The sequence below is a fragment of the Kribbella jiaozuonensis genome, assembly GCF_005233875.1.
Taxonomy (GTDB): domain Bacteria; phylum Actinomycetota; class Actinomycetes; order Propionibacteriales; family Kribbellaceae; genus Kribbella; species Kribbella jiaozuonensis.
On the sequence record NZ_SZPZ01000001.1, the window covers coordinates 2,089,349 to 2,203,495 of the forward strand.

A 114,147-nucleotide genomic window follows, 5' to 3' on the forward strand; every position below is an offset into this window, starting at 1 on the left:
GACCGGTCTCTAGAAAGGACCGACCAAGGGTGGAGATCCGGGTGGAGAACCAGCGGGCGCCGGTGTCGCCGCCCGCATGATTGAAAGTAGGAGTAACGTTCCTCACCGGTAACACCACGATGCGTCACAAGCGACGATCCGGAGGGGCGATGCTTCCGCAACAATCCATCCTGAGACTGGATGCCACGGCGATCGACTACATCATCATCGCCTTGTACTTCGTCTTCGTGCTCGGCATCGGGTACCTGGCCAGACGCGCGGTCTCGAGCAGCCTGGACTTCTTCCTGTCCGGCCGATCGCTGCCGGCCTGGGTGACCGGCCTGGCGTTCATCTCGGCCAACCTGGGCGCGATCGAGATCATGGGCATGTCGGCGAACGGTGCGCAGTACGGCATCCCGACCGTGCACTACTTCTGGATCGGCGCGGTCCCGGCGATGCTGTTCCTCGGCGTCGTGATGATGCCGTTCTACTACGGCTCCAAGGTCCGCAGCGTGCCGGAGTTCATGCTGCGCCGGTTCGGCAAGCCCGCGCACCTGGTGAACGCGATCAGCTTCGCCCTGGCGCAGGTGCTGATCGCGGGCGTGAACCTGTTCCTGCTGGCCACGATCGTGAACGTGCTGCTCGGCTGGCCGATCTGGGTGTCGGTGATCGTTGCCGCTGCCATCGTTCTGAGCTACATCACCCTCGGCGGTCTGTCCGCGGCGATCTACAACGAGGTGCTGCAGTTCTTCGTGATCGTCGCCGCGCTGCTGCCGTTGACGCTCGTCGGCCTGCACAAGGTCGGCGGCTGGCAGGGCCTGGTCGACAAGGTGAGCGCGTCGCCGGGCGGCGCCGAGCAGATGTCGGCCTGGCCGGGCAACGCGCTGAGTGGCTTCAGCAACAACTTCCTGTCGGTGATCGGGATCGTCTTCGGCCTCGGTTTCGTGCTCTCGTTCGGGTACTGGACGACGAACTTCACCGAGGTCCAGCGCGCGCTGGCGTCGAAGAACATGTCGGCGGCCCGGCGTACTCCGATCATCGGCTCGTTCCCGAAGATGTTCATCCCGTTCATCGTCATCATCCCCGGCATCATCGCCGCGGTGATCGTGCCCGAGCTGGCCCAGTTCAAGGCGAACGGCAGCGGCGAGGTCGACTACAACGACGCGTTGCTGCTGCTGATGCGCGACCTGCTGCCGAACGGCATGCTCGGCCTGGCCATCACCGGTCTGCTGGCGTCGTTCATGGCCGGCATGGCGGCCAACCTGAGCTCGTTCAACACGGTGATGTCGTACGACATCATCGAGCGCTACCTGATCAAGGACCGGCCGGACGAGTTCTACCTGCAGACCGGCCGGATCGTCACGGTCGCCGGCACGGTGGTCGCGATCGGCACGGCCGCGATCGCCTCCGGCTACAGCAACCTGATGGACTACCTGCAGCAGCTGTTCTCGTTCTTCAACGCGCCGCTGTTCGCCACGTTCATCCTCGGTATGTTCTGGAAGCGGATGACCGCGACGGCCGGCTGGATCGGTCTGGTCAGCGGTACGGGGACCGCGATCCTGGTCTTCGTCCTGTCCGAGAACGGCGTGATCAACCTGCCCGGTCAGGGCGCCAGCTTCGTCGGTGCGGGTGCCGCCTTCGTGATCGACATCATCATCAGTGTGCTGGTCAGTCTGGGGACGACGCCGAAACGGGACACCGAGCTGGTCGGCCTGGTGTATTCGCTGACGCCGAAGGAACAGCGCACCGAGGTCGCGGTCGCCGGCGACGGCGGCTGGTACCGCAAGCCGGTCCTGCTGGCCGGGATCTCGCTCGCACTGACCATCGTCCTCAACATCGTCTTCGCCTGAGGGAGCGTTCGAGATGGCAGAGAAGAAGAAGGCCGGAGCGTTCGACATCCGGGTGATGATCGCGCTGCTGATCGGGATCTACGGCCTGGTGCTGACGATCCTCGGCATCGTCGAGAAGCAGACCGAGATCGACAAGGCCGCCGGCATCAACATCAACCTCTGGGGCGGCATCGGCATGCTGGTGTTCACCGCCCTGTTCGTGCTCTGGGCCCGGCTGCGGCCGATCGTCGTACCGGTCGAAGAAGACGCAACCGGGGAGTAACCCCGGCGCCTACGCCGTCGTTGTGGGACCAGTAGACCTACTGGTCCCACAGCTGGAGGACGGCGCATGGTCAGAGCGGGAACCCTTTCCAGACGGGCGTTCCTCGCCCGGGTCGGCATCCTCGGCGCGGCCGTCGGAGGCGGTGGGGTTCTGGCCCGCAGCCTGCTGGCGCCGGCCGACGCCGCCACCAACCCGTTGCTGCCGCCGGCCGTCGGCCTGATCAAGCCGGTACTCGCGGAGCTCGCGCGGGACACGCTCAACGGGCTGACCGTGTTCGCGATGCCCGGCCCGGACGCGTACTCGCGGACCCAGGGCACGCCGAGCCCGACACCCGGAGCGATCGAGGCCGGTGCGACCGACTTCATCATCAACTCGCTCGACAACTTCGTCCCGTTCCCGGACGAGCTCGCGCAGCCGATCGGGGCCGCCCTGGGTGACCGGCCTCGCCGACTCGCGCATCGACCTGCCGGGCCTCGACGTACTCCCCGTGCAGCTGCACACGCTGGACAAGGCGCTGGCGGCCTACCTGGAGAGCGACGAGGCGCTGCCGCTGTCGTTCCCGATCGCCGGCCTGCTGAACCTGATGGCCACCCAGGTGAATCCGCTCGCCGTGAACGGCCCGCACCTGTCGCCGTTCGCCCGCCTCTCGTACGCCGAGAAGGCGCAGGCGTTCGAGCTGATCGAGAAGACCGACGCGGACCTGGTCGCGCTGCTCGACGTCCAGTTCCCGGAGCCGTTGAAGGAATCGGTGTCCGGGCTGCTGAAGTTCGTCGGCGGCGCGCTGATCGAGTTCGCGACGTTCGGTGCGTACGGCGAGTCGGCCGTCTACGACAAGGTCAGCCGCACGCTGCGGAAGCGACCGGTCGGCTGGGCTGCCACCGGCTACCAGCCACACGGACCGGTCGAGGGCTGGGACGACTTCATCGGTTACTACCAGGGGCGCCAGGAGGTGCACGACTGATGCGCGACGTCATCGTGATCGGAGCCGGTGGTGGTGGGCCGGTCGTGGCGAAAGAGCTCGCCGCGCAAGGTCTCGACGTACTGCTGCTCGAGGCCGGACCGCGGAACGCGCACCCGCGGGAGAACTGGACGACGTACGAGGACGACGCCAACAACCCGCTCACCGGGTACCTGCGCTGGGGTCCGTCGGACCGGTCGAAGCCGGCCTGGTTCCGCGAGTGGCCGCAGAACTCGTTCGTCTGGCAGCTGTCCGGCGTCGGCGGGACGACGCAGCACTTCTACGGCAACTACCCGCGCGCGTACCCGGGTGTCTTCGAGGGGTACGACGGCGCGGACAAGTCGCAGTACGACGTCAATCACCGCTTCCCGTTCACGTACGGCGAGCTGGTGCCGTACTTCGAATGGGTCGAGGCGGCCATGCCGGTGATGACCGCGGCGATGGGTCACAAGGAGCAGACGTTCTTCCGCGGGGCCGAGACGCTCGGGCTGCCGGTGCAGACCACGAAGACGACGCACCGGCCGTCGTACCGTCCGCAGGAGAACGCGATCCTGCAGCCTGGTGGTACGGCGGGGAAGACGTCTGACTCCAGCCTGCTCGTTCATCCGAAGGCGACCGGATGCACGTTCTGCGGGTACTGCTTCCAGGGGTGCATGCGGCCGAAGGGGGCCCCGCGCAACCAGTTCGCGAAGCGGTCCACGGACAACAGTTACGTCCCGATGGCGTTGACTGCGGACGTTTGGTCGTCCGGGGGCAAGCCGGTCGAGCTGGTCGCCGATGCGTTCGTCACGCGGGTACATGCCGAGAAGGTCCACGGTCAGCTGACGGCGACCGGCGTCACCTGGCGGTCCGGCGGTGAAGAGCATCGCGAGGACGCGCGCGTCGTGGTGATGTCGGGTGGGTGCACGGAGAACCCGCGGCTGTGGATGAACTCCGGCCTGCCGAACCCGAACGGCTGGGTCGGACGCGGGTACACCGACCACTTCTTCGACTGGGTGTTCGGCGTCTTCGACGACTACACCGGCAACCCGAAGGGCGTCGGCTCGAGCGCCCGCCTCGACTACCCGGGGTACGGCGGCCTGGAGAACGTCGGCCTCCCGCCCGCGCTGGCCGCCTTCGCGGGAACGCTGTCCGACAGCGGCATCCGCGGCCAGTACAAGAACGGCCGCGGCGCGACCGGACCGTGGGACGGGCCGGCCGGACGGGTGATGGGTCCGGAGCTGAAGGAGGTCCTGTCGCACGGGCTGGATCACCTGCTCAGCGTGCTGGTGATCACCGACGACGACGTCGAGGCGCAGAACCGGGTGACGCTGTCCGCGCTGCCGGCGGACGAGAACGGCCCGATCCCGAAGGTCACCTTCAAGCAGCGTCAACGCACCAAGCGCACGCTGCGGAACCGCGAGTTCATGGCGCGGAAGGCGGCCGAGCTGCTGCGTGGAGCCGGTGCCAAGAAGGTGTACCGGATCGACTGGGCACCGCTGATCCTGCACGTCCAGTCGTCGATGCGGATGGGTTCGTCCTCGAAGAACTCGGTGCTCGATCCGCGCGGCGAGGCCCGCGCGGTGAACCGGCTGTTCATCGCGGACAACTCGGCGCTGTCCAACGGCCTGGGCGGCCCGAACCCGACGCTGACCTCGCAGGCGCTCGCGACCCGGACCGCGGAGAACATCTTCAAGACGTACTTCGGCGGCGACCCGTGGGTCCGCTCCGGCGCTCCGGTGGTGTCCACGGATCCGCGGATCAGCGTGCGGATGGGGCAGCTCGGTCTCTAGAGCATGTCCGTTTGACGAACATCGGCGTCCGGGCGGGTCCTCCCGTCCGGACGCCGGCGTTCGTAGGCTCGAAGTACCCGATCAGGAGGAACTTCGAGATGACGATCACTTCTGACAGGCCCGACCTGTCGACCACGGCACAGCAGTACGCCGAGCAAGGCTTCGTGCTGGTGAAAGGCCTGCTCAGCAAGGAAGAAGCGGCGTACTACCGGCAGCGCAGCCACGACCTGCTGGCCCAGCTGAACCGGTCCGACGACCCCACCTGGGGAGCCGCCCGGGGGATGACCGAGGCGCCGACGAAGCTGCAGCACCTGCACGACGCACAGTTCTACGACGCGGCGTTCTCGAAGCTGCTGGTGGACCCGCGGTTCACCGACGTGGCCGCCGCGGTGATGGGTGTGGACAACGTGCAGCTGCACCACACCAAGCTGTTCGTGAAGCCGCCGGAGAACGGTTCGCCGTTCCCGCTGCACCAGGACTACCCGTTCTTCCCGCACACGTACCACCGCGTCGGTGCGGCGATCTTCCACTTCGACGACGCACCGGTCGAGAAGGGCTGCGTGCGGGTCATTCCCGGTAGTCACAAGTCCGGTCCGCGCGAGCACGAGGCGGAAGGGTCGTACCACCTGCTCGAGCCGTCCTTCGACGAGGCGACGCCGCAGCCGGCCGAGGCGGGCGACGTACTGTTCTTCAGCTACTTCACCGTCCACGGGTCCGGGGTGAACACCAGCGACGCGGCCCGGACCACGTGGCTGATCCAGTACCGCGACCCGTCGGACCCGCCGGCGGTCAAGACGCACGACTGGTCGCTCGGTCAGGGCATGATGCTGCGAGGAGTCGACCCGACCGGCAGGAGTGCCGTTTGAGCCTTGCGTCCGTCGCTGCGGCGGATCGGTTCGTCGACCTCGCGGGACTACTGGAGTCCTGCGAGGTCGACGGCTTCCACGCGGACTTCCTCAGCTGGGGGCACTACCGGCCGGAGTACTGGCGCAACTACTGGCACACCCACTCCTTCCACGAGGTCTGCCTCGCGTACTCCGGCGAAGGCCGCTTCAACTCAGGCTCCGTCCAGTACGACGTCGCACCCGGCTCCCTGTTCCTCGCCCGCCCCGGCGACGTCCACGAAATCGAGTCGTCGCACTCGGCCCCACTAGGAATCGCCTTCTGGGGCTTCACCTTCCGCCCGGCCGCCTCAGGCATCCGAGCCGGGGAGGCGCCAACGCTCCCCAGCGCCGACCGCCGTCCGGCCACCCCGCATCACCCCGGCGACAACCGCCGTGCAGTCGCCCCCGACCTTCCAGGGTGGTGGTCCGGTCTCACCCGGCCCGACGGGCCGGTGATATCCAGCCGGGGCGGCGCCATCCCATCGCTCATCTCGGCGCTTGCCGCCGAGGCGGCTGCGCCGGTTGCCGGCTACGGCACCGCGCTCGGCGCCCTGGGTGCGACTCTGGTTCTGGAGACGGCTCGTGCATTCGCACTCGACGAAGACCTTGCTGTGGAGCCGGTCCGGCGTGACCGCGGTCCGTTGGTGGTGGAAGCGATGCAGCGACACCTCCGCGACAACCTGTCCCGCCCCATCACCGTCCGGGACGTCGCCGCAGCCGCCCACCTCTCCGAGCGTCACGCCGAGCGCCTCTTCACCCAGCAGACCGGTGCGTCGATCATGTCGACCCTCCGCCGCCTACGCCTCGAGCTAGCCGCCCAGCTCCTCCTAGACCCGACCCTCACCATCACCGACGTAGCCCACGCCTGCGGCTACTCCGACGTACGCCCCTTCTCCACAGCCTTCCGCCGCAAATACGGCCGCACCCCCGGCAACCACCGCCGCGCCGGAGGCACCGAGTTCATCTAGAACGACGGCCCGACGCGCAGTGGTATTCTGGTTACATGCGAGTGAGCCTGCTCCTTATGTAGCCGTGCTGGCAGTGGTCAGTGCGGCGTCCCCTCCTGCGTGAGGGGCTTTTTTATGTCCAGGCGTGCCATCTGGCACATTAAGGCTCAACAAACACCCGAAGTATGGAGTAGGACCGTGAGCGAGCAGGTGGAAGACACCCCCATCGACAGGGGTGGCTACGACTTCAACGCCATGCAGGCCAAGTGGCGTCCGGTGTGGGAGAAGCTGGACCCGTTCAAGGCGAAGGACGACGGCTCGGCCGAGCGGCGCTACGCGCTCACGATGTTCTCCTACCCGTCCGGCGACCTGCACATGGGTCACGCCGAGGTGTTCGCACTGCACGACGTGCTGGCCCGCTACTGGTTCCAGCAGGGGTACGACGTGCTGAACCCGATCGGCTGGGACTCGTTCGGCCTGCCCGCCGAGAACGCCGCGATCAAGCGCAACGAGCACCCGGCGACGTTCACCTACGCCAACATCGAGACGCAGGCCGAGTCGATCCGCCGGTACGCGATCAGCTTCGACTGGTCCCGCCGGCTGCACACGTCCGACCCGGAGTACTACCGCTGGACCCAGTGGTTGTTCCTGCGGCTGTACGAACGCGGCCTGGCGTACCGCAAGGCGTCGTACGTCAACTGGTGCCCGCACGACCAGACCGTGCTGGCCAACGAGCAGGTGATCCAGGGACGCTGTGAGCGCTGCGGTCACGAGGTGACCAAGCGCGAGCTGACCCAGTGGTACTTCAAGACCACGGAGTACGCCCAGCGGCTGCTGGACGACATGGAGCTGCTGCAGTGGCCGGAAGAGATCCTGCTGATGCAGCGCAACTGGATCGGCCGGTCCGAGGGCGCGTTCGCGAACTTCGAGGTCGAGGGCCACGACGAGCCGATCAAGGTGTTCACCACCCGTCCGGACACGCTGTTCGGCGCCACCTTCATGGTGGTCGCGCCGGACGCGAAGCTGGCCGCCGAGCTGGTCACGCCGGAGCAGCAGGCTGCCTTCGACGAGTACCTGACCAAGGTCAAGGCGACCACCGAGATCGAGCGGCAGAGCACCGAGCGCGAGAAGACCGGCGTCTTCCTGGGTTCGTACGCGATCAACCCGGTGACCGGGCAGCGGATCCCGATCTGGGCCGCCGACTACGTGCTGGCCGACTACGGCACCGGCGCGATCATGGCCGTGCCCGGCCAGGACACCCGGGACTGGGAGTTCGCGGAGAAGTTCGACCTGCCGATCGTCCGTACCGTGCAGCCGCCCGCCGATTTCGACGGCAAGGCCTACACCGGTGAGGGCGCCGCGATCAACAGCGCGAACGACGAGATCAGCCTGGACGGACTGGACATCGCCGACGCGAAGTCCCGGATCATCGACTGGCTGGACGGTAAGGGCCTGGGCGAGCGGACGATCAACTACCGCCTGCGCGACTGGCTGCTGAGCCGGCAGCGCTACTGGGGTTGCCCGATCCCGATCATCCACTGCCCGTCGTGTGGCGAGGTGCCGGTTCCGGAAGACCAGCTGCCGATGGAGCTGCCGGACCTGCGCGGAGCGGACCTGCAGCCGAAGGGCGTCTCGCCGCTGGCCGCAGACCGTGAGTGGGTCGAGGTCGACTGCCCGAAGTGCGGCGGCAAGGCCGAGCGGGACACGGACACGATGGACACGTTCGTCGACTCGTCCTGGTACTTCCTGCGCTACCTGTCCCCGCAGTACACCGAGGGCGCCTTCGACCAGGCTGCCGCGGACCGCTGGATGTCCGTGTACCAGTACGTCGGTGGCAAGGAGCACGCCGTACTGCACCTGCTGTACGCGCGCTTCTTCGTCAAGGCGCTGCACGACATGGGCCTGCTGAGCGTCGTCGAGCCCTTCACCCGGCTGCTGAACCAGGGCCAGGTGATCAACAAGGGCAAGGCGATGAGCAAGTCGCTGGGCAACGGCGTGAACCTGGGCGACCAGATCGACGAGTACGGCGTCGACGCGGTCCGGCTGACGATGGTGTTCGCCGGCCCGCCCGCGGACGACATCGACTGGGCCGACATGTCGCCGGGGGGCTCGCTGAAGTTCCTGCAACGGGCCTGGCGGCTGGCTGCTGCGGTCGAGGCGCCGCTGGGCTCGGATCCCTCGACCGGCGACGTCGAGCTGCGCAAGCTGACCCACCGCACGGTGGCCGACGCGACCGAGCTGATCGACTCGCACCGGTTCAACGTGATGGTGGCCCGGATCATGGAGCTGGTGAACGCGACCCGGAAGGCGATCGACTCCGGCCCGGGTGCGGCCGACCCGGCGGTCCGCGAGGCGGTCGAGACGGTGTCGATCCTGCTGAGCCTGGTCGCGCCGTACACGGCCGAGGACATGTGGGCCGAGCTGGGCCACGAGCCGACCGTCGCCAAGGCCGGCTGGCCGAAGGTCGACCCGGCCCTGCTGGTCCAGGACACGGTCACCTGCGTGGTCCAGGTGGCCGGCAAGGTGAAGGACCGGCTGGAGGTCGCGCCCGACATCTCCGACGCCGATCTGGAGAAGCTGGCGCTGGACTCGGACGCGGTGCAGAAGGCGCTGGACGGCCGCGGTACCCGCAAGGTGATCGTGCGGGCGCCGAAGCTGGTCAACATCGTCCCGGCCTGAGCGCACGTCGCCCGGTCTCATGTCGTGGGGCCGGGCGACATTTGTCTTAGGGCTACGCTGCTGGGATGCGCTCTGAGCTGATCGACATCGCGACCGGCGGGACCGAGGTCGTGTTCGACCTGACGAGCAGGTGCGAGCAGTTCGTCGCCGCTGAGGCCCACCAGGCCCAGGGCGACGGGCTGCTGCACGTGTTCGTGCCGCACGCGACGGCCGGGGTCGCGATCCTCGAGACCGGTGCGGGCAGCGACACGGATCTGCTCGCGGTGCTGGACGAGTTGCTGCCGCGCGACTTCAGCTGGCGGCACCGGCACGGTTCGCCCGGACACGGCCGCGACCACGTGCTGCCGGCGCTGATTCCGCCGTACGCGTCGATTCCGGTGCTCGAAGGGCGGTTGATGCTCGGCACCTGGCAATCGATCTGCCTGGTCGACACCAATGTGGACAATCCGCAGCGCCAGGTCCGGCTTTCCTGGCTGCCCGGTTAACGGACCACCGGGTAACAATCATTCCCGGGATTTTGGTGACTTATCGTGATGTTGCCGATCGCGTTACGTTTGCGAAACACGACTCCGCTTGAATTGCGGCATGGCAGCCCTGGACACCTTGCGCGACGTCACCGTTGAGCTCCTGGTTCGCGCAACCCGAGGGGTTTGCGACGGCAGCTTGCTGAATGCCGACGCGGGTCGCGCCGACACCAGCGCACGCATCGACGACTGGTCCGGCATCCTTTCTCTGTACACCGCCGAAAATGAATCCCGCTCGGTTCGCGCGACTGCTTGAAACACGCATTTCTGATCCCGCAGGCTTTTCTCCGAGCTTTGCTTTTGTTGCCTTGATCAACAAGTTGGTGTGACCCAGGCCGCATCCCGCACGCCGGTCAGGCCCCGCACAGACACGCACGTCACGCTATGTTGTGACAGGAACGTGGGGCCTCCAGAGGGGTGACGTGCTGTGTCGGACACGGATGGCCGGGCTGACGGTCGGCGGGGTTTCGCCGATCTGTTGCTCGACCTCAGGGTCCAGGCCGGCCTCTCCCAGGAGGAGCTGGCCGACCGCGCCGGGCTGAGTGTCCGGTCGATCCGCGAGATCGAGGCCGGCCGGGTCGCGCGGCCGCGGAAGGACTCGGTCCGGCTGCTGGCGTCCGCGCTCGGTCTGCAGGACCCTTCGCAGTTCCTCGCCGCGGCCGGGCACGGTACTGGGCGTCGGGTCGTGCAGCCTGCTGTCATATCCGTCGCCGATCCGGCCCCGACCGGTCTGCGCTGGCGCGGCACGCGGCCGATCCCGGACGGACTCGTCGGGCGCGAGCAGGAGCTGTTCGAGCTGGAAGGCCTGCTGCGGCAGAACCGGCTGGTCACGCTCGTCGGCCCCGGCGGAGTCGGCAAGACCGAGCTCGCGCTGGCTGCGGCTGACCGCTTCTCCGGCGCGGACACCACAGTGGTGGTCGTCGACCTCACCACGGTCCAGCGCGACGCCGCCGTACCGTCAGCCATCCTCGACGCCTTCGGCACAGCCCCCGGTACGTCGGACCTGGATGACGTACTGTCCGGCCGCCGGCCCGGTGATCTGGTCATCGTCGAGGACAACGCCGAGCACGTCCTCGACGGTGTCGCGACCGTCGCCAACCGGATGGTCCGCAGCTTCCCGGGCATCGGCGTGCTGGTGACGTCGCGGATCCCGCTGGGGCTGCCGGATGAAGTCGTACGCCGGGTGCAGGTGCTCGGCGTACCGCCGAACGACGAGAACTTCGACGAGATCGCGGCGTCGCCGGCCGTCGAGATGTTCTGCCGCCGAGTGGCCCGGGTACGGCCGGAATTCGTTCTGACGCCTGCCAACGCTCCGACCGTGGCTCGCCTGTGTCGCCGGCTGGACGGGCTGCCGTTGGCGCTCGAGCTGGCGGCCGCCCGGGCGGGGTCGCTGTCGGTGGAGACGATTCTGGCGGCGCTGGACGATCGGTTCCGGTTGCTGTCGGGGCCGCGGCGATTCGGCGCACCTCATCAGCGGACGCTGGCGGACACGATTGCCTGGAGCGTCGACGCGCTGTCCGATGCGGCGCGGCAGTTGCTGTACCGGTGCTCGGTGCTGGGGTCGCCGTTCACGCTCGAAGCGGTGGCCGGGGTGTGTACAGGCGATCCGATCGACGGTCTCGACGTGCCGATGCTGCTGGCCGAGTTGGTGGACAAGTCGCTGCTGCAGCCGGTGCTCGAGTTCGAGCAGCTGTACGGCTCGCGGTACAAGCTGCTGGAGACGATCCGGGAGCACGCGTACGCCGGTCTGACGTCGCAGGGTTCAGACTTGGTCGAGTTCCGGGACCGGGCGGTCGCGTGGTGTTCGACGTACGTCGCGGGGCTGGAGGGCGCTTGGTCGTCGCCGGACCGCGACCGGCAGTACCGGGCGGCGCATGCGAACTCTGCGCTGTTCGAGGTGGCGCTGGAGCGGGCCGCCGAGCTGGGGGAGTGGGACGCGGCTGCGCGGATCGTGCTGGGGTTCCGGATCGCGTGGCAGTACCAGGCGAGTGTGGCCGAGAGCGGGATCCGCTGGGCGACGCTGTGCGCTTCTCAGGTGTCCGACAAGGAGATCAGTGGCCGGCTGCTCGCGATCGCGGGGCGGCTGTCCAGTCTGACCGGTGACATCCGTGGTGCGCGTCGGCACTACGAGGAGGCGCGGACGCTGATCCCGGGCGAGACCGAGATGGGTCTGGTCGCTCGTGGCGGCTGGGTGTCGTCCGGTTCGCATCTGCTCGACACACAGAGCCTGGCCGAGATCCCGGCGCTGGTAGACGACGCTCGCAAGCATGGCGACGTACAGCGGTCTGCGACCGTGCAGGCGACCTGTGGGCTGGCTCTGCTGCGGTGGGGTCGGTTGGTCGAAGCCAAGGAGCTCCTGCTCGCTTGGGAGGCTGCACTGGTCAATCCGGGCGTCTATCCCGACGAGATCGCGTACATGGCGCTCAGCCGTGTCGACCTCGAGCTGGGGAACCTGGCCGAGGCGCGTCACTGGGCCGTGCTCGCCCGCGACAGTCAGGCCTCGGACGACCCGGAGCGGACCAAGGTCGCCGGCTGTCTGGCGATGGTCGAGTTCCACGACGGCCGGTACGACGAGGCGCGGGCGCTGCTCGACCAGGCCGACGCCGACATCCGTGGCCACCGCGGGTACTTCGACTACCTGGTGATGCTGTACCGGTCCCGGCTGGCGCGTGCCGCCGGTGAGGTCGAGCAGGCGCGGGTGTCGATCCGGGATGCTGTGAACCGGCTACTGCTCGAAGGGCGGGTCGTGTACCTCCTCGAAGTACTGCCGGAGGCTGTGGCGGTGCTGCACGCGCTGGGACGCTCGGACGCGGGAGATGCGTTGTGCGGGCAGTTGCTGGCGTGGCAGCGGTCGATGGACCCGCCGATGCTGCCGACCGCGTGGGCGGTGCTGCAGGAGTCGTGTGAGAGTGCTTCGGCTGCGGACGGTTGGCCCGAGCCGGATCCGGCGGCCGCGGTGCAGCGGCTGGCGAACGACGTACTGTCTGCTCTTTCCTGACCGCTTTTATGACGTGGATCCGCGGAAGCTGCCGGGTAACTGCCGGTTGATCTGCCTCGTCCTGACATGGCTGCCGGACCAAGAATTACAGCCGTAGGGCAGGTTCCACGAAGCAGAGTCCGACACCGGGCGGCGGCAGCGAAAGAGGTGGTGAACCATGAAGAGGCCATGGGACACCGCCGGACTGCCGGCCGGCGCGGCGAAGGCGACGCGGAGGGCATCCGGCGGCTGGTTGGTGGGGGCGCCGAGCGGCTGTCGAGAGCTCCGGGGTGCTGTGGAGTGTGGATCTGTCCTGCCTGTACCGGACGCTGTGCACCGTCAGGGCACCGCTTCCGGGGCGGGGTTCCAGCATCGGGTCAGGCACACGACACAGGGGACGAGTGCCACGACCCGGCCGGCACGGGTAACCGACGGGTTTGGTCACCCGTCGGCGGGCCGGCCGCTGGGACCTCCCGGAACCTCGACGAGCTCGCGGTCAAGGCCGGTCCTGCGCGGTACCGGATACGGGGAGTAGCTCGTCGAGGCTCCATCAACTTCAGGCTGACAACCAGGGGGAGTCAGCAGGACAGGCCGGGCTGATGACGCACGTGGGGACGCCACCAGCCCGGCAGTAGTCCCAAGCGAGGTGAAGGCCCGGGAGGGGTGGCCTTCACCTCGCTAATCTTTGAGAACCGCCGCCTTGTCGAACGCGTAGCCGACCATCCAGTGGGGCTGCAGCCGGCAGTAGACGATGTCGTCACCCCAGCTCGACGGCGAACTGCCGTAGTGGTTGGTGAGATGCTCCTCGATCTCCGCGAAGTCCGGGTGCTCCGGCGTCAGGAACTCGACGTCCCCGTGGCTGAACACCCCGATCCGCTCACCGTCGACGTACGAGAGACTCGCCGCCGGCCGCTTCCTCAGCTGCCGCGCCTTCGCCGCCGACCCGGACGTCGTGAACACCCACCGCGCGTGCAAGAAATGCCCGTCCACCGCGCTGATCCGCGGCTCACCCCGCGCCGTCACGGTGGCGAGATTCAGCGTGCACATCCCGGTCAGAACCCGCACCAGCTCCTCGGCATCCAGCCGGCGCTGGTCCTTGATGATGTTCCGCAGATGCTGGGTCGACCGCGCGTACGCCGTGTCCAGCAACCCCTGCATCTCGGTGACCTCCGCCACTGTCTCCTTCATAATCCGGAGTCTGGCACTCCGCTCAGACATTAACTGTCCGGTAACCTCGCTGCATGGCAGCCCGCGTGCAGGTCGTCACCGACTCCACGGCCGGTCTGTCCACGCACGAGGTGCTCCGCCACCCGCTGACCGTCGTACCGCTCCAGGTCGTGATCGGCGGCACGTCGTACGACGACGGCGCCACGTCGGCCGACGCGGTCGCGGAGGCGCTCAAGACATTCACGCCTGTCTCGACCAGCCGCCCCGCCCCGCAGACCTTCGCTGACACGTACGCCGCCTGCGCAGCCGACGGCGCCGAAGCGGTGGTGTCGATCCACCTGTCCGGCGACATGTCCGGCACGTTCGAGGCCGCGATGATCGGGGCCAAGGAGTCACCGATCCCGGTCCGGGTGGTCGACTCCCGCTCGCTCGGCATGGGCCTCGGCTTCCCGGCCCTCGCGGCGGCCGCCGCAGCCGCCGCCGGGGCGGACGCCGCCGCGGTCGAGGCAGCGGCGCGAGCCACGATGAAGTTCACCTCGGCGTACTTCTACGTCGACACCCTCGAGTACCTCCGCCGCGGCGGCCGCATCGGCGCCGCCCAGGCCCTCTTCGGTACGGCGCTCGCCGTCAAACCGCTCCTCACGATCAGCGGCGGCCGCATCGTCCCCCTGGAAAAGGTCCGCACCTCCAGCCGAGCCATCGCCCGCCTCGCCGACATCGCCGTCCAACGCGCCGGCGACGCCCCCGTCCAGCTCGCCGTCCACCACCTCTCCAGCCTGGAAAAAGCCCAATCCCTGGCCGACGACCTCTCCAACCGCCTCCCCAAAGCGGAAGAAGTCGTCCTCCGCGAGGTAGGCGCCGTAATCGGCGCCCACGTAGGCCCCGGCCTCCTGGCCGTAGTAGTCAGCCCCCGCTAACCACCCGAGGTTCTCCACAGGTCCGAAGTCGTCGTCCCGCGGCCGCCCCGAACTCGTACTTTCTCTGCACGTGAAGGCCTTCCGCCGTACCTCAACCCCCGACCCCACCACCCGAGCCCGAGCCCTGGCCCGCCTAGCCGCCCGACCCCCCACCCACCCCACCACCACAGCCCTCCCACCCACCCACAACACCGCGCACCCCGCCCCCGCCCACCCCGCCGTCACCAACCACCCGACGCCCGACGCGAGCCACGCCGACGACCACCCGTCGTACGGCGTTGACAACAACGACGCCAAGCCCGCACCCACACCCGCCCAAGGCGTCGACCGCTCAACGCACGCCATCACCAGCGACCACGCCCAGCCGACGCACGACCTGACCCATGCCGTCGACCAACCGCCGCACGGCGTCGTCCGCGGCCACGACGAGCCCGCGCCTGCAGCCCCCCGGGCCGCCGACCGGTCCACGTACGACGTGTCCCGTACCAGCAACGAACCGCCGTACGGCGTGGGCGTTGACGACCAACCGGGGTACGACGCTGCCCGCGGCGGCACCCAGCTTGCGCCCACATTTGCCCGGGACGTCCACCAGTCTGCGCACGCCGTGTCCCGGAGCGGCAACGAACCGGGGTACGGCGTTGGCCGTGACGGTGACCAGTCCGCGCCTGCGGTTGTCCGAGCTGCCGACCAGTCAGCGCACGCCGTGACCGGCGGCAGCGACCAACCGGCGTACGGCTTGGACCGCATCGGCAACGAACCGGCGTACGGCGTGGGCCGCGTCGGCGACCAACCGGGGTATGGCGGCGACGGGCCTGCGCCCGCAGTTGCCCGGGGTGTCGACCGGTCCGCGTACGGCGTGAGTCACGGCGGCGACCAGCCTGTGCATGGAGCAGGCCGAGGTGCCAACCAGCCTGCTGACGCAGTTGGTGGCGACACGGGCCAACGGGCGCACAGCGGTGGCCGTGGCGGCGACCAGTCCACGCACGCGGTTGGACGAGGCCTGGGGCTAGCTGCGCACGTTGGTCGCGGCGATGGCGAGAACCTTCACAATCCGACCGACCCCAGTCGCGAGCACCCCCGCGACGACTACCTGGAGGAGCGTGATGACGAGGTGCGAGGTGGATGGATCCCGGAACAGGTCCGGCCCGAGCGACTCCGAGATGCTCGCTGGACCCTCACGCCACGGCACGTCCTCGTCCTGCTCGCTGTATTGGCCGTGGGCCTGTCCTGGGCCGCCTGGACCTTCCTTCGAGCCCGGCCTGAAACCCTCCCGAACGCCCAACCCAGCATCGCTACCACCGGCTCACCCGTCGCCCAGCCAACCTCCGGCCAAACCCAACCCGGCCAGACACAACCCAACACCGGCCAACCGGAACCCGGTGCCAGTCAGTCGCCAGGCACCAATCCGTCATCCGACCCCAACCAACCGTCCGGCACTAACCAGCCTCCAGGCACTAACCAATCCCCAGGCACCAACCAGTCGCCCGGCGCCGCAACCTCACCTGGCCAACCGCTGCTCGTCGTGTACGTCGCCGGCAAGGTCCGCCGTCCCGGCCTCGTACGCGCCCCGACGGGCTCTCGCATAGCCGACGTACTCGCCCTGGCCGGCGGCCCACTCCCCGGCGTAGACCTCACCACCCTCAACCTCGCCCGCCAGATCACCGACGGCGAGCAGATCAACGTCGGCCTGCCGAACCAACCCCCACCCACCAACCCACCCGGCGCAACCACGTCATCCACGCCGACCACTGCATCCACAGACCCCGTCAACCTCAACACCGCCACCCTCGCCCAACTGGACGCCCTCCCCGGCGTTGGCCCCGTCCTCGCCCAGCGGATCCTCGACTACCGCACCCAGAACGGCCCTTTCACCACCATCGACCAACTCCAGGAGGTCCCCGGCGTAGGCCCCAAAAAGTTCGACTCCCTAAAACCCCATGTCCGCCTCTAACAAACAACCAGCCACCAGCCACGAACTCCCCACTAGCACCCCACCCGCCCCCAACCCACACACCTCGAACGCACCCACGGCCGACCCGCCTCTGACCGAGCCGCCTGTGGGTGAACCGCTCGATGTGCGGCTGTTGGCTCCGGCGGGGGTGGGTTGGGTTACTGCGGTTGTGTTGGTTGGGGAGCGGCCGGTTGTTGCTGTGGTTGTCTCCGTTGTTGCGTTTGCGCTTGCCGTCGCGCTTGGCCTGGTCCTGCGCAGTAGACAGATGCACCCGCAGCGGACGATCGGGTGGGCGGCGGCTGGGTCCTTGGTTGTGGTCGGTGGGTTGGGGATTGCTGCGGCGCTGCAGTCCGCCAGCCTTCGCGCGGGGCCGATTCGCGGGCTGGCTGCCGACTCGGCGAGCGTCAACGTTCGCCTCAAGATCGAAGGGGACCCGTCGCTTCGCCAGAGCACCACCAGTCGACGTCCGCCGTACGTCGTCGTCAAAGCGATCGTCGAGGAGGTACGCACCCACTCCAGCTCCACCGGCATGACCACGACCCGCATCCGTACGCCGGTCTTCCTCATCGGGACGGCTAAGTGGCAGACCGTCAGGTACGGCCAGCATGTCGACGCCACCGGCAGGTTGGAGGCTGTCGAGGACGGCTCGGATGTTGCGGCGATGCTCTCGACCCGTTCGCCGCCGCGGGTTGTGGATCAACCGCCGTGGTGGCTGCGCGCCGCTGAGCAGGTTCGTGCCGGCCTCCGGAAGGCTGTCGCCAACGAGCCTGATGATGTCCGCGGTCTCGTCCCGGCGCTGGTGATGGGCGACGTGTCCGGGGTGTCTGCCGAGTTGAATTCGGACTTTCAGACCACCGGCCTCACTCACCTGTCCGCCGTGTCAGGGACGAACCTCACCCTGTTGCTGGCGTTCGTGCTCCCGTTGGCGCGGCTGGTCGGAGTGCGTGCGCGCGGTCTGACCGTGGTCGGCGTGATGATGGTCGTGGTCTTCGTCATCCTCGCCAGGCCACAGCCGAGCGTGCTCCGAGCGGCCGCGATGGGCCTGATCGCGCTGGCTGCGATGACCAGCGGGGGAGCGCGGCGTCGCGCCGTACGCAGTCTGTCGGTCGCGGTGATTGTGTTGCTGCTCCTCGACACGTCGTTGGCGCGTTCGGCCGGGTTCGCGCTGTCGGTGCTCGCGACCGCGGGGATTGTCCTGCTCGGACCCGGCTGGCGGGATGCGTTGGCGAGGTGGTTGCCGGGGTGGCTGGCTGATGCGATCTCGTGTCCGCTTGCTGCTCAGCTCGCGTGTACGCCGGTCGTCGCGTGGCTTTCGGGGCAGGTGTCGCTGGTCGCGGTTGCGGCGAATCTGTTGGCCGGACCAGCGGTCGGTCCGGCGACGATCCTCGGCTTCATCGCGGCCGGAGTCGCCTTGCTGAGCACGGAACTAGCCCAGCTGGTCGGCTGGGCCGCGGGCTGGCCTGCGCGCTGGATCATCCTGGTCGCCCGTGAGGGTGCCGGCCTCCCAGGCGCCGCAAACGCCTGGCCGGCAACCGCGCTCGGGATCGTCGTACTGACCCTGCTCTGCCTGGCGCTCGTGCTCGGCCTGCACCGGATCCTGGCCCGGCCGATCGCGATGATCCTGGCGGTGGTGGTGCTGGCGGTCGTCGTACTGCGACCTGTCGGCTCGCTCGGTTGGCCGCCCGACGACTGGGTCTTCGCGGTTTGCGATGTCGGGCAGGGAGACGGGCTTGTGCTCCGAGCCGGTGAGGGTACGGCGGTTGTCGTCGACACGGGTCCGGATCCGGCCGCGATGGATCGATGTCTGCGGGACCTGGGGATCAAGCACATCCCGGTGCTTGTACTCAGCCACTTCCATGCCGATCACGTCGGCGGCCTGGCCGGCGTACTCAACGGGCGGAAGGTCGATGAGATCGAGGTGACGCCATACTTCTCGCCGCGGGCGGAGTACGACCGGGTGGTCGAGCTCGCGTCGCACCATGGGGTCGGTTTGCGGACGGTCACGTTCCACGAGAAGCGGGTCGTTGGTCAGCTGAGTTGGACCACGCTGTGGCCGGCGAAGGTACCGGCGTTGCCTGCGCCCGGCACGTCGTCCGCGACCTCGTCGGATGAAGGGTCGCCGGAGAACAACGCCAGCATCGCGATGATGGTCGAGGTCGCCGGTCTGCGCATCTTGCTCACCGGAGACCTCGAGCCCGAATCCCAGCGGGCAGTCCTGGCATCAGGTGTCGATCTACGGGCCGATGTCCTGAAGGTCCCACACCACGGTTCTGCCCAGCAGGAGCCAGAATTCATCGCCGCCACCCACGCCCGCCTGGCTCTCATCTCTGCCGGCCGCGACAACGACTACGGCCATCCGGCCCCCAGGACTCTGGAACTCCTGTCCCATGACGCCATCCGAACCGCCACCACCAACGTGAGCGGCACCCTCGCCGTCACCAACAACCACAACCAACTGGCGCTCACCACAACACATCCCGCGCCGTGACGTTCAGGACCGGACGGTATGAGGTGATGTCTGAACGCTCAGCGGCTCTTCGCCAACGCGTCGTACCGCACGTCCGTGAGTTGTTGGGATACCTCCCACAGCCGCCGTTGAGTCGCGGCGTCGTGTGACCGGGGCGTCGACTCGAGCCGCGTCGGTTGCCCCTTGAACTCGAACAGACCATCCGGCCCGTAGTACTCGCCGCCCAGCGCCCCCGGGTCGACCGCCGCGTACAGGATCGAAAGCGCCCCAATCTCCACCGGATGGGTGATCGGGCGGGCAAGTCCCCACGACGCGCCGCGGAACAGAAACGGCAGATTCCGGTTCAGTTCCGTGCGGGCACCGCCGGGGTGGGCAGCCAGTGCCACGGTCGTCGCACCACCCACCGCGAGTCGGCGCTGCAACTCATAGGTAAAGAGGAGATTCGCCAGCTTCGACTGGGCATAGGCCGCCGATCGCCGGTACCGCCGTTCCGACTGCAGATCGTCGAAGTCGATCCGCCCCTGGCGGTGCGCAGGACTGGCGACGGTGACGACCCGCGAGCCGGCAACTGGCAGCAGTCGCTCCAGCAACAGCCCGGTGAGGGCGAAGTGACCCAAGTGATTAGTGCCGAACTGGAGCTCGAACCCGTCAGCCGTCGTACTGCGTGGGGGCCGCATCACGCCGGCGTTGTTGATCAGGACATCGATGCGATCGTGCTCCGCACACACCTGCTTCGCAGCCTCACGGATCGACTCCAGCGAGGCGAGATCGAGAGCGACTACGCTCACCCGCGCGGCCGGCGTCACGGCTCGGATGTGATCCCGAACCGCAGCGCCCTTGGCGAGGTCACGGCACCCCAGCACTACGGTCGCACCGGCCGCGGCCAGCACGATCGCGGTCTGCCGACCTACCCCGGCACTGGCTCCCGTGATGAACACGGTGCGGCCTGACTGATCAGCTATCGCCATCGGACCCTCCTGCTATTATCCGGGATGTGTATCCCGGATATGACGATACGGGACGGGCATCCCGTTTAGCAACGGTCCGATGCAGCGCCCGATGCGGAGTCCGATGCGAGGTCCGATGCGAGGTCCGAGTACGGGGGACCGATGGCTGAGTCGGGCAGGGCATTGCGAGCCGATGGACAGCGGAACCGCACTCGGGTGGTGGAAGTCGCCGAAGCCGCGTTCGCGACGAAGGGATTGGCTGTTCCGATCTCAGAGATCGCCCGACGCGCGGAGGTCAGCACCGGCACGGTCTCGCGCCACTTCCCGACCAAGGACGCTCTCATCGAGGCGGTCCTTCTCACGGTGCTCGAGCGCCTGGGCGTCGAGGCCCGGGCTCTGGCGGTCGCCGACGGCCCAGGCCCGGCGTTCTTCGGCTTCTTCAAGCGGCTGGTCCTCGAGGGCACGACCAACAAGGCCCTGTTCGACACCTTGGCCGCGGCCGGCCCCGACAGTGACCTCAAGAGCGCCGTGGCATCGGCAGGCACAGACCTGATGGCAGCTCTCGGACACCTGCTGGTCCGTGCTCAACAGGCCGGCGACGCCCGGCCCGATATCTCCGTCGACGACCTGTCGGCCATTCTCGTCGGCGCCCTCGCGATGCAGGCTCACAGCAGCACCAACACGCCCTCCGCCCACCTGGCTGACCTGGCCACCGACACCCTCCGAGCCCACCCTTGACGCCTCCCCGCGGGTTCGCGACCAAGAGGTGGCGCGGCGAGGGTGATCCCACAACCCCGTCACGACGAAGGCGTCACGTCATACCGTCTAGAGCTGGGCGAAAGTGACGGATGCGGTTGGGATTGTGTTTTCGGGTTGGTTGCCGAGGGACCAGGCGGCTACTCGGGAGGCGATGTGGGCTGGGACTTCTTCGGATACGCCGGGAATCGCGGGGATGTTGTAGGTGCCGTGGGCGTCGTGCGGGAGGAGCAGGTGGTAGCCGCGGGCGAGGGCTGTCTTCGCGGTCGCGTGGACGCACATCTCGGACATGACGCCGCAGATGGCGAGTGAGCGGACGCCGGCGGCGACGAGGATCTCTCCGAGTGGCGTCGCATCGAAGCCGTCGTCGCGGGGCTTGCGGACGACGTGCTCGCGTGGGCCGGGCTTCACCGGGAGGTAAAGCTCCCAACCAGGCGTCTCCGGCTCGTCGTCGGCGCCGGGCGGGCCGTCGTTCTGCAGATGTACGACGACTGCGCCGGCTTCGCGCGCTCGGTCGAGCAGCTCGCCTACGCGGGCCAGCAGCTCACCAGCTCCAGGCACGGCATCCGTGCCGGAGACGAAAGCGGTCTGCATGTCCACGACGATCAACGCGTCGGCAGGTTGGGTCATGGGGTCATCTTGGTTGGTTCGGCGAGGGTGCGCACTTGGATTGTCGGAGTGGCGTGGGATGCTGGCCGCGTGGCTGCTCGTAGGGGTTCTGCGCCGAAGCTCGGTGATGTGTTGCTGGTGACCGGGACCGAGTCGTTCCTTGCGGATCGGGCGGTGCGGTCGGCGATCGCGGCGGTGTCGAAGGGCGCCTCCGAGGTCGAGGCGACCGACGTCGACGCGGCTACGCTGGATGTCGGGGTGTTCGCGGAGCTGACCGGGCCGTCGCTGTTCGCGAGCGAGCGGGTGCTGGTTATGCGATCGCTGGAGAATCTACCGAGCGAGATGGTGCCGCATCTGCTCGAGTACGCCGGTTCGCCGTCGGACGACGTACTCGCGGTGCTGGTGCACTCGGGCGGCCAGAAGGGCAAGGGCGTTCTCGACAAGTTGCGGAAGGCATCGGTCAATGAGGTCGTCGCGACGGCGCCGAAGGCCTGGGAGCTGCCGCAGTTCGTGGCGGGGGAGATCCGGCTGCACGGCGGGACCGTTGACGAGGGCGCGGCGTCGGCGCTGGTGGACGCGGTCGGGCATGACCTGCGGGCGTTGGCCGGGGCATGTTCGCAGCTGGTGTCGGACTCCGGTGGTCAGGCGGTGACGGCCGAGTTGATCGGCCAGTACTTCGGTGGGCGCGCCGAGGTGACGAGCTTCGCGGTCGCGGACGCGGCGATCGCCGGGCGGACCGAGCCGGCGCTCGAGCAGCTGCGGTGGGCGCTGGACTGCGGGGTCGCGCCGGTGCTGGTCACGAGTGCGATGGCGGGCGGGTTGCGCGGGCTGGCGAAGTACTCGAGTGCGCCGAGCGGGATGCGCGAGGCGGATCTGGCGCGCGAGGTCGGCGTACCGCCGTGGAAGCTGAAGCAGCTCAAGCAGCAGTCCCGTGGCTGGACTCCTGGTGGGCTCGCAACCGCGATCAAGGCCGTCGCTCAGGCCGACGCCGACGTCAAGGGTGCGTCGGGCGACGCCGGGTACGCCCTGGAGCGGATGGTCCTCACCGTCACCCGAGCCCACGGCCGCCGCTGACACAGAGTCGCGCACCCCGGCGTCTCGCCGCGCCGTCTGCGCGAGCCGGCCGACCCCGGAGCCTCCGCCGAGAGCCTCCGCCGAGAGCCGGTGCCGAGAGCCGGTGCCGAGAGCCTCCGCCGAGGGCCGGTGCGGAGAGTCGGTGCGGAGAGCCGGTGCGGAGAGCCGGTGCGGAGAGCCGGTGCGGAGAGCCGGTGCGGAGAGCCGGTGCGGAGAGGCGCTGCATCAACCTGGTTCGGGCACGCAAAAACGATCGGCCGGTCGTTGGGGACGGGCCGATCGTTCGGGGGCCGCCGGCAGGCGCGCGGCCGGGGCCTCAGAGGGAGGCGGCCTTCTTGAAGAGGGCCGACTTCCGGTTGGCAGCCTGGTTGGCGTGGATGACGCCCTTGCTGACGGCCTTGTCGAGCAGGCGGCCGGCCTTGCGGGCGGTCTCCTGGGCCTTGTCGGCCTCACCGGCGTCGACGGCCTCGTGGAAGCGGCGCACAGCCGTCTTGAGGGTCGACTTCACCGACTTGTTGCGAAGTCGCGCAGCCTCGTTCTGGCGGTTGCGCTTGATCTGGGACTTGATGTTCGCCACGAAGAAGAGCCTCGATCAGGTGTGTGCGGTCAATACGGAAGGTGTCGCGGCGCACGGCTATACACCGCCCGTGGGCGCGCGAAGAGCCAGATTACCAACAAGGCGACCCCAGCTCCAAACTCACTCCGGCCGCGCCGCCGGCTCGGCGGTGGATTTCAGCCGCGTGAGGGTGGTGTGGATGCCGTCCGCGTTGCGCGGGGTGCGGTTGCCGAAGATCGGTCGGAACAGCGCTCGCAGGACGCGGGGGCGGTGGTCGGTCCAGGATTCGGTGACCTCGCAGCCGGTTGCGGTCGGGGTGAACTCGTAGTCCCAGAGCGAGATCGGGATCGGGCCGAAGTGGATGGAGAAGGCGAACCGGCGGCCGGGCTCGGCGGCGACCACCCGGCCGAAGGTGAACCAGCGGACAGCGCCGGCCCGGTTATGACCGATGAAACGCGCCCCGACCAAAGGCCCGCTGGAAGGTATCGGGGCGGCAGGCCCGGTGGATGCGGCGGCGGGTTCGGTGGGCGGGGCGGTGGGCGGGGCGGTGGGGCCGGAGTGGTGCGACCAGGTGACTCGGGTGCATTCGGGGCTCCACTCGCGCATCCGGGGTAGATCGCTGACCAATGAATAAAGGGTGTCGGGCGAGGCGGCTACCGAGATGGACTCGGTCAGATCGGGCATCGGGTTTTCCCTTGCTGTCGGCATCCGTCCGGTCCGAGGGTGACATCGAGGCGGGCGCGACGGCATACTCGGGGCCCCGCGAGCCCCCAGCTCCACCATCGCGCTGCCCAAGCCCTGGAGGAACTCCGTGACCCGCAAACGCCCGGCGATCATCGTCGCCACGGCCCTGATCGCCGCGACGGCCGGCGTACCGCTGCTCGTCAACGCCGCTAACGCCAGCCAACCGGCGGCGACACAGGCAACCCCCGAGCTCAAGCGCTCCGAGACCGGTTCGTACATCGTCCAGCTCGACGACTCCCCGGTGGCCGAGTACGACGGCGACATCGCCGGCCTCGCCGCCACCAAGGTCGCGCCCGGCGGCAAGCTGCTGAAGACCGCCGCCCCGGTGATCAACTACGTCAAGCACCTCACCAACGAGCGCAACGAGCTGCTCAGCACGAGCAAGATCACCAAGCTCTACGACTACAACTACACGTACGCCGGTTTCTCCGCCCAGATGTCGTACGACGACGCCGTCAAGCTGGCCAAGCAGTCCGGCGTGAAGAGCATCGAGCCGAGCGACATCGTGCACGCCGACACCGTCGACACCCCACGCTTTCTGCAAATGTCCGGCAAGGGCGGCGCGTGGCAGCAGGCCGGTGGGATCGACAAGGCCGGCGACGGCGTGATCATCGGCATGATCGACTCCGGCTACACACCGGAGCGCCCGAGCTTCGCGCCGATCAAGACCACCAAGCAGTCCGACGCGATCATCGCGAAGAAGTGGAAGGGCACCTGCCAGGCCGGCGAGGAGGCGCCCGTCACCTGCAACAACAAGGTGATCGGCGCCCGGTACTTCGACAAGGGCATCGGCACCCGGCCGATCCCGGAGGAGTACAAGTCGCCGCGTGACTACGGCGGCCACGGCACGCACACCGCGAGCACCGCGGCCGGCAACTACGGCGTCGAGATGAGCGTCATGGGCCGCGACTACGGCAAGGGCTCCGGTATGGCGCCGCACGCCCGCCTCGCGATCTACAAGGCACTCTGGGCGGTCGACGCGACCGGCGGCGGCAGCGGTACGGACGCCGACATCGTGGCCGCGATCGACGCCGCGGTCGCGGACGGCGTGGATGTCATCAACTACTCGATCTCCGGCAGCGGTTCGTCGTACGTGAATGCCACCGGGCTCGCGTTCCTCCGGGCGGCCAAGGCAGGCGTGTTCGTCGCCACCAGCGCCGGCAACACCGGTCCGGGCGAGGCGACGGTCGGCAAGACGTACCCGTGGGTGACATCAGTTGCCAACGGCACCCATGACCGCGACATCCAGACCAAGCTCACCCTGGGCAACGGCAAGACGTATACCGGTGCGGGCATCGGCGCCGGCGTACCAAGCGCGCCGGTGATCCTTGCCAAGGACGCTGGGCTCCCGGGTGCCGACCCGGCCAACCTCACGCTCTGCCAGGCCGGAACGCTCGACCCGGCGAAGGCCACGGGCAAGATCGTCGTCTGCGACCGTGGCGTGAACGCCCGCGTTGACAAGAGCCTGCAGGTGAAGAACGCCGGCGGCATCGGCATGATCCTGCTCAACCTGACCCCGAGCACGCTCGACTCCGACCTGCACTCGGTCCCGACCGTCCACCTCGACGACAAGGCTGCTCCCGAGGTCAAGGCGTACGTCAGCGGCACCGCCAACCCGACCGCGACGATCAGCGCCGGTACGCCGGTTCGCGTGACTGCTCCGATGGTGGCCGCTTCGTCCAGCCGCGGCCCGTCCCCGGCCGGCAACGGTGACCTACTCAAGCCGGACGTCATGGCGCCGGGTACGAACGTCCTCGCCGCGACGACCGCGTTCAGCGCGGCCGGTGGCGAGTACGCGTTCATGAGCGGTACGTCGATGTCCACGCCGCACATCGCGGGCATCGCCGCCGTACTGAAGGCCAAGCACCCGACGTGGTCCCCGATGGCGATCAAGTCCGCGATGATGACGACCGCGACCGACAAAGACACCGTGGGCAAGCCGATCAAGAACGACTCCGGCTCGCAGGCCAACCCGTTCGGGTACGGCGCCGGCCTTGTCCAGCCGAAGCTGGGGATGGATCCCGGCCTGGTCTACGACTCGACGTACACCGACTGGACCAAGTTCGTCTGCGGCTCAGGCCAGGTCCCGGCCACCCATGAGCTGTGTGCGAACGGCAAGATCGACCTGAGCGACCTCAACTACCCGACGATCGCGATCGGCGACCTGGCAGGCAAGCAGACCGTCACCCGGACCGTGACGAACGTCAGCAAGCTGCCGGAGATCTACTTCCCGAAGGTCGAGGGCCTGAAGGGTCTCAAGGTGACGGTGTCGCCGCGGATCCTGATCACGCTGCCCGGCCGCAGTACGACGTACAAGGTGACGTTCGAGAACAGCGGCGCTCCGCTCGAGCAGTACTCGTTCGGCCGCCTGGTCTGGAAGTCCGCAAAGCACTCCGTGGCCAGCACGCTCGCGATCAAGCCGCTCACGGTCAAGGCGCCGACGCAGGTCAACGGCACCGGGGCCAGCGGCTCGGTCCAGGTCCCGGTGACGGCCGGGTACTCCGGGACGCTCAACACGACTGCGATCGGTCTGGACGCGGCCGCGGTCGGCGAAGCGGCGCTGAAGAACCCGGGTGGCGTGGCGTTCCCGACGACCGCCCCGAAGGCGAACGACCACGTTGCGAAGTTCACGGTCAGCGTCCCGGCCGGTACGACGCACGCCAGGTTCTCCACGTTCGACGCGGACTATCCGGCGGGCACTGACCTGGATGTGTTCGTCTACCAGGCCGGTACGACGACGCTGTTCGGCAGCAGCACAGGTGGTTCGGCAGAGGAGGAGGTCAACCTCCCACGGCCGGCAGGCGGCCAGGTGGACGTGTACGTCGACCTGTACGCCGGAGCGAACGAGCAGACCGTCAAGCTCAACCACTGGGAACTGCAGAAGGCCGCCGGCAACCTGACGGCCACGCCGGCGAGCCAACAGGTAACAGTCGCCGGCCAGACCAACATCACTGCGTCCTGGACCGGCCTGACACCCGGCACCCGCTACCTGGGTCAACTGCGCTTCTCCGACGGCGCAGACGGCTCCGGCTCCACCATCGTCCGAGTAGACAGCTGAACAAGACATCGGCTCAGCACCCAACCGCGTGCTGAGCCGATGTCCCACAATCAGGGCTGTACTTGCTGGATCATCTCGTCGGACTTGGCAACCGCGACCTGCTTGCACTCACCGGTCGCGACCGCACACCGGAACAGCTTCTGAGCCGGCCCGGACTCGTCGACCACGATGATGTTGTCCGGGTCCTCGAAGAGCGCGTCCTCGAACCACTTCGTCGTGGCCGGAAGCCTCATCTTCGTGACCTTCCCGGTGGCGATGTCGACGGCGACCCCGATGTTGCTGATGGTCATCGTCGCCCCGTCCGGTGACACCGTCACGTACGCCGCGGCCACCGGAGCCTTGAAGCAGTACTCACGCTTCGCCTCGAGTCCCTTGGCTCCCAGCGTGGCAGCGGTGACGCAGGACTGGCCGCCCTTGAAGGTGATGTGCGTGACGATGTTGTTGCTGCGCGTCATGTGCAGGCTGCCGGGGCCGAATGTCCCGACCGTCCGGACATCCTTCGATCCGGGCTGCCAGAGCTTCACGGGCACCGGGTCCGGAGAGTGCTCGCCGAACCAGATTCCGTCCTTGTTCCAGCCGACGAGTTCGAGGTTCGGGGTCTTGACGGTGAGGCTCGACACCTCCTTGCCGGTCCGGATGTCGACGACGACCACCCGATTCTCGGCCCGGCCGTACTTCGAGAGCGCGACCGCGAACTGTTGCCCGTCGGGTGAGACCCGCGGGCCGAAGCCCCCGAGCGGCCCGACCGGCCGGACCTTGCCGCTGGTCGAGACGACGGCGACCTGCGCCTTGTCCGGATCGGGGTAGCCGGTGTTGACGAGCCAGCCGCCCTCGGTCCGCGCGACGACGTTGCCCTTCACGCCCGGGTTCTTGACGGTCTTGCCGCCGTCGTGGATCGCCGCCCACCAGGTGTCGAGCGGGTTGTCCGGGTTGTTCTGGACCAGAGTTGTGTACGGGATCTTGGGGGCTCCGGCCGAAACCGGACCTCTGGCCGGCAGACCGCTGACGGCCGGCTGGTCGTCGTGCTTGACCAAGCCGTGCAGGAACGGCACGGACAGGGTCAGCACCGCCGCGATGCCGGCCGCGGCCAGTGCCATCGGCGCCCAGTGGCGGCGGGTGGACGTACCGGTGCTGTCCAGCTCCAGGCCGGGGCCGTGGGCGGAGTCCGGGACGGTGTCGGCCTTGGCGTTCAGGTAGTCGCGCAGACGGGTCTCGGTGTCGTTCATCGCAGTTCCTCGAGTTTCTTGGTGAGAGCCGTGAGGCCGCGCGACGCGGTCGCCCTGGCGGTGGATGGGCTGATGCCGAGGAGGTCGGCGATCTCGTCGAACGGGAGGTCGAGGTAGTAGCGCAGTACCAGCACCTCGCGGGCCCGGGTGGGCAGGCCCTGGAGTGCCCGGCGTACCTCCTCGCGCTGCTCCCCGAGTACGGCGGTGCTCTCGGCGGAGTCCTGTGGCGCCTGGTGCGGCGGGGTGTAGAGGCGCGCCACCCGGCGGCGCCGCAGCGCGGACCGGCTTCCGTTGAGCACGGTCGAACGCAGGTATCCCAGCGCCTTGTCGGAGTCCCTCAGCGGCCATCGCCGGTACAGCTGGGCGAACGCCTCCTGGACTATGTCTTCGGCTGTTTGTCGGTCATCGATCACCAGGACGGCCAGGCGCACGAGACCGCGCCACTCCCGGCCGTACAGCGCTGTCACGGCGTCACGTGCCTCGTCGCCGGCCGCCACCTGGTGAGGATGCTGATCGATACTCACCACTAGATTCGTCACACCCTGAGAGACGTCCGTCCGCCGGGGATGCTGCATCAGAGCCGGTCGCGGACCCAGTCGAGGTGGACGAGGGCGCTCTCCCGCTGCCAGGTGCGGATCGTCGGCAGCCCGGGCGGCGCCGGCTGGGCGGCACCCCACCAGAGACCACCGGCCACAGCTGTGATGAACCCGGTGATCCCGATGTCGTCAGGCAGCTCCGGGAGTACGACGGACGCGCGCATCTCCGCCTGCAGGATCACCCTGTCGGTCCAGCGCGGCCCCAGCCCCGGGTGCGCCCAGTCGATGAACACCACCCTGTCGTCGGTCAGGATGATGTTGTCCGCCCGGAGGTCGTAGTGCGCCAGCGCCTTGCCCTCGGCCAGCTCGCGGAGTCCGGTCTGCGCCAGCTCGGCGAACTCCTCGACCCGGCCCTCCATCCAGGACGGTACGGCGAGATCGTCCTCCAGCACGTTGTTCCACCGGCTCAGGAAGTCATGGCTGCGTACGGCGATGACCGGTGCGTCCGGCCACGGCGACGGGTCCAGGGCGTCGGTCAGTTCGGCGACGGCGTCCAGGACCCGCTCAGCGTCCGCCTGCTCCCACGGATGAGCGGGCAGTCGCCCGTCGATGTCCTCGAACAGCATCCCGACCCAGTCGCCGTCGTCGTACACGTCGTACAGTTGCGGCGCCATCGGGAGGGGGCCGATGGCCTGCATGGCGGTGATCTCCTGGCGGAACAGCTCCGGCGTCTTCGGGTTCAGCGACGTACCGACGGCCTTCACGAAGGCTCGGCGGCCCGAGGCGGTCACCAGGCGGGCGGCCACGCCGGGCGAGAAGCCGCCCTGCTGGGTGGAAGCCGATACCACCGCTGAGCCGAGCGCACGCTCCACCCAGTCCCGGACCGACACGGGCATCTTCTCGTAGGGCAGCCTGACCCCAGCAGCGTGCGCCATACCTCACCACGCTAGCGGGCCCTCGCTAGTGATTTTCGAATCTGCTGGACCCGCATGGGATGATTGACCGGATATCACCCAAGACCAGAACTGGATCCCCTCCGTGCCCGTTGGCCCCACGAATGTGCCGCAGCCGGGTCGCACCGACCCGTCGCTGATCCGGAACTTCTGCATCATCGCCCACATCGACCATGGCAAGTCGACGCTGGCCGATCGGATGCTGCAGATCACCGGCGTGGTCGACGACCGCTCGATGCGGGCGCAGTACCTCGACCGGATGGACATCGAGCGCGAGCGCGGCATCACGATCAAGTCGCAGGCGGTCCGGCTCCCGTTCGCGCCCGGTCCGGACACCCCGGGCGGCCTGCTGGCCCCGGACGGGACGACGTACATCCTGAACATGATCGACACGCCCGGCCACGTCGACTTCACCTACGAGGTGTCGCGGTCGCTCGAAGCGTGTGAGGGCGCGGTCCTGCTGGTCGATGCCGCGCAGGGGATCGAGGCGCAGACCCTGGCGAACCTGTACCTCGCGCTGAACGCCGACCTGCACATCATCCCGGTGCTGAACAAGATCGACCTGCCGAGCGCGCAGCCGGAGAAGTACGCCGCGGAGCTGGCGCACATCATCGGGTGCGACCCGTCCGACGTACTCAGGGTCTCCGCGAAGACCGGCGAGGGCGTCGAGGACCTGCTGAGCGAGATCGTCGCGCAGGTCGAGCCGCCGAAGGGCGTGAAGGACGCGCCGCCGCGGGCCCTGATCTTCGACTCGGTCTACGACACGTACCGCGGCGTGGTCACCTACGTCCGGGTGGTCGACGGCGAGCTGGTCCACCGCGACCGGATCAAGATGATGTCGACCGGCGCTGTGCACGAGATGCTCGAGGTCGGGGTGATCTCGCCGGAGCCGATGAAGACGCCGAGCATCGGCGTGGGTGAGGTCGGTTACCTCATCACCGGCGTGAAGGACGTTCGCCAGTCCCGGGTCGGTGACACCGTCACCGCGGCCGTCCACGGTGCGACTGAGGCGCTCGGCGGCTACAAGCACCCCCAGCCGATGGTGTACTCCGGCCTGTTCCCGATCGACGGCGACGACTACCCGACGCTGCGGGACGCGCTGGAGCGCCTGCAGCTGAACGACGCGGCCCTGCAGTACGAGCCGGAGACCTCAGGCGCGCTCGGGTTCGGTTTCCGCTGCGGGTTCCTCGGCCTGCTGCACATGGAGATCGTCCGGGAGCGGCTCGAGCGCGAGTTCGACCTGGACCTGATCTCGACCGCGCCGAACGTGGTCTACCGGGTCGAGATGGAGGACGGCAAGGAGTACGTCGTCACGAACCCGAGCGAGTTCCCCGAAGGCAAGATCGCCGACATCTACGAGCCGGTCGTCCGCGCGACGATCCTGAGCCCGAAGGACTTCATCGGCGTCATCATGGAGCTCTGCCAGTCCAAGCGGGGCAACCTGCTCGGGATGGAGTACCTGTCCGAGGACCGGGTCGAGCTGCGCTACACGCTCCCGCTGGCCGAGATCGTGTTCGACTTCTTCGACCAGCTGAAGTCGAAGACCAAGGGCTACGCGTCGCTGGACTACGAGCCGACCGGCGAGCAGTCGGCCGCGCTGGTCAAGGTCGACATCCTGCTGCAGGGCGAGACGGTGGACGCGTTCTCCGCGATCGTGCACCGCGACAACGCCTACGCGTACGGCGTCGCGCTGGCCGGCAAGCTGAAGGAACTGATCCCGAGGCAGCAGTTCGAGGTGCCGATCCAGGCCGCGATCGGGTCCCGGATCATCGCCCGCGAGTCGATCCGCGCAATGCGCAAGGACGTCCTGGCGAAGTGCTACGGCGGTGACATCACCCGGAAGCGCAAGCTGCTCGAGAAGCAGAAGGAGGGCAAGAAGCGGATGAAGATGGTCGGCCGGGTCGAGGTCCCGCAAGAGGCCTTCATCGCCGCCCTCCGCACCTCCGAACCGGTCGAGAAGGCCGGTAAGAAGTAGGTGCCGGTCGACATTCCCGCCGGTCTGCTCGCGGTTGCTTCACGCGGGCAGGACTGGGCGGACTGGCTCGATCGGCTGCCGCGTCTCACGCGGGACCTGCTCGGTGAGTGGCAGTTGCGCGTCGACGGCGCGTCGTTCTACGGCAACTGTGCGCTGGTCGTGCCGGTCACCACGGCCGACGGGCAGCGGGCCGTGCTGAAGGTGCAGTTCCCGCATCTGGAGGCCGAGACCGAGCACCTCGCGTTGCGGACCTGGGCCGGTAACGGCGCCGTGCAGTTGCTGCGGGCCGACCCGCGCCGGTTCGCCTTGCTGCTCGAGCGGTTGGAGCCGCGGGACCTGACCACGATCGATGCGCTCGACGCCTGCGAGATCGTTGGCCAGACCTACAAACGACTGCATGTCACCGCAGGTCCGCAGTTCCGGTCGTTGTCGGGGGAGCTGAAGCGTTGGGTGGAAGGCTTCCGCAGGTTGCCCGCGTCGGCGCCGGTCCCGCATCGGTACGTCGAGCAGGCGATCTCGTTGTCGGAGGACTTCATCGCGGACCCGGCGACCGACGGCCGGCTGATCCACACCGACCTGCACTACGAGAACATGCTGGCCGCGGAACGCGAGCCCTGGCTGGTGATCGACCCGAAGCCACTGTCCGGTGATCCGCATTTCGAGGTCGCGCCGCTGATCTGGAACCGCTGGGAGGAAGTAGTTGCCGCCGGCGACCTTCGGTTCGCGGTCCGGCAACGGTTCTACACCGCGATCGACGCGGCCGGCCTGGACGAGGACCGTGCTCGCGACTGGGTGATCGTCCGGCAGATGGTCAACGTCCTCGGCACGCTCGAGAACACCGACGGCACGCTGCCGCAGGACTGGCTCACTCGCAACATCGCCATCGTCAAAGCCATCCAGGACTAAACTCCGGAAGATGACCGTCGAGAACCGCAGAGCCCGGAGCCCACGTGGTTCCGGTGACGACCTGCGGGACGCCCTGGTCACTGCGACGGCCAAGCTGCTGGAAACCCATGACCTCAACGCGTTGTCGGTCCGCACGGTCACCTCGGCGACCGGCGTCAGCCCGACCGCGTTGTATCTGCACTTCACCGACCTTCCGGAGCTGCTGCGAGCCGTGAAGGCCCGCTTCTTCGGCGATCTCCGCGACCAGCTGACCGCGGTGGGCGGCACGGGGCGAGATCGAGTCAAGGCACTCGCGCTCGCCTACCTCGCCTACGCGCGCGAGTACGAGGGCCGGTACGCCGTGATGTTCCACGCCCACCGCCGTACCGACGCGCCGAGCACCCCGGCCGCCGAGTTGGTCGAGCTCGGCTGGGCCGCGTTCGAGCCGCTGATCGCCGCGGTCGGCGCCGTACTCCCGGACGCGTCGGTGGACGAGATCCGCGAGACCTCCTTGGAGTTGTGGCTCGCCTTGCACGGTCGGGCGCAGTTGAGCGTCGCGATGCCGTGGTTCGAGCTGCCGGACGAGGGCCGGTACGTCGACCGCCTCGTCCGGCAAGTCCTCGGTTAACCGGCGTACGCCGTCTTGCCGCCGTCGATGACGAGCTGGGACGCGGTCAGGTAGGGGAAGTCGTCGGACGCGAGCGCGAGCGCGAACACGGCGATCTCGTTCGGCGTCGCCATCCGTTGCAGGCCGTGGACGTGGGTCTTGCCCCAGTTCGCGGCCAGGGCGTTCCAGACCGGGTCGGGGACGTTCATCATCCCGGCGAGCCGGCGTACGAGCTCGGTGTTCGTCGTACCGGGGATGAGCGTGTTGATGCGGATGCCGCGCGCCGCGTAGTCGTGGGCAGCTGACTGGACCAGGCCGACGAGGCCACGCTTGGTCGCCGTGTACGCCGCACGCTTCTCGGTCGTCGCGATCGCGTTGGACGACGACGTCACCACGACCGTCCCGCCGCCGCGCTTGAGCAGGTGCGGCACCTCGTACTTGAGCGCGAGGAAGTTGCCGCGCAGATTCGTGTTCGTCACGTCGTCCCACTCGGCCGTCGTGTACTCGTGCAGCGGCCGCTCGATGCTGATCCCGGCATTGTTGAAGCAGACGTCCAGCCCGCCGTACTTGCCCGCGATCCCGTCGACGAACCGCCGTACGTCGTCCTCGACGCGGACATCGGCCTTGACGTACGTCGCTTCGCCGCCCGCGGACCGGATCTCCGCCTCCACCTGCTTGCCGAGCTGCTCGCGACGCCCGCAGAACCCGACCTTGCCGCCCTCGCCCGCGAACAGCACCGCCGCAGCCCGCCCGATCCCGCTGGTCGCGCCAGTGATCAGTACGACCTTGTCCTCGAAGCGCCGCCGAGCGGAGGCCTGGATCGGCGGCGGCGCGTCCCCGCCCTGGACGAACGCTGCGCCTGCCACCGCTCCGGCAGCTGCTGCGGTGACGCCGGCCACGGCGCCGGTGGTGATCACGCGTCGGCGGGTGAATCGCTGGTCTGTCATCGTCCCCACTCCCTCGAATCCTGGTTTACGAATGTAAATATACATGCGTAAACGTAATCGAGGAGACATTGAAGTTACTAGTTACTACCTACTAACTTCGTCGGTATGCGAATGACTGGGCGAGAACGGCGCGAGCAGATCCTCGGGATCGCGGAGGAGGAGTTCGCGACCGCCGGTTTGTACGGCGCGTCGACCGAGACGATCGCCCGGCGGGCGGGGATCACGCAGGCGTACGTGTTCCGGCTGTTCGGGACGAAGAAGCAGCTGTTCCTGGCGTGTGTGGATGCCGCATTCGGCCGGATGGCGCTGGCGATGCTGGCGGCTGCGGGTGGGTCGCACGGGATCGAGGCGCTGACGGCGATGGGGCAGGAGTACAACGAGATGCTCGCCGATCGGACGACGCTCCTGCTCCAACTTCAGGGCACGGCGGCTGCGGCGGCCGGCGACGGCGAGGTGCGCGACGCCGTACGCGCAAGTTTCGCGCGGTTGTGGCAGGCCGTCGCCGATACGGCGCAGCTCGATCCGGTGACGATCAAGTCGTTCCTTGCCTTCGGCATGCTTCTCAACACCAACGCCGCGCTCGACCTGCCGCAGGTCGACGAAGCATGGTCCCACCAAGCCAGAACCCGAATAAAACCAGGCCTTTTCAACCACATCACCACCGAGACGAACCAATGACCACCGCGAGACCCGCCCAGCGACATGCCCCCGCGCTGGCGGGATTCCTGGTCTCCGTCGGACTGGCCGGCGCGGTCATCGGCAGCCTCGGCGCACCCTTGATCACGGCGGTCGCCGAGGCGTACGACGTTTCGCTCGCGGCCTCGCAGTGGACCCTGACGATCGCGTTGCTCGCCGGAGCCGTCGCAACGCCTGTGTTCGGTCGGCTCGGGGCCGGACCGCGGCGGCGTACCGTCGTGCTCGGGATGCTCGCCGCCATGGTCGTCGGCAGCGTCCTGACCGTGTTGCCGTTGCCGTTGCCGTTCGCGTTCCTGCTGGCCGGGCGGGCGCTGCAGGGATCGGGACTCGGGCTGGTCGTGCTGATGATGGCGGTCGCGCGGGACCACCTGGACGAGCAGCGGGCAGCGCGGACGATCGCCTTGTTGTCGGTGGCATCGACCGCGGGGATCGGGATCGGCTACCCGTTGTCCGGCTTCCTCACGGACGTGGCCGGCGTGCGCGCGGCGTACGGGCTCGGGCTCGTCATTACTGCCGCCGCTCTGGTCGCCGCCTTCTTCGCGCTGCCGGAGGCGCCGTCACGCCCGTCGACCCGTCTCGACCTGCGCGGGGCGATCCTGCTGGCGATCGCCTTGCCCGCACTGCTGCTGGTCATTGGCGACACCAACCTTTGGCGCCATCACGCCGCCACGGCAATCGCCATCCTCGCAGCTGCGATCCTGCTGCTGACCGGCTGGACCTTCCTCGAGGCTCACACGGAGAATCCGTTGGTCGACGTACGCCTGCTGCGTCACCCCGCGGTCGCCGCCGCGAACCTGGTGATGCTGACCGGCGGCGTCGGCATGTACCTGCTGTTCAGCCTCATCACCCGCTACGTGCAGACCCCCGCGTCGGCCGGCTACGGCTTCGGCCTCAACACCTTCGAGGCCGGTCTCGTCCTCGTCCCGTTCTCGATCCTCGGCTTCGTCGCCGGCCGTCTCGTCCCCGGCTGGCGGGACCGCCTCGGCGCCCGATGGTTGCTAGCGGCAAGTACTGCGGTCGTCCTCGCCGCATTCGTACTCTTCGCGGTCGCCCGCTCACACCTGGTCGAACCGATCCTCGCCATCAGCATCCTCGGCTTCGGCGTCGGTGCGTTCTCAGCAGCCATGCCCGCCGTCATCCTCGCTGTGACGCCAAAATCCGAGACGGCCAGCGCGATGAGCGTGAACGCCGTCGTACGCAGCGTCGGCTTCTCCACCGGCAGCGCCCTCGGCGGACTCATCCTCGCTGCCCACACCACCGGTGTCTTCCCCAGCGAGTCCGGGTACGCCGCGGCCGCCTGGATCGGCGCGGCCGCGACCGCAGCGACCCTGGTGATCATCGCCATACTCCCGCTCAAGCGCGGATAAACCGTGGATCGCGGCCGGTCGCCGGGAGAGGATGCCGATATGCGGTTGCTGACGGTCAATGTGGTGGAGAAGCTGATTCCGGGTCCGAAGGAGACCGGCTTCACCGCCATCGACAAGCGACCGCAGCCCGGCCGGATCCGCGTCGGCGAGCTCGGCCTGGCCGGCGACCGCGTCTGCGACACCAAGAACCACGGCGGCCCGGATCTCGCCCTCTATGCGTACGCCGAGGAGGACGCCGACTGGTGGGCCGGCCAACTCGGTCGCGACATCCCGACCGGGTTGTTCGGCGAGAACCTCCGCACCGAAGGGCTCGACGTCAACGGAGCCCTGCTGGGTGAGGTGTGGCGGATCGGTGACGAGGTCGAGGTGATGGTCCGCGCACCGCGCATCCCGTGCATCACGTTCCAGCACCGCATGCAGGAGCCGCACTGGGTCAAGCGCTTCCACCAGGCGTGCCGGCCCGGCGCGTACCTGAAGGTGCTTCGCGAAGGCACGATCGGTGCCGGCGACCCGATCCAGATCGTCAGCCGTCCGGACCACGAGGTCACCGTCGCGCTGATGTTCGCGCAGCAGGACCCCGCGAAGATGCGGCGGATGCTCGACTCGGATGTCGACCTGATGGAGGAGCTCCGCGACACCGCGCAGCGCGTGGCAGCGCGCGGATGAGCGCACAGACGACCGTACGACGGGGAATCCTGCCCGAGCCGGGGCCGTTGCGGCCGCTGGCGCTGGCGACTCTGCTGAGCCGCGTCGGCAACGGCCTACTGATGACGGTCAGCGTCCTGTACTTCAACCGGATCGTCGGCCTGTCGATCGCCCAGGTCGGCCTCGGCCTCACGGTCGCGGGGCTGTTCGGGCTGCTGTCCGCCGTACCGCTCGGACATCTGGCGGATCGGCGTGGGCCGCGCGGCCTGTTCGTCGTGCTGAGTCTGATGGTGTGCGGGCTGTCGCTGCTCTACCTCGTCGTGAACAACTTCTGGCAGTTCCTGGTCGTGAGCATCGTGCTGACGATGATCGACCGCGGCGCGGGTGCCGTCCGGGCCGCGTTGATCGCCGCGGTGACCGTCGGCGCGGGCCGGGTCGCGGCCCGCGCGTACCTGCGGGCGATCACGAACATCGGCATCATGGCCGGCGCCGCGATCGGTGCGTTCGCGCTGCATTTCGACACCGCCACGGCGTACCGGGTGATGTTCGTCCTCGACGCGGTGTTGAGCAGCATCGCGGCCTTCGTCGTACTGGCGATCCCGCGCGTCGCGTCGCAACATCGTGACGACGACGGACCGGTCTGGATCGCGCTGCGCGACCGTGGCTACCTCGCCGTCGCGGCGCTCAACGCGGGCATGAGCATCCACTTCGCCGTACTCGATGTCGCGATCCCGCTCTGGGTGGTCGACCACACGGACGCGCCGCGCTGGACGGTCGCGCTGCTGCTGATCATCAACACCGTGGTGGTCTCACTGTTCCAGGTACGGTCGTCGCGCGGTATCGCGGATCCGACAACCGCCGCTCGTGCCACCCGCATCGCAGGATGGTTGCTCTTGGCATCGATGGTCCTGCTGGCCGGTGCCACCTGGGGGAATGCGCTGATCGCAGTCGCGCTGCTGGCCGCGGGCGCTCTGGTCCAGGTGATCGCCGAGTTGATGCAGTCCTCGGGCTCGTTCCTGCTCAGCTTCGACCTGGCGCCGAACCACGCCCAGGGTCAGTACCAAGGCGTATGGAACACGAGCATGTCGATCAGCACGATGATCGCTCCGACGGTTCTGGCCCTGCTACCGCTCGGCCTGGGCGTGCCCGGCTGGATCATCCTCGGCGTCTGGTTCGCCCTGACCGGCGCGCTGTTCGTCCCGGTCGTCCGCTGGGCAGAAAGCCGTCGTCCGTCACCGGTCGCGGCGTAGCGTCAGTTCGTAGGTTCGCGGTAGCCGAGCGCGGCGGAGATCTTGCGGGCGGCCTCGATCGCGGCCGGCGCCATGAGAGCTACTTGGGCGATCGACTGCTCCAACGACAGCGTGGAGATGCTGACGGCTGCGATTGCGGCGCCGGTGTGGTCGTGGATGACGGCGGCGACGCAGCGGATACCGGGCTCGTTCTCTTCGTCGTCGAGCGCGTAGCCACGGGTGCGGACCTGCGCGAGATCGGCCTTCAGTGCGGCGGCGGTCGTGTGTGTGAGCGGCGTACGAGCCGGAAGACCAGTCCGGGTGATGTGGACGTCGAGGGCCTCTTCGTCCTTCTCGGCGAGGAGCGCCTTGCCGATGCCGGTGCAGTGCAGCCAGATCGCCTTGCCGACGCGCGACGGCATCCGGTACGGCTTCGGGCCGTCGAGGCGGGCGACGTAGATCGCCTCGTCACCGTTCAGCAGCCCGACATGCACCGTGCAACGCGTCTGCGCGACGAGATCCGCGAGCACCGGACGAGCGACCGTGGCCAGATCGACGTTGGTCAACGCATGCCCGGCCAGCCGCAGGGCCTTCGGTCCCGGGTGGTACGAGCCGTCGTCGGCCTGGGCGACGAACTCGTGCTCGACCAGCGACGCCATGATCCGGTGCACGGTCGACTTGGCCAGACCGGTCGCGTTCACGACATCGGTGAACCGCGAGTGCTCCAGTACGGCGTCCAGCACCATCAACGTCTTGTCGATGGCCGAGGGCGAACCCATGTCGCTCATCCTGCACTCCTATCTGGCGAGCCAGCCGCCGTCGACCGCGAGCACGTGCCCGTTGACGTAGTCCGCGGCCGCCGAGGCGAGGAACACCGCCGCGCCGACGACATCCTCCGGCCGTCCCCAGCGTCCGGCCGGGATGCGCTGCCGGATCGCGGCCTCGCGGGCCGGGTCCGCACGCAGCTCGGTGGTGTTGTCAGTACTGATGTACCCGGGCGCGATCGCGTTCACCTGAACCCCGGCCGGCCCCCACTCGTTGGCCAGCGCCCGGGTCAGTCCCGCCACCGCATGCTTGCTGGCAGTGTAGGCCGGAACGGTGATCCCGCCCTGGAAGCTCAGCAGCGAGGCGATCGTGATGATCTTCCCGGTACGGCGTTCCGCCATCGCGGCCCCGATCGGCCGGGTGACTGCCCAGGTGGAGTTGAGGTTCACGTCGATCACGTGCTGCCAGTCCGCGGTCGTGGTCTCGGCTGCCGGCGCCCGGCGGATCGTGCCGGCGTTGTTGACCAGGATGTCGATGTGCCGATCCCTGGCCAGCTCGACGGCTGCCGCCTCGACCGCGGCCGGGTCGGCGAAGTCGGCGATCACGACGGTGGCTTGCCCGCCGCCGTTCTGCTTGATCGCCTCGAGGGTGTCCTCGAGCGCCGCGTCCCGGGCCATCAGGATCAGCTCGGCTCCGGCCGCGGCGTACCCCGCTGCGATGGCGGCGCCGATGCCACGACGCGCGCCGGTCACGAGCGCAGTACGCCCTTCGAGGCTGAACGTCACCGCAGATCCTGTACGTCGACACCGTCCATGTCGCCGAACGCCTGGTTCTCGCCGGCCATCGCCCAGACGAAGCTGTACGACGAGGTGCCGCAGCCGGAGTGGATCGACCAGCTCGGCGAGATGACCGCCTGCCGATCCGCGACGAGCAGGTGCCGGGTCTCGTCGGGCTCGCCGAGGAGGTGGACGATCCGCTCGGTCTCGGGCAGACCGAAGTACAGGTAGCACTCGGTACGGCGGTCGTGGATGTGGGCGGGCATGGTGTTCCAGGTGCTGCCCGCGTGCAGGGTGGTCACGCCGAGCACGACCTGGCAGCTCTGCACGCCATCCGCGTGGATGTACTGGTCGATCGTGCGCCGGTTGGCGGTCTGCTGGTCGCCGAGCTCGAGCCGATTGCCCTCGCCGGGGTTGACCTGTGCGGTCGGGAAGGCGGTGTGCGCGGGGGCGGAGAACACGTAGAACGCCGCGTCGGTTCCGTCGAAGACGACCTCGCGGACGCCGCGTCCGACGTACAGGCAGGCGCCGGTGGTCAGCTCGTACTTCGTGCCGTCCGCGGTGACAGTGCCGGGTCCGCCGACGTTGACGATGCCGGCCTCGCGGCGTTCGAGGAAGTACTCGCTGCGCAGCTCGGGGTAGGTGTCCAGCGTCAGCGGGCCGTTTGCGGGACGGGCGCCGGCCAGGACGATCCGGTCGTGGTGGGTGAGCACCGCGGTGATCGCGTCCGGGACGAAGAGGTCGTCCACCAGGTAGTGGCGGCGCAGCGCGGCGGTGTCGAAAGCGGGGAGCTGCTCGGGATGGGTGGCGTGCCTGATCTGCAGAGTCACGGAACTAGGTTCTACATCATGGAACCGGTCGTCAAGCCTGGAACACGACCCGGAATTGTTCCGGGTTCCGCCGCTTGACACTCTGTTCTGTTCAATGGAACCTTCCAGTCAGTCACCCCATCGCCCCTGGGAGGATCCTCATGACCGCTCTGGACTGGACTGTCCTGGTCGCGTATTTCGTGTTGATGGTGCTGATCGGCGTCTGGTCGCGCAGCAAGATCAAGACCGTCGTGGACTACTTCACGACCGGTGGCCGGATTCCCTGGTGGTTGTCCGGCATCTCGCATCACATGTCCGGCTACAGCGCCGTCATGTTCGTCGCCTTCGCGGCCGTTGCCTACAGCTACGGCATCACGGTCTACGTGTGGTGGGCCATGACGATCGGCATCGGCGTGGGTATCGGTGCGTTCCTCTTCGCCGCCCGCTGGAACCGGCTCCGCGCCAAACACGGGGTTGTGTCGCCACTGGAGTACCTCGCCCGCCGGTACAACCTGCCGACTCAGCAGGCGCTCGCGTACTCCGGTGCCGCGCTGAAGGTCGTCGACATCGCGTCGAAGTGGGTCGCGATCGCCGTACTACTGAACGGATTCACCGGCGTGCCGATGCGGTGGGGGATCCTGCTCACCGGTGTCGTGACGATGCTGTACGCGACGCTCGGCGGGCTGTGGGCCGACGTACTCACCGACTTCGGGCAGTTCGTGATCCAGTTCGGCGCCGGCATCGCGATGTTCATCGGCGTGCTCGCGCACCTTGACGGCGTACCGACGTTGTGGACGATGTGGGACCAGCTGCCGGCCGGGCACGGGCATGCGCTGAACGGGCCCTACACGCCGATCTTCTTGATCGCGTTCCTGTTCATCAAGACGTTCGAGTACAACGGCGGCATGTGGAACCTGGCGCAGCGCTACATGGCCGCGCCGTCCGGATCCGCGGCGAAGAAGTCCGCGCTGTTGTCGTCGGCGCTCTGGCTGGTCTGGCCGCTGGTGCTCTTCATCCCGATGTGCGCGGCGCCGCTGCTGGTGCATCCCGGCAAGCCGGAGCAGTCGTACGTCGAGCTCTCGCAGCTGCTCCTGCCGAGCGGGCTGATCGGGCTGGTGCTGGCCGGGTTCTTCTCGCACACGATGGCGATGGTGGCGTCCGACGCGAACGCGATCTCGTCGGTGATCACGCGGGATCTCGCGCCGGTGCTGGTGCCTCGCGTACGCCGGCTGACCGATGCGGCGACGTTGAAGATGGCGCGGATCGTCACATTCACATTCGTCACGGTGAGCATGCTGATCGCGATCGCCACCAACGGCGAAGGCGTCGTACTGAAGATCGTCGTCGACCTGGTCGCCGCGACGATGGGACCGATCGCGATCCCGCTGATGCTCGGACTGCTGCCGTGGTTCCGGCGGAGCGGGTCACGCGCCGCGCTGGCATCGTGGGGGATCGGGCTGATCGCGTGGGCGATCGTCAAGTACGGCGTCGGCTCCACCGACCAGACCTTGGTCGTCGCGTTGCCGCTGGCAACTTCCCTGGTGGTGTACGTCGGCCTCGGCCTGCTGCTGCCGGAGAACCGCCCGGAGGTCGACGAGCTGGTCGACTCGCTCGACACCGACCCGGACGAGGCCGCCGCCCGCCCCGACGCGGTCCTGTCCTGAAACACTGGCCCCAACCTCAACCCCTCAGGAGAACCATGCCGAACATCACCGTCGAACTCCTCTCCGGCCGCACCCTCGACCAGCGCCGCGAGTTCGTCGCCGCCGTCACCGACTCCGCCATCGCCATCCTCGGCGCCAAGCGCGAATCGGTCCGCATCGTCTTCACCGAGATCGAGAAGACCGACGTCGCCAACGGCGGCACGCTGGCCGCGGACGTCTAGTCCGGTCCCTGAAATCTCCGGACGTCCACGCCGCCGACCTACTACTGTTTCGGCATGCGAGTAGGTGTTTCGGTGCTACGGGTCAGGTCGGCGGCGTGATGCGGGAGTTGCTGGTCGAGCGCAACTTCCCGGTGGACGAGGTGCGGTACTTCGCCTCGGCCCGGTCGGCGGGGAAGACGTTGCCGTTCGGGGATCGGGACGTTGTGGTCGAGGACTCCGCGACGGCTGACTTCTCCGGGCTCGAGTTGGCGTTGTTCTCCAACGGGAAGACGGCGTCGAAGGAGCTCGCGCCGAAGGTCGCCGCGGCGGGTGCGGTTGTCGTGGACAACTCGTCCGCCTGGCGGATGGATCCCGACGTACCGCTCGTTGTCTCCGAGGTGAACCCGGGGGACCTCGACAACCTGCCCAAGGGCATCGTCGCGAACCCGAACTGCACCACGATGGCCGCGATGCCGGTCCTCGCGCCGCTGCATCGTGCGGTTGGGCTGACGCGCCTCGTTGTCTCCACCTACCAGGCGGTCTCGGGCTCCGGCGGCGTTGGTGTGCAAGAGCTCGAGGATCAGGCCCGTGCGCTGGCCGAGGTCGGCGGGAAGCTTGCCCGGGGCACCGAAGGCATCACCCTTCCCGAGCCCAAGGTGTACGCCGGGCCGATCGCCTTCAACGTGCTCCCGCTCGCCGGATCGATCGTTGCCGACGGCACCGGTGAGACCGACGAGGAGCAGAAGCTCCGCAACGAGAGCCGCAAGATCCTGCACATCCCGGACCTCCCGGTCGCCGGCACCTGCGTCCGCGTTCCCGTCTTCACCGGCCACTCGCTGAGCATCCACGCCGAGTTCGCCGAGCCGATCACGCCGGAGCGCGCGACCGAGATCCTGGGCGCCGCGCCGGGCGTGGCTCTCGCGGACCTTCCGACCCCGCTGCTCGCCGCCGGCCAGGACCCGTCGTACGTCGGCCGGATCCGCCAGGACCAGTCCGTGCCGGGTGACCGCGGTCTGGTCCTGTTCGTGTCGAACGACAACCTGCGGAAGGGCGCCGCGCTCAACGCCGTACAGATCGCAGAACTCCTCGCCCGGCGAGAAGCAGTACGACCCTGGGCCGGAGACGATCAGCACGGATAGTGAGACGAAGGCCACCCGCCGTGTGTGCATGTTGCGGAAACGTAATGGAGAAGGTGCACCAGGGCGAGCGAGTGCCATGGTCAGGACCGGTCGCTTGCGATTACCCTCCGGTTACTTGACCCCCGATGGAGGCCAGTTATGAAGCCTGTCGCCGATTCCGGCCAGCTCGCTCTCCTGAGCAACCGCAAGGACACGATGGCCCAGATGTTCCTGGAGCGGGTCGAGGCGACCCCTGCGCGGGAGGCGTTCCGCTTCCCTCGCGGGGAGCAATGGACGTCGGTGAGCTGGCGGGAGACCGAGCAGCTGGCCCGTCGGCGGGCGGCCGGGCTGGTCGCGCTCGGCGTCGAGCCGGAGCAGCGGGTCGCGATCGCGTCCAGCACGCGGATCGAGTGGATCGAGTGCTACCTGGCCGCCGTACTCGCGGCCGCGGCGACGACCACGATCTACCCGACGACGATCTCGCCCGACGTGGCGTTCATCGTGGCCGATGCCGACGTACAACTGGTGTACGCCGAGGACGCGGGCCAGGTCGACAAGCTCCGCGAGCACCGGTCCGAGACGCCGTCGCTGCGCAAGGTCGTGCTGATCGACGGCACGCCGGAGGAGAGCGACGGGGACTGGGTCATCGCGCTCGGGGATCTCGACGCGCTGGGCGACGAGTACCTGGCCGAGCACCCGTCCGCGGTCGACGAGCGGATCGCGGCGATCAAGCCGGACGATCTCTGCACGCTGATCTACACCTCCGGTACGACGGGGCGGCCGAAGGGCGTGCGGTTGCCGCACTCGGCGTGGACGTACGAAGGCGCTGCGGTCGAGGGGATGCGGGTGCTGTCGCCGGACGACCTGCAGTTCCTGTGGCTGCCGTTGTCGCACGTGTTCGGGCAGGTGCTGCTCGCCGTACAGTGCCAGATCGGGTTCGCGACCGCGGTGGACGGGCGGATCGACAAGATCGTCGACAACGCGGCCGTCGTACAGCCGACGTTCATGGCGGCGGCGCCGCGGATCTTCGAGAAGGCCCACGCTCGGATCCGGACGATGATCCAGTCCGAGGGCGGGGCACGGGCGCGGATGTTCGACTGGGCGTTCGGGGTCGGGTCCCGGGTTTCTGCGTTGCGGCAGGCCGGGCGGGAGCCTTCCGGGTTGCTGGCAGCGCAGTTCGCGGCGGCGGATCGGTTGGTGCTGTCGAAGATCCGGGCGCGGTTCGGCGGGCGGATCCGGTTCTTCGTGTCGGGTTCGGCGGCGTTGGACAAGACGCTGGCCGAGTGGTTCCACGCGGCCGGGTTGCTGATCCTCGAGGGGTACGGGCTGTCCGAGACGTCGGCGGGGTCGACGTTGAACCGGCCTTCGCAGTACCGGCTGGGAAGCGTCGGGCCGGCGTTCCCCGGGACGCAGTTCAAGATCGCCGAGGACGGGGAGATCCTGATCAAGGGCGACGGGGTGATGAGCGGGTACCACAACCAGCCGGCGCAGACGGCCGAAGTACTGAACGCCGACGGGTGGTTCCACACCGGGGACATCGGGCACTTCGAGGACGAGTTCCTGTTCATCACCGACCGGAAGAAGGACCTGTTCAAGACCTCGGGCGGCAAGTACGTCGCGCCACAGGTGATCGAGGGTCGCTTCAAGACGATCTGCCCGTACGCGAGCCAGTTCATCGTCCACGGCAACAAGCGCAACTTCGTCTCGGCGCTGGTCACGCTGGACCCGGATGCTGTCGTCGGGTGGGCGTCCGCGAACGGCCTGGGCGGCAAGCCGTACGCCGAGATCGTCACGTCGGACGCGGCCCAGGCGATGGTCCAGGGCTACGTCGACGAACTCAACGCAACCCTCAACCGCTGGGAAACCATCAAGAAGTTCACCATCCTCGACCGGGATCTCACCGTCGAGTCCGGTGAGATGACGCCGAGCCTGAAACTCAAACGCAAGTACGTCGAAACCGAGTACGCCGAAGTCCTCGACAAGATGTACGAGTAGGTCTCAGCGGCCGAGGAACTTGCGGATGGACTCGACGTACTTCGTTGGTTCTTCCTGGTCGATGGAGTGGCCGGACTTGTCGAAGATCTCGAGCGTGGCTTGGGGGAGGCGGGCGGTTAGGTCGCGGGGGATGTCGAAGCCTACGTGGCGGTCCCAGAGGGCGGCGAGGATCAAGGTCGGGATGTCGAGGGTGGCCAGGTCGTCGGCCAGGGTGGGGCGTTCGGTGCCCACCAGAGCGAGGGCCATCTCCAGGTTGGATTCGGGAGACTCGGGATCATCGTCGGGGATGTTGGCCGGGTCGTAGTAGAAGAAGTTGACCGCGTTCTCGCTCTGGGCGATGGCGCCGATGGCCGCGACCGTGCGTTCGATCGGGTCGATGAGGGGCTCGAGTTGGGTCCGGAGGGCGGTGCGCTCGGCCGGTGTGAGGATCGGGTCGACCGCGGCGGGGCGCATCGTCCACACGCCGGGATGGAGCGGGTCGGTGATCGGGGGAGCGTGCAGGATCATCCGGTCCACATGGTTGCTGTGAGCAACGGCGTACTCCGCGGCCAGTAGGCAGCCGTAGGAGACGCCCCAGGGCGCGATCCGCTCGACGCCCAGCGCCGTACGCAACTCGTCCAGATCGGCGACCAGCTGCGGCATCGTGTACGTGCTCGGGTCGGACCGCGCCGTACGACCGCAGCCGCGCTGGTCGTAGAAGACGACCGGCGCGAACTCCGCGACCGCGTCACCGACCGACTGCTCGATCGAGTACGAACTCTCGCCCGGCCCGCCGTGCACCAGCACCAGCGGTACTCCGTCATTGGCGGCGCCCGCGACCCGGACCCAGTGATCGACCCCACCCGCGGAGACCGTCCGCACTCCGTCACTCAGCATGGGTGCGAGGATACGGGTCACCGGTTCAAGTAGGCGAGGACGGCCAGCGCGCGACGGTCGTCGTCGGACACCGGCAGGCCGAGCTTGGCGAACATACTCGCGATGTGTTTGGTGACGGCGCTATCTCGGCCCGCTGCTGCTCACCCTGCGCGCGACTTGGTCCGCCGACCTCAGCCAGACGGCAAGCGGTACGGCGTACAGCCCGATCCCGACCGGGACGAGCGCACTGCTGACGAGCACGAATACCGCGGCGGCGACTCCCGCGATTGACAGGAGCATCGTCGCCAGCGCCCGCACCGGAGTGAAGAGCCTCGCCCTCATTAACCCAACCGTAGACATACTCCGACCCTGCCGCCTCCCGGCAGTCACTCCATTGCATTTCCCTGCCCGACCACCCTGTACCTATCCCCACCTATGACTGTTCGAGGAGTTGCTTCAGTGCGTTCAGGTTGGCGGCCACGGCTGACTTGATCCGACCTGCGGCGATGGGTGCCACGAGGTTCAGCGGGCGAGGCGGGCGGAGGTCGACCGAATTGGTGAGAGTGGTGGCGTCGCCTGTCGCGTCGAGCGTGTAGGTGAGGGTCGCCGGCAGACCGCTGAGGGTGCCTTCGACGGTGAGCTTCTGGTTGGGGACGAGCTCGATGATTTCGAGGGACTCCACCGCGTGGGAAGGGATCGTGCGGGTCTGCCGGTAGCGGGTGCCGACGCTGGGTGGACCGGGGGTCAGCTGCTGGGTCTCGGCCAGCGCGTAGTTCCACTGAGGGAGGTTCTCGAGGTTGGCCAGGTAGGCGAAGACCGCGGTCGCGGACCGGTCGATGGTGATCGTGTTGGTGAATTTCATTGGGGCCGCCGGGAGCTGTCGACGAGGCGCTGGGCCGCGGTCGGGTCGTGGGCGGGGAGGATGACCAGACCGGGGAGGTGCTCGGCGAGGGCGAGGACCTTGTCGGTGGTGGCGGCGAGTTCGCCGCGGTTGCCGACGCCGGGGAGTTGGCGGCGTTCGAGCAGGCCGGCCTCGTAGGTGAGGTCGCCGACCATGAGGAGCGGTGGCAGGTCGCGCCGGCGTACCAGCATCGAGATCGAGCCCGGCGTGTGACCGGGCGTGCGGAGCAGGACGATCGATCCGTCGCCCATGACGTCGAACGACTCGGTGAACGGATCCAAAGCGGCGCCGGTGAAGTCGATGTGCTTCCAACGCGCCCCCGGTACGTCGATGTGCGCGCGGAGGAAGCCACGGGCCTCGGGGGAGAACCCGGACAGCTGGGCCCATTCCTCCGGCGTGATCAGGAGCTCGCTGCTGCCGAGCTGGGGAATCCCGCCGATGTGGTCCTGGTGCAGGTGCGAGATGACCGCCTTGTCGACGTCGGCAACGGAGTACCCGAGGGTGCCCAGTTGCGCGTCGAGCGTCTCGTCCTCGGCGATGTGGAACTTGGCCAGCCGGTCATAAACGACGCCGTTGAACCCGCCCGGGAAGTACGACGGGTCGGTCACCGAGGCGCGGTCCTGGCCGGTGTCGAACAAGACCAGCCCGTTCGCGTGCTCGACGACGTACACGTTGATCGGGCGGGGTGGCAGCCACCGGCGGGACGTGAGCAGCCACCAGTACAGCGGCTTCTTCGAGCCCTGCGCGTGTTCGGGGTGGATCTCGACGCTGCCGGTGCTGATCACCGACACCGCTCGGACCGGGTCCCCGGTGCCGGTGCGCGCGGGCAGTCTTGTTGCTTCCGTGGACATCTGAACTCCTGAGGTGCGATCGTCCCCGACGGATTCGGGGCCGAGGGCATCAGTCTTCGCCGGAGGCCGCGCCCACGTCTGTGACTTTTGTCGTGCGCCGGAGTAACGGGGGTCACGCGTCGTCGGGGTTCCAGGTCTGGTCGTGCAGCCCGGTGGGATCGAGGATGTGGACCGCGTCGGCGGAGGTGGCGACCAGCTGGGCCAGCCGGAAGTCGCGGAGCACGCGCGCCACCACCTCGCGGACCGAACCGACGGCATCCGCGAGCTCCTGCTGAGACACCCGGGCGACGAGTTCCCCGCGCGGACTCTGCTGAGTCGAAGCCAGGTCCAGCAGGTGCGCGGCGACCCGCTGCCGTACCGTGCCGAAGGCGTTGACCGCGGTCTGCTGCAGATTCTCGTACAGCCGCCGACTTAGCTCCTCCGCCATCGCCCACCCGACCCGGCTGTCGGTGCGCGCCGCGGTCGTCAACAGCCCGGCGTCGATCCGGAACAGCGTGCACTCCGACAAAGTCTGTACGCCGACATCCGCCGGCCCCGCGACGAGTACGGCGATCCCGAGCACGTCGCCGCCTCGCGCGTACCGGACCGTCACCTGACGCCCTTCCGGCGAGGACATGTAGACGCGCAGCAAGCCGCGCACGACCAGCAACGCCCGCGGCGAGGACCGCTCCCGGTACAGCGTGCTACCCGCCGGGTAACCAACTCGCTCACCCGACGTCAGCAACCGCTCGATCAGCTCACCCGGTAGCCCTCCGAGGAAGCTTCCAGCCAGAGCCGCCGCCACGTCCCCATCAGCCACCCCTCAAGCATGGGCCACTGACTCCGGCGAAGCTACTGGGTGCTCGTGGCCGCCAGGGCGGCGTGTTTGCCGGTGGTGAGGGATTGGCCTTGGTCGATCATTTGTTCGGCGATGCGGTCGACGGCCTTGGAGAAGGCTTCGGAGTTGTCCGGGTCCCAGTCGGTCAGGCGGTCGAGCATCCAGACCCGGAAGGCGCCGACGAAGCGCTGGAACATCTCCAGGCCGAGGGTGGTGAAGCGGTAATGGCCCAACGTCTCGGACAAGTAGCCCTCGGCAACCAGTTGGGAGGCGAGAGGTTCCAGCACGCCGGGTGGCATCCGGAGATCGCCGGTGATCTCGGCCAGCGTGGCGGAGCCCTGTTCGGCGCCGCCGCGGAAGACGCGCATGATCATCCAGGCCTCGGCGTGGCTGAGCGGGATCCCGGACTCGGCCAGAACCTCGGGTGCGGGGTTGCGTTTGTGGTGCTGTACGACGAGGGCCGCGAGCTTCTGGAGTTCGTGTTCGGAGTCGAACGACGAGGGCGCCGCGAAGTTCTCGCCGACGTCGGACGCGGCCATCCGGGCGCTGTCGCGGAGCGGGACCTCCTTCAGCAGCAACGCGGTCAGGAAGCCCAGTCCCGCAACCGGCACGGCCCACAGGAACACGGTGTGCAAGGAGTCCGCGTACGCCGCCGTCACCGCCGATCGCATCGATTCCGGCAGGTTGCGCACACCCTCGACCGTCGTCACCACCCGGGGATCCGCGCCGGTGGCCCGGACGGCTTCAGCCAGGTGAACCGGCAGCTGGTGGGAATAGATGGACCCGAACACGGCAACCCCGAACGAGCTACCCATCGTCCGCAGGAAGCTCACGCCGGACGTCGCGACCCCGAGATCCGCGTAGTCGACGGTGCTCTGCACGACCACGGTCGGGACTGGCATACACAGCCCCACACCCACGCCGAGAACGACCATGTAGCCGGCCGTCACGACGTACGACGTGGTGTTGTCGAGCAACGACAGAAGGAAGAGCCCGATACCGATCAGCACCGTGCCGACGATCGGGAACAGCCGGTACCGTCCGGTCTTGCTGATGACCTGACCGACGCCGACCGACGCCACCAGCAGACCCAGCACCAGCGGCAGCATCTGCAACCCGGACTCGGTCGCCGACGCGCCGTGGACGAATTGCAGGTACGTCGGTAGATAGGTGACCCCGCCCAGCATCGCGAACCCGATGATGAAGCTCAGCACCGAGCACACCGTGAACACCTGGGACCGGAACAATCGCAGCGGCAGCAACGGTTCCGCGGCGCGACGTTCGACCAGGATAAAGATGCCTAGCGCAACGATGGACCCGATCGTCATCGAGATGATGACCGGCGAGGTCCAGTCGTACTCGTTGCCGCCCCACGTCGTCACCAGCGTCAACCCGGTCGCGGCCAGACCTATGAACAGGATGCCGAGATAGTCGATGCTCGGCTTCACCGCGGCCTTCACCGACGGCAGCGTGATCGAGGCGACGATCAGGACGACGATGCCGAGCGGGATGTTCACGTAGAACGCCCACCGCCAGCTCAAGTGGTCGACGAACAGCCCGCCGAGCAGCGGCCCGGCGACGGTCGAGACACCGAAGACCGAGCCCATCACGCCCTGGTACTTCCCGCGTTCACTCAGCGGTACGACGTCCGCGATCACCGCCATCGCGGTCACCATGATTCCGCCGGCGCCGAGGCCCTGGATCGCGCGGGAGCCGACCAGCCACAGCATCGAGTCGGCCATCCCGCACAGTGCGGAGCCGGCCAGGAACAGCACGACGCTGATCAGGAACATCGGCTTGCGTCCGTACAGGTCGCCGAACTTGCCGATCAGCGCGGTCATGATCGTCTCGGCAAGCAGGTACGACGTCACGACCCAGGACAGGTGGTTGGCCCCGCCGAGGTCGCTGACGATGGTCGGCAGCGCGGTCGCGACGATCGTCTGATCGAGGGCCGCGAGCAACATTCCGAGCATGATCGCGACCACGACCGCGTTCCGGGTACGACGTCCGACCGGCTGAGCCTCGGTGTCCATAAGCCGAATGTAGCCATTTCCGGACATCCTGTGACCACGAAACGACGGAGATCCGATCAAGAAATAAACGGTCCGTACGATGGGTGGGTGCCGTCAACATTGCCCGAGGGGGAGGTTGCGCCCCGGGACGGGGCGTTGCCGGAGTCCGCCGTCCGCGAGGCCGCGAGCCGGCCGCTGGGGTTCTACCTGCACGTGCCGTTCTGCGCGTCGCGGTGCGGATACTGCGACTTCAACACCTACACCGCCAAGGAGCTGGGTGGCGGCGGGTCGCAGGCGTCGTACGCCGAGACCGCGGTCGGCGAGGTGCGACTCGCCCGGCGGGTGCTGGGGGAGCTGGACCGGCCGGTCGACACGGTCTTCTTCGGCGGCGGTACGCCGACGTTGCTGCCGGCCGCTGATCTGGCGAAGATGCTCGCCGCGGTGCGGGACGAGTTCGGTCTCGCTCCCGGTGCGGAGGTGACGACCGAGGCGAATCCGGAGTCGGTGGACCCGGCGTATCTGGAGGCGCTGCTCGAGGCCGGGTTCACGCGGGTGAGCTTCGGCATGCAGAGCGCCTCGACCCACGTGCTCAAGATCCTGGACCGCCAGCACACTCCCGGGCGCGCGCTGCAGGCCGTCAAGGAGGCGACCGCGGCCGGCTTTCAGCATGTGAATCTCGACCTCATCTACGGGACTCCCGGCGAGACACTCGACGACTGGCGGGCCTCGTTGGAGTCCGCGCTGTCCGCTCAGCCCGACCACGTGAGTGCGTACGCGTTGATCGTCGAGGACGGGACTCAGCTGGCGCGACGGATCCGGCGCGGCGAGCTACCGATGCCGGACGACGACGATCTGGCCGACAAGTACGTCCTCGCCGACGAGCTGCTTTCGGCCGAGGGCCTGCGCTGGTACGAGGTGTCGAACTGGGCCCGCAGTACGGCGGCCCGCTGCCGCCACAACGAGCTCTACTGGCGCGGCGACACCTGGTGGGGCATCGGCCCGGGCGCGCACAGCCACGTCGGCGGCACCCGCTGGTGGAACGTGAAGCACCCCACGGCGTACGCCGAACGCCTGAACGCCGGCGAAAGCCCCGCGCACGCCCGCGAAACCCTCGACGAAGAAACCCGCCGCATCGAACGAGTCCTCCTCGAGGTGCGGCTCGCCGACGGCCTCCCGCTTACAGTCCTCGACGAGGCGGGCCGCTCCGCGGCCAGGTCGGTAGTCCAGCACGGCCTTGCAACGCTCACCTCCTCCCCGCCGCCCGGCGACGGCGGAGCCGTCGCCGGGCGGCGGGGTGAGTCAGAGGGCGACGGGAGTGGACCTGGTGCGCGGCTTGTGTTGACTGATCGGGGGCGGTTGCTGGCCGACGCGGTGGTTCGCGACTTGTTGCCGTAGGGCGGTCACACACAGCTAACTGCCAGGGTCTGCGGCCCTGGGTGATCATCGTGATTCGCAGCGTGACCAGCGATGACACTATGTCAGGACCTTGTGACGCTCGTATCTCAGCGTGACCGCGGAGAGCTTGACATATCTGGTTTGGACGAATGAGACTCAGGTCACTTTCGCGATCCGAGAGCGCTCTCAACTCCGTCCAAGTTCCAGGGAGCACGTGACATGCGGCCCAGTGCCCGCTATCGCCCCATAGCCGGACTGCTGGCCTGCGCCGCGGTCCTGCTCGTCACCGCCGCCTGTGGTGGTGGTTCCAGTACGTCCGGTCCGACCGCCGCCAAGACGGACGGCCCGAAGATCGAGCTGACCATCGCGACCTTCAACGAGTTCGGGTACGACGACCTGTACACGGAGTACGAGGCCGCGCATCCGAACATCACGATCGTCGAGCAGCACGCCAAGACCGTCGACGACCACGTCAAGAACCTCGACGCGAACCTGGCGTCCGGGACCGGCCTGGCCGACATCGAGGCGATGGAGGTCAGCTGGATCTACAAGTACCTGGCCAAGGCCGACAAGTTCGTCGACCTGCGCCAGTACGGCGCGGACGACCTGAAGGACCGCTGGCTCGACTGGAAGGTGGCCGGCGCGACCACGCAGGACGGGAAGATCATCGGGTACGGCACCGACATCGGTCCGGAGGCGATCTGCTACCGGCGCGACCTGTTCGCGAAGGCCGGGCTGCCGACCGACCGTACGCAGGTGGCGAAGATGTTCCAGGACTGGCCGTCGTACTTCGCGAACGGACGGAAGTTCAAGCAGAGGGTGCCCGGCTCGGCCTGGTACGACTCTGCCGTACTGACCTGGGAGGCGATGCGCAACCAGCTGATCCAGGCGTACTACTCGAACCAGGACCGCTTCCTCGCCGGTGAGAATCCGCGGTTGAGGTCGACCTGGAACCAGGTGGTGGCCGGTAGCAAGGACGGCCTGTCCGCCGGGCTGGTCGCCTGGAGCGACGAATGGAACGCCGCCTTCCGCACCGACAAGTTCGCGACGATGGCGTGCCCGGGCTGGCTGCTCGGCGTGATCCAGGACAACGCGGGCAGTTTCGGCAAGGGCAAGTGGGACGTCGCCGACGTGTTCCCCGGCGGCGGCGGTAACTGGGGCGGCTCGTACCTGACCGTGCCGATCCAGTCGCCCCAGCCGGAGGAGGCCGCGAAGCTGGCCGCCTGGCTGACCGCGCCCGAGCAGCAGGTGAAGGTGTTCAAGAAGATCGGCTCGTTCCCGTCGACGCTCGACGCGTACAACGACCCGCAGGTGAAGTCGCAGGTCAACGCGTACTTCAACAAGGCGCCGGTCGGTCAGATCTTCATCAACCGGGCCCGGAACGTGATCCTCAAGCAGCACAAGGGTCCCCGCGACGGCGAGATCAACCAGATCTTCAGCGCGGCACTGGCCCGGGTCGACGACGGTAAGCAGTCGCCCGACGCGGCGTGGGCGCAGGCCGTCGACCAGGCGGAGAAGGTTGCCGACACCCGGGTCGGCAACTGAAGAAATCTGTCAACACACCCCGGCGGGTGGCCAACGGCTGACGCGCCTTCGACCTAGGACGTACTACCGTGTGAACGCAGGCCGATCGACAGCCGAGGAGGGCCGATGGAAGGGTCTGGTTCTCCGACGTTGGAGCAGGTCGCGGCGGTCGCCGGGGTGTCGCGGGCAACGGTCTCGCGGGTCGTGAACGGCTCGCCGAAGGTGTTGCCGGAGACGGTCGCCGCGGTCGAGCAGGCGATCCGGCAGTTGGGGTACGTACCGAACCGGGCGGCTCGCGCGCTGGTGACCCGTCGTACGGATTCGGTCGCGATCGTCGTACCGGAGCCGGACAGCCGGGTGTTCTCGGACCCGTTCTTCGCCGGCATGCTGAGCGGCGTCAGCCGGACGTTGGCGCCGACGTCGTCGCAGTTGGTGCTGCTGATCGAGCCGGCCGAGGGGGATGACCAGCGGTTCATCCGGTACCTGCGCGGCGGGCATGTCGACGGCGCGATCATCATCAGCCACCACGGGCGCGACAACGTGCTGCAGGAGTTGGCGCAGTTGCCGTTGCCGATCGTGTTCAGTGCCCGGCCGCTCGGTGTCGACGTACCGGTGGCAAGTGTGGACGTGGACAACGTGGCTGGGGCGCGGACCGGGGTCGAGCATCTGCTCGCGATCGGGCGGCGGAAGGTCGCGACTGTTGCCGGACCGCTCGACATGACGGCCGGGATCGACCGGTTGACCGGTTACAAGGACGTGATGAAGGAAGCCGGGCTGCCGGCCATTGTCGAGTACGGCGACTTCACGGCCGACGGCGGCGAGCAGGCGACGCTGCGGTTGCTGGATCAGCATCCTGATCTTGACGGGCTGTTCGTCGCCTCGGACCTGATGGCGACTGCCGCGCTCCGCGTCCTCTCCCAACACGGCCGTCGCGTGCCCGCCGATGTCGCCGTCGTCGGCTTCGACGACTCGGTCCTCGCGACCATGACCACACCGAAACTCACCACCGTCCGGCAGCCGGTCGAGCAACTCGGTGCCCGGTTGGCCGAGATCCTCCTGGCGAAGATCGGCGGGGCGCACCTCACCAGCCCCGAGATCTACAACACCGAGCTGATCATCCGCGACAGCGCCTGACGCTCTCACCCCACCGCGTCACGTTGGGGGTTGTGTGCGTGAGTTATGTTGGTGGTGCCAACGTTGGCGCTACCAACATAATGATCTCTGGAGTTCAGATGAACGACGAAGCTGCTCGGGTGCTTGTGGTCGGGCGTAGTCCGAGCGTGTTGGAAGAGGTGGTGGGGAGGTTACGGGAGTCCGGGTACCGGGCCGACGTGACCAATCAGTTCGGGGAGGTGCTGGAGGACTACGACGCCGGCGGGATCGATGTGCTCGTGTTCGGGGGGATGGTTCCGCCCGATACGAAGGAGTTCTTGCGGGAGGAGGTTGGCAGGCGGAACGCCTCGGTAACCGTCGTGCAGGGGATGGTCGGGATTCCGGGGGTTCTTGCCGCTCAGGTTGACGCCGCGACTCGCGGGAGCGGGGCCGCCGTTGTCGAGTACGACGAGACGGAGCGGACCGTCCGCCTCGAGTTGCCGGAGGATGCGCGGGTGACGGTGGAGGCGTTCTGGATGACCTCGTGGACGCCGCCGGAGCCGGGCAGTACTTCGTCGATGGTGTTCGAGGGGGAGCTCGCCGCAGGGTCGCGTGAGGTGGTGCTTCCGGATCGGGTGCCGGGTGAGGCGGCGTTCGTGGTGGTGAGGGTTGGCGGCGACGCTCGGGTGTTCGCGGTCGGCTCGATACCTCAAGCGGTCACGCGGATGGTGCCGAAGTCGGCGGCGGATCAGCGGTTGCCTGAGGTTGCCAAGGTCAGCACGCGGACGTTCAGTTGAGGCGGGCGTCGGGCAGGCCGTAGAGGATGTAGGCGAGGCCGAGCGGGTTGCCGAGTCTGAGTAGCTCCAGCCGGGCCGTTCGCAGTGCGGAGCCGAGGCTGGTGCCGGGGGTCAGCGCGCCGTCGAGGAACGTCTTCGCGAACGCGTACGCGAGGCTGGGGAAGATGGCTGTCTCGGTACCGATGACAGCGCCGGCTCCGTTGTAGGTGAAGCCTTTGACGAGACTGATCGCCTTGTCCGGTTCAAGTGCGGCGGTGTCACAGGCATTCAGTACGACGAGAGGCCGGTGCTCGAGCGCGACGTGCTTGGCGGCGAGATTCGACTTGGAGATCGCCGCGCGTCCGAGCTTGTCCAGGACCAGCACCGGTCCGCCGCGGTCGCGCTGCTGGCCGTGGCACAGGAAGTACAGGATCGGGTACGTCGCCGGCTTGGCCGCCTCTTTGAACCAGAGGTTCCGGTCGGTGACGTGCACCGATCCGGGCAGTCGGTTGATCACATCGCCGGCGTGGTTGGTCACGCCGGCGACGACAGTGTCGGGCACAGTGCCGATCAAGGCCGCGCGCGGCGAATCGCCGCCCAGATCGAGGCGTGGTGTCGCGTCGTCGTCGTTGTTGTCGGACAGCGGTACGCCGACATCGTGGCGCAGGCCCCAGAAACCGCTGGGACAGACGACCTCGGTGTCCGCGTGCTCGCAGCCGTCCGCCCCGAAGCAGGCGGACTCCAGCAGTGGCGTCCGCAAGCGGAGCGCTTCCTCGGCCTCCGGGCAGAGGGCGAGCGGGACGTTCGGATCGGTGTCCAGGTCGAAGTCGTAGAGGCCGGCCATCGGAGGCACGAAGGTGGAGTCGTTGCGAGGAGCGATGTCGACCACCCCACCGGGACGGCGCATGAGTTGCTGAAGCTCGCGGCGGCGCGTGGAGTTGGCGAAGTGACTGGAGATCTCTTCCCACGCGTCGTACCCGCTCCGGGCGAGCTCGATCAGATCCTTCCGCAGGCCGGTGAATGAGCCGAAGGTCCCGTCCGGGAGTCGCGAGTACTTGTACGCCGTCGCCTTCGGCGGACTGTCCGATCCCCAGGCCGCGATCCGCAGGCCGCCGCGGATCATCTGCAACAGGTCCTTGACCTCGAGACCGTCGAAGACAGCCGACATCGACACCTCTTGTTCGTCGTCGGCGCCACGGAAGAAGAACCCGTGCGTGCCGTCACCGACGCTGTTGGTGTAGATGCTCAGTCTGCGTTCGGCGAGGCGGCTGACGTCGGTGGTGGTGGGAGACGAGGCGATCGCGTACGGCGTACCGACCTTGAAGCGGGCGGTCTGGCGGCCGATCGACAGGACCAGGTGATGCACGCGGAGCAGTGCGCCGTGGTGGTAGAGGCAGACGCGAAGGTGGGACTGCCCGGGCTCGGTCGGGGTGTGGAAGCGGAAGTACAGCCGGGTTCTCCGCAGTTCGTCCGGTACGTCGACGTCGTCGGCCGGCTCGCCGACGCCCAGCGGGCGGCCGCTGCCGAGCCGGAGCGTACCGCTCGAACTGTTGCCATCGGCATCGAACAGGACCACCTCGAGGGTGTCGCCGGCAACCATCCGGGACAGATCGATACCGCCCATCGGGTCCGGCAACGCATCGGGATCCGCCGGCCCGACGCTCGCCCAGACGAGATAGTCCTGATCGGGTTGCAACGAACGATTGACCAACGCGACCGCCGGTGTGTCCGCACGGGCCAGACCGACGTTGAACTGATCGGGCTCGCCCAGGTCGGTCCTGAAGTCCGAGAGATGGTTCAGGGTCGGCAGCCAGGCGGCGTAGCTCAGCGCGCGTCCGGGCGAGTACGTCCTGGGCTCGATGACCATCATGCGGTGCACGGTCTCGGAATCCAGTCCGGCGGTGACGCCCGTGACGAAGTGTGGAAACGCGCGCTGGGCAACGGATATCTGGCTGTCGAGCGCTGATGGGATCCGCGTGAGGTGCCCGGTGAGAGTCAAGCGCGCGGCATCGGCGAGCTGCCGGACATCATCCGTGGTGTCGTCGGCGGCCGTGGTCAGCGCTTCGCCGAGGTACTCGCGGCTGACGGCGCTGGCTCGCTGCAGAATGCCTTCGTTCAGCTGCAGCAGCTGTCCGGCGATGGCACGGACCGCGGCGTCGCGACCCAGCGGATTGTCGTCCGACGTCAGCTCGTCGAGTACGTCGACCGCCGAGGTGAGCGCGGGCACCGTCCGACCCGGGTCCGCCAGCGCTTCGACCTGGAGCCTGCGCACGAGCAGCGCCGGTACCGCCGACAGGTCGGATTGTGTCGCGAGGTTCTTCCACAGCTCCTTGTAGATCAGCTCGAGGACCTCGGGACGCACCCGCGATCCCAGCTCCTCGTTGGTCGTCCGGACGAGCCGGTACCAGGTGAGTTCGCGGTCGCGACGCATCGGCATCTGCGCCTTGGTCGTCAGCGTCGTCGCGACATCCAGAACCCTGGTCAGGGACGCAGGATCTCCCACCCGTATGACCATTCGAGCCCCCCTCAAACGGTTACGGAGAGCGTACGCTCTGATCAGGTCTTTGCACGAGGGGGGAACCATGGGAACAGAGACCACTGTTGAGTACCGGCTGCCCGTGACCAAGGTCCGGCTGCAGGCCACGGTCACCGAGACGGTCGACACGATCGTCACCGAGAAAGCACCTGACGGGACCACCCGTCAGGCGAAGTCGCGGACAGCCGAGCGCAGCTTCACGCTCGTCACCGTGGCCGATCCGACTCCGTGCCTGCAGGTCAAGGTCGAGAGCGGACTGATGCGCGACTACGCGTTCGAAGTCGGTCTGACCGACGACGGACGCCTCACCAGCACGTCGATCGAGACAACCGGCCATCTCGGCCAGGTACTCACCGCCGGCGCAACGATCGCAGGCACAGCCCTGGCGCTTGCGACCGGCAACGTCCCGTTGGCCGCGCTGCTGGGAGCGGCCGGTGCCAACGCCGCTGTCGAGGAGCCGCTCGGCGACGGGGGCGACGACGTACCAGCGGACGAAGAGCCGGCGGACGAGGAGCCGCTGTCGCCGGAGCAACAGGTGTGGCAGGCGTACCTCGCGGCGTTTCCCGAGCAGGCGACGCGCCAGACCGAGCTGACCGAAGAGCAACAGACGTTGGTGGGCGCCCTCGACGCAGCCCGTCGCAGGCTGCGGCTCGCAGTACCGGACCCGGCGAAGATGAAGACTGAGCGGGAGGCGGTCGCGACACTGGCCCGGTTGAAGGCTGACAACGAGCGCGAGCTCGATCGCGCGAACCAACTCTTCGCCGCGTGGCGGTCCGGCACCTTGACCGAGACGAAGATCGTGTACGACGAACTCGTCGACCTCGCCTCGCTGCCGACCTGGTACGCCGGAGTGCTGACGTTCGGGACCGATGCCGAAGGCAAACGGGTCGAGACGTTCTTCGAGAACGCCCTCGGCGTCGCGGCCCTCGTCACCGAGAACGGCACGGCCACGCCGACCTCCACCACGCCGACGTTCAAGACCGACCGCTTCTACTACCGAACACCGCGCCGGGTCCAGATCGGCCACGCCGTTGGCACGGCGCAGAAATCGGCACTGATCTCAAGCGAACGTGTCCTGGTAATGGACCGCGCCGGCGAGCTCGTCGACGTACCGGTCCGCAAGTCCTTGAGTGGGAAGCGCTCGACCGGCATCACCACGTCCGAGCTCGGCGCGATCACCAAGATCAACTATGGCGGAACCGCGAGCGCCGACGCGGGACTGCAAGCGCTCGCCGGCGTGCCCGCTGCGTTCGGCGGCGCCTACGAGACAGTGTCGAAGGCGCTCACCGCCCCGCAGCAGCGCGAGCTCGACAACCTCAAACGTGCCGTGGAGGTGGAGGAGCAGCGGCTGAAGCTCGCTGGTCAATCGGCAACGGCGACGGACTACGCGGAGCTCGCCCGGTTGAAACAGGAAGCCGAGATCGCCGAGCTCCGCGCCAAGCTGCGGCAGCAGGGCGGCTAGGGCGGGTCGTTCTGGAACTGGAACTGGACCCGGATCGAGTCGTCCAGGGGGATGACGACGGTGGTGTTGGAGGCCGACCAGGTTTGCGGGACGAGGAAGAGGCGGTTCTGGCCTACGACCAGCAGGCGGAGGCCGCGGTAGCGGTAGTTGAAGGTCTGGCCGGTGCCGGCGCGGAGGGTGGTTTCTTCGATGCCGGGGGAGCGGAGGGCGAGCTTCTCCTTGGTGTCGAGGATGACGACCGGGAAGCGGTTCAGGTGCCGGGCGTCGGCGCGGGCCAGGCCGCGGCCGGAGTACTGCGCGGTTGTCGCGGTCGCCCAGAAGGCACAGGTGACCGTGACGACTGCGAGCAGGGCGATGAGGATGCGTTGCGGGCCGAGGGTCGGGTCGGCCTTGCGGCGTAGATAGGTGAGGTAGGCAAGCGCCGCCGCGGAGAAGCCGATCACGCCGGGGACGATGAGGGCGTAGTACGGCACGTGGCCGATGAGCGGATACGCGAGGAGGCCGGCCACTCCGAGGATGAGGACCAGTACGGCGACGCGGGCGGCGCGGCGCACTGCGACAGGTGTCGGGTGGATCGCGTGGTGCAGAAGGAGTGCCGCCACCGCGAGCAGCGTGATCACGAGCAGCGGGACCAGCAGGGGCTGCGGACTGCGCATCACGTAGTCCTGGGTGCTCAGGCCGATCGTGTCGACGTCGATCCCGAAGTACGCGTACTGCGAACGCGACGAGACGTAGCCGAAGTAGAACAGCAGCGCGCTGAGCAGCGTCACCGGCGTGATGATGCCGGCGGCGAAACTGATCCAGCGCTCGGCCTGCGACCGTTCGTCGGCCATCTCAGCTCGTCGGCGTCTCGGGTGTCTCGCTCGGCTCGGGGTTCCCCAGCGCACGCGTGTCGAATCCGATCGAGCTGGTGTTGTTCTGCTTGATCGACGCGCAGTCCTCGGCGCTGGCGCAGGTAGCGGTCGCCGGAACGACCAGCGTGGCGTGCTGCCCCTCGTCGGGAGTGACCTGACGTACGCCGACGTAGCAGGCCGGCTGGTCGTCGGCGGTGACTTTATTGCCGGGGCACTCCGGCCCCTGGCCGCCGCAGGCCGACTGGTCGAGTTCGAACAAGGCCGGATCGACGCCGGGCGTGCCGTAGGTGAGCGTGGTGCCGTGCGGAAGGTCCAGCCCGGTCAGGCTCACGCCGACGCACTGCTTCGATTGGTCGGACGGTTGATCCGCCTGTGCCCCCGGGCCGATCGGGAGCGAGACGATGCTGATCGACGGCTGCTTCTGTTCGGGTTGGGTCGACTCGGCATCGGTCGGCTCGGGCGCCGGTTCGGTGGTGTCGTCGGCGGTCGCGGTCACCACCGGCGTCGGCGTACCGCCGTCGGTCGACGAACACCCTGTCAGCAACAGGACTGTCACCGATACCGTCGCAACCAACGCCCGCATGACAACCACCCCCAGGACCCAGAATGACCCTCTGTGCAGACTGCGACAACCTTTTGTTCACTCTCCGCTGCGACAACGGTGCATTCGTGATATCCCTAACTGCGAAGGGGGACTGTGAATGACCGACCACGAGATCCGGATCGCGCTGGTTCTGAACGGCGGTGTCAGCCTGGCGGTCTGGATGGGCGGGGTGACGCACGAGCTGGATCTGATCCGGCGTGCGTCCGGCGGGTCCGACGCGCCGGAATCCCAGCCGTACGACGCTGTCCTGGCCGACCGTTGGCGCGAACTGTGCCACCGCGGCGAGGAGCGGCGGCGCGTGGTGGTCGACGTGATCGCGGGGACGAGTGCCGGCGGCCTGAACGGTTCGTTGCTGGCGACAGCGATCGCGAACGGTTCGACGCTGGATCCTGACGGTGACAACGGTCCCTGGCTGCGGCAGAAGTGGGTCGCGCTCGGCTCGCTCGATGTGGGCAAGCTCGTGCCGTCGGCCGGCGTGAAGTCGAGTTCGGTGCTCGACGGCAAGTACTTCCTGCAGCAGCTCGAGGACCTGCTCAAGGGCGTGGCCGACGCGGGCGACAGCGATGCCGAGGAGCCGGTGACGCTGTTCGTCACGGCGTCCGGGCTGGGTGTGCAGCAGTTCAAGGCCAGGGACGCGGCCGGGCAGGCGTTCGTCGTACCGGATCATCGGTATCTGTACGGGTTCACGAGCGAGGACGCGCCGACGTACGACGGTGCCAAGCGCAAGTTCTCGGTCAAGGAGACGAACGGGTTGCAGGACACCGAGCTGCTCGCGCGAGCGGCGCGGGCGTCGGCGTCGTTCCCGGCGGCGTTCGGTCCGGTGCTGGAGACGCCCGAGCTGGCTGCGAGTCCGCCGCGGATGCAGCCCGGTCCGGCCGAGGCCGGGTCGTGGCTGGTGGACGGCGGCGTACTCGACAACGCGCCGTTCGGGCCCGTGCTCGACGTGGTCGCCCGCCGGCCGGTGACCGGCAAGGCGACGCGCTACGTGCTGTACGTCGTACCGTCGGCCGGGATCGGGCACGCCGCGACCGCCCTGCCCGGTGCGAAGGAGCCGAGCTGGCGGGTGACGGCGTTGTCGGCTGTGCAGTTCCCGCGCGAGGTCGACTTCCGCTCGGACGTCGAGCAGCTGGAGCGGTTGCTGCTGGAGGCCGATGCGTCCTGGTCCGATACCCAGCGGCTCTTCGATCGTTGCCTGAAGCAACCAGAAGAGCGAGCCCGGTTGAAGGCGGCTGCCACGGCGCTGCAACCGGCGTACTCGCGGGGTCGGGCGGCCGGTGGGGTCTGGGAGGCCGTGACGATCGCGAGCCACGACCAGTCGACCGTGCTGGACGCCGCGACCGCGCTGTCGGAGCCGGAGATCGACGAGATCCTCGCGACCAAGCATCCGTGGGTGCCGGGGCCGGACGGTTCGACGACCGCCGTACGCGACGATGCCGACGGCAACCCGAGCTGGCTGTGGGGGACCGGTGCGGCCGAGCGGATCGTGCGGCTGATCCTGCGTTCGCTGCGGAATCGGATCAGCAAGGCGCCGGGAGCCGAACGTGCCGAGCTGGACAAGCGGCTGACCGCGACGAGCGACTGCCTGATGAAGGTACAGGCGGTTCGCGACGCGCTCGACGTGGAGCTGGCCGCGGCCGATCTGGACCTGCGACCGGCCGGCGGCGCGGAGGCCGTCGCGGTCGGGCTGAACGACATCTTCGAGAAGTTGCAGATCCAGCGCGCTCTCGGTGACGCGTTCGCCGAGCTGGTCACGGTGGTCGGCTGGGAGCTCGTCGACACCGCGCTCGAGGTCGAGATCGTCTCTCGTTGTACGTCGGCACGCACTCCGCAGCAGCGCAGCGCGCCGTTCCAGTTCCTCCGGCTCGGGCCGGACATTCCGCTCGCCGTACTCGACGAGTTGCAGGAAGGCTCGATCGCCAACCAGCTCAACGAACGCATCCTGTACGGCAGTCAGGTCGGGCATTTCGGCGCGTTCGGTGCGGCCGACTGGCGGCGGTGGGACTGGTTGATGGGTCGCCTGCACTGCGTCGCGCATCTGGGCTCGATGCTCGGTGCGGATGCAGCCTGGATCCGCGAGACCCAGCGGCAGGTGCTGCAGGCCGAGGACTGGGAGATCAAGGCGGTCGCCGAACGGATCGAGCGGCTGGCCAAGGACTTCCCGGTCGACGCCGGGATGGGCGCGCTGGTGACCATGCGGAACGAGCTCAACGCCTCGCCCGAAGGTCGCGCGATCACCAAGGGCATCGCCGACCGGATGGTCGACGTCTCGTCCGGTCTCGGGCCTGAGGTCGGCAACTGGGTGAAGGCCGCCGCGGGCCGCAAGCATCAGCCCGGTTCGTGGCTGTTGCGCACGGCGCGCTGGTTCACCGAGCCGGCCCGGCAGACGGCCTGGGAGCGGATGGTCCGCGGCGCCAAGCTGAGCCCGGCGCAGCGGCCGCAGATCTTCGAGCCATGGTTGCCTGCGGCAACAGCTGTGATCGGGATCCTGCTGCTGATCCTGGCGGGCACGGTCGACGCCGTACGTCTCGTCGCGGCGCTCCTCGCCGGGGCCGTGCTGGCACTGAGCGCCGTGCTCGGTGTGGTCACCTGGTACGTACGGCGTGCCCGTCGGCGGATCCGTGCGTGGCTCGAGCAGCGGATGCCGGAGATCAGTCCAGAGTCACGAAATCAATGAGCTCCTCGACCCGGCCGAGCAGCGCCGGGTCGAGATCGGCGAAGCTGTTCACCTTGGACAGGATGTGCTTCCAGGCCGCCGCCACGTCGGCCTGATCGGTGGCCGGCCAGCCGAACGACTGCAGCACGCCCTTCTTCCAGTCCTGCCCGTGCGGGATCCGCGGCCACGCCTTGATCCCGACCGACGACGGCTTCACCGCTTCCCAGATGTCGATGAACGGGTGACCGACGACATGCACGTAGCGGTTGCTGACCTGGGCGGCGATCTTCGACTCCTTCGACCCCTCGACCAGGTGGTCCACGAGTACGCCGAGCCGCCGGCCCGGAGCGGGCTGGAACCGGTTGACGATCTCGACCAGGTCGTCGACGCCTTCGAGGTACTCGACCACGACGCCCTCGATCCGCAGGTCGTCGCCCCAGACCTTCTCCACCAGCTCGGCGTCGTGCCGGCCCTCGACGTAGATCCGGCTGGCGCGGGCGACCTTGGCCCGGACGTTGTCGACCGCGACCGAGCCCGACGCCGTCCGGGTCTTCTTCGGCGGGCCGGCCTTCTTCGGCGGCTTCAAGCTGACCGGTTTGCCGTCGATCCAGAAGCCCGGACCGAGCGGGTACGTGCGGATCCTGCCGTGCCGGTCCTCGAGATCGACGACGCCGTGCTCCCAGCGCACGATCGCGCCGACGAACCCGGACGTGGGCTCCTCGACGACCATCCCCTTCTCGATCTCGACCTCGACGGTCCGCCCGTTCTTCGGCTTCCGCCAGTCACCAGCTAGTACGTCGTTCCCATACCTGTCAGCCACCCGGCCAACTCTAGTAACTAGGAGCCGCGTGCGACGCCGTTGACTGGCGGCTCGGCGCGGTGAGCGTGAGCGCGACGTACGCGAGGAAGCCGACCACCAGGCCGACTGCCCACGAATAGTCGTAGAGCGGTTTGAGGAACGGGATCAGGCCGTCCTGCGGGAACGGGCCGGCGCCCGGGTTCGAGTACGCGCCGCCGACCGCGAGCAGGGAGCCGAGGAGGGTTGCCACGACACCGCGCCAGTTCCAGCCGGCGGCGTACCAGTAGCGGCCGTTCGGTTGGTAGAGGTCGGCGAGGAACAGGTTGGTCCGGTCGATCAGCCAGTAGCCCGCGATCAGCACCCCGGCCACCGAGGCGAGCAGACCGCCGTAGAACGACAGCCAGACGAAGATGTAGATCGACGGGTCCGAGATCAGCCGCCACGGCTGGATCACCACGCCGATCACTCCGGTCACCAGGCCCGCGGTCTTGAAGTTCAGCCAGCGGGGCAACGCGTTCGCGAAGTCGTACGACGGACTCACCACGTTGGCCGCGACGTTGCAGGACATCGTCGCGAGGATCGCCATGATCAGGCCGATCGTGACGATCACCGGGTTCTCGAACCGGCGGGTCAGCTCGACCGGGTCCCAGATCGCCGAGCCGTACAGCACGACCGTGCCGGAGGTGGTGATGATCGAGACCAGCGCGATGAACGACATCGTCGTCGGCAGACCGATGATCTGGCCCCAGACCTGTTGCCGCTGGCCCTTCCCGAACCGGGTGAAGTCCGGCATGTTCAGCGACAGCGTGGCCCAGAACGCGATCATGCCCATCAGCGACGGCGCGAAGATCTTCCAGAAGTCGGCGTCCCAGCCGAGCTTCGACGGCTGCGACAGGATCGGCCCGAAACCGCCGGCCTTGACCAGGATCGCGACCATCAGCGCGACGAACGCGACCGTCACCAGCGGCGCCGCCCAGTTCTCGAACCGGCGCAGACCCTCGATACCGCGGAAGATCAGCACCATCTGCAGCACCCAGAAGAATGCGAAGCTCAGCCACATCGTCCACGGATGCCCGCCGATCGCCGACGCGTTCAGCCAGCCGTTGCCGAACAGCTCGCCGACGATCACGTAGATCGCCTGGCCGCCGATCCAGGTCTGGATCCCGAACCAGCCGCAGGCGATGAACGCCCGCAGCAGCGCCGGGAAGTTCGCGCCGCGGACGCCGTAGAACGCGCGGGCGAAGACCGGGAACGGGATGCCGTACTTCGTTCCTGCGTGGCTGTTCAGCAGCAGCGGGACGAGCACGATCAGGTTCCCCAGCGTGATCGTGAGGAACGCCTGCAGCCAGTTCATCCCGATCGCGACCAGACCGGACGCGAGCAGGTAGCTGGGGATGTTGTGCGCCATCCCCATCCACAGCGCGGCGTAGTTGTACGTCGTCCACGTCCGCTCCGGCAACCGCGTCGGCGCCAGCTCGGCATTCGCGTACGGGCTGTTGGCCAGCGCATCAGGATCGGTCAGCTCGACCCGACCATCGGAGTGAACAGTCTGCTCGGTAGTGGCCACAGGTCCCACCTCATCCGGTCGGGCGATGTCCGTTCCGAACAAGTTGCGCGACGAGGTGACGTCGTGTCAACGGACAACTACCCGAAAGGGTCATCCCGGGCCGAGCAAGGGCAGACTTGGGCGTTGCGGCGCACCCAGAGCCTGATAGCCGCGACGGATCGCGTCCTGGAGTTTCTCGACCGGCCATGGCCAGTCCTCGGTGTGCTTGAGGGCATCGTCGAGCGGCGTGCCGGCGTGGTGCAGCGTGGAGATCGTATTGGCGACCTTGCCCAGGTCGATCGCCTGGTCGCGAGCGAACTCGACGTCGACGACCGCGCCGTGACCGGGAACGATCTTGGTTGCCGCGGTCATCATCCCGACCGCGGACTCGAGGGTGTCCGGCCACTCGAGCGGGAACGAGTCCTCGCCGTACGACGGCGGTGCCGACTCCTCGATCAGGTCGCCGACGAAGACCACGTCCACATCCGGTACGACGACGACCGTGTCGCCGGACGTGTGCGCGTTGCCGACGTGCAGGAGCTCGACGCGGCGGTCACCGAGGTCGATCACCTTGGCGGCGGCGAACGTCGTACCCGCGAGGTTTTCTTCGGTCGTTGCGTTCTCGTGGAGGTAGACCGTGGCGTCGGTGAAGACGCTGTTGCCTGCAACGTGGTCGAAGTGGGCGTGCGTGTTGACGACCCACTTGACCGGCGCCTCGGTGAGCTCGCGGATGTGTTCACGCAGCTGCTCGGCCTCTTCGGTGGTGGCGCGGGTGTCGATCACCAAGGCGCCCTCGGATCCAACAACCAGACCGACGTTCAGATCCCACTCGTCGTACCGCCGGACCCAGGTGCGGTCGCCGATTTCCGTCCACGTGCTCATGCGGTCGACATTACTTGAGCCTGGTGGTTGGCAAGCCCTCTCCCTCGCCCTTAGGCTCGCAAGTGTTCCGATCGGAACATCGAAACTTTCGAAGGGTGGTCGTTGTGACCGAACGACGTGCACTGGTGGTCCGGGGCGGCTGGGAAGGTCACTCCCCGGTCGAGGCGACCGACCTGTTCATTCCGTACCTGAAGGAGAACGGGTACGACGTCACCGTCTCCGACACGACCGAGAGCTACCTCGACCTGGACGGCGTCGACCTCGTGCTGCAGTGCGTCACGATGAGCCAGATCCCCGCCGACCACGTCAAGGCGCTCGACGCCGCGATCCGGACCGGCACCGGCCTGGCCGGCTGGCACGGCGGGATCGCGGACTCGTTCCGGGACAGCGCCGACTACAACTTCATCGTCGGCGGGCAGTTCATCTCGCACCCGCACGGGTTCACCGACTACCGGGTCGACATCGTGCCGGAGAAGGCCGATCACCCGATCGTCCAGGGCATCTCGCACTTCGACGTGCACACCGAGCAGTACTACGTGCACTACGACCCGACCGACAACGTGCTCGCCACCACCACGTTCGAGTCGCACCCGGACTACCCGTGGATCGAGGGCGCGGTGATGCCGGCGGTCTGGACCCGCACCTGGGGTGAGGGCAAGGTCTTCGTCTGCACGGTCGGCCACAAGCTGGACGACCTGGAGACTCCCGAAGTACGCACGATCATCGAGCGGGGGCTGCTGTGGGCGAGCAAGTGACCAACATCGGCATCGTCGGCACCGGAGTCATCTCCGGCACGTACCTCGACCACCTGGGCAAGCTGCCCGGTGTCGACGTGGTCGCGGTCGCCGACCTGGACCGCACCCGCGCCGAGGCGATCGCGGACCAGCACGAGGGCATCCGCGCACTCACCCCGGACGAGCTGTACGCCGCGGACGACGTCGAGATCGTGCTCAACCTGACCATCCCGGCCGCGCACGCTCCCGTGCACCAGGCCGCGATGGAGGCCGGCAAGCACGTGTACGGCGAGAAGCCGCTGGCCGTTGACCGCACTGCTGCCGAGCCGCTGCTCAAGTACGCCGCCGCGAACAACCTCCGCGTCGGCTGCGCACCGGACACCGTGCTCGGCACGGGGACCCAGACCGCTCGCGCAGTGATCGACCGCGGCGACATCGGCGTACCGCATGCTGCTTTCGCGGCCTTCACCACACCAGGCCACGAGCTCTGGCACCCGGCGCCCGAGTTCTACTACCAGCCCGGTGGCGGCCCGGTCCTCGACATGGGGCCGTACTACGTGACCAGCCTGGTCACCCTGCTCGGTCCGGTACGCCGGGTGACCGCGCGGGCCGGTCAGTCGAAGCAGGAGCGGAAGATCCACACCGGTCCGCAGGCGGGTACGACGTTCCCGGTCGAGGTGCCGACGCACGTCACCGGCGTACTCGAGCACGAGTCCGGTGCGCTGACCACCGTCCTGATGTCGTTCGACGTCTGGGCGGCTCGCCTGCCGCGGATCGAAGTGCACGGGACCGAGGGCAGCCTGTCGGTGCCGGACCCGAACGGCTTCGACGGCACGGTCGAGATCGCCACGGCCGAGCAGCGCGAGTGGACCGAGGTGCCGGTCGCCGGTGGGTACGCCGGTGCGGGCCGTGGTGTCGGCGTGGCGGATACGGCGAGGGCGCTTCGTCGCGGTGAGCCACACCGTGCTGACGGAGCGTTGGCGTACCACGTGCTCGACGTACTCGAGTCCCTGCTCGACGCGGCGGTCCAGGATCAGCCTGTGGACGTCGCGAGTACGGTCCAGCGGCCTGCCGCCGTACCGTTGGGAGCGTCGCCCGAGACAGCCTGAGGTCGAGGCTGAGACCCGCCCCACGCCGTAGTGCGTCCGTGTGGGTACTACGGCTCGGTAGACTGGCACTCGGAACTTTCGAGTGCCAAGGGTCGATCGAGAGAGGGTGATGCGCGTGCTGGACGACCGCAAGCTGGATGTTCTCCGCGCCATCGTCGAGGACTACGTGGCGACCCATGAGCCGGTCGGGTCGAAGACGCTGGTCGATCGGCACAACCTCGGCGTCTCGCCGGCGACGGTCCGCAACGACATGGCCGCGCTGGAGGAGGAGGGGTACATCACCCAGCCGCACACCAGCGCCGGCCGGATCCCGACCGACGCCGGGTACCGGCTGTTCGTCGACAAGCTCAGCACGGTCAAGACGCTGTCGATCGCCGAGAAGAAGGCGATCACCTCGTTCCTGGCCGGAGCTGTCGATCTGGACGACGTCGTCCGCCGTACCGTCCGGCTGCTCGCGCAGATCACCCGCCAGGTCGCGATCGTGCAGTATCCGTCGCTCAACCGCTCGAGCGTCCGGCACATCGAGGTCGTCACGATGGGCGCGCGCCGGCTGCTGCTGGTGCTGATCACCAGCAACGGCCGGGTCGAGCAGCGGATCGTCGAGCACCCGCACGACGTCGACGAGCAGCTGATCGCCGACCTCCGCTCGCGGCTCAACTCGGTCCTCGCCGGGCAGCGTCTGACCGACGCGACGACCTCGCTGGGCGGCGTACCGGAGCTGTTCGCGCCGGGCGACCGGGCGCTGGTCGCGTCGATCGTCACCACGCTGCTCGAAGCGTTCACCGACGAGGTGGGCGAGCAGCGGATCGCGGTCGGCGGCGCGGCCAACCTGACCCGGTACGGCGACGACTTCGAGCGGAACGTCAAGCCGGTGCTGGAGGCGCTCGAGGAGCACGTGATCCTGCTCCGGCTGCTCGGCGAGGCGACGAACCCGCAGACGCTGACGGTCCGCATCGGCCACGAGAACCCGTTCGAGGAGCTGGCCACCACGTCGGTGGTCGCGACCGGATACGGGTCCAAGTCGGAGGCGCTGGCCACGCTCGGCATCGTCGGCCCGACCCATATGGACTACCCGAGCACAATGGGCGCGGTGCGAGCCGTCGCCCGCTACGTCAGCCAGATCCTGGCCGACTCCTAAATGATGACAACCCCCTGGTCTGGAGTATGAGCACCGATTACTACGCCGTCCTAGGTGTCAGCCGTGACGCTTCACCGGACGAGATCAAGAAGGCGTACCGCAAGCTGGCACGCCAGTACCACCCGGACGTGAACGACTCCGAGGACGCGCACCAGAAGTTCCAGGAGATCGGGCGCGCCTTCCAGGTGCTCAGCGACCCGCAGAAGCGGCAGATGCACGACCTCGGCGGTGACCCGTTCGCGACCGCGGGCGCCGGGCCGGGCGGTGCCGGCTTCGGGCAGGCGTTCACGTTCACCGACATCATGGACGCGTTCTTCGGCCAGACCGGCGGCGCGACCCGTGGGCCTCGGCCGCGGACGAGGCGTGGTCAGGATGCGCTGATCCCGCTGCGGATCGACCTGGCCGAGGCAGCCTTCGGTACGACGCGGGAGCTGAAGGTCGACACCGCCGTACTGTGTCCGACCTGTAGCGGGTCCGGCGCGGCGGCCGGGTCCGAGCCGGTCACCTGCGAGATCTGCCACGGGCGGGGCGAGGTGACGCACACGCAGCGGTCGTTCCTCGGCGAGGTGCGGACGATGCGCCCGTGCCCGAACTGCCGCGGGTACGGCACGACGATCCCGAGCCCGTGCGTCGAGTGCGCCGGGGACGGGCGGGTGCGCTCGCGGCGTACCGTCACGGTGAAGATCCCGGGCGGCGTGGACAGCGGGACCCGGGTGCAGCTGTCCGGGCAGGGCGAGGTCGGGCCTGGCGGCGGGCCGGCCGGTGATCTGTACGTCGAGATCGAGGTCGAGCCGCACGACATCTTCACCCGTAACGGCGACGATCTGCACTGCACGGTCACGCTGCCGATGACGGCGGCCGCGCTGGGTACGACGATCGACCTGCCGACGCTCGAAGGCGAGACGACGCCGCTGGAGATCCGGCCCGGCACGCAGTCCGGGACCGGGCTGACGTTGACGGCTCGCGGTGTACCGCGGTTGCGTCACGCCGGCCGCGGTGACCTGATCGTCCAGGTCATCGTCGAGACCCCGACGAAGCTCGACGACGACCAGGCCGAGCTGCTCCGCCAACTCGCCGTCGCCCGCGACGAGGAACGCCCCCAGGGCCAGGTCCAAGCCACCCACAAAGGCGTCTTCGGCCGCCTCCGCGACGCCTTCGGCGCCCACTAGATGCTGACCGGGCGCCTGCGGCGCCTGCTTGCGGAGGAGGTGCTCGGTAGGTGGGCGTCGCGGTGTTCTTTCACCCCGACCTCGTCGGAGACGAGTTGGTGCTCGACGGGCCGGAGGGTCGGCATGCTGCCGTGGTTCGGCGGATCGGGGTGGGTGAGCGCATCCGGCTGACGGATGGGCACGGGGCCTGGGTCGAGGGGCCGGTCGTGGGTGCCTCGAAGGCTGCGCTGACTGTGGCGGTTGATGAGCGTGGGAGTGTGGCCGCGGCTGAGCCGCGGGTGGTTGTGGTGCAGGCTGTGCCTAAGGGGGAGCGGGCCGAGCTTGCGGTGGAGATGTTGACCGAGGTCGGCGCGGATGTGATCGTGCCGTGGAATGCGGAGCGGAGTCAGTTCCGGGCGAGTCCGGAGCGGGTGGAGAAGACGCTCGCGAAGTGGCGGGCGTGGGCGTTCGAGGCGAGCAAGCAGTCGCGGCGTACGTGGTTCGCGGAGGTCGCGCCGATCGCATCCACAGCCGAGGTCGCGGACCGGCTCGCCCACGCGGCGCTCCCCGTCGTACTGCATGAAGAAGCGACCAGCCCACTCGCGTCGCTGCAGGTCCCACCCTCCGGCGACATCGTGCTCGTCATCGGTCCCGAAGGCGGCATCGCCCCGACCGAGCTGAAGACCTTCGACGTCGACCCGGTCCGCCTCGGCGACACCGTACTGCGGACCTCCACGGCCGGCGTCGCCGCCGCAGCCGCCCTCCTCGCCCGCTCCCGCTGGACCTAGCTAGACTGTTAGACAGGAACCGAACAACAAGGATCGAGCACGATGGCCGTCGAGACCGCGAGAGCACGCACGCTGAGCCACGTCGACCCGGCCGAGGTACCACTCCAGACGGCCCTCGACGCGCTCGCCGACCCGGTCCGCCGCTCGATCCTGCGCGACCTCGCCACCCACGCCGACTGGTCCCGCGCCTGCGGCACCTTCGACCTCCCGGTCAAGAAGGCGACCGCCAGCCACCACTTCGCCGTACTCCGCTCCGCCGGCCTGATCGAACAACGCGACGAAGGCGCCCGCCGCCTGAACCGCCTCCGCCGCACCGAGTTCGAGAAGTCCTTCCCCGGCCTCCTGTCAGCGACGATCGACCGCGCGGACTGACAACTCTTACAAACCCCGAACACGGTCCCGAAGCTCCTCGAACGCCGGCCGGGCAGAGTCGTTCTCGTCAGCACGAAGGCACGAGAACGAGGAGCAGAACATGCGCAGGTCTGTGCGCGGTGCGATCGCGGCCGGTACGTCGGCGGTCGTCCTGGTCGGCGGACTCGTCGGGAGTACGACGATCGCCGCGGCCGATCCGACCCCGGCGCCGTCACCGAGTACGTCGTACAAGCAGGTCACGCTGAGCCCGGAGGATTCGCAGAAACTCTGCGCCGACCGGCTGCCGAAGATGCTCGAGCGGCGCGACAAGCTGGCCCAGCGGATCGGCGGCGGCGCCGACGTGAAGGGCTCGGTCGCCTGGCTGAAGGCGCGGGCCGCCGAGCAGAAGACGAAGGGGCACACCAAGGTCGCGGACCGGTTGGAGAAGCGTGCCGAACGCCGCTCCGGGCGGCTCCAGGACCTCGGTGCGGCCAAGACGAAGCTCGAGGCGTTCAAGGCGAAGTACTGCCAGGCGGCCAAGTGATGCGCAAGGTCCTGGCCGTCCTGCTCGGTACGGCGTGTCTCGGACTCGGACTGACCGCCTGCGGCAGCTCCGGCAACGAGCCCGGTGGGCAGGGCACCGGTCCTGCTCCGGCGACCCGACAGGTGGGGTCGCCGGAGCAGGAGCTCGATCAGATCGGGTCTACGCTGGACGCGATCGATCGCGAGCTGGCCGGGGACGAGACACCCTGACCGAGGATTCCCGGGAGCACAGGATGGCCGACGCCGGTCGCGGGCTGGTCCTGGTGGTGGAGGACGAGGCGGCGATCGCCGAGGTGATCGAGCTGTACCTGCGCCGCGACGGATTCGCCGTCCGGATCGAGTCGGACGGCGAATCGGCGCTGGCTGCCTGGCGGCGGCTGCACCCGGTCGCGGTGATCCTCGACATCGGTCTGCCGGGCCGTGACGGCGCCGATGTCTGCCGGACGATGCGGGCCGCGGGCGACTGGACGCCGGTCCTGTTCGTCACCGCTCGCGACGACGAGCTCGATCGCCTGCTGGGACTCGAGCTCGGCGCCGACGACTACGTGACCAAGCCGTTCAGTCCGCGGGAGCTTGCCGCCCGCGTCCGGACCGTCCTCCGGCGCGCGTCCGGCGGCGTTCCGGCCGGAGCCTCGCCGGCCGGCGAAATACTCTCGGTCGGCCTGGTGCGCGTCGATGCCGGTCGCCGACGGGCCTGGGCGGGTGAGGCCGAGGTGAACCTGACGTCGACCGAGTTCGAGCTGCTGGCGCAGTTGCTGCGGCGGCCCGGCCGCGTGTTCGAGCGTGACGAGCTGCTCAGCTCGGTCTGGGGGTACCAGTCCGCCGCCGGCACCCGCACGGTCGACGTACACATCGCCCAGTTGCGTGCCAAGCTCGGCGCGGCCAGCCCGATCCGCACGGTCCGCGGCGTCGGCTACGCGGCCGAACACGACTGATGGCCGCCGAGGTCCGAACGCCGGACCAGGCCGGTCGCGGCTCGTTGGCCACTCGCATCGTGCTGACCTGTGTCGCCGTCGCCGGAGTCGCCGTACTGGTGGCCGGTCTGGTGATGGCGGGCCTGGCCAGACGTTCGGCGCAGAACGTACTGCAGCAGTCGTTGGCCGCGCAGGCCGACGTGATCGCCGGGCAGGTGGACCAGCGCGGCCTGAGTTCACGTGCGGCCGGGCTCGGCCGGGTTGCGCAGGTCGTCCGCGGGCAGGGCATCGTCGTCGTACTGCTCCTGCCACGGCGCGGCGTCCAGTCGACCGACGGATCCTCCACCCAGGCAGCGATCACGGCCGGGCTCGGCGAGATCGGCAGTACGCAACAGATCTCCACCGAGGTGCGGGTCGGCGGTACCGACTACCTGGTGGAGGCCCGCGGCCTCGGCGACAGCTCGGGATTCGCGTTGGTGGAGCCGGTCCGGTTGGCTGCCGACACCCGGCGGACCCTGGTTCGCAACATCTTGTTCGCGCTCGGCGCCGGTCTGCTGGTCGCTGCCCTGGCCGGGACCCTGCTCGGGCGGCTGCTCGGGCGTCCGTTGCGCCGTACCGCGGATGTCGCCGCGGCGATGCGTCAGGGCCGACGCGACCTCCGGGCACCGGTGGAAGGACCGACCGAGGTGGCCGAGGTGGCTGCCGCGGTCAACGAGCTCTCGATCGCGTTGCAGCACAGCGAGGCGCGGCAGCGCGAGTTCCTGCTCTCGGTCTCGCACGAGCTGCGTACGCCGCTGACCGCCGTGCACGGGTTCGCCGAGTCGCTCGCGGACGGGGTCGCCACCGATCCGCGGCATGCCGGTCACGTGATCCAGCAGGAGTCGCAGCGCCTCGAGCGGCTGGTCAGTGACCTGCTCGACCTGGCCCGGATCGGAGCGGATCAGTTCCAGCTCGACCTCGCCCAGGTCGATCTACGGGAGACGCTGGTCGCGTGCGCCGAGGTCTGGCGCGTTCGTTGCGAGCGGCAAGGTGTCCGGTTCCGGCTCGACCTGCCGCCGGTGCCGGCGGTCACGACGACTGATCCGCGCCGGATCCGGCAGGTCCTGGACGGCCTGGCCGAGAACGCTCTGCGCGTCACTCCGCCGCAGGCACAGCTCACGATGTCGCTCGGCCACGCGCCCGGTGCCGTCACGATCCAGGTCCGCGACGGCGGTCCGGGGCTGGCTGTCGAGGACTACGCGGTCGCGTTCGAGCCCGGCGTACTCAATCAGAAGTACCGCGGCCGGCGGCCGGTCGGTTCCGGAATCGGCCTCGCGCTGGCGCACGGGCTGGTCACGCGGCTCGGTGGCACGCTCACCGCAGGTCCAGCACCGGAAGGCGGCGCGGCGTTCACGCTCGTGCTGCCGGCTACTTGACGACGATCGTCTTCGAGTCCGTGTTCGTGATGCTGCCGTCGGCGTCGGAGATCAGGTAGGCGTCGATCTGCCACGGGCCCGGACTGAGCGAGACCGAGAACGTGAACGGCGAGAACTTCTGGCCTTCCTCGGTGGTGGTGAAGCTCTTCTTCGTCTCGCGGGTCTTCAGATTGGTCAGCTGGTAGTTCACGGTCGCTTCGAACGCGTTCGCGGTGCCCTGCACCGTGACCTTGCTGCCGGTCACCGCGCCCTCGCTCGGCGAGGTGATCCAGACCAGCGCCTGGACGTCCGCCGCCTGCGCCCGGCCGAGCGGCGCACTGGTGTCGACCTGGCCGAACAGCTTCTGACCGGCCCGGCCCTGCTGGGTGATCTGGACCGCGGACGTGTCGTCCGCCAGCGCGCCCTGCACCGTGTAGATCAACTGCTGCGTCGCGACGTTCGCGAGGTCGGGGGCCAGGGTGGTCTTCGGCAGCTGCTTGAAGTCGACCGTCACGACCCCGTCCGAGCGGGTCACGGAGTTGACCGCGGCGCCGCGCCAGACCGAGTAGTAGTCCGGGTCCTCCGGCTGCTTGGTGGTCATGATCCGGACGGCTTCCTCGGCGGGATGGCCGCTGACCTTGGACCACGTGCGGTACAGGCGAGCCGTCGACTTCGCCTGCGCACCGACGTTCGCCCCGAGCCAATAGACCGGTACGACGGCACTCGACACGGACTGCTCCGGCTTCCCGCGGTCCGCCGGCTGCGATGTCTTCACGGCAGGTGACGTCGCCCGCGGCACCGTCGCCGGGGCAGGAGACGGCGTAACCCTCGATGGCGTCTGACTCTGCGGTACTTCGGAAGCGCTCGTCGTCGTACCCGGGCCGGCCACCGCGTCGCCGTCGTTCGCGAGGTTGTTGTTCCCGTTGAACACTGTGAACGCGCCGATCGCCGCCGCGGTGCCGACCGTGGCCACGCCGGCGGTCAGGAGCCAGGGGCGGCGGGCGGGTCGGCGCTGCGCGTGCGCGCGGGCGCGGATCTCCGGCAGCGCGTCGGTCGGCTCGATCCGGTCGGCCTCGTCGTGCAGGGCCCGGCGCATCAGCTCGTCGAACGGCTCGTTCGGGTTCTGGTCGTTCATACGTTCTGCTCCAGGAGCTGGCGCAGCGACTTGGTCGCGCGCGCGGCGTGGCTCTTCACGGAGCCCCGGCTGATGCCCATCGTGTCGGCGATCTCGGCCTCCGACAGGTCGCCGTAGTACCGCAGCACCATCACGGTGCGCTGCTTCTCCGGCAGGGTCCGCATCGCCTCGATCACCCGGTCGGTCTCGGCGGTCCGCAGTACCGCCTGCTCGGCGCTGGGCTCGTCGGGGAGTGACTTCGGGGTGTGCTTGTCCACGACGACCAGGTGGCGCTGGCGGGACCGGCAGCGGTTCACCACCGCGGTCCGCAGGTACGCGAGCGCCTTGTGCGGGTCGCGCAGCCGGTGCCAGCGACCGTGCATCGCGACGAACGCGTCCTGCACGATCTCTTCGGCCGCACCGGTGTCGCGCAGCAGCAGCGAACCGAGGCGGACGAGCGAGGTGTAATGCGCGGTGTAGACAGCCGTCAGCGCCTCGTCGGCATCCCACGAGGACTCATGTGTCACGCACTCTTCGTACACCACGGCCGGTTGAGCCACGAAAAGACGACGCCAAGACCCTGTCCCAGGTTGACAACAGAGCTGACACCGAATGGCCCGATCTGATGGGAACCTGAGGGGATGAGGCAGCGCGGTGACGGCCGGTGGTCGGGCCATCACGACATCACCTACGCCGCGGTCACGCGGCTCTACCAGCACCTGGCCGAGCCGGACGCGACGATCCACGGCCTGCGACAGGACGACTACGCCGTGGCGCTCGACAAGGCCCAGGCGTACCAGGACCGCCCGCTCGGCGCCGGCCGGATCGACAACTACGCCGGCACCGGGATGTCCTTCCCGTACGCCGGTCCCGGTCCGACCACGCACTCGGCGTACGCGAACCCGAACGTGCAGCGCGAGCACTTCATGGCGGACCCGTTCCGCAAGGGCTGGGACAACTTCGCGACGAACACCGAGTACCTGTTCGAGCAGCTCGCGACCGCCCACGCGTCCGGTGATGCCGAGTTCAGGTACCTCGGCGCGGCCGCACACGCCTTGCAGGACAGCTACTCCGGCGCACACGCCTGGCGCGACGACTCCGTGTACGACGGTGATCCGACCGCGCGGGTGGAGTCGCTGCACGTGTTCACGCCCGTCCATTCGGTGGGGATCGACGACGGGAAGAACACGCACTCCGACGAGTTCGACCGACCGCCCGCGAGCTCCGGGTCGACGCGGGCCGCGATCGAGGCGACGTACCGGATGCTGCGCAGCTACGAGCGCAACCGGAACAAGTCGCCGGATGTGGCCGACCGGTACCGCCGCCAGGACCTGGGCGAGATGCTGCGCCCGTCCCCGGGCGGGGTCACCGTCAACCTGCACCCGTCCCGCGAGTGGGCCGCCGAGCGGGACCGGCGGATGGGCCTCGAACGGGCGCAGACCGAGCTGGATCGGCTGAGCGCCGTACTCGCCCCGAATGCCGCACCGGGCCGGGCGGGCAAGCCGCAGACCGCACCCGGGAGGCCCCCGGGGAGCGTGTCCCGGGGAATTACGAGTGAGGGTGTCGGACGAGGCGGCTAGCATGGGAGACCACACACCCAGTACTCAGGAGGAAGAGCCTGTCCAGGCCACGCAGTATCGAACCGGAGGCGCGCGCGAACGGCGCCGCCGCCAGCGCGCAGGCGTCGCACAAGATCGTCGTGCCGAACAGCATCGACATGGTGGCCCTGCTCGGAGCCCGGGACGAGTTCCTCCGCATCGTCGAGAAGGAGTTCGCCGCCGACATCATGGTCCGCGGCAACGAGATCACGCTGAACGGTGAACCGGCCGAACTGGCCCTGGCCGAGCGGCTGATCGACGAGCTGATCGCGGTGATCCGGACCGGGCACGGGCTGACCGCCGACTCGGTCGAGCGCAGTATCGCGATGATCAAGCAGGCCACCGCCGAGAGCCCGGCCGATGTGCTGACACAGAACATCCTGTCCAGCCGCGGCCGCACGATCCGCCCGAAGACGCTGAACCAGAAGCGGTACGTCGACGCGATCGACAAGAACACGATCGTCTTCGGCATCGGCCCGGCCGGTACCGGCAAGACCTACCTGGCCGTCGCCAAGGCGGTCCAGGCGCTGCAGGCCAAGGAGGTCAACCGGATCATCCTGACCCGGCCGGCCGTCGAGGCCGGTGAGCGGCTCGGGTTCCTGCCCGGCACGCTGTCGGAGAAGATCGACCCGTACCTGCGCCCGCTGTACGACGCCCTGCACGACATGCTCGACCCGGAGTCGATCCCGCGGCTGATGACGGCCGGCACGATCGAGATCGCGCCGCTGGCCTACATGCGCGGCCGGACGCTGAACGACGCCTACATCATCCTCGACGAGGCGCAGAACACCTCGCCGGAGCAGATGAAGATGTTCCTCACCCGGCTCGGTTTCGGCTCGAAGATGGTCGTCACCGGCGACGTCACCCAGGTCGACCTGCCGACCGGGACGAATTCGGGTCTGCGTGTGGTCCAGGACATTCTCGAGGGTGTGCAGGACCTGACCTTCTGCCGGCTGACCTCGCACGACGTGGTCCGGCACAAGCTGGTCGGCCGGATCGTCTCGGCGTACGAAAACTATGAAGGTAGTGCTGACAACCACCGATGAACGTCGAGGTCAACAACGAGTCCGGGGTGGAGATCGACGCCCACGGACTGATGCGGCTCAGCCGGTTCGTGATGTCGTCCCTGCGGCTGCACCCGGAGTGTGAGCTGTCGATCAAGCTGGTCGACGAGGACACCATGGCGCGGTATCACGTCGAGTTCCTGGACCTGCCGGGTCCGACCGACGTGATGTCGTGGCCGATGGACGAGCTGCGGCCCGGTCCGTCCGACGATGACGACGGCGACCTGCCGCTCGGTCATCTCGGCGACATCGCGCTCTGCCCGACCGTCGCGGCCGCGCAGGGCGCGAAGGCCGGCCACGGCACCTGGGCCGAGCTGGAGCTGCTGACGGTGCACGGCATCCTGCACCTGCTCGGGTACGACCACGCGGAACCCGCCGAGAAAGCGGAGATGTGGGACATCCAGGGCCGCCTGCTGGAAGCATGGCGGGCACCTGGAAACCGGCTCGAGAGTGTCTGAGGCAGGAGTGACGTTGCGGTGACCTCCCACGACCTCGTTCTCCTGGTTGTGGCTGCGGTGCTCGTCCTGCTCGCCGGTCTGTTCGCCGGCGCCGAGGCAGCGCTGTCGTCGTACTCGAAGGTGCGCGCGAACGAGCAGGTCGAGCTGGGCAACCTGCGCGCCGTCCGGCTGCGGGACCTGCTGTCCGACGCCCCGCGGTACCTGAACTCGCTGCTCCTGCTCCGGCTGATCTGCGAGATCACCGCGATCGTGCTGGTCACCCAGGCGCTGTCCGGCGTCCTGTCGGTGACCTGGGAACACATCCTGATCACCGCTGTGGTGATGGTGCTGGTGTCGTACGTGATCATCGGGGTCGCGCCGCGGACGCTGGGCCGGCAGCACTCGGACCGGTTCGCGATCATCTCGGCCGGTCCGGTGATGGCGCTGACGAAGATCCTCGGTCCGCTGCCGAAGTTCCTGATCCTGATCGGCAACGCGCTGACCCCGGGCAAGGGGTTCGCCGAGGGCCCGTTCGCGACCGAGGCCGAGCTGCGCGCGCTGGTCGACTACGCGGAGAAGTCCGCGGTGATCGAGTCCGGCGAGCGGCAGATGATCCATTCGGTGTTCGAGCTCGGCGACACGATCGTCCGCGAGGTGATGGTGCCGCGGACCGACATGGTCTACATCGAGAAGCACAAGAAGCTCCGCCAGCTCACCTCGCTGGCGCTGCGGTCCGGGTACTCGCGGATCCCGGTGATCGGCGAGTCGCTCGACGACATCCTCGGCGTGGTCTACCTCAAGGACGTGATGCGCCGCGTCTACGACAATGCGCAGGCCGAGTCGACCGAGCGGGTCGAGTCGGTGATGCGGCCGTGCATGTACGTCCCGGACTCCAAGCCGGTGGACGAGCTGCTCCGCGAGATGCAGGCGGCCCGGATGCACCTGGCGATCGTCGTCGACGAGTACGGCGGTACGGCGGGACTCGTCGCGATCGAGGACATCCTCGAGGAGATCGTCGGCGAGATCACCGACGAGTACGACGAGGACCCGGACTCGGTGCAGGAACTGTCCGACGGCTCGTACCGGGTGTCGAGCCGGTTGCCGATCGACGAGCTCGGCGAGCTGTTCGGCGTACCGCTGGACGACGACGATGTGGACACGGTCGGCGGTCTGATGGCCAAGCTGCTCGGCAAGGTGCCTATCCCCGGCGCCGAGGTCGCGATCGAGGGGCTGTCGCTGACGGCGGAGCGGCCGTCCGGTCGCCGCAACCAGGTAGGTACGGTTCTGGTACGACGCGAGGAGCCCACTCCCGCGCCCCAGGACCAGAACCACCAGCACGCCTGACCCAGGAGCCCACCCGCTCCCCATCATCGTCTTTGGAGTTTTGTTGTCAGATCTCTCGGCCGAGGACGCCAAACTCGTCACGCTCGCCCGCGCTGCCCGGGCCCGGACCCGGGCCACTGAAGGGGCCGCCGTCCGCGACTCCGACGGACGCACGTACGCCGCCTGCACCGTCGCGCTCGACACCGTCGAGCTGACCGCACTGCAGCTGGCCGTGGCGATGGCGCTCGCGTCCGGGGTGAAGGGTCTGGAGGCGGCCGCGGTCGTCACCGACGCCGGGTCCGTCGATGTCGGGGTCGTCCGTCATTTCGCCGGCGCCAACATTCCCGTGGTACATGCCAATGGCACCGGAGAGGCCCGCGATGTCGTCCACACCTGAGGAATTCAAGGCAGGGTTCGCCTGCTTCGTGGGTCGGCCCAACGCCGGCAAGTCCACGCTGACCAACGCGCTGGTGGGTCAGAAGATCGTCATCACCTCGTCGAAGCCGCAGACCACGCGCCACGCCGTCCGCGGGATCGTGCACCGGCCGGACGCGCAGCTGATCCTGGTCGACACCCCGGGGCTGCACAAGCCGCGCACGCTGCTCGGCGAGCGGCTGAACGACCTGGTGAAGACCACCTGGGCCGAGGTCGACGTGATCGCGGTCTGCCTGCCGGCCAGCGACAAGATCGGCCCCGGCGACCGGTTCCTGGTCAGCGAGGCGGCGAAGGTCGCGAAGACCCCGAAGGTTGCCCTTGCCACCAAGGCTGACCTGGTCGAGCCGGACCGGATGGTCGAACACCTGGCCGAGATCCAGGCTCTGGGGGAGTCCGCCGGGATCGAGTGGGCCGCGATCGTGCCGGTGTCCGCGACCTCCGGCTACCAGGTCGACGTGGTCGCCGACGAGCTCGTGAAGCTGCTGCCGAACGGATTCCCGTTGTACCCGGACGGCGACATCACCGACGAACCCGAGGAGACGCTCGTCGCGGAGCTGATCCGCGAGGCCGCGCTGGAAGGTGTCCGGGACGAGCTGCCGCACTCGATCGCGGTCACGATCGACGAGATGAACCTGCGCGAGGACCGTCCCGAGGACAAGCCGCTGCTGGACATCTACGCGAACATCTTCCTCGAGCGGGAGAGCCAGAAGGGCATCGTGATCGGCCACAAGGGCGCCCGGCTGCGTGAGGTCGGCGCGGCGGCCCGGAAGCAGATCGAGGCGTTGCTCGGTACGCCGGTGTACCTCGACCTGCACGTGAAGATCGCCAAAAACTGGCAGACAGACGCGAAGAACCTGCGCAAACTGGGATTCTGATGAATCTGCAGAATCCCGTGTACGCCGCCCTCACCGGCCGGCACGCCAACGTCGCCGAGGTCCGCGGCAACGCCCGCCGCTACCCGTCGGCCGTTGCGCCGTTCCTCGCCCTGCCCGACGAGCCGACCGAGCAGGACTGGGCCGACGCGGTCGCGCTGCTCGGCCCGGGTACGACGGGCGCCCTGATGCGGCCGGGCCTGCCGATCCCCGACGTACTGAAGGTGGACCTGGCGATCCCGCTGGTCCAGTTCGTCGCCCCCGCGTCGCTGCCTGCCCCTGATCCCGAGACGGTGGTCCTCGGCGTCGACGACGTACCCGAGATGCTCAGCCTGGTAGCCCTCACCGACCCCGGCCCGTTCCGCAGCCGCACGATCGAGCTGGGCACCTACCTGGGCATCCGCCGCAACGGCGAGCTGATCGCCATGGCCGGCACCCGCTTCGCGCTACCGGACCACACCGAGATCAGCGCCGTCTGCACCCACCCGGATTACCAGGGCCAAGGCCTGGCCACCCGCCTCATCCGTGCGGTCGCCGCCCAGATCACGGCGACCGGCCGCACCCCGTTTCTGCACACCGGCGGCGCCAACACCAACGCCATCCGCCTGTACAAATCGTTGGGTTTCACGCTCTCCAACGAGATGAAGGTCACAGTGGTCCAGGCGGTCTAGCCTGGAACCGTTGCAACAACGTGCAATCGCGGCGCGTTCGTCCCCCGCGCAGGTTATGCTCGCGCTCGATCTCGAGGCCCATCGAGGTTGTTCATGTCCTGAGGGGGACTCCCAGTATGAAATTGCAGCGCTTCGCGCTCGCCCTGGCCGGGGTCGGCATGCTCGCCGGCACGGCTGCCGCTGTCCCTGCCACCGCGGCCGTCCGGTCAGAGCCGACGCCCGCGATCGCCCACGCGGCCAAGGGCAACCTGAAGACCACGCCGAACACCAAGCTCGCTTCCGGGGGATGCCTGCAGGATGTCGGCTTCAACACCCCGACGCCGGGGATCAACGACGCACTCGTCACGCCGGGCAAGCCGCCGCGTGGTGAGTTCTTCGCGGAGTTCCCGTTCGTCGGCACGCGGCTCAACACGACGTGGTACGGCGTGCAGACCGACACGCACTTCTACTACCACAGCCTGCTCGTGCAGAACGGCACGCTGTACCGCGGTGTCACCTACTTCGACACCGACAACGCACGGCCGACGTACGCGCGGATCGGCTCGGGCTGGACCAGCTTCACCCAGCTCGTGACCTCGAACTACGCCATCACCGCGCCGAACCGCTCGTACCTGTACGGGCTGAGCACCAACGGCAGCCTGTACCGCTACGCGGCGTCGGGCGCCACCTTCCGGGCACTCGGCCACTTCGCCGGCTTCAAGGGCTTCAAGGCGATGACCGTGATCTCCGAGACCCCGACCTACGACACGCTGCTGATGACCACCAAGGCTGGCGCGCTGTGGACGGTCCGGATCCCGGCCGCGGCCTCGACCAAGCCGGTCCTGAAGCTGGTCCGGAGCACGGGCTTCGCGGCGTACGAGTCGCTGGCCGCCAGGGAGTGCGGGGTCAAGGGCGGCACGCTGGTGACCGGCTTCGACAACGAGACCGACTCGGCGTACCAGTACGCGATGAGCAAGTTCAACGGCTCGGCGACGGCTGTCACGTCCTACGGCCGGGTCACCGGCGGCACCATCGCGGGTACCGGCATCTTCTCGATCACCGGCCACTGGAACCAGCTCGTCGGCGAGTGATCTGTTAGCAATAGAAGCCGGGGGCGCCGCTGGTTGCGGCGCCCCCGGTCTGTTGTCAGATCTTCTTCTGGTACGCGAGGATGCGCGCCACGATCTTGTAGTTGAGCTGCTCGTTGATGCTGATCATGTGGTTGTTGGACTCCGCGTTCCAGGTGTCCACCTGGGTCAGAGCGGGCTCGGCCTCGCGGAGCCAGAGCAGCATCGCGGACTTGACCAGGGCGCCGAGTCGGTGGCCGCGGTGGGCCCGGTCCACGGCGGTGTCGTGCTGTTCGCCGAGGTGGGGACGCTCGCGCTCGACGGAGATGACCGTGTGGCCGGCAAGGGCGCCGGTGGACTTCTCTCGGGCGATCACGCGGTACACGGTGTGCTCGCTCTTCGACTGCGCCTCTTCGTACGCCCGCAGTCGCCCGGGGCTGTAGACGTCGTCCTCCATGTCGAGGTCGTCCTTCGGGGCGTCGTTGATGGAGGCGGTCAGCGTGACCATGTCCTCCAGCAACTCCTCCGGCAGCGGCCCGGTCAGCTTGGTCAGCTCGTACGCCGTGGACGCGGCGACCGCGTCGTCGTACAGCCGCTGCACCACATCCCAGTCCAGCCCGGTCAGGTCCTGCCGACGGTTGACCTCGATCGCCTTCTGGACGAACCCGTGCCGGCGGGCGAACGCATCCGCCTTCGGCAGGTCGATGCAGCCGTAGCCGACCGTGTCCCGTCCGAGCTCGCGGGCGAATCCCTCGGCGTACTCGACCAACGCCGACCCGACACCACGTCCACGATGATCGGGATGGACGTCCACGTCGATCCAGATCTGGTTCGTGTTGTCGTACGTGTTGACGCCCACGGCCAGCAGCCCGACCGCGGTCCCGTCGGCCTCCCGTGCGAGATAGGCGTACTCGGGCTCCATGTCCCACCCGTAGCGGAGCATGTTGGCATACCCACGCACCGTCGGCTCCACCATCTCCGGGCAGTCGAGCTTGAGGCCCGCGCTCTTGATGGCAACGGCTTCGGCGCACCCGGCTTCGTCGTCGGGGGACAGTTTTGTGATCTCCACAGGCACAGCGTCCACCGAGCGACCGGTTTACCGCGACTGGTTTATCCGCGGTCGAGAAGTTCCTCGCTGAGCTTCCACAGCCGCCGCGCGTTCTCCGGGTCGATCGCATACGGCAGTACGCCGAACGCGCCCGGCGTCACGGCCAGCACCTCGGTGTCCGGTACGTCGGACCCGTGCACCACTGCGATGTCGACGTCCTCGCAGTACACCCCGCCGTACCCGTCGAGCTGTGGGCTGACCGCGCACCACACCTGCGTCGCCGCACCTTGCTCGGCCGTCTTCAGTCCGCGCTCCGGATCGATGATCGGCTCGTAGTTCTCGTCCAGGAACCCGCCCTCGCGCAACGTCTCGCGGTTCGAGTACCGGGTCAGATGCGTGATGATGCTGCCCGGATGTACGGCGAACGCACGGATGCCGTTGGCCCGCTCCCGCTCGTCCAGCTCGACGGCGAACAACACGTTCGCGGTCTTCGACTGCCCGTACGCCGGATAGGGCGCGTACTCGCGATGCTCGAAGTTCGGGTCGTCGAAATCGACCGCGCTGTACCGATGCCCGCGCGACGACACCGCCACCACCCGCGCACCGCCGGCCTGCCGCAATGCCGGCAGCAGTCGGGTCGTCAGCTGGAAATGCCCGAGGTGATTCGTCGCGAACTGCGACTCGTATCCGCGGGCGTCCCGGGTCAGCGGGTTCGCCATGATCCCCGCACTGTTCACCAGGATGTGCAGCGCCCGCCCACTCGCCAGAAAACGCTCGGCGAACGCATCGATGCTCGCCGGATCGAGCAGGTCCAACTCGTCGACGACAACCCCGTCGATATCCGCCAACTCACCGGCCGCCCGCGCAACATCACGCGCCGGCACGATCACGTCGGCACCCGCGGACCGGAACGCGCGGACAGTCTCCTTGCCCAGCCCCGAGTACCCGCCGGTGACGATCGCGACCTTGCCGTGCAGGTCGATGCCTTCCATCACGTCGTACGTCGTCGACGCGGCGGTGAATCCAGATCCCATTGGTGTTTGCATGCTTCAACGCTAGGGTCCGGGGCCCGGACGCAGAATGCTTGAGAGTGCCGATAACTTGCGCGATAGTACGGATATGGCTGACCCGCTGACCGACACGCTCGCGCTCACCGAGGCGCACTGCCACGTCTCGCGCGGCTTCGAGGCGATCGGGGAATGGGCGCTGCATTACCCGGCGACGAACCGGCTCAAGTTCACCGCGGCCGTCGAGGGCACGTGCTGGATCGACTTCGACGACGAGCTGGCGACGGGTCGGATCGAGCTGGAGCCGGGAGACGTCGTGCTGTTCGACGGCCGGCACGAGTTCGTGAAGGGCAACTCCGACGCCGTACCGGTCGAGGACGCCGTCGCCGCGTTCGGCGCCACCGACGGCCCGATCGCCCGCTTCGGCAACGGCACGCTCACCGGCGTCGGTCCGCGGGTCGTCGGCGTCGGCGGCCATGTCAGCCTGAATCGCACCGGCGACGAACTGCTGATGCGCGCCCTTCCGCCGGTGATCCATCTCCGGGCCATCGACGAGCGGTCGGCGACCTTCCACTGGCTGCTGAACCGGTTGTTGCACGAGGCAACGACCTCCGAGCTCGGCGCGGGTCTGGCCGCCGACGACGTCGCGCACCTGCTCTTCCTCGAGGCCCTCCGTGCCTGCCTCGCGCAAGCAGACGATCTCCCGGTCGGTTGGCTGCGCGCGATCGCCGACGAGCGCATCGCGCCGGCCCTGCGCCTGATGCATGACCAGCCCGGCCGGGCGTGGCAGCTCGACGAGCTCGCCCGGGCCGCGGCGATGTCCCGTACGACGTTCGCCGAGCGCTTCCGCTCCGTGGCCGGCGTACCGCCGCTCACCTACCTGCTCAACTGGCGGATGCGCCTCGCCGAGCGAGCGCTGCGCGACGACGATCAGTCGCTGTCCGCTCTCGCGCATTCGCTCGGCTACACGTCCGACAGTGCGTTCAGCAACGCCTTCAAACGCGTCAACGGCGTCGCACCCCGGCGCTACCGCGAGGCCGCCCGCGCGACCCGGGTGGCGCCCGAGGCAGAGGAAGCTACGGCTTAGGCATCCCGTACGCGTGGTCGACCGTCATCGAGAACATCAGCCGCTTGTCCTCGACCATCACCGCGCGGTACTCGTCCCAGTCCGGGTGCTCGCCGGACGCGGTCCGGTAGTAGTCGACCAGGTCCTCGACGACCGCGTCGTACGGATCGGCGGCGACCGGGCTGAGCTCGGCCTTCCCTTCCAGTACGACGTACGTCCGCCCGCGCGGCCCGTCGACGTACAGGCTGGCGCGTGGGTCGCGGCGCAGGTTCTTGGTCTTCGCGCGGCCGTCGGTGAGTGAGACGCGCACCCGGGTGCCGTCGAAGACGTAGGTGACGTTGGACAGCTGTGGCCGCCCGTCGCGCTTGATGGTGACCAGTACGCCGAGCCCATGCGTGCCGATCCGGTCGAGGAGGGATTCCGTCATACCAACAGCTTAAAATTTCAAGCGCCCTTGAAGGCAAGGGCGGCCTCTAGAACGCGGGACCTGTGGATCGGCTGAGGAAAGGCTCCGGATCCTGGTCCGCCGGCCGCGACCTGGAAACCATCGGGGCATGACCGAGATCAGCGAGCGGGCCGTCGTACGGCGGCTGAACGACCGGTTCGGGTTCGGGCCGGCGCCGGGTGACCTGGACGCCGGCGTCGACGCGACCGTACGGCGACTGCTGGGTCCGGCGAAGGATGCCGCGGTCCCGGTGCCGACCGGTTTGGAGCCGCCCGAGACCGTGAAGAAGAAGGACCAGGACAAGGACGCGAAGAAGGCCGCCAACAAGCAGCGGGCCGCGCAGGAGCGGAAGCTGACGATCTGGTGGCTGGACCGGATGGTGGTCAGCCGGACCGCAGGGGAGCGGCTGACCTGGTTTTGGCACGGGCACTTCGCGACCAGCAACCAGAAGGTCCGCAACACGGCCTGGATGCTGGCGCAGAACCAGACCCAGCGCACCCTCGCCCTCGGCCGGTTCGGCGACCTCGCGCAGGCGATGATCGTGGACACCGCGATGATCCGCTGGCTCGACGGGCAGAAGAACCGCAAGGGTTCGCCGAACGAGAACCTGGCTCGCGAGTTCATGGAGCTGTTCACGCTCGGCATCGGTCACTACCAAGAGGCTGATGTCGCGCAAGGCGCTCGCTGCCTGACCGGTTGGGTGTTGCGCAAGGACGCTGCGACCTTGCAGCGCAGGCGGTTCGACACCGGCAGCAAGACGGTGCTCGGCAGGACCGGCGACTTCGATGCGAAGGGATTCGCACGGCTCGCGCTTGCCCAGCCCGCGTCGGCCGGGTTCGTGATCGGCCGGCTGTGGTTCCGGCTGGTGTCCGCAACGCCGCCCGATGCGGCCACGGTCGCCCGGCTGACAACGGCGTACGGCGTCAACCGTGACATCAGATCGTTGCTGACGGCAATGGTTGCCGAGGGGGCGTTCAAGGACCCGGCGTCGAGTCTGGTGAAGGAGCCGGTGGAGTGGGCGGTCGGCCTGCTCCGCGCGCTGAAACTCCGGCCGAGCAAGCTGGAGGAGAAGGAGCAGAGCAAGCTGCTCGCCGGTCTGCGTGGCATGGGCCAGTTGCCGTACCGCCCGCCGAGCGTCGGCGGTTGGCCGGCCGGCGCGAGTTGGCTGACGACCTCGGCCGGTGTCACCCGGCTGCAACTCGCCCAGCAACTGGCGAAGAAGGCCGATCTCTCGGCCGTCAAGGACTCACAGGACGCCGCTGCTTTGCTCGGCGTCGACGGCTGGTCCGACCGGACCAAGACCGCGTTGGCCGGTGTGAAGGACCCTGCGCAGCTGACCGCGGTCGCGGCCTGCGCCCCCGAGTACGTCGTAAGCGGATAGGCGGAGGACATGGACAACCTGACGAGACGGCGCTTCCTGACGCTCAGTGGCGTGACTGCGGCCGGTGCGTTGGCGGCCGGAGCGACGCAGGTGAACTGGTCCGAACTGATGGCCGCGGCCGTCGACGATCCGTTGCCGAGCGACCAGTCGGTGCTCGTCGTCATCACGTTGTACGGCGGGAACGACGGATTGAACACGGTCGTCCCGGCGGCGGACCCGGCGTACCAGAAGGCCCGGCCGGATCTGGCGTACCAGACCAACGAGGTGCTCGATCTCGGCGACGGGCTCGGACTGAATCCGGGGATGAAGGGCCTGAAGGGCTTGTGGGACGACAAGCGGCTCGCGATCGTGCGCGGCGTCGGGTACCCGGACCCGGATCGCAGTCATTTCCGGTCGATGGCGATCTGGCAGACGGCATCGCCCAAGTCGCCGATCCCGACCGGCTGGCTCGGCCGCTGGCTCGACGCAACCGGCGCCGACCCGCTGCGAGCCGTCTCCGTCGAACCCACCCTGCCGCCACTCCTCGCCGGCGAGACCACGGCCGCCGCGTCCCTCCCGTTGCGCGGTCTGTCCTTGCCAGGCGGTGCACTAGGTACGGCGTACGCCGCGCTGGGCAAACCGAGTCCGGGCGACGGCCACTGGCAGGCGCGGGCCGCCAAGTCGGTGCTCGACCTGCAGAACGCGACGCAGGTGCTGGGCAAGGCGGTCAAGAGCGGCCACGAGCAGGAGGACGATGACGACGAGGAGCGAACGAAGGGCGCGTCAGCCGGCGGTACGTCGCAGCTGGGCGCGCAGCTCGAACTGATCGCCGGGCTGATCGAGGCCGGCGTACCGACCCGGGCGTACTCGGCCTCGCTCGGCGGATTCGACACGCACGCGGACGAGCGCGGTACGCAGCAGCGGCTGCTGACCGAGCTGGACGGCGCGGTGACGCCGTTCGTGCAGCGGCTGCAGAAGACGGACCGCGGGAAGAACGCGGTCGTGCTGGTGTACTCCGAGTTCGGCCGCCGGGTCCAGGCGAACGGAAGCGACGGCACCGACCACGGCACAGCCGGCCCGGTCTTCGTCCTCGGCGAGAAGGTCTCCGGCGGCTTCTTCGGCAACCAGCCCAGCCTGACCGACCTCGCCAACGGCGACCTCAAAGCCGGCACCGACTTCCGCGACGTCTACGCCACGATGTTGCAGCACGTCCTCGGCGAAGACCCCGGCAAGATCCTGGCCAACCACACCACCACCATCGACGGCCTATTGAGGGTGTGACAGTCGCAAGTAGAAGGCCGCGCCCGGCTTGCCATCGGCGCGGTCTCCTACGGTGAGGTCGCCGCCGTGGGCTCGGGCTACTCCACGGGCGATGGCCAGACCGAGACCGGCGCCTTTGCTCTGCGGGCTGTGGACCAAGCGGTCGAAGATCCGGTCGCGGACCTCAGGAGGTACGCCGGGACCGTCGTCCTCGACCATGACGCCGGCCGGGGTGACGCTGATCTGGATCGCCTGGGCGCCGGCCTGACGGGCATTGTCGACGAGGTTGGCCAGGACCTGGGTCAACCGCTCCGGGTCGGCGGTGACGATGGCGATGCCGTCGACCTCGACGTCCAGGTCAGGCGCGACCAGGCTGAGGCGAGCGGCTTGCGACTCGGCCAGGTGATGGAGGTCGACCTGCGTGAGCTGCAGTTGCAGGCCGGCATCGATCCGGCTCAACTCCAGCAGGTCGGACACCAGCGTGCCCGCGCGCCGGGATTCCCGCACCAGCAGGAGTTCGAGCTGTCCCCGCTCGCTCGACGCCGCCCGCGGACCAAGCTGGATCAGCGTCTCCGCAGCGGTCTGCAAACCGGCGATCGGAGTACGCAACTCATGCGCCGCATCCGCGACGAACTCACGCATCCGGTCCTCCGACCGTCGCGCAGCACCCTCGGCGCCCTCCAGCGCATCGAGCATCTCGTCGAACGCGGCCGCCGTACGACCGAGCTCGGTGTCCGCCCGCTCGGGCTGCAACCGCCCGCCCCGCCGGCCGGCCGCGATCGACCGCGCCAAACCGGTCATCGCATCGAGCGGCGCCAGCGCGAACCGCATGCCGATCGCCAACGCGAGCGCCGTGATCAGGATCGCCGCAGCGCCGGAGAGCAACAGCACCGTCCGAAGTCGCGAGCTCGCGTCGGCGAGCAGACTGGTATCGGCGGACAGCATCAGCGTCGCGCCCTTCGTCTGAACGCCCGCCTGCAACGTCGCCTTCACCTGCCGCACGTTCCCGCCGGCCTCGATCGGCGGCGCGCCCAGCTGCCGCCCGTTCCGCAGGATCAACGTGACCCGTACACCATCCGCATCCACCCTCCGCACCAAGTTGCCCGGAGCAACGTTCTGCCGCGCGAGCTGCTGGGCCAGCTGCGCCCGCCCGGTCAGCAGCGAGTCGAGACTGCGCTCGGCCTGCGCATCGAACACCGCCTTCACGACCAGCCCGGTGATCGGCAGCACGATCAGCAGTACGGCGATAGCCGTCACCGTCACGCGAACCCGCAGCGACCCGCTCATGGGCGCAGCACGTACCCGGACCCGCGGACCGTATGCAGCAGCCGCGGACCGTGCGCCTCCAGCTTCCGCCGGAGCCCGCTGACGTACACCTCGACCAGATTGTCCGCGTAGTCGTCGTACCCCCAGACTGCGGTCAAGAGCTGCGTCTTGCCGACCACCTTCCCGTCGCGGCCGGCCAGGAACGTGAGCAGCTTGAACTCGGTCGCCGTCAGCTCGATCGGCGTCCCACCCCGTCGTACCGATCGCGCTTCGACATCTACTTCGAGATCGCCGACCTCGAGAACCGTTCGCAGCCGTCCCATCCGCCGCAGTACCGCCTCCACCCGCGCGATCAGCTCGGCCAGCACGAACGGCTTCACCACGTAGTCGTCGGCGCCGGTCCGTAGCCCGTGCAGCCGATCGCCGACGGCGTCGCGCGCGGTCAACAGGATCACCCCGGCGTTCGACGTCTCGCGCGTGACCGTCAGCAGCTCGAACCCGTCCCGCCCGGGCAGCATCACATCGAGCAGCACGAGATCCGGCCGGTACTCCGCAAGGTCCCGCTCCAGGCCCTCGCCGTCCGGCCGGGTGCGCACGGTGTGGCCGGCTTCGGTCAGCGCGATACCGACGGCGGTCCGGATCGGCTCCGCGTCCTCCACCACCAGCACCCGCGCAGTCATCGGGCCATCCTCGCACCGTCGACGGACCGCCAACTGAACCCCGGAGGCAATCTTCAGCACATCCTCAGCGAGCCCGCCGTCACTCTTCGTGTCTCGTCCGTCGAGACCCCCGGTTCGACGGGCCGGGGGAGTTGTGCATAAAGTAGCTGTCATCATGCGGCACCAGCTTCTCCTCCTTCGCTGCCGCGGCGAGGCCTGTTAAGGCCGGTTCCCTCGCCGCGGAGTTCTGTCGTTCGCCGGTCGTCCTAGCGACCCCGCAGTAGACAGCTTCCCGAGGAGAACCCCCGTGGCACCGAAGAACCAGCCCAAGCCCGTCCAGCAGCCGTCCGGTATGCCGACCCACCGCTACCGCGCGTTCCCGCCGATCGAGCTGCCCGACCGCACCTGGCCGGCCAAGTCCGTCGACCGCACGCCGCGCTGGCTGTCCACCGACCTCCGCGACGGCAACCAGGCCCTGGTCGAGCCGATGTCGCCGGCCCGCAAGCGGCGGATGTTCGACCTGCTGGTGAAGATGGGCTACAAGGAGATCGAGGTCGGCTTCCCGAGCGCGAGCCAGTACGACTTCGACTTCGTCCGCAGCCTGATCGAGTCCGACGCGATCCCGGACGACGTGACGATCTCGGTGCTGACCCAGGCCCGCGAGGAGCTGATCGAGCGGACCGTGCAGTCGCTGCAGGGCTCGCCGAAGGCCACCATCCACCTGTACAACGCGACCGCGCCGCTGTTCCGGCGGGTCGTCTTCAACGTCGACAAGGCCGAGTGCCGCAACATCGCCGTCCGCGGCACCGAGACCGTGATGAAGTACGCCGACGAGATCCTCGGCGACTGCGAGTTCGGGTACCAGTACAGCCCGGAGATCTTCACCGGCACCGAGCTGGAGTTCGCGCTCGAGGTCTGCGAGGCGGTCAGCGACGTCTGGCAGCCCGCCGAGGGCCGCGAGATCATCCTGAACCTGCCGGCCACCGTCGAGATGTGCACCCCGAACGTCTACGCCGACCAGATCGAGTGGTTCGGCCGGCACCTGACCCGGCGCGAGCACAGCGCGATCAGCCTGCACCCGCACAACGACCGCGGTACGGCGGTGGCCGCGACCGAGCTCGCGCTGATGGCCGGCGCGGACCGGGTCGAGGGCTGCCTGTTCGGCCACGGCGAGCGCACCGGCAACGTCGACCTGGTCACGCTGGGGATGAACCTGTTCAGCCAGGGCATCGACCCGCAGATCGACTTCTCCGACATCGACGAGATCCGCCGTACGGTCGAGTACTGCACGCAGATGCGCGTCCCCGAGCGTCAGCCGTACTCCGGTGACCTGGTCTACACCGCTTTCTCCGGCTCGCACCAGGACGCGATCAAGAAGGGCCTGGAGGCACTCGACAAGCAGGCCGCCGCCGAGGGCAAGCCGGTCGGCGACATCGCCTGGGAGGCGCCGTACCTGCCGATCGACCCGAAGGACGTCGGCCGCAGCTACGAGGCCGTGATCCGGGTCAACTCGCAGTCCGGCAAGGGCGGCGTCGCGTACATGATGAAGTCCGAGCACCGGCTCGACCTGCCGCGCCGGCTGCAGATCGAGTTCAGCCGGGTGATCCAGCAGCACACCGACAACGAGGGCGGCGAGGTCGGCCCGCAGCAGATGTGGGACATCTTCGCGGCCGAGTACCTCGCACCGGGCAAGCTGTCGCTGCTGAGCGTGAACTCGACGTCCGGCGAGGGCCAGGGCGACCAACTCCGGGTTCAGGTCTATTCCAATGGCGTGCCGCACGAGCTGGTTGGCGAAGGCAACGGTCCGGTCTCGGCCTTCGTCGATGCGATCAAGCCGCTGAAGTACGACGTCCGCGTGCTGGACTACCACGAGCACGCGCTCTCCGCGGGCGGTGACGCGCTGGCCGCGGCGTACGTCGAATGCGAGGTCGGTGACGAGGTTTTCTGGGGTGTCGGGCGGGATGCGAACATTCTCACTGCCTCGCTGAAGGCCGTCGTCTCGGCTGTCAACCGCGCCACGCGCTGACTCCGTCACATTCTTCCGGCGAATCGCCCGTCTCTGTTTCAGAGGCGGGCGATTCCAGTACGCCCCGGTACCGTTGCGTCACGGACCGCAACGTTGTCTCAACGTTGCCTCAAGACGTTGACTCGATGACTGAGGTTGCGCACACTGTCGTCACTATGCGCAGATCCTTGCAAGACAGCGTTACTAAGTCGTGCTGTTGAGTGGTCTGCGCCACCGACTTTCCCTGGCAGTCGCGTGGAGGTGAGCAGTGAGCGGTGCGGTCGAGACACCCGCGTCGGAGCTGATCGAAGGGCCGGTTGTCGAACCGAAACCCTCGGCAGTTCGGCGCTTCTTCAGCGCCTGGCTTGTCCGAAGACTCTTCAAAGCCGTGCTGACCGTCTTCATCGTCACCACCGGCACGTTCTTCCTGGTCCGGCTGCTGCCGGGTAACCCGGTCGACACCTACATCCAGACCCAGATCGCGCAGACCGGTATCTCCTACGAGGCCGCCGCCGCGCAGGCGAAGAACCTCTTCTCCCTGGACCCGAACGCGCCGCTGATCCAGCAGTACCTGACGTACATGGGGAACCTGCTGCACGGCGACTTCGGCAACTCGGCGCTCTCGCCGGGCACGACGGTCGCCTCGGTGATCAAGACCTACCTGCCGTGGACGCTGTTCTCCGTCGGCGTGGCCACGGTGATCGCGTTCATCATCGGCATCGCGGCAGGCATGACCATGGCGTACCGCCGCGAGACCTGGCTGGATCATCTGCTCACCTCGGTCGGCGCGCTGCTGCACGCGATCCCGAACTACATCCTGGCGATCCTGATCGTGGTCTTCCTCGGGGTGAAACTGCAATGGTTCAACCTGACCGAAGCGCGCGGTTCGTACACGCCAGGCGTGCATCCGTCGTTCAGCCTCGCTTTTCTGAACGACATCTTCTACCACGCGACGCTGCCGATCCTGGCCTACACACTGACCACGGTCGGCTCCTGGGCGCTGGTGATGAAGTCGTCCACGGTGGAGACCCTCGGTGAGGACTACGTGACGGTGGCCCGGGCCCGCGGCCTGTCCGACTCCCGGATCAGGAACGGGTACGTCGGCCGCAACGCCGTCCTGCCGCTGTTCAGCCAGCTCGCGGTCTCGCTCGGATTCGTGGTCGGCGGATCGATCTTCGTGGAGAAGATCTTCGGCTACCAGGGCATCGGGTTCAGCCTCTTCAACGCGGTCAACGGCCGCGACTACGCCGTACTGCAGGGAATCTTCCTGGTGGTCACGATCTCGGTGGTCGCGGCCAACCTGCTCGCGGACATTCTCTACAGCCGGCTCGATCCGCGGATCCGCGTCCAGGGCAAGGGGTGACGAGATGACCGAAGCAACGATCCCCGTCTCCTCGATCGGAACCACCGGCGTCTCCCGCTTCGCCGGCATCATCAGGTCGTTGCGCCGCAGTCCGGCCGGGTTCATCGGTTTCGTGATCGTGGTCCTGCTGATCCTGATCAGCGCGATCGGGCCGTTCTTCACGCCGGAGGTCGCGCCGAACGTCAAGGAGATCCTGCTCCCGGCCGGCTCACCCGGCCACTTGCTCGGCACCGACAACGAGGGCAAGGACGTCCTGGTCCAGATGATCGCCGGCGGCCGGACGGTGATCTTCGTCGGCTTCGTCGCCGCGGCGATCTCCACCGTGCTGGCGATCGTGCTCGGCTCGCTGGCCGCCTACCTCGGCGGCTGGGTCGACTCGGTCGTCGTCACGCTGGCCGACGTCTTCCTGACCGTCCCGCAGATCGTCCTGCTCGCGGTCCTCGGCGCGTTCTTCAAGCTCGACTCGCCGGTCCTGCTGGCGCTGCTGGTCGGCGGCCTGTCCTGGCCGGTGCTGACCCGGGCGGTCCGGGCCCAGGTGTTCTCGCTGAAGGAACGCGAGTTCGTCGAAGCCGCGCGACTACTCGATCTCGGCACACCCCGGGTGGTGTTCGTCGAGATCCTGCCGAACATGGCCAGCTTCATCCTGATGAACTTCATGATCGGCGTGACCAACGCGATCTACCAGCTGGTCGGCCTGTACCTGCTCGGTCTCGCGCCACTGACCGGGTCCAACTGGGGCATCATGCTCAACCGCGCCTGGATCGCCGGCGCGATCTTCAACGACAACAGTCTGGCCTGGATCCTCAGCCCGATTGTCGCGATCATCCTGCTGCTGCTCGGATTGGTGATGATGACTCGATCCCTCGAAGAGATCCTCAACCCGCGCCTCCGGGACCGGTGACGATGGTGACGACGACGACCTCGGGAGCCGCCCGCGCGGTGCGCGGCGGCGAAGGCAAGCCACTGCTGTCGATCCGCGACTTCAAGGTCGAGTACCGGACCGGCTCGGGCGCCACGGTGCAAGCGGTACGCGGCGTCGACCTCGACCTCTACCCGGGCGAGAGCCTGGCGCTGGTGGGCGAGAGCGGCTGCGGCAAGACGACGTTCGGGCTCGGGCTGCTCCGGCTGCTGCCGCGGCTCGGCCACGCCAGCGGCAAGGTGATCTTCAACCGCGGCGACGGCACCGAGATCGACGTACTAGGGCTGGACGGTCGCGATCTGCGCCAGTTCCGCTGGCGGGACGCGGCGATGGTCTTCCAGGGCGCGATGAACGCGTTCAACCCGGTGCTGAAGATCCGCGCGCACATGCACGACACGATGCGTGCGCACACCAAGGCAACCCGGCAGGAGATCGAGGACCGGGCCGGTGATCTGCTCCGGCTGGTGCGACTGGAGCCGGAGCGGGTGATGGACTGCTACCCGCACGAGCTGTCCGGCGGCATGCGGCAGCGGGTGCTGATCGCGATGAGCCTGCTGCTCGAGCCCGAGGTCCTGATCCTGGACGAGCCGACCACGGCGCTCGACATCCTTACGCAGCGGTCGATCGTCGACGTACTGCACGAGGTGCGGGAGCGGCTCGGCTTCTCGATGATCTTCATCTCGCACGACCTGTCGCTGGCCGCGGAGCTCGCCGACCGGGTCGCGACCATGTACGCCGGACGCCTGGTCGAGACCGGCGGCGTCCGCGATCTGTTCTACCGCCCGCGGCACCCGTACACGCTCGGCCTGATCAAGGCCGTGCCGCCGATCGTCGGCGACCTGCCCGACCTGGAGTCGATCCCGGGCGGTCCGCCGAGCCTGGCCGCACTGCCGCCGGGCTGCACCTTCAACCCGCGGTGCAAGTTCGCCACCGACGAGTGCAGAGAAGCCGAACCGGATCTGGTCCCCGTGACCGACCAGGACGGCAGCGCGCACGACGTCGCCTGCATCCACTGGAAGGACGTGCACCTCGACCGCGAGGCGCGCAACCAAGACCTCGGGACCGCATCATGAGCGCGCTGGAGCAGACCCCGGAGACCGTGAGCCGGACGCCGCTGATGACGCTGAGCGGCGTCAGCCAGGTGTTCGACACCAAGGCGGGGCCGATCCGCGCGGTCGACAACATCGACCTGTCGGTCAACCCCGGCGAGGTGCTCTGCCTGGTCGGTGAGAGCGGCTCGGGCAAGACCACCGCGGCCCGGATGGCGGCCGGTCTGGCCCGGCCGACCGACGGCCAGGTCCAGTTCGACGGCAACGACATCTGGTCGATGAACCGGCACGACTTCGGCGCCTTCCGGCGCAGTGTGCAGTACGTCCACCAGGACCCGTACGCGTCGCTGAACCCGACCCGGACGATCCAGCAGACGATCACCGCGCCGTTGCTCAAGCACGGTGTTGTCAAGGGCAACAAAGCGGCCGCCGACAAGGCCGCGGAGCTGCTCCGCAAGGTCGACCTGACCCCGCCGGAGAACTACCTGCCGAAGTTCCCGCACCAGCTGTCCGGCGGTCAGCGGCAACGGGTCTCGGTCGCGCGGGCGCTGACCCTGGACCCGAAGCTGATCATCGCGGACGAGTCGACCTCGATGCTGGACGTGTCGATCCGGATCAGCGTGCTGGCGATGCTCGGCCGGCTGCGCGACGACCTCGGCGTGGGGTTCCTGTTCATCACCCACGATCTCGCGATCGCGAAGTACTTCGGCTGGCACGGCAAGACCGCGGTGATGTACCTCGGCCGGATCGTCGAGTTCGGTCCGACGCCGAAGATCATCAACGCGCCGACGCATCCGTACACCCGGGCGCTGATCGACGCGATCCCCGAGCCGGATCCGGACCTGACCAAGACCAAGGGCCGCGAATCCCTGCGCAGCCTGGAGATCCCGAGTCTGGCCCACCTGCCGAGCGGCTGCTCGTTCCACCCGCGCTGCCCGATGTTCGAGGACGGGCTGTGCGACGGCGAGGTTCCGCAGCTGGTCGAGATCCGGTCCGGTCAGTCCGCGGCCTGCCACGTGGTGGCCCGCGACGGCGCCGGGGAGGTCCGGCCCGATGAGCCGGTGGCCTGATGTCACCGCAGATCGGCCGGTTGGCGCTCGGCTGGGCGGCGTTCCTGATCCTGGCCAGCGGGGCATTGCTGCTCACGCTGTCGCCGGGTACTCCGGAGTTCGTCGTCACCCTGTTCACCTTGTGTTTGGGCCTGCTACTGGGCCTGATCGTTGTCGTCGGGGTCGTGTGGACCCGGCGGCGGGAAAAACGCGAGGGCGGTTCGCAGTAACTCAAACCAGTAGTGGCTGACGCACACAGTCGTGCGCCAGATCAGAAAGGACGAAGGAATGAGTCCCACCGGCACCAACGATTCCGGCACCAACTCTCCGGGGCCGAGCCCCCGGACGAACGCGATCTCGCGCCGGCACGTGCTCCAGCTGTTCGGCATCGCCGGTGTCGGCGTGGCCGGCATCGGGTCGCTGGAGGCCTGCTCGCCGAGCTCTCCGAGCAGCAGCACCGACAGCAGCAAGTCGGCGAACAAGGAGTTCCACGGCGCGTACCCGTACCAGCTGCCGCCGAAGGGCCACTTCAACCTGGCCGCCGGCGTCACCGACGGCATCCAGCAGTCGAGCCCGTACCTGGACCTCGTCTACCCCAGCGGCGGCCTCTACTACTGGGCCGACAAGAAGTGGGAATGGATGATGGCCGAGTCCGGCACGCTGGACGAGGCGAACAAGACGTACACGATGAAGCTCCGGTCCGGGCTGACCTGGAGCGACGGCAAGCCGGTCACGGCGAAGGACGTCGTGTCGACGTTCAACCTGCAGTGGCTGATGCGCCAGCCACCGTGGACCTTCTTGTCCGACGTCACGGCGAAGGACGACACCACCGCCGTGTTCACCATCGGTACGCCGTCCACCGTGCTCGAGCGCTACATCCTCCGTGCCCCGATCCTGCCGGACTCGGTGTACGGCGAGTGGGCCACCAAGGCCGAGACGATGCGTAAGGCCAAGACCAGCCTGGACAGCGCCGAGGGCAAGCAGCTCAACGGCGACTTCCAGAAGTTCCGTCCGGAGAACCCGGTCGTGTCCGGTCCGTTCAACTTCGACGCGAAGAACATGACCAACGCGCAGATGAACCTGGTCAAGAACGACAAGGGCCTGTTCGCCGACAAGATCGGCTTCAGCAAGGTTCTCCTGTACAACGGTGAGACCTCCGACATCACCCCCGTCGTCCTCAACAAGGACGTCGACTACGCGACCCACGGCTTCGCGGTCGCGACCGAGAAGACGCTGGAAGGCAGCGGCTTCCGGATCCTCCGGCCGCCGGTGTACTCCGGCCCGGCGCTGGTGTTCAACTTCACCGCGCACCCGGAGCTGTCCGACCCGAAGGTACGGCAGGCGATCGCCTACGTGCTCGACCGGCAGGAGAACGGCACCGTCGCGCTCGGCGACTCGGGCAAGCCCTGCAAGTTCATGGCCGGCTTCTCCGACATCCTCGTGCCGGACTGGGTCTCCGACGCCGACCAGAAGAAGCTGCAGGCGTACGAGAAGGACGAGGCCAAGGCCACCCAGCTGCTGCAGTCGGCCGGGTGGAAGAAGACCGGCGGAAAGTGGACGCTGCCAAACGGCAAGCCGGCGGCGTACGACATCAAGTTCCCGACCGAGTTCGCCGACTGGAACCCGGCCGCCACCAACGCGGCCGACCAGCTGAACAAGTTCGGCTTCAACATCACCAAGCGGGGTATCACCTTCACCCAGCTGAACCCCGACGTGCTGGCCGGCAAGTTCGACATCGCCATCCAGAGCTGGGGTGCATCGAGCCACCCGCACCCGTACTTCTCGTTCGTCCAGGACCTGTACACGTTCAACTACGTGATCGCGGCGAACACGGGCGGCAAGGGCATGAACTTCCCGCTGAAGCAGACCACCTCGGCCGGTCCGATCGACCTGCAGTCCGTGGTGGACAAGTCCGCACAGGGCCTGAACATCGACGAGCAGAAGAAGAACGTCACCGCCGCGGCGATGGCCTTCAACGAACTGCTGCCGATCATCCCGCTCTGGGAGCGCTACGGTAACAACCCCGCGCTCGAGGGCACCCGGGTGGCGAAGTTCCCGGCCGACGACGACCCGATCCTGAAGAACGCGCCGTACGCGGACAACTTCGTGATCATGTACATGTACCAGGGCAAGGTCGCGCCGGTTTAACCTCTGGCTTTTTGACCTGTTTGTCTGATTGGGTCGGCCGGGTGATCCTCGTTCGCGAGATCGACCCGGCCGACCTGGCCTTGTTCGACGAGTGGTACGACGCCTTCCGGGCCGGTGCGGTCGCCGGCCGGGAGGCCGCGTTGATGACCGGCCGCGAGACGCTCGGCTACTCGCTGCGCAACCCCAGCCCGCTGAAGCAGCGGATCGCCGTGGGCGCGTTCGAGGACGACCGCGTGCTCGGCGGCATGCTGTTCGAGTACCGGCTGACGGACAACCTCGACACGGTCGAGGTCGAGATCGACGTACCGGCTGAGCATCGGCGGCGCGGGATCGGTACTGCGCTGTGGCAGTGGGCGGTCACGCGGTCGGCTCAGCTGGAGCGGACCATCGTCCAGACCGAGCTCGCCGTGCCCTGTGAGCCGTGGCCGGGAGCCGCGTTCGCGGAACGGCTCGGGTTCGAGGTGGAGCACGTCGAGGAACATCTCGTCGTACCGCTGCCGTACGACGACCTGCGGCTGGACGAGCTGCGGGAGTCGGCAGGGCGGCCGAACGGCTACCAGTTGACCTCGTGGGCGGGCGTGTGCCCGCCGGAACACCAGCAGGCGTACGCCGATCTGCACACCGCGATGGATCTGGACGTACCGACCGGCGGCATGACCCGCGAGCTCGTGCCGTGGACGGTCGACAAACTCGAGGCGAGTGAGGCGCGGATCGACCGCAACTACCTCGCCCTGGTGACGATGGCGCATACCGACGCGGGCGAGCCGGCCGGGTACACGCTGCTCTACCTGCCGCGGGCCGACGCCGAACACGCCCAGCAGGACGACACGCTCGTACTGCGGGAGCACCGCGGTCACCACCTCGGCACGTTCTTGAAGCTGGCGAACCTCGAGCAGCTGGCCAAGCACCGCACGACCCAACGCTTCCTGCACACCTGGACGGCGCTGTCGAACGCGCCGATGCGCAAGGTGAACGCCCGCTTCGGCTTCCGCGCGGTCGAGCAACATCGTGAGCTCGAGCTGCGCCTTCCTCGGCTGCGCCCCGCGGCGCGGGCGGTGATCGTGGACGAGGAGGAGCGCATCCTGCTGGTCCGCTTCGAGTTCTCCAGCGGCCCGGTGTGGGCGACACCCGGCGGTGGCGTCGAGGCCGGCGAGACCTTGATCGAAGGGCTCCGTCGTGAACTCGTCGAGGAAGTCGGGCTGAGCGACTTCCCCGACCCGCCGCATATCTGGCACCAGGAAGTCGTTGCCGAAGGCCACGCAACTGGCTACGACGGCGTCCTCAACGACTACTTCCTGATCCGTACGGCGGCCTTCGATCCCGCCGGCACCATGAATGAGGCCGAGCTCCGCGCGGAGAACGTGCACGGCATGAAGTGGTGGACGTTGTCGGAGTTGGCTGCTCATGACGGCCGCTTCGCGCCGCGCGACCTCCCGACCCTGGTCGACCGGTTGCTGCGGAACGGCCCACCGGTGGTGCCCACGCAGCTCGGCCTGTGAGAAACCCGTTCGAACTCTGCAAGAAAAAGAGTCCGGGGAAATCGGAACGTTAGCGTTGAAGTGTGAGCACTCGACATACCGTTGATTGGTTCGTCCCCGTTCGATCGGCCGGCGATATCGCCACCCTGCAGACCGGCCGGCTGCCCGACGGACTCCGCGTCGGCATCGCCTTCACCACCCTGGACCGGCTCCGCGCGGCAGCGGGCGTCCAGGAGTTCATGCGGGTCTCGGAAGACGCCCTGCACGACATGCTGACGCCGATCGGGATCGCGCGGATCCAGCTCGACCCGACGATGGTCGCCGTACCGGTCAGAGGCGCCGTAGCCAGCTGAGGTGGCCCTCGTCCATCACGGCGTGGCCGTCGGCGCTGTCCGCGACGTTGGGGTCGTGGGTGGCGATCACGACGGCTGCGCCGCGGCGGGCCTCCTCGTGCAGCAGGTCGAGGACGCGTTCGCGGTTGGTGCTGTCGAGCTCGCTGGTCGACTCGTCCGCAAGGATCACCCGGCCCTGCTGGGCGATCCCGCGAGCGACCGCGACGCGCTGCTGCTCGCCACCGGACAGCTCCTCGACCAGGTGGTCGCCGCTCTCCTCGAGCCCGACTCCCGCGAGCGCCTGCTCGATGGTCCGCTCCACCTCGCCACCCGGCTTTCGCTCGGCCAGCAAGGGGATCGACAGGTTCTCGCGAGCGGTCAGAACCCGTGCGAGTCCGTTGCCCTGCGGGATCAGTACGACGCCGTGCGCGGCCGCCGTCGGCCGGTCGGTGATCACCAGCCCGTCGATCTCGACCTGGCCCTTGGCCACCGGCACCGCGCCGGCGATTGCCCAGAGCAACGAGCTCTTACCGGCGCCGGACGGTCCGCTGACCGCGAGCACGAAGCCGGGCGGGACGGTGAACGACACGTCGGACACCGCGGTCAACTCGCCGTACCGCACGGTCACCTGGCTGACGTTGATCACTGGTTCCCCTCCTGCTCCACGGGGGTGAGCCGGATGACGCCGTCGTCGGTGGTGACCTGGACGAGCGTTCCGGCTGGTAGGACCTCGGCGACATGCGGCGGCAGCGGCAACGATCCGTCGACCGCGACCACGGCGTACTCCTCGCCGGACCGGCCCTCGGAGGCGATCCGGCCGTCGCGGATGGTGATGGTGCGGGGGAGCGTCGCGGCGACTTCCGGGTCGTGGGTGACGAGCAGGACGGTCATCCCGGTTTCCGTGTTGATCGTGCGCAGCGCCGCGAGGACCTCGTCGCGGGCGTGGTGGTCGAGCTGGCTGGTCGGCTCATCCGCCAGGAGCAGGCCGGGGAGCGTTGCGATGCCGACGGCAACGGCGCACAGCTGGACCTGCCCGGGTGTCAACTGGGACAGGGGTGTTGTCCCATGGTTGCCCAGGCCAACGAGTTCGAGGATCGTCTCCGGGGTCGGCAGGTCGCGTTCGTCAGGTGCGGCCTGCTGGGCGTAGCGGATGTTGTCGGCCGGGGTCAGGTACGGGATGAGGTTGCGTCCGGCACCTTGGAGGACGATGCCGACGTCACCGGACCGCATCCGGTCCAGCTCGGCATCCGTCATCGTGGCGACGTTGTGCTCACCGACCTGCAGCCGGCCCGCGCTGGGCGTGAGCAGACCGCCGCACAGTTGCAGCAGCGTCGACTTCCCGGCCCCGGACGGACCGAGCAGTCCGACCAGCTCACCGGGCCGGACGGTGATCCCGATACCGGACAGCGCGGCGACGTCATGGCCGTGGGCACGGTAGATGTGCACGAGTCCCGTCGTACTGATGGCGAGGCCGCTCACGTCAACTCCTCCCGGATGCGGTTGTAGGTGGAGCGTCTGTTGACGCCGCTGCCGAGGAACAGCGTCGCGGCCGCGAGGATCGCCGTACCTCCGGCCCAGAGGATCAGTGCGACCGGCCAGCTGATGCCGAGGTCGAGCGGCACCGGCCCGCCGCTCGTGGCGAACAGCGGTATGAGCGGCAGTGCGACGTGCGCACCGACGAGCCCACAGATCGTCCCGAGCAGGACAGCCAGCGTGACCGGACCGGTCTGCTCCCAGCGTGCGGCCCGCCCGGTCGCGCTCGCCGGTACGCCGGTGATCTTCAGGCTCGCGTAGTCCTGCGCCCGCGACCGCCACGACGTGACGACGGTCAGCAGCAGTACGACGATCGCGAGCACCCACGCCGCGATGCCGACCACCGGTGTCAGCTGCAACGCGAGCGCGCTCGCCGACCGCCCGTACGCCGCGATCCGGTCGTCCCGGCGATCGATCAGCTCGGCGTTGTACCCGGCCTTGGTGAGCTTGTCGGTGATCGCGTCGACGTTCGCCAGACCGTCCTTGTTCAGCCAGAGCTCGAAGTCGGTGCCTTCCTCGTCGACGACACCGCCGAGTCGCCGTACTGTCTCGAGATCGACCACGGCGGTGCGATCGCTGTACCGGTTGACCGGTCCGCGCAGCCGGTCGATCCGGCCCAGGGTCATCGGGCTGGCGTCGGCCGCCGGGCTCGTGGTGGCGTTGTCGACCCAGTGGTACTCCGGGGTGACCAGCGCAGGTACGACTGGCGGCACGGTCGCGTACTGGAGGAACAGATCGGCGCCGAAGCTCTTCATCGCGATCGTCAGCGCACCGCCGGGCGCGGCAGAGATCGAGCTCTGGTCGGAGCCCAGCTGCGGAACGGTCTGCCAGGCTTCGGCCTTGCCCAGGGCAATCGTCGGGTGGTCGTCGCTGGAGATGTTGCTGATCACAACGTTGCCTTGGACACCGGCCGGGTCGAGCGGCTCGCGGCCGATGCCGAGCCGCAGCAGGTCGCAGCCGCCGAGGCAGTCCACGGGCGCCCGCAGTACGACGGGCTTGGTCGACGGGAACCGGATCGGCGGGAACGAGACCAGGAAGCGGGACCCGTCGCGGTGGCTGACCACGTTCGCCCGCAGTACGACGGACTTCGGCGCACCGCCGTCGATCGCGTCACCGTTCGCCGCGCGGCTGATGATCGGCTTGATCCCGTTCACCGAGACCGTGGCCGTCAGCTGCGAACTCCGGAACGCGAGCGGGGCGAGGTCGCTCGGCGCCTGCAACGCCTGCCAGCCCTGCGCGTCGGTGAGCTGATCGCCCTGGAACGCGACCCGGCGGAAGCTGTCCGGCTCGATCATCTCGGTCTGCAGCGTGTCGGGGGAGGGCGGCCGGGAGATGACGACCGGGGTCAGCCAGTGCCGGTCCGGGTCGATCTGGTTGACCGTTTGCATGAACGCGCCCAGATACAGGGAGTTCATCCGCAGTACGCCCTCGGCGCCGGTCTCGTAGCCGGAGCGGGTCTCGCGGTTGGTGGCGGCGATCGACGAGGCCTGGCCGGCGAACGTGAGGAGCGCGGCGGCGACCGCGACGGCCGCGACGATCCGGGTCACGGCCGGGCGGCGCGAGATCTGCAGTGCGCCGAGCGCCAGGCCGAGTCGTCCGTTGCGGAGCGCTCGTCGGCTGATGAGCCCAGCGGTCGGCAGCAGCAGGTGCGCGAAGATCAGACCGGCCGCGAGCCCGAGCAGCGCGGGCGTGAGGACCGGCAGCGGACCGCGGCCGTCGCCGGTCAGCGCCGCGATCAGCCCGGCCACCGCGAAGACGATGATGCACAGGTCGGCGACGCCGATCGTCCGGCCGCGGCGGAGCGGGAGGACACGACGCAGCAGGTTGGAGATCGACTGCCGGACGGTGCCGCGGACCTGGAGCACGACGACGATCAGCGCGAGTACGACGGCTACCGCCAGCGCGGCCGGGACCGTCCAGGGCAGTTCGATCGGTGCGCCGTACCGTAGCCAGGTCGCTCGGACGATCAGCAGCAACGCGAAGCCGGCGAGGCCGCCGAGCAGGGTGCCGACGAGTACGGGCAGGCCGAGTTCGATGCACAGGGCGCGCTGGGTCCGGCGCGCGGACGATCCACGCAGGCGGGACAGCGCGATCTCGGGCCGCCGCTGGTCGACCACAGCCGCCAGCGCAAGCGCCAGTACGACGACCGCGAACAACGCGACCTGCACCATCACCAGCGGGATGATCGTGGTCGCCTGCTTCCGCTCCGCCTGGATCTGGTCCACGAGCGTGGCCAGTGAGGACGTGTTCTGCGCGGCTACGCCGATCTCCCGCGCGTTGCCATTGACGGTCTCGGTCGCCTCCTTCAGGCGATCCAGGTCGCCGAGCCGGGCCACGCCGGGGATCGGCCCGAAGTCCGAGGTGACCCGCTGCGACCACTTGTCCCCGGTGAAGGTCGAGCTGTCGGTGAAGAATTCGTTGGCGGCGCCCGGGTCTTTGTCGGCCGGCTGATGCGAGTGGCCGGTCGGATAGTCGCCGTACCAGAAGTCGCCGCGCGCCTGTTTGGGCTGGTAGAAGCCGACGATCATGAGACTGCCGCCGCCCTTGCCGACGTCGCTCGGCGTCGCGGCCACGGTGGTGCCGAGGCGGAAGTCCCAGGTGGTCTTGTCGACCGTGGAGGCGATCACCTCGTTCGCCGCCTGCGGACAGCGGCCCTCGGTGACGGTGAGTTGAGCGCAGTACCCGTCCCGCCAGCGCACGCGCGCAAGGGGCGACGGGTCGCCCGCGGTGGCCGGGATGCTCCAGCTGACGTCGTTGTAGATGCCGTGCAAGGGCGGGGTGAAGAGCGGCTTCAGGTCGTGGGGGAGGAGCTTGTCGAGGTCCTCCGGGCTGGTGCTGCCGCCGACCTGCCGGCTGGTCGAGGCCAGCAGCCAGGACGCGGGCAGACGCTGCCCGGACAGGGTCTCGGTCATCACGGTCTGCTCGACGGCGCGGGCGAACCACGGCCCGAAGACGGCGCAGGCGCCGATCAGCAGGCTGATGCCGGTCAGTACCAGGGCCTGTGCCCAGCGGTACCGCAGCGCCCGACGCAGGAACATGTCCACCCCTTTGTTGCTCACTTGTGCCAGCCGAAGATATGGAATGTTGCGGCTTTTGTGCTTCGCGGCGGCAAAATGTCACAGTAATGTTGTCTGGACAGGAATATGGCTCACCCCGTGCCCCTCGTGGTGCGGCCCGGCGGTAGGTTCGGGGCATGCGTGAATCCCAGCTCGGTGACCTGACCGTTTCCGCCCTCGGCCTCGGCTGTATGGGGATGTCCCAGTCGTACGGCGTCCGGGCCGACGACTCCGAGTCGATCGCGACGATCCATGCGGCGATCGACGCCGGCTGTACCTTCCTCGACACCGCCGACGTGTACGGCGACGGCGAGAACGAGGAGCTCGTCGGCCGCGCGCTGGCCGGGCGCCGCGACGAGGTCGTGCTCGCGACGAAGTTCGGTTTCAAGCGGCCCGCTTCGGGCACGGCGCTGCCGAGCGTCGTCGACGGCTCACCTGCGTACGCGCGGGAGGCCCTGGATGCGTCGCTGCGGCGGCTCGGTGTCGACCACGTCGACCTTTGGTACCTGCACCGGCGCGACCCGCAGGTGCCGATCGAGGAGACGGTCGGCGCGATGGCCTCGATGGTGGAGGCGGGAAAGGTGCGGTACATCGGGCTGTCCGAGGTGAACGGCGAGACGGTGCGGGCGGCGCACGCAGTACATCCGATCACCGCCGTACAGAGTGAGTGGTCGTTGTGGACGCGCGACCCGGAGACCGTCGTACTGCCGACGCTGCGTGAGCTGGGTGTCGGGTTCGTACCGTTCAGCCCGCTCGGGCGCGGGTTCCTGACCGGGCAGATCAAGTCGGAGGCGGACTTCCCCGAGGACGACATGCGGCGCGGGCTGCCGCGGTTCCAGGGGGAGAACTTCCAGCGGAACCTCGACCTGGTCGCGCAGGTGCAGGCGCTGGCTGCGTCGAAGGGGGTCACGCCCGGGCAGCTGGCGCTCGCGTGGCTGCTTGCGCAGGGCAACGATGTGGTGCCGATCCCGGGGACGAAGCGGCGTACGTACCTGGCCGAGAACCTGGGCGCCCTGGATGTGACGTTGTCTGCTGACGAGCTGGCCGCTTTGGAGGCGACCTTCCCGGCGGATGCGGTGGCGGGGCAGCGGTACACCGACAGCGGGATGGGCCTGGTGGGCAAGTGATCGGTCTCACCGGGTCGACCGGGCAGCTCGGTTCCCGGATCGCGGCGCGGTTGGCCGGCGTACCGCTGCGGTTGATCGTGCGGGATCCGGGGCGGGCTCCTTCGGTGCCCGGTGCGTCGGTGATGCAGGCGGCGTACGGCGAGCATGCGGCGCTGCTGAACGCGCTGGACGGGGTCGATGTGCTGATGTTGCTCAGCGCAACGGAGTCGGCGGATCGAGTGGCGTTGCACAAGGCAACGGTTGATGCGGCCGTGGCGGCCGGGGTGCAGCGGATCGTCTACACGTCGTTCGTCGGGGCGTCGCCCGGGGCGACCTTCACGTTTGCGCGGGACCACTGGCACACCGAGCAACACATCCGGTCGACCGGCGTCGACTTCACATTCCTGCGGGACAACCTCTACCTCGACTTCGTCTCCGGCGGCGTGGGGGAGGACGGGGTAATCCGCGGCCCGGCGGGCGATGGCCGCGTCGCAGCCGTCTCCCGCGACGATGTGGCCGCCGTAGCGGCCACGGTGCTCCTCTCAACCACCCCCGCGCCCCAGACCGCCTCGGCCGCCCCACCCTCGGCCGCCCCGGCTCCAAGCACCTCGGTTCCGGGCGCACCGGCCCGGCCTGCCTCCGCCCCGATCGCATCGTCGGGGTCGGGCGCTCTCGGGGCGTCGGACGGCCTGCCTCGGGTCGCCTCCGACCACTCCGGCGCGACTTACGACCTCACCGGGCCTCGCGCGTTCACGCTCGCCGAGGCGGCCGCGGTGCTGACCGACGCGTGGGGACGCAAGGTCCGCTACGAGCCGGAGACCCTCGACGAGGCGTACCGCTCCCGCGAGTCCTACGGCGCCCCCGCGTGGGAGGTCGCCGGCTGGGTGACGTCGTACGCCGCGATCGCCAGCGGCGAGCTCAGCCAGGTGTCGACCGCCGTACGTGACATCACCGGCGTCGAGCCGACCGGCTTCGAGGAGTATGTCCGCGCTCAGTGAGAGACTGGTGCGGTGCCGCTCTACCGGGATCAGGCGATCGTGCTGCGCACCCAGAAGCTGGGTGAAGCGGACCGCATCGCCACGCTCCTGACCCGCGCCAACGGCAAGGTCCGCGCGGTCGCCAAGGGAGTCCGCCGTACGTCGTCCCGCTTCGGCGCGCGCCTCGAACCGTTCAGCCACGTCGACCTGCAACTCGCGACCGGCCGGACACTCGACGTAGTCACCCAGGCCGAGTCGATCGCGGCGTACGGCGAGGGCATCGTCGGCGACTACGCCCGGTACACCACCGGCACCGTCCTGCTCGAGACCGCCGACCGCCTCGTCGTCGAGGAGAAGGAACCCGCCACCCAGCAGCACCTCCTGCTGGCCGGCGCCCTCCGCGTCCTCTCCACCGGCGAACGCGAACCAGGCCTGGTCCTCGACTCCTTCCTCCTCCGCTCCCTGGCGATCTCCGGCTACGCCCCCTCCTTCGACGACTGCGCCCGCTGCGGCGAACCAGGCCCCCACCGAGCCTTCAACCCCGCCTCCGGCGGCATGGTCTGCACCACCTGCCGCCCCCCAGCCTCAGCCATGCCCAGCCCCGCCACCGTCGCCCACCTAGCCGCCCTCCTCACCGGCGACTGGCCAACCGCCCTAAAAGCCGACCCCAGAACCCGCCGAGAATCCACCGGCCTAATAGCCGCCTTCTTCACCTACCACCAAGAAAACCAACTCCGCTCCCTCCCCCACCTGGACCTGACGTCGGGAGCCTCGTGACCCCCAACAGACCATCAGGTCTGCCTACCAGGCCACCCCGTAGGTCCCGGCCGCGACCACCGCGGCCGCCCCTCCGGCAAACGCGCCGAAGGCAATCCCACTGGCATGCCCTCCCGCCCGGTCGCCCCCGACCGCGCACCAGCGCTTTCCTGCGACCCCCGATCCCGAGCCACCTCCGTAGGCCCTCGCGACGGCGCCCCAACAACAATCGCCCGCGAGGCCCGCAACGGCTGCTGCCCATCCCACGCATGAGCAATAGCCCGCTTAGCATCCAACTCCGCCCGCCGGGCGGCCTCGTTGCCGCGCGCATCCGGTCTCCGGTCCCCGAAGCGGTTGAGGCCGGGCTGTCTGTCGTTCGGATGGCGACTCAGCCGGGCGCACACATGCGCGTAGACGTTGTTCCGGCCGCGCCGGGGTTTGATCGCGAGCAACTCCCGCCGCGGCAACTCCCCAGGACCGGCCGGCCCGAGCTCGCGAAACACCAGCCGGTAGTCAGCTTTGCGCCCGGGATCGGAGCGCAGGTACGCCGTCACGCAGTCGCGGAGATCACCTTTGCCCGCCTCGTACCCGAGCGCATGGTGTCCATCGCTGGTCCCGGCCCGAAGCCTCTCGATCTCTCGCAGGACCTCGCGGTACAGGTACCGGTGCGCGCCACCCGACATCTTGGCCTGCTGGCGCAGGGCACGCACGTCCTGATGAAACTTCTCGACTCCAACTACCAGATACCGGGCGTCATCGGTCATCGCCCTCTGCCCTCTCCTCGGCGCGTATCTCGTCGAGAAGCTCACGGGTGAACGGATCGTTGGCAGCCCACTCATCCAGATCCAACGGCTTGCTGTCCGGCAGCGGTTCGGTCGCATACCTCCGCACCGTCGGGTCGTCCACGACCCCGGCGGGCGGCTGAACGTCCCCCCGCAACTCCCGATACTGCGCCGCCGACATCACCACCGCCTCCGGCTCCCCGTCCTCCCCCCAAACCACAGGCGCCCCCGTCCCCGCCCGCACCCCCTCCATCAACCGAGGCAACTCCCGACCCAACACCCCCAGCTCAACCACCTCATCCGGAACCGAGAACTTCCCTTCCCCACCCAGATCCTCAAACTCGTCATACGTCAACATCACAGCCTCAGGCCCCCCATCCCCAAAACTGAACGCCCAACCCCCACCCCGAAACCGCCCAAGCACCCCCACCAGGTCCACCCGAATCTCATCAACAGAGGCCCAAGTCGTCATACCCAAAACCTATTACGTCTCAGCGCACCACCGCGGCACTTATCCACAGCCGGAGAAGCGACTGATCAGCAGGTCTTCGTCGTCTTCTCGTCGACAAGGATCCACATCTTGCGTGCTGTCTCAGCGCTCCTCGCATAGACGAGGCGCGATTCGAGACGGTGCCGGTCGCCGTTGTCACTCACGGCCGGGATCGGTTGGCTGTTGGATTGATACCGATCGACGACCGCCGAGCTGTCGACGCAGCTCGTGAGCTTGACTTCAGGCTGTGCCACCTCGAGGTTCACGGCACGGACGTCGAGCATCGTGATCCGGGCGTCGCCGGTCTGGTACCAACCATTCTCGACCGAGAAGTCGAGCTGTGCTTCGACTTGCCTCAGCCAGGTGCCTCCGTTCCCGGCGCGTGCGAGCGCGACCCGACTTGCTGTGCGGGGCCGCTTGACCGCGTCACCGACAGCGGCCCGAGCCATCAAATACCGAGCCTTCGCAGCAGCAATGGCCGCCAACTCTGCCGAACTCCAAGCCGTCGTCGACACAGCTCCAGAAATACGAGTGGCCGACGGCCTGCTCTGGGCAGACGCAGTCGTGGCCTGACCGATGCCGGCCCGGCCGCGTTCCGAAGAGCCGTGACACGCGGACGTGAAAGCGACGACGCCAACTGTGGCTGCTGCATCGAGAAGCAGTCGGCGCAGCGGGGGATTGGAACCCGTTGCGATGCCCCGGCGGCGCCACGCCTCAGACCGATGATGCTGTCGCGCTCCGCAGGTTGCACCTCGTGTCAGCACCCAGCCTTGGTGGGCGCAACCGCGTCGCCACCGTCCGGATCGACCAACACCGGCACAGCTTCACCGATCCGCAACAGCGTAGCGGCTTCTTGGGTGGTGGATATCTCCCCGGTATCACCCAGATTGCTCTGCCAGGTGATCTCCCATTGCGCGGTAGCCGTCAACGAGTACTTGCAGTTCGGGAGGTGCTTTGAGGTCTTGGCGTATCGGTGGCCACAATCGGGCGAGTCCTTGATGCCCATGGACTTGTCGTACGGCGTTCCCGCGCCGTCGCAGCGGACCGTGCTGCCGTCGCCCATTGACCAGTTGATCGCCTTGACGTGCGCCGTCGCCGTGACCGCCAGCCCGGGCACACTTGCACTCCGGACGATCGGGCCCCAGGTGTTCTCGGTCTTCGTGACCCACATCCATACGGGCATGTTTACCAAGCCGATTTGATCCGTCGCGGGAGCTGTCTTTATCAGCGGCGAATCGAGATTCATCGCGGCAATCGCTCGGTAGGCCAACGTAACGGGATCGACAACCACCGTGTCTGGTTCTCCAGGAAGCCAGACCCACTCGGTTACCAGATGCCTGCCCTCGTCGTAACCCTGCTCGCGAACGCAGGCCCAGAGGCTGCCGTCCGTATGACCTTCCCAGCGAGGATCGCTGAACGGAGGTTGGGGCGCTTCGCGCCGCATATAGCACTGATGACTGTTGGACCAATTGCCGAGCGAGGACGTACAAGCTTGAGCCGCACCATGGAACTGGCATGTCGGCTTCTTGATCGACTGCGGATCCTTGCCTTTCTCCTCGGTCTTGTTCTCGCCCGGGAGATGCGCGATGAGCACCAGCGTGTATTCACCCGAGTCGGGGTCTTGGAACCACTCGTAGCCCGGCGGCGGGGTTGGAAGGGCGCTGGCGGAGCCAACTGTCAGGGAGGCGGCGACAACCCCTGCCGCCATTGTCAGCAAGACCGATCTGAGGACTCTCAGCATGTGCCGGCCGATTTCTCTTCGATCAAGAACCACATCTTCTTGCCCGCCGCATTCGCTGCGTAGACCAGTCGTGCGCTGACACCGTGCTTGCCGCCGCCGACTGTGCTCGCGACCGGCACCGGCTTTCCGGTCGATCGGTACCGCATCTGGACGCCGGTCCCGTCGATGCAGGTCCCAAGGACCACGGTCGGCTGTTCTGCACTGAGATCGACCGACTTCGGCGCGGTCGAGATGATCCTGCTGGTGCCCGCCTGATAGAGCCCGTTTCGCGTGAAGAAATCGAGGCGCTCGAGAATCGATTGGAGCCACGCACCGCCGTTGCCGGCGGCCTCGAGGACCGGGCTCCGTACCCCCTCCGGCTTTTGGAGCGCCTGTCCGGCCGCCGCACGAGCAGTGAGGTATTGAGCCTTGGCGGCGGTGATGGCGGCCAGTTCATCTGCGGACCAGGTGGGCGTGGACGGTGCGCTCGGAGTGGGGCTGGTGGCCGGCGAAGTGGATGTGGGGGTGGTGTTGGGTCGGCCGGCTTCGGGGGAGCTTTGGCACGCGGTTAGCGCTGTGAGGGCGCAGAGGGCGGCTGTGGCGGTGGGGAGGGCCGGTCGGCGGGGCATGGGGTGGGGCTCCGTTCTTGGGTTGCTGGTGGTGTAAGGGTGGCATACGGAGGGTGTTCGGCGGGGTGGGTTATCCACAGGTTGCAGGTTGTTGCAGGGGTGGGTGGGAGGGGGTGGGAGGATGCGGGTATGTCGCCTATTGGTCGTCGTCGGGGTCGGGGGATTTTGGGGGGTTCGGGGGAGAAGAAGGTGGTGGTGCCGCCGGAGCCGCACCCGTCCGGGGCTCGGGCGCCGGGGATTCCCAAGGAGCTGGTGCCGCGGCATGTGGCGATCGTGATGGACGGGAACGGGCGGTGGGCCAAGCAGCGGGGGCTGCCGAGGACCGAGGGGCACAAGGCGGGGGAGGCCTCGCTGCTCGATGTGATCAAGGGTGGGATCGAGATCGGGGTGAAGTACATCTCGGCGTACGCGTTCTCGACGGAGAACTGGGCGCGGTCGCCCGAGGAGGTGCGGTTCCTGATGGGGTTCAACCGGGAGGTGATCCATCGGCGCCGGGACGAGCTGGATGCGATGGGGGTCCGGGTGGTGTGGTCCGGGCGGCGGCCGCGGTTGTGGAAGTCGGTGATCGACGAGCTCGAGTACGCGCAGGAGCGGACCAAGGACAACGACACGATCACCCTGCAGTTCTGCGTGAACTACGGCGGCCAGGCGGAGATCGCCGACGCGATGAAGTCGATCGCGGCGGAAGTTGCCGCAGGCAAGCTCAAGCCGGACCGGATCACCGAGAAGACGATCGCGCGGCACCTGTACGCGCCGGACATCCCCGAGGTGGACCTGTTCGTCCGTTCGTCGGGGGAGCAGCGGACGAGCAACTTCCTGGTCTGGCAGCTCGCGTACGCCGAGATGGTGTTCCTGGACACACTGTGGCCGGACTTCGACCGCCGCGACCTGTGGCGGGCGATCGAGCTCTACGCGCAGCGCGACCGCAGGTACGG

At 68.3% G+C, this 114,147-nt stretch carries 105 protein-coding genes (1 of these 105 running past the window's edge); 67 read left to right on the top strand and 38 right to left on the bottom strand.

The features are described from left to right. Nucleotides 1-149: 149 nt before the first annotated feature. The 10 genes from FDA38_RS10080 (at nt 150) to FDA38_RS10125 (ending at nt 12,853) form a co-directional block, all read left to right on the top strand. Nucleotides 150-1,829: a sodium:solute symporter family protein gene (locus FDA38_RS10080; RefSeq protein ID WP_137253745.1), complete on the top strand. Its 1,680-nt coding sequence runs from the start codon at nt 150-152 to the stop codon at nt 1,827-1,829. 13 nt (nt 1,830-1,842) lie between these two features. Then, a complete protein-coding gene (locus tag FDA38_RS10085) occupies nt 1,843-2,091 on the top strand; it encodes a hypothetical protein (protein WP_137253746.1) in 249 nt (82 codons plus the stop codon). 433 nt (nt 2,092-2,524) lie between these two features. Continuing rightward, entirely contained in the window at nt 2,525-3,052 is a 528-nt protein-coding gene (locus FDA38_RS42965; protein ID WP_233714621.1) for a hypothetical protein, read from the top strand. Further along, complete coding sequence (locus FDA38_RS10095; RefSeq protein ID WP_137253747.1) at nt 3,052-4,821, top strand: GMC family oxidoreductase N-terminal domain-containing protein; 1,770 nt, start codon at nt 3,052-3,054, stop codon at nt 4,819-4,821. Before FDA38_RS42965 ends, FDA38_RS10095 begins: the two co-directional genes overlap by 1 nt. A gap of 98 nt (nt 4,822-4,919) precedes the next feature. Beyond that, nucleotides 4,920-5,687: a phytanoyl-CoA dioxygenase family protein gene (locus FDA38_RS10100; protein WP_137253748.1), complete on the top strand. Its 768-nt coding sequence runs from the start codon at nt 4,920-4,922 to the stop codon at nt 5,685-5,687. Next, nucleotides 5,684-6,673, top strand: coding sequence for a helix-turn-helix domain-containing protein (locus FDA38_RS10105; protein ID WP_137253749.1), 990 nt, complete (start codon nt 5,684-5,686; stop codon nt 6,671-6,673). The genes FDA38_RS10100 and FDA38_RS10105 overlap by 4 nt, the downstream gene beginning before the upstream one ends. 177 nt (nt 6,674-6,850) lie before the next feature. After that, nucleotides 6,851-9,331, top strand: a complete 2,481-nt coding sequence (gene leuS, locus FDA38_RS10110; RefSeq protein ID WP_267901741.1) for a leucine--tRNA ligase — start codon at nt 6,851-6,853, stop codon at nt 9,329-9,331. A gap of 65 nt (nt 9,332-9,396) precedes the next feature. Next, nucleotides 9,397-9,816: a YjbQ family protein gene (locus tag FDA38_RS10115; RefSeq protein WP_137253751.1), complete on the top strand. Its 420-nt coding sequence runs from the start codon at nt 9,397-9,399 to the stop codon at nt 9,814-9,816. Nucleotides 9,817-9,916: 100 nt separating this feature from the next. Further along, entirely contained in the window at nt 9,917-10,111 is a 195-nt protein-coding gene (locus FDA38_RS10120; protein WP_137253752.1) for a hypothetical protein, read from the top strand. Between the two features lie 171 nt (nt 10,112-10,282). After that, nucleotides 10,283-12,853 (top strand): ATP-binding protein, encoded by a 2,571-nt coding sequence (locus tag FDA38_RS10125; RefSeq protein WP_137253753.1) that lies wholly within the window; start codon nt 10,283-10,285, stop codon nt 12,851-12,853. Between the two features lie 657 nt (nt 12,854-13,510). On the opposite strand, the gene FDA38_RS10130 is transcribed toward FDA38_RS10125, so the two are convergent. After that, a complete protein-coding gene (locus tag FDA38_RS10130; RefSeq protein WP_137253754.1) occupies nt 13,511-14,020 on the bottom strand; it encodes a pyridoxamine 5'-phosphate oxidase family protein in 510 nt (169 codons plus the stop codon). A gap of 53 nt (nt 14,021-14,073) precedes the next feature. Between FDA38_RS10130 and FDA38_RS10135 the strand changes: the two genes are divergently transcribed. From FDA38_RS10135 to FDA38_RS10150, 3 genes are all read left to right on the top strand, one after another. Further along, a complete protein-coding gene (locus FDA38_RS10135) occupies nt 14,074-14,916 on the top strand; it encodes a DegV family protein (protein WP_137253755.1) in 843 nt (280 codons plus the stop codon). Between the two features lie 70 nt (nt 14,917-14,986). Further along, nucleotides 14,987-16,867 (top strand): ComEA family DNA-binding protein, encoded by a 1,881-nt coding sequence (locus FDA38_RS42970; RefSeq protein WP_233714622.1) that lies wholly within the window; start codon nt 14,987-14,989, stop codon nt 16,865-16,867. 169 nt (nt 16,868-17,036) lie between these two features. Continuing rightward, nucleotides 17,037-19,355 (top strand): ComEC/Rec2 family competence protein, encoded by a 2,319-nt coding sequence (locus tag FDA38_RS10150; protein ID WP_233714623.1) that lies wholly within the window; start codon nt 17,037-17,039, stop codon nt 19,353-19,355. 38 nt (nt 19,356-19,393) lie between these two features. On the opposite strand, the gene FDA38_RS10155 is transcribed toward FDA38_RS10150, so the two are convergent. After that, a complete protein-coding gene (locus FDA38_RS10155) occupies nt 19,394-20,302 on the bottom strand; it encodes an oxidoreductase (protein ID WP_137253757.1) in 909 nt (302 codons plus the stop codon). 198 nt (nt 20,303-20,500) lie between these two features. Between FDA38_RS10155 and FDA38_RS10160 the strand changes: the two genes are divergently transcribed. After that, the gene (locus FDA38_RS10160) at nt 20,501-21,019 is read left to right on the top strand and encodes a TetR/AcrR family transcriptional regulator (protein WP_202877609.1); all 519 of its coding nucleotides are present in this window, start codon (nt 20,501-20,503) and stop codon (nt 21,017-21,019) included. Nucleotides 21,020-21,106: 87 nt separating this feature from the next. Here the strand turns inward: FDA38_RS10160 and FDA38_RS10165 are convergent, their stop codons facing one another. Then, nucleotides 21,107-21,667: an isochorismatase family protein gene (locus FDA38_RS10165; protein ID WP_137253759.1), complete on the bottom strand. Its 561-nt coding sequence runs from the start codon at nt 21,665-21,667 to the stop codon at nt 21,107-21,109. Between the two features lie 69 nt (nt 21,668-21,736). On the opposite strand from FDA38_RS10165, the gene holA reads away from it, so the two are divergent. Next, complete coding sequence (holA, locus tag FDA38_RS10170) at nt 21,737-22,720, top strand: DNA polymerase III subunit delta (protein WP_137253760.1); 984 nt, start codon at nt 21,737-21,739, stop codon at nt 22,718-22,720. 316 nt (nt 22,721-23,036) lie between these two features. Here holA and rpsT read toward each other — a convergent pair whose 3' ends face one another. After that, nucleotides 23,037-23,297, bottom strand: coding sequence for a 30S ribosomal protein S20 (rpsT, locus tag FDA38_RS10175; RefSeq protein ID WP_130447203.1), 261 nt, complete (start codon nt 23,295-23,297; stop codon nt 23,037-23,039). A 120-nt stretch (nt 23,298-23,417) separates the two neighbouring features. Beyond that, a complete protein-coding gene (locus FDA38_RS10180) occupies nt 23,418-23,960 on the bottom strand; it encodes an SRPBCC family protein (protein WP_170989654.1) in 543 nt (180 codons plus the stop codon). Between the two features lie 127 nt (nt 23,961-24,087). Here FDA38_RS10180 and FDA38_RS10185 point away from each other — a divergent pair, with 127 nt between their 5' ends. Beyond that, nucleotides 24,088-27,078 (top strand): S8 family serine peptidase, encoded by a 2,991-nt coding sequence (locus tag FDA38_RS10185; RefSeq protein WP_137253762.1) that lies wholly within the window; start codon nt 24,088-24,090, stop codon nt 27,076-27,078. 50 nt (nt 27,079-27,128) lie between these two features. Here FDA38_RS10185 and FDA38_RS10190 read toward each other — a convergent pair whose 3' ends face one another. From FDA38_RS10190 to FDA38_RS10200, 3 genes are read right to left on the bottom strand one after another with little or no spacing between them, the layout of a single operon-like run. After that, nucleotides 27,129-28,304: a hypothetical protein gene (locus FDA38_RS10190; RefSeq protein WP_137253763.1), complete on the bottom strand. Its 1,176-nt coding sequence runs from the start codon at nt 28,302-28,304 to the stop codon at nt 27,129-27,131. Next, on the bottom strand, nt 28,301-28,828 hold the full coding sequence (locus tag FDA38_RS10195; protein WP_233714624.1) for an RNA polymerase sigma factor: 528 nt from the start codon (nt 28,826-28,828) through the stop codon (nt 28,301-28,303). The genes FDA38_RS10190 and FDA38_RS10195 overlap by 4 nt, the downstream gene beginning before the upstream one ends. Before the next feature lie 50 nt (nt 28,829-28,878). Then, on the bottom strand, nt 28,879-29,775 hold the full coding sequence (locus tag FDA38_RS10200; RefSeq protein ID WP_137253765.1) for an aminoglycoside phosphotransferase family protein: 897 nt from the start codon (nt 29,773-29,775) through the stop codon (nt 28,879-28,881). Nucleotides 29,776-29,878: 103 nt separating this feature from the next. Between FDA38_RS10200 and lepA the strand changes: the two genes are divergently transcribed. Genes lepA through FDA38_RS10215 form a run of 3 tightly spaced genes read left to right on the top strand, consistent with a single transcriptional unit; the run spans nt 29,879 to nt 33,281 of the window. Further along, a complete protein-coding gene (lepA, locus tag FDA38_RS10205) occupies nt 29,879-31,768 on the top strand; it encodes a translation elongation factor 4 (protein WP_202877610.1) in 1,890 nt (629 codons plus the stop codon). Then, on the top strand, nt 31,769-32,674 hold the full coding sequence (locus FDA38_RS10210; RefSeq protein WP_137253766.1) for an aminoglycoside phosphotransferase family protein: 906 nt from the start codon (nt 31,769-31,771) through the stop codon (nt 32,672-32,674). It begins immediately after the preceding gene. Between the two features lie 10 nt (nt 32,675-32,684). Next, nucleotides 32,685-33,281: a TetR/AcrR family transcriptional regulator gene (locus FDA38_RS10215; protein ID WP_137253767.1), complete on the top strand. Its 597-nt coding sequence runs from the start codon at nt 32,685-32,687 to the stop codon at nt 33,279-33,281. On the opposite strand, the gene FDA38_RS10220 is transcribed toward FDA38_RS10215, so the two are convergent. Further along, nucleotides 33,278-34,207: an SDR family NAD(P)-dependent oxidoreductase gene (locus FDA38_RS10220; protein WP_202877611.1), complete on the bottom strand. Its 930-nt coding sequence runs from the start codon at nt 34,205-34,207 to the stop codon at nt 33,278-33,280. The genes FDA38_RS10215 and FDA38_RS10220 overlap by 4 nt on opposite strands. Before the next feature lie 105 nt (nt 34,208-34,312). Here FDA38_RS10220 and FDA38_RS10225 point away from each other — a divergent pair, with 105 nt between their 5' ends. From FDA38_RS10225 to FDA38_RS10240, 4 genes are read left to right on the top strand one after another with little or no spacing between them, the layout of a single operon-like run. Further along, nucleotides 34,313-34,885, top strand: coding sequence for a TetR/AcrR family transcriptional regulator (locus FDA38_RS10225; protein WP_202877612.1), 573 nt, complete (start codon nt 34,313-34,315; stop codon nt 34,883-34,885). Then, nucleotides 34,882-36,270, top strand: a complete 1,389-nt coding sequence (locus tag FDA38_RS10230; protein WP_137253769.1) for an MFS transporter — start codon at nt 34,882-34,884, stop codon at nt 36,268-36,270. The genes FDA38_RS10225 and FDA38_RS10230 overlap by 4 nt, the downstream gene beginning before the upstream one ends. A gap of 39 nt (nt 36,271-36,309) precedes the next feature. Next, on the top strand, nt 36,310-36,936 hold the full coding sequence (locus FDA38_RS10235) for an MOSC domain-containing protein (RefSeq protein ID WP_137253770.1): 627 nt from the start codon (nt 36,310-36,312) through the stop codon (nt 36,934-36,936). Continuing rightward, nucleotides 36,933-38,165 (top strand): MFS transporter, encoded by a 1,233-nt coding sequence (locus FDA38_RS10240; protein WP_137253771.1) that lies wholly within the window; start codon nt 36,933-36,935, stop codon nt 38,163-38,165. The genes FDA38_RS10235 and FDA38_RS10240 overlap by 4 nt, the downstream gene beginning before the upstream one ends. Before the next feature lie 2 nt (nt 38,166-38,167). On the opposite strand, the gene FDA38_RS10245 is transcribed toward FDA38_RS10240, so the two are convergent. The 3 genes from FDA38_RS10245 to kduI are packed head-to-tail and all read right to left on the bottom strand — an operon-like array spanning nt 38,168 to nt 40,515. Further along, nucleotides 38,168-38,932, bottom strand: a complete 765-nt coding sequence (locus FDA38_RS10245; protein ID WP_233714625.1) for an IclR family transcriptional regulator — start codon at nt 38,930-38,932, stop codon at nt 38,168-38,170. A 9-nt stretch (nt 38,933-38,941) separates the two neighbouring features. Further along, nucleotides 38,942-39,694 (bottom strand): SDR family oxidoreductase, encoded by a 753-nt coding sequence (locus FDA38_RS10250; protein WP_137253772.1) that lies wholly within the window; start codon nt 39,692-39,694, stop codon nt 38,942-38,944. Further along, entirely contained in the window at nt 39,691-40,515 is an 825-nt protein-coding gene (gene kduI / locus FDA38_RS10255; protein WP_202877613.1) for a 5-dehydro-4-deoxy-D-glucuronate isomerase, read from the bottom strand. Before kduI ends, FDA38_RS10250 begins: the two co-directional genes overlap by 4 nt. A 140-nt stretch (nt 40,516-40,655) precedes the next feature. Here kduI and FDA38_RS10260 point away from each other — a divergent pair, with 140 nt between their 5' ends. The 4 genes from FDA38_RS10260 to FDA38_RS10275 all read left to right on the top strand — a co-directional run bounded on the left by FDA38_RS10260 (nt 40,656) and on the right by FDA38_RS10275 (nt 45,471). Beyond that, the gene (locus FDA38_RS10260) at nt 40,656-42,158 is read left to right on the top strand and encodes a sodium:solute symporter family protein (RefSeq protein WP_137253773.1); all 1,503 of its coding nucleotides are present in this window, start codon (nt 40,656-40,658) and stop codon (nt 42,156-42,158) included. A 35-nt stretch (nt 42,159-42,193) separates the two neighbouring features. Further along, nucleotides 42,194-42,379, top strand: a complete 186-nt coding sequence (locus FDA38_RS10265; protein WP_137253774.1) for a tautomerase family protein — start codon at nt 42,194-42,196, stop codon at nt 42,377-42,379. Nucleotides 42,380-42,477: 98 nt separating this feature from the next. Continuing rightward, nucleotides 42,478-43,497 carry an aspartate-semialdehyde dehydrogenase gene (locus FDA38_RS10270; RefSeq protein WP_137253775.1) on the top strand — a complete coding sequence of 340 codons (1,020 nt, stop codon included), beginning with the start codon at nt 42,478-42,480 and terminating at the stop codon, nt 43,495-43,497. A gap of 138 nt (nt 43,498-43,635) precedes the next feature. Then, entirely contained in the window at nt 43,636-45,471 is a 1,836-nt protein-coding gene (locus FDA38_RS10275; protein ID WP_137253776.1) for an AMP-dependent synthetase/ligase, read from the top strand. A gap of 3 nt (nt 45,472-45,474) precedes the next feature. Here the strand turns inward: FDA38_RS10275 and FDA38_RS10280 are convergent, their stop codons facing one another. The 6 genes from FDA38_RS10280 to FDA38_RS10310 form a co-directional block, all read right to left on the bottom strand. Then, nucleotides 45,475-46,347 carry an alpha/beta fold hydrolase gene (locus FDA38_RS10280; RefSeq protein ID WP_137253777.1) on the bottom strand — a complete coding sequence of 291 codons (873 nt, stop codon included), beginning with the start codon at nt 46,345-46,347 and terminating at the stop codon, nt 45,475-45,477. 120 nt (nt 46,348-46,467) lie between these two features. After that, a complete protein-coding gene (locus tag FDA38_RS10290) occupies nt 46,468-46,668 on the bottom strand; it encodes a hypothetical protein (RefSeq protein WP_137253778.1) in 201 nt (66 codons plus the stop codon). Between the two features lie 91 nt (nt 46,669-46,759). Next, nucleotides 46,760-47,188, bottom strand: a complete 429-nt coding sequence (locus FDA38_RS10295) for an SRPBCC family protein (protein ID WP_137253779.1) — start codon at nt 47,186-47,188, stop codon at nt 46,760-46,762. Then, nucleotides 47,185-48,078: an N-acyl homoserine lactonase family protein gene (locus FDA38_RS10300; protein WP_137253780.1), complete on the bottom strand. Its 894-nt coding sequence runs from the start codon at nt 48,076-48,078 to the stop codon at nt 47,185-47,187. The genes FDA38_RS10295 and FDA38_RS10300 overlap by 4 nt, the downstream gene beginning before the upstream one ends. Nucleotides 48,079-48,190: 112 nt before the next feature. Further along, nucleotides 48,191-48,877, bottom strand: a complete 687-nt coding sequence (locus FDA38_RS10305; RefSeq protein ID WP_137253781.1) for a Crp/Fnr family transcriptional regulator — start codon at nt 48,875-48,877, stop codon at nt 48,191-48,193. Nucleotides 48,878-48,909: 32 nt separating this feature from the next. Continuing rightward, nucleotides 48,910-50,928, bottom strand: coding sequence for an MDR family MFS transporter (locus FDA38_RS10310; protein ID WP_137253782.1), 2,019 nt, complete (start codon nt 50,926-50,928; stop codon nt 48,910-48,912). A gap of 87 nt (nt 50,929-51,015) precedes the next feature. Between FDA38_RS10310 and hemW the strand changes: the two genes are divergently transcribed. The 4 genes from hemW (at nt 51,016) to FDA38_RS10330 (ending at nt 55,715) form a co-directional block, all read left to right on the top strand. Beyond that, nucleotides 51,016-52,302 (top strand): radical SAM family heme chaperone HemW, encoded by a 1,287-nt coding sequence (gene hemW / locus FDA38_RS10315; protein WP_137253783.1) that lies wholly within the window; start codon nt 51,016-51,018, stop codon nt 52,300-52,302. Between the two features lie 219 nt (nt 52,303-52,521). After that, nucleotides 52,522-53,847, top strand: a complete 1,326-nt coding sequence (locus FDA38_RS10320; RefSeq protein WP_137253784.1) for an ABC transporter substrate-binding protein — start codon at nt 52,522-52,524, stop codon at nt 53,845-53,847. A 105-nt stretch (nt 53,848-53,952) separates the two neighbouring features. After that, the gene (locus FDA38_RS10325; protein WP_137253785.1) at nt 53,953-54,960 is read left to right on the top strand and encodes a LacI family DNA-binding transcriptional regulator; all 1,008 of its coding nucleotides are present in this window, start codon (nt 53,953-53,955) and stop codon (nt 54,958-54,960) included. A gap of 98 nt (nt 54,961-55,058) precedes the next feature. Next, nucleotides 55,059-55,715 carry a hypothetical protein gene (locus FDA38_RS10330; protein ID WP_137253786.1) on the top strand — a complete coding sequence of 219 codons (657 nt, stop codon included), beginning with the start codon at nt 55,059-55,061 and terminating at the stop codon, nt 55,713-55,715. On the opposite strand, the gene FDA38_RS10335 is transcribed toward FDA38_RS10330, so the two are convergent. Then, nucleotides 55,708-58,197, bottom strand: coding sequence for a CHAT domain-containing protein (locus tag FDA38_RS10335; RefSeq protein WP_170989655.1), 2,490 nt, complete (start codon nt 58,195-58,197; stop codon nt 55,708-55,710). The two genes, FDA38_RS10330 and FDA38_RS10335, sit on opposite strands and share 8 nt — an antisense overlap. Nucleotides 58,198-58,276: 79 nt before the next feature. On the opposite strand from FDA38_RS10335, the gene FDA38_RS10340 reads away from it, so the two are divergent. Continuing rightward, entirely contained in the window at nt 58,277-59,692 is a 1,416-nt protein-coding gene (locus FDA38_RS10340) for a hypothetical protein (RefSeq protein WP_137253788.1), read from the top strand. Here the strand turns inward: FDA38_RS10340 and FDA38_RS10345 are convergent. After that, nucleotides 59,689-60,525: a hypothetical protein gene (locus FDA38_RS10345; protein ID WP_137253789.1), complete on the bottom strand. Its 837-nt coding sequence runs from the start codon at nt 60,523-60,525 to the stop codon at nt 59,689-59,691. The genes FDA38_RS10340 and FDA38_RS10345 overlap by 4 nt on opposite strands. A gap of 1 nt (nt 60,526) precedes the next feature. Then, nucleotides 60,527-61,129: a hypothetical protein gene (locus tag FDA38_RS10350; RefSeq protein ID WP_137253790.1), complete on the bottom strand. Its 603-nt coding sequence runs from the start codon at nt 61,127-61,129 to the stop codon at nt 60,527-60,529. A gap of 118 nt (nt 61,130-61,247) precedes the next feature. Here FDA38_RS10350 and FDA38_RS10355 point away from each other — a divergent pair, with 118 nt between their 5' ends. Next, entirely contained in the window at nt 61,248-63,824 is a 2,577-nt protein-coding gene (locus FDA38_RS10355) for a DUF3376 domain-containing protein (RefSeq protein WP_137253791.1), read from the top strand. Here the strand turns inward: FDA38_RS10355 and FDA38_RS10360 are convergent. From FDA38_RS10360 to FDA38_RS10370, 3 genes are all read right to left on the bottom strand, one after another. Then, nucleotides 63,799-64,623: a DUF3097 domain-containing protein gene (locus tag FDA38_RS10360; protein WP_137253792.1), complete on the bottom strand. Its 825-nt coding sequence runs from the start codon at nt 64,621-64,623 to the stop codon at nt 63,799-63,801. The genes FDA38_RS10355 and FDA38_RS10360 overlap by 26 nt on opposite strands. A 10-nt stretch (nt 64,624-64,633) precedes the next feature. Beyond that, the gene (locus FDA38_RS10365) at nt 64,634-66,169 is read right to left on the bottom strand and encodes an NCS1 family nucleobase:cation symporter-1 (protein WP_137253793.1); all 1,536 of its coding nucleotides are present in this window, start codon (nt 66,167-66,169) and stop codon (nt 64,634-64,636) included. Between the two features lie 90 nt (nt 66,170-66,259). Further along, nucleotides 66,260-67,030: an MBL fold metallo-hydrolase gene (locus tag FDA38_RS10370; protein WP_137253794.1), complete on the bottom strand. Its 771-nt coding sequence runs from the start codon at nt 67,028-67,030 to the stop codon at nt 66,260-66,262. A 104-nt stretch (nt 67,031-67,134) separates the two neighbouring features. Here FDA38_RS10370 and FDA38_RS10375 point away from each other — a divergent pair, with 104 nt between their 5' ends. The 10 genes from FDA38_RS10375 (at nt 67,135) to FDA38_RS10420 (ending at nt 75,170) form a co-directional block, all read left to right on the top strand. Beyond that, complete coding sequence (locus FDA38_RS10375) at nt 67,135-67,785, top strand: ThuA domain-containing protein (RefSeq protein ID WP_137253795.1); 651 nt, start codon at nt 67,135-67,137, stop codon at nt 67,783-67,785. Beyond that, nucleotides 67,770-68,873, top strand: a complete 1,104-nt coding sequence (locus FDA38_RS10380; protein WP_137253796.1) for a Gfo/Idh/MocA family protein — start codon at nt 67,770-67,772, stop codon at nt 68,871-68,873. The genes FDA38_RS10375 and FDA38_RS10380 overlap by 16 nt, the downstream gene beginning before the upstream one ends. Before the next feature lie 109 nt (nt 68,874-68,982). Then, nucleotides 68,983-70,011, top strand: a complete 1,029-nt coding sequence (gene hrcA, locus FDA38_RS10385; RefSeq protein WP_170989656.1) for a heat-inducible transcriptional repressor HrcA — start codon at nt 68,983-68,985, stop codon at nt 70,009-70,011. Nucleotides 70,012-70,037: 26 nt separating this feature from the next. After that, nucleotides 70,038-71,180 (top strand): molecular chaperone DnaJ, encoded by a 1,143-nt coding sequence (gene dnaJ / locus FDA38_RS10390; RefSeq protein WP_137253798.1) that lies wholly within the window; start codon nt 70,038-70,040, stop codon nt 71,178-71,180. Nucleotides 71,181-71,230: 50 nt separating this feature from the next. Then, on the top strand, nt 71,231-71,947 hold the full coding sequence (locus FDA38_RS10395; RefSeq protein WP_137253799.1) for a 16S rRNA (uracil(1498)-N(3))-methyltransferase: 717 nt from the start codon (nt 71,231-71,233) through the stop codon (nt 71,945-71,947). A 42-nt stretch (nt 71,948-71,989) separates the two neighbouring features. Then, nucleotides 71,990-72,319 (top strand): ArsR/SmtB family transcription factor, encoded by a 330-nt coding sequence (locus tag FDA38_RS10400; protein ID WP_137253800.1) that lies wholly within the window; start codon nt 71,990-71,992, stop codon nt 72,317-72,319. Between the two features lie 100 nt (nt 72,320-72,419). Beyond that, nucleotides 72,420-72,842 (top strand): hypothetical protein, encoded by a 423-nt coding sequence (locus FDA38_RS10405; RefSeq protein ID WP_137253801.1) that lies wholly within the window; start codon nt 72,420-72,422, stop codon nt 72,840-72,842. Further along, complete coding sequence (locus FDA38_RS10410) at nt 72,842-73,051, top strand: hypothetical protein (RefSeq protein WP_137253802.1); 210 nt, start codon at nt 72,842-72,844, stop codon at nt 73,049-73,051. Before FDA38_RS10405 ends, FDA38_RS10410 begins: the two co-directional genes overlap by 1 nt. Before the next feature lie 23 nt (nt 73,052-73,074). Beyond that, nucleotides 73,075-73,776, top strand: coding sequence for a response regulator transcription factor (locus tag FDA38_RS10415; RefSeq protein WP_137253803.1), 702 nt, complete (start codon nt 73,075-73,077; stop codon nt 73,774-73,776). Further along, nucleotides 73,776-75,170 carry a sensor histidine kinase gene (locus FDA38_RS10420; RefSeq protein ID WP_137253804.1) on the top strand — a complete coding sequence of 465 codons (1,395 nt, stop codon included), beginning with the start codon at nt 73,776-73,778 and terminating at the stop codon, nt 75,168-75,170. Before FDA38_RS10415 ends, FDA38_RS10420 begins: the two co-directional genes overlap by 1 nt. Here FDA38_RS10420 and FDA38_RS10425 read toward each other — a convergent pair. After that, nucleotides 75,163-76,284 (bottom strand): Gmad2 immunoglobulin-like domain-containing protein, encoded by a 1,122-nt coding sequence (locus tag FDA38_RS10425; protein ID WP_137253805.1) that lies wholly within the window; start codon nt 76,282-76,284, stop codon nt 75,163-75,165. The genes FDA38_RS10420 and FDA38_RS10425 overlap by 8 nt on opposite strands. Then, nucleotides 76,281-76,790 (bottom strand): SigE family RNA polymerase sigma factor, encoded by a 510-nt coding sequence (locus FDA38_RS10430; protein WP_233714626.1) that lies wholly within the window; start codon nt 76,788-76,790, stop codon nt 76,281-76,283. Before FDA38_RS10430 ends, FDA38_RS10425 begins: the two co-directional genes overlap by 4 nt. A gap of 114 nt (nt 76,791-76,904) precedes the next feature. Between FDA38_RS10430 and FDA38_RS10435 the strand changes: the two genes are divergently transcribed. The 8 genes from FDA38_RS10435 to FDA38_RS10470 all read left to right on the top strand — a co-directional run bounded on the left by FDA38_RS10435 (nt 76,905) and on the right by FDA38_RS10470 (nt 83,733). Then, nucleotides 76,905-77,843 (top strand): phospholipase C/P1 nuclease family protein, encoded by a 939-nt coding sequence (locus FDA38_RS10435; protein WP_137253806.1) that lies wholly within the window; start codon nt 76,905-76,907, stop codon nt 77,841-77,843. 137 nt (nt 77,844-77,980) lie between these two features. Continuing rightward, entirely contained in the window at nt 77,981-78,907 is a 927-nt protein-coding gene (locus FDA38_RS10440) for a PhoH family protein (RefSeq protein WP_170989703.1), read from the top strand. After that, nucleotides 78,904-79,383, top strand: a complete 480-nt coding sequence (ybeY, locus tag FDA38_RS10445; protein WP_137253808.1) for an rRNA maturation RNase YbeY — start codon at nt 78,904-78,906, stop codon at nt 79,381-79,383. Before FDA38_RS10440 ends, ybeY begins: the two co-directional genes overlap by 4 nt. 18 nt (nt 79,384-79,401) lie before the next feature. Next, complete coding sequence (locus FDA38_RS10450; RefSeq protein WP_137253809.1) at nt 79,402-80,706, top strand: hemolysin family protein; 1,305 nt, start codon at nt 79,402-79,404, stop codon at nt 80,704-80,706. A gap of 40 nt (nt 80,707-80,746) precedes the next feature. Then, nucleotides 80,747-81,082: a cytidine/deoxycytidylate deaminase family protein gene (locus FDA38_RS10455; protein ID WP_137253810.1), complete on the top strand. Its 336-nt coding sequence runs from the start codon at nt 80,747-80,749 to the stop codon at nt 81,080-81,082. Continuing rightward, nucleotides 81,066-81,995, top strand: a complete 930-nt coding sequence (gene era, locus FDA38_RS10460) for a GTPase Era (protein ID WP_137253811.1) — start codon at nt 81,066-81,068, stop codon at nt 81,993-81,995. The genes FDA38_RS10455 and era overlap by 17 nt, the downstream gene beginning before the upstream one ends. After that, entirely contained in the window at nt 81,995-82,663 is a 669-nt protein-coding gene (locus tag FDA38_RS10465; protein WP_170989657.1) for a GNAT family N-acetyltransferase, read from the top strand. The genes era and FDA38_RS10465 overlap by 1 nt, the downstream gene beginning before the upstream one ends. A gap of 116 nt (nt 82,664-82,779) precedes the next feature. Beyond that, complete coding sequence (locus FDA38_RS10470; protein ID WP_137253813.1) at nt 82,780-83,733, top strand: hypothetical protein; 954 nt, start codon at nt 82,780-82,782, stop codon at nt 83,731-83,733. Between the two features lie 55 nt (nt 83,734-83,788). Here FDA38_RS10470 and FDA38_RS10475 read toward each other — a convergent pair whose 3' ends face one another. Then, nucleotides 83,789-84,778: a GNAT family N-acetyltransferase gene (locus tag FDA38_RS10475; protein WP_233714627.1), complete on the bottom strand. Its 990-nt coding sequence runs from the start codon at nt 84,776-84,778 to the stop codon at nt 83,789-83,791. 41 nt (nt 84,779-84,819) lie between these two features. After that, a complete protein-coding gene (locus FDA38_RS10480; RefSeq protein WP_137253814.1) occupies nt 84,820-85,803 on the bottom strand; it encodes an oxidoreductase in 984 nt (327 codons plus the stop codon). Between the two features lie 73 nt (nt 85,804-85,876). Here FDA38_RS10480 and FDA38_RS10485 point away from each other — a divergent pair, with 73 nt between their 5' ends. Next, nucleotides 85,877-86,851, top strand: coding sequence for an AraC family transcriptional regulator (locus FDA38_RS10485; RefSeq protein WP_202877614.1), 975 nt, complete (start codon nt 85,877-85,879; stop codon nt 86,849-86,851). Here the strand turns inward: FDA38_RS10485 and FDA38_RS10490 are convergent. After that, a complete protein-coding gene (locus FDA38_RS10490; RefSeq protein ID WP_137253816.1) occupies nt 86,841-87,257 on the bottom strand; it encodes a PPOX class F420-dependent oxidoreductase in 417 nt (138 codons plus the stop codon). The genes FDA38_RS10485 and FDA38_RS10490 overlap by 11 nt on opposite strands. Nucleotides 87,258-87,384: 127 nt before the next feature. Here FDA38_RS10490 and FDA38_RS10495 point away from each other — a divergent pair, with 127 nt between their 5' ends. Both FDA38_RS10495 and FDA38_RS10500 read left to right on the top strand, forming a co-directional pair. Then, nucleotides 87,385-88,656, top strand: a complete 1,272-nt coding sequence (locus FDA38_RS10495; RefSeq protein ID WP_137253817.1) for a DUF1800 domain-containing protein — start codon at nt 87,385-87,387, stop codon at nt 88,654-88,656. 9 nt (nt 88,657-88,665) lie between these two features. Next, nucleotides 88,666-89,916, top strand: coding sequence for a DUF1501 domain-containing protein (locus tag FDA38_RS10500; protein WP_137253818.1), 1,251 nt, complete (start codon nt 88,666-88,668; stop codon nt 89,914-89,916). Here FDA38_RS10500 and FDA38_RS10505 read toward each other — a convergent pair. Continuing rightward, the gene (locus FDA38_RS10505; RefSeq protein ID WP_137253819.1) at nt 89,902-91,182 is read right to left on the bottom strand and encodes a sensor histidine kinase; all 1,281 of its coding nucleotides are present in this window, start codon (nt 91,180-91,182) and stop codon (nt 89,902-89,904) included. The two genes, FDA38_RS10500 and FDA38_RS10505, sit on opposite strands and share 15 nt — an antisense overlap. Beyond that, nucleotides 91,179-91,841 carry a response regulator transcription factor gene (locus tag FDA38_RS10510; RefSeq protein WP_137253820.1) on the bottom strand — a complete coding sequence of 221 codons (663 nt, stop codon included), beginning with the start codon at nt 91,839-91,841 and terminating at the stop codon, nt 91,179-91,181. The genes FDA38_RS10505 and FDA38_RS10510 overlap by 4 nt, the downstream gene beginning before the upstream one ends. 331 nt (nt 91,842-92,172) lie before the next feature. Here FDA38_RS10510 and leuA point away from each other — a divergent pair, with 331 nt between their 5' ends. The 9 genes from leuA to FDA38_RS10555 all read left to right on the top strand — a co-directional run bounded on the left by leuA (nt 92,173) and on the right by FDA38_RS10555 (nt 102,184). Next, nucleotides 92,173-93,846 (top strand): 2-isopropylmalate synthase, encoded by a 1,674-nt coding sequence (gene leuA / locus FDA38_RS10515; RefSeq protein ID WP_202877658.1) that lies wholly within the window; start codon nt 92,173-92,175, stop codon nt 93,844-93,846. 247 nt (nt 93,847-94,093) lie between these two features. Then, nucleotides 94,094-95,188, top strand: coding sequence for an ABC transporter permease (locus FDA38_RS10520; RefSeq protein ID WP_233714628.1), 1,095 nt, complete (start codon nt 94,094-94,096; stop codon nt 95,186-95,188). Between the two features lie 4 nt (nt 95,189-95,192). Beyond that, nucleotides 95,193-96,089 (top strand): ABC transporter permease, encoded by an 897-nt coding sequence (locus tag FDA38_RS10525; protein ID WP_137253822.1) that lies wholly within the window; start codon nt 95,193-95,195, stop codon nt 96,087-96,089. A gap of 5 nt (nt 96,090-96,094) precedes the next feature. Beyond that, entirely contained in the window at nt 96,095-97,180 is a 1,086-nt protein-coding gene (locus FDA38_RS10530) for an ABC transporter ATP-binding protein (RefSeq protein WP_233714629.1), read from the top strand. Continuing rightward, nucleotides 97,177-98,226 (top strand): ABC transporter ATP-binding protein, encoded by a 1,050-nt coding sequence (locus FDA38_RS10535; RefSeq protein WP_137253824.1) that lies wholly within the window; start codon nt 97,177-97,179, stop codon nt 98,224-98,226. Before FDA38_RS10530 ends, FDA38_RS10535 begins: the two co-directional genes overlap by 4 nt. Further along, nucleotides 98,226-98,435: a hypothetical protein gene (locus FDA38_RS10540; RefSeq protein WP_137253825.1), complete on the top strand. Its 210-nt coding sequence runs from the start codon at nt 98,226-98,228 to the stop codon at nt 98,433-98,435. Before FDA38_RS10535 ends, FDA38_RS10540 begins: the two co-directional genes overlap by 1 nt. A 58-nt stretch (nt 98,436-98,493) precedes the next feature. Then, complete coding sequence (locus FDA38_RS10545) at nt 98,494-100,353, top strand: ABC transporter substrate-binding protein (protein ID WP_137253826.1); 1,860 nt, start codon at nt 98,494-98,496, stop codon at nt 100,351-100,353. Between the two features lie 41 nt (nt 100,354-100,394). Further along, nucleotides 100,395-101,852 (top strand): bifunctional GNAT family N-acetyltransferase/NUDIX hydrolase, encoded by a 1,458-nt coding sequence (locus tag FDA38_RS10550; RefSeq protein ID WP_137253827.1) that lies wholly within the window; start codon nt 100,395-100,397, stop codon nt 101,850-101,852. Nucleotides 101,853-101,914: 62 nt separating this feature from the next. Further along, on the top strand, nt 101,915-102,184 hold the full coding sequence (locus FDA38_RS10555) for an SAV_915 family protein (RefSeq protein ID WP_137253828.1): 270 nt from the start codon (nt 101,915-101,917) through the stop codon (nt 102,182-102,184). Here the strand turns inward: FDA38_RS10555 and FDA38_RS10560 are convergent. The 3 genes from FDA38_RS10560 to FDA38_RS10570 are packed head-to-tail and all read right to left on the bottom strand — an operon-like array spanning nt 102,162 to nt 106,755. Next, entirely contained in the window at nt 102,162-102,809 is a 648-nt protein-coding gene (locus FDA38_RS10560) for an ATP-binding cassette domain-containing protein (protein ID WP_137253829.1), read from the bottom strand. The genes FDA38_RS10555 and FDA38_RS10560 overlap by 23 nt on opposite strands. Further along, a complete protein-coding gene (locus FDA38_RS10565) occupies nt 102,806-103,642 on the bottom strand; it encodes an ABC transporter ATP-binding protein (RefSeq protein WP_137253830.1) in 837 nt (278 codons plus the stop codon). Before FDA38_RS10565 ends, FDA38_RS10560 begins: the two co-directional genes overlap by 4 nt. After that, nucleotides 103,639-106,755, bottom strand: coding sequence for an FtsX-like permease family protein (locus FDA38_RS10570; RefSeq protein ID WP_233714630.1), 3,117 nt, complete (start codon nt 106,753-106,755; stop codon nt 103,639-103,641). Before FDA38_RS10570 ends, FDA38_RS10565 begins: the two co-directional genes overlap by 4 nt. A 134-nt stretch (nt 106,756-106,889) precedes the next feature. Between FDA38_RS10570 and FDA38_RS10575 the strand changes: the two genes are divergently transcribed. Genes FDA38_RS10575 through recO form a run of 3 tightly spaced genes read left to right on the top strand, consistent with a single transcriptional unit; the run spans nt 106,890 to nt 109,612 of the window. Further along, nucleotides 106,890-107,879: an aldo/keto reductase gene (locus tag FDA38_RS10575; RefSeq protein WP_137253831.1), complete on the top strand. Its 990-nt coding sequence runs from the start codon at nt 106,890-106,892 to the stop codon at nt 107,877-107,879. Further along, nucleotides 107,876-108,856: an SDR family oxidoreductase gene (locus FDA38_RS42975; RefSeq protein WP_137253832.1), complete on the top strand. Its 981-nt coding sequence runs from the start codon at nt 107,876-107,878 to the stop codon at nt 108,854-108,856. The genes FDA38_RS10575 and FDA38_RS42975 overlap by 4 nt, the downstream gene beginning before the upstream one ends. 12 nt (nt 108,857-108,868) lie before the next feature. Continuing rightward, on the top strand, nt 108,869-109,612 hold the full coding sequence (recO, locus tag FDA38_RS10585) for a DNA repair protein RecO (protein ID WP_137253833.1): 744 nt from the start codon (nt 108,869-108,871) through the stop codon (nt 109,610-109,612). A 732-nt stretch (nt 109,613-110,344) separates the two neighbouring features. On the opposite strand, the gene FDA38_RS10590 is transcribed toward recO, so the two are convergent. The 4 genes from FDA38_RS10590 to FDA38_RS10605 form a co-directional block, all read right to left on the bottom strand. After that, nucleotides 110,345-110,845, bottom strand: coding sequence for a hypothetical protein (locus tag FDA38_RS10590; RefSeq protein WP_137253834.1), 501 nt, complete (start codon nt 110,843-110,845; stop codon nt 110,345-110,347). A gap of 65 nt (nt 110,846-110,910) precedes the next feature. Beyond that, nucleotides 110,911-111,312, bottom strand: coding sequence for a hypothetical protein (locus tag FDA38_RS10595; RefSeq protein ID WP_137253835.1), 402 nt, complete (start codon nt 111,310-111,312; stop codon nt 110,911-110,913). A gap of 308 nt (nt 111,313-111,620) precedes the next feature. Then, complete coding sequence (locus FDA38_RS10600) at nt 111,621-112,604, bottom strand: hypothetical protein (RefSeq protein WP_137253836.1); 984 nt, start codon at nt 112,602-112,604, stop codon at nt 111,621-111,623. Further along, nucleotides 112,598-113,212 carry a hypothetical protein gene (locus FDA38_RS10605; protein WP_137253837.1) on the bottom strand — a complete coding sequence of 205 codons (615 nt, stop codon included), beginning with the start codon at nt 113,210-113,212 and terminating at the stop codon, nt 112,598-112,600. Before FDA38_RS10605 ends, FDA38_RS10600 begins: the two co-directional genes overlap by 7 nt. Nucleotides 113,213-113,404: 192 nt before the next feature. Here FDA38_RS10605 and FDA38_RS10610 point away from each other — a divergent pair, with 192 nt between their 5' ends. After that, on the top strand, nt 113,405-114,147 hold the 5' portion of the coding sequence (locus FDA38_RS10610; RefSeq protein ID WP_233714673.1) for an isoprenyl transferase. 37 nt of this gene lie beyond the right edge of the window; 743 of the gene's 780 nt are visible here — the first part of the coding sequence; it begins with the start codon at nt 113,405-113,407; its stop codon lies beyond the right edge, outside the window.

What these genes read in the sequence shown, in the direction of transcription:
- FDA38_RS10510 (WP_137253820.1), bottom strand. Translation starts at nt 91,841, where the DNA reads ATGACTGCGCGGGTGCTGGTGGTGGAGGACGCGGAGCCGATCCGGACC.
- FDA38_RS10220 (WP_202877611.1), bottom strand. Translation starts at nt 34,207, where the DNA reads ATGACAGACCAGCGATTCACCCGCCGACGCGTGATCACCACCGGCGCC.
- FDA38_RS10265 (WP_137253774.1), top strand. Translation starts at nt 42,194, where the DNA reads ATGCCGAACATCACCGTCGAACTCCTCTCCGGCCGCACCCTCGACCAG.
- leuA (WP_202877658.1), top strand. Translation starts at nt 92,173, where the DNA reads ATGCCGACCCACCGCTACCGCGCGTTCCCGCCGATCGAGCTGCCCGAC.
- FDA38_RS10470 (WP_137253813.1), top strand. Translation starts at nt 82,780, where the DNA reads ATGAAATTGCAGCGCTTCGCGCTCGCCCTGGCCGGGGTCGGCATGCTC.
- FDA38_RS10535 (WP_137253824.1), top strand. Translation starts at nt 97,177, where the DNA reads ATGAGCGCGCTGGAGCAGACCCCGGAGACCGTGAGCCGGACGCCGCTG.
- FDA38_RS10235 (WP_137253770.1), top strand. Translation starts at nt 36,310, where the DNA reads ATGCGGTTGCTGACGGTCAATGTGGTGGAGAAGCTGATTCCGGGTCCG.
- FDA38_RS10260 (WP_137253773.1), top strand. Translation starts at nt 40,656, where the DNA reads ATGACCGCTCTGGACTGGACTGTCCTGGTCGCGTATTTCGTGTTGATG.
- FDA38_RS10590 (WP_137253834.1), bottom strand. Translation starts at nt 110,845, where the DNA reads ATGACGACTTGGGCCTCTGTTGATGAGATTCGGGTGGACCTGGTGGGG.
- era (WP_137253811.1), top strand. Translation starts at nt 81,066, where the DNA reads ATGTCGTCCACACCTGAGGAATTCAAGGCAGGGTTCGCCTGCTTCGTG.
- FDA38_RS10350 (WP_137253790.1), bottom strand. Translation starts at nt 61,129, where the DNA reads ATGCGGGCGTTGGTTGCGACGGTATCGGTGACAGTCCTGTTGCTGACA.
- FDA38_RS10495 (WP_137253817.1), top strand. Translation starts at nt 87,385, where the DNA reads ATGACCGAGATCAGCGAGCGGGCCGTCGTACGGCGGCTGAACGACCGG.
- FDA38_RS10405 (WP_137253801.1), top strand. Translation starts at nt 72,420, where the DNA reads ATGCGCAGGTCTGTGCGCGGTGCGATCGCGGCCGGTACGTCGGCGGTC.
- FDA38_RS10330 (WP_137253786.1), top strand. Translation starts at nt 55,059, where the DNA reads ATGAACGACGAAGCTGCTCGGGTGCTTGTGGTCGGGCGTAGTCCGAGC.
- FDA38_RS10440 (WP_170989703.1), top strand. Translation starts at nt 77,981, where the DNA reads ATGGTGGCCCTGCTCGGAGCCCGGGACGAGTTCCTCCGCATCGTCGAG.
- FDA38_RS10240 (WP_137253771.1), top strand. Translation starts at nt 36,933, where the DNA reads ATGAGCGCACAGACGACCGTACGACGGGGAATCCTGCCCGAGCCGGGG.
- FDA38_RS10370 (WP_137253794.1), bottom strand. Translation starts at nt 67,030, where the DNA reads ATGAGCACGTGGACGGAAATCGGCGACCGCACCTGGGTCCGGCGGTAC.
- FDA38_RS10410 (WP_137253802.1), top strand. Translation starts at nt 72,842, where the DNA reads ATGCGCAAGGTCCTGGCCGTCCTGCTCGGTACGGCGTGTCTCGGACTC.
- FDA38_RS10485 (WP_202877614.1), top strand. Translation starts at nt 85,877, where the DNA reads ATGGCTGACCCGCTGACCGACACGCTCGCGCTCACCGAGGCGCACTGC.
- FDA38_RS10480 (WP_137253814.1), bottom strand. Translation starts at nt 85,803, where the DNA reads ATGCAAACACCAATGGGATCTGGATTCACCGCCGCGTCGACGACGTAC.
- FDA38_RS10525 (WP_137253822.1), top strand. Translation starts at nt 95,193, where the DNA reads ATGACCGAAGCAACGATCCCCGTCTCCTCGATCGGAACCACCGGCGTC.
- FDA38_RS10310 (WP_137253782.1), bottom strand. Translation starts at nt 50,928, where the DNA reads ATGGACACCGAGGCTCAGCCGGTCGGACGTCGTACCCGGAACGCGGTC.
- FDA38_RS10465 (WP_170989657.1), top strand. Translation starts at nt 81,995, where the DNA reads ATGAATCTGCAGAATCCCGTGTACGCCGCCCTCACCGGCCGGCACGCC.
- FDA38_RS10295 (WP_137253779.1), bottom strand. Translation starts at nt 47,188, where the DNA reads ATGAAATTCACCAACACGATCACCATCGACCGGTCCGCGACCGCGGTC.
- FDA38_RS10505 (WP_137253819.1), bottom strand. Translation starts at nt 91,182, where the DNA reads ATGAGCGGGTCGCTGCGGGTTCGCGTGACGGTGACGGCTATCGCCGTA.
- FDA38_RS10080 (WP_137253745.1), top strand. Translation starts at nt 150, where the DNA reads ATGCTTCCGCAACAATCCATCCTGAGACTGGATGCCACGGCGATCGAC.
- FDA38_RS10425 (WP_137253805.1), bottom strand. Translation starts at nt 76,284, where the DNA reads ATGAACGACCAGAACCCGAACGAGCCGTTCGACGAGCTGATGCGCCGG.
- FDA38_RS10225 (WP_202877612.1), top strand. Translation starts at nt 34,313, where the DNA reads ATGCGAATGACTGGGCGAGAACGGCGCGAGCAGATCCTCGGGATCGCG.
- FDA38_RS10545 (WP_137253826.1), top strand. Translation starts at nt 98,494, where the DNA reads ATGAGTCCCACCGGCACCAACGATTCCGGCACCAACTCTCCGGGGCCG.
- FDA38_RS10155 (WP_137253757.1), bottom strand. Translation starts at nt 20,302, where the DNA reads ATGGCGATAGCTGATCAGTCAGGCCGCACCGTGTTCATCACGGGAGCC.
- FDA38_RS10120 (WP_137253752.1), top strand. Translation starts at nt 9,917, where the DNA reads ATGGCAGCCCTGGACACCTTGCGCGACGTCACCGTTGAGCTCCTGGTT.
- FDA38_RS10130 (WP_137253754.1), bottom strand. Translation starts at nt 14,020, where the DNA reads ATGAAGGAGACAGTGGCGGAGGTCACCGAGATGCAGGGGTTGCTGGAC.
- FDA38_RS10575 (WP_137253831.1), top strand. Translation starts at nt 106,890, where the DNA reads ATGCGTGAATCCCAGCTCGGTGACCTGACCGTTTCCGCCCTCGGCCTC.
- FDA38_RS10135 (WP_137253755.1), top strand. Translation starts at nt 14,074, where the DNA reads ATGGCAGCCCGCGTGCAGGTCGTCACCGACTCCACGGCCGGTCTGTCC.
- FDA38_RS10180 (WP_170989654.1), bottom strand. Translation starts at nt 23,960, where the DNA reads ATGCCCGATCTGACCGAGTCCATCTCGGTAGCCGCCTCGCCCGACACC.
- FDA38_RS10275 (WP_137253776.1), top strand. Translation starts at nt 43,636, where the DNA reads ATGAAGCCTGTCGCCGATTCCGGCCAGCTCGCTCTCCTGAGCAACCGC.
- FDA38_RS10215 (WP_137253767.1), top strand. Translation starts at nt 32,685, where the DNA reads ATGACCGTCGAGAACCGCAGAGCCCGGAGCCCACGTGGTTCCGGTGAC.
- FDA38_RS10290 (WP_137253778.1), bottom strand. Translation starts at nt 46,668, where the DNA reads ATGAGGGCGAGGCTCTTCACTCCGGTGCGGGCGCTGGCGACGATGCTC.
- FDA38_RS10245 (WP_233714625.1), bottom strand. Translation starts at nt 38,932, where the DNA reads ATGAGCGACATGGGTTCGCCCTCGGCCATCGACAAGACGTTGATGGTG.
- FDA38_RS10600 (WP_137253836.1), bottom strand. Translation starts at nt 112,604, where the DNA reads ATGCTGAGAGTCCTCAGATCGGTCTTGCTGACAATGGCGGCAGGGGTT.
- FDA38_RS10490 (WP_137253816.1), bottom strand. Translation starts at nt 87,257, where the DNA reads ATGACGGAATCCCTCCTCGACCGGATCGGCACGCATGGGCTCGGCGTA.
- dnaJ (WP_137253798.1), top strand. Translation starts at nt 70,038, where the DNA reads ATGAGCACCGATTACTACGCCGTCCTAGGTGTCAGCCGTGACGCTTCA.
- FDA38_RS10415 (WP_137253803.1), top strand. Translation starts at nt 73,075, where the DNA reads ATGGCCGACGCCGGTCGCGGGCTGGTCCTGGTGGTGGAGGACGAGGCG.
- FDA38_RS10595 (WP_137253835.1), bottom strand. Translation starts at nt 111,312, where the DNA reads ATGGCTCGGGCCGCTGTCGGTGACGCGGTCAAGCGGCCCCGCACAGCA.
- FDA38_RS10095 (WP_137253747.1), top strand. Translation starts at nt 3,052, where the DNA reads ATGCGCGACGTCATCGTGATCGGAGCCGGTGGTGGTGGGCCGGTCGTG.
- FDA38_RS10340 (WP_137253788.1), top strand. Translation starts at nt 58,277, where the DNA reads ATGGGAACAGAGACCACTGTTGAGTACCGGCTGCCCGTGACCAAGGTC.
- FDA38_RS10190 (WP_137253763.1), bottom strand. Translation starts at nt 28,304, where the DNA reads ATGAACGACACCGAGACCCGTCTGCGCGACTACCTGAACGCCAAGGCC.
- FDA38_RS10115 (WP_137253751.1), top strand. Translation starts at nt 9,397, where the DNA reads ATGCGCTCTGAGCTGATCGACATCGCGACCGGCGGGACCGAGGTCGTG.
- FDA38_RS10300 (WP_137253780.1), bottom strand. Translation starts at nt 48,078, where the DNA reads ATGTCCACGGAAGCAACAAGACTGCCCGCGCGCACCGGCACCGGGGAC.
- FDA38_RS10355 (WP_137253791.1), top strand. Translation starts at nt 61,248, where the DNA reads ATGACCGACCACGAGATCCGGATCGCGCTGGTTCTGAACGGCGGTGTC.
- FDA38_RS10325 (WP_137253785.1), top strand. Translation starts at nt 53,953, where the DNA reads ATGGAAGGGTCTGGTTCTCCGACGTTGGAGCAGGTCGCGGCGGTCGCC.
- FDA38_RS10320 (WP_137253784.1), top strand. Translation starts at nt 52,522, where the DNA reads ATGCGGCCCAGTGCCCGCTATCGCCCCATAGCCGGACTGCTGGCCTGC.
- FDA38_RS10200 (WP_137253765.1), bottom strand. Translation starts at nt 29,775, where the DNA reads ATGGCGCACGCTGCTGGGGTCAGGCTGCCCTACGAGAAGATGCCCGTG.
- FDA38_RS10435 (WP_137253806.1), top strand. Translation starts at nt 76,905, where the DNA reads ATGAGGCAGCGCGGTGACGGCCGGTGGTCGGGCCATCACGACATCACC.
- FDA38_RS10100 (WP_137253748.1), top strand. Translation starts at nt 4,920, where the DNA reads ATGACGATCACTTCTGACAGGCCCGACCTGTCGACCACGGCACAGCAG.
- FDA38_RS10165 (WP_137253759.1), bottom strand. Translation starts at nt 21,667, where the DNA reads ATGACCCAACCTGCCGACGCGTTGATCGTCGTGGACATGCAGACCGCT.
- FDA38_RS10270 (WP_137253775.1), top strand. Translation starts at nt 42,478, where the DNA reads ATGCGGGAGTTGCTGGTCGAGCGCAACTTCCCGGTGGACGAGGTGCGG.
- FDA38_RS10230 (WP_137253769.1), top strand. Translation starts at nt 34,882, where the DNA reads ATGACCACCGCGAGACCCGCCCAGCGACATGCCCCCGCGCTGGCGGGA.
- FDA38_RS10420 (WP_137253804.1), top strand. Translation starts at nt 73,776, where the DNA reads ATGGCCGCCGAGGTCCGAACGCCGGACCAGGCCGGTCGCGGCTCGTTG.
- ybeY (WP_137253808.1), top strand. Translation starts at nt 78,904, where the DNA reads ATGAACGTCGAGGTCAACAACGAGTCCGGGGTGGAGATCGACGCCCAC.
- FDA38_RS10400 (WP_137253800.1), top strand. Translation starts at nt 71,990, where the DNA reads ATGGCCGTCGAGACCGCGAGAGCACGCACGCTGAGCCACGTCGACCCG.
- FDA38_RS10345 (WP_137253789.1), bottom strand. Translation starts at nt 60,525, where the DNA reads ATGGCCGACGAACGGTCGCAGGCCGAGCGCTGGATCAGTTTCGCCGCC.
- FDA38_RS10605 (WP_137253837.1), bottom strand. Translation starts at nt 113,212, where the DNA reads ATGCCCCGCCGACCGGCCCTCCCCACCGCCACAGCCGCCCTCTGCGCC.
- hrcA (WP_170989656.1), top strand. Translation starts at nt 68,983, where the DNA reads ATGCGCGTGCTGGACGACCGCAAGCTGGATGTTCTCCGCGCCATCGTC.
- FDA38_RS10500 (WP_137253818.1), top strand. Translation starts at nt 88,666, where the DNA reads ATGGACAACCTGACGAGACGGCGCTTCCTGACGCTCAGTGGCGTGACT.
- FDA38_RS10280 (WP_137253777.1), bottom strand. Translation starts at nt 46,347, where the DNA reads ATGCTGAGTGACGGAGTGCGGACGGTCTCCGCGGGTGGGGTCGATCAC.
- FDA38_RS10085 (WP_137253746.1), top strand. Translation starts at nt 1,843, where the DNA reads ATGGCAGAGAAGAAGAAGGCCGGAGCGTTCGACATCCGGGTGATGATC.
- FDA38_RS10540 (WP_137253825.1), top strand. Translation starts at nt 98,226, where the DNA reads ATGTCACCGCAGATCGGCCGGTTGGCGCTCGGCTGGGCGGCGTTCCTG.